At 65.4% G+C, this 114,068-nt stretch carries 105 protein-coding genes and 1 pseudogene (1 of these 106 only partly in view); 45 read left to right on the forward strand and 61 right to left on the reverse strand.

The annotated features are described in order from the left end of the window. Positions 1-17: 17 nt before the first annotated feature. Both acnA and BM171_RS18870 read left to right on the forward strand, forming a co-directional pair. Positions 18-2,807: an aconitate hydratase AcnA gene (gene acnA, locus BM171_RS05550; RefSeq protein ID WP_093009841.1), complete on the forward strand. Its 2,790-nt coding sequence runs from the start codon at positions 18-20 to the stop codon at positions 2,805-2,807. Between the two features lie 192 nt (positions 2,808-2,999). Then, positions 3,000-3,170 carry a hypothetical protein gene (locus tag BM171_RS18870; protein WP_175497496.1) on the forward strand — a complete coding sequence of 57 codons (171 nt, stop codon included), beginning with the start codon at positions 3,000-3,002 and terminating at the stop codon, positions 3,168-3,170. A 30-nt stretch (positions 3,171-3,200) separates the two neighbouring features. Here the strand turns inward: BM171_RS18870 and BM171_RS05555 are convergent, their stop codons facing one another. From BM171_RS05555 to yajC, 9 genes are all read right to left on the reverse strand, one after another. Next, positions 3,201-3,743, reverse strand: coding sequence for a DsbE family thiol:disulfide interchange protein (locus tag BM171_RS05555; RefSeq protein ID WP_245760193.1), 543 nt, complete (start codon positions 3,741-3,743; stop codon positions 3,201-3,203). Then, a complete protein-coding gene (gene ccmD / locus BM171_RS05560) occupies positions 3,736-3,882 on the reverse strand; it encodes a heme exporter protein CcmD (protein ID WP_093009843.1) in 147 nt (48 codons plus the stop codon). The genes BM171_RS05555 and ccmD overlap by 8 nt, the downstream gene beginning before the upstream one ends. Next, the gene (locus BM171_RS05565; protein ID WP_093009844.1) at positions 3,882-4,610 is read right to left on the reverse strand and encodes a heme ABC transporter permease; all 729 of its coding nucleotides are present in this window, start codon (positions 4,608-4,610) and stop codon (positions 3,882-3,884) included. Before BM171_RS05565 ends, ccmD begins: the two co-directional genes overlap by 1 nt. A 65-nt stretch (positions 4,611-4,675) precedes the next feature. Next, positions 4,676-5,332, reverse strand: a complete 657-nt coding sequence (gene ccmB / locus BM171_RS05570) for a heme exporter protein CcmB (RefSeq protein ID WP_093009845.1) — start codon at positions 5,330-5,332, stop codon at positions 4,676-4,678. Beyond that, positions 5,329-5,937 carry a heme ABC exporter ATP-binding protein CcmA gene (gene ccmA, locus BM171_RS05575; RefSeq protein WP_093009846.1) on the reverse strand — a complete coding sequence of 203 codons (609 nt, stop codon included), beginning with the start codon at positions 5,935-5,937 and terminating at the stop codon, positions 5,329-5,331. Before ccmA ends, ccmB begins: the two co-directional genes overlap by 4 nt. A 136-nt stretch (positions 5,938-6,073) precedes the next feature. Beyond that, positions 6,074-6,427 carry an Mth938-like domain-containing protein gene (locus BM171_RS05580; protein WP_093009847.1) on the reverse strand — a complete coding sequence of 118 codons (354 nt, stop codon included), beginning with the start codon at positions 6,425-6,427 and terminating at the stop codon, positions 6,074-6,076. 86 nt (positions 6,428-6,513) lie between these two features. Beyond that, a complete protein-coding gene (gene secF, locus BM171_RS05585) occupies positions 6,514-7,485 on the reverse strand; it encodes a protein translocase subunit SecF (RefSeq protein WP_093009848.1) in 972 nt (323 codons plus the stop codon). 13 nt (positions 7,486-7,498) lie between these two features. Then, entirely contained in the window at positions 7,499-9,160 is a 1,662-nt protein-coding gene (secD, locus tag BM171_RS05590; protein WP_093009849.1) for a protein translocase subunit SecD, read from the reverse strand. A 43-nt stretch (positions 9,161-9,203) separates the two neighbouring features. Then, complete coding sequence (yajC, locus tag BM171_RS05595) at positions 9,204-9,491, reverse strand: preprotein translocase subunit YajC (protein ID WP_093009850.1); 288 nt, start codon at positions 9,489-9,491, stop codon at positions 9,204-9,206. Positions 9,492-9,716: 225 nt separating this feature from the next. Here yajC and BM171_RS05600 point away from each other — a divergent pair, with 225 nt between their 5' ends. The 4 genes from BM171_RS05600 (at position 9,717) to BM171_RS05615 (ending at position 13,302) form a co-directional block, all read left to right on the forward strand. Beyond that, positions 9,717-10,361 carry a trypsin-like serine peptidase gene (locus BM171_RS05600; protein ID WP_175497497.1) on the forward strand — a complete coding sequence of 215 codons (645 nt, stop codon included), beginning with the start codon at positions 9,717-9,719 and terminating at the stop codon, positions 10,359-10,361. Between the two features lie 72 nt (positions 10,362-10,433). Beyond that, the gene (serS, locus tag BM171_RS05605) at positions 10,434-11,726 is read left to right on the forward strand and encodes a serine--tRNA ligase (RefSeq protein WP_093009852.1); all 1,293 of its coding nucleotides are present in this window, start codon (positions 10,434-10,436) and stop codon (positions 11,724-11,726) included. After that, a complete protein-coding gene (locus BM171_RS05610) occupies positions 11,723-12,439 on the forward strand; it encodes a hypothetical protein (protein ID WP_093009853.1) in 717 nt (238 codons plus the stop codon). Before serS ends, BM171_RS05610 begins: the two co-directional genes overlap by 4 nt. Before the next feature lie 2 nt (positions 12,440-12,441). Next, the gene (locus tag BM171_RS05615; RefSeq protein ID WP_093009854.1) at positions 12,442-13,302 is read left to right on the forward strand and encodes a hypothetical protein; all 861 of its coding nucleotides are present in this window, start codon (positions 12,442-12,444) and stop codon (positions 13,300-13,302) included. Here BM171_RS05615 and BM171_RS05620 read toward each other — a convergent pair. The 4 genes from BM171_RS05620 to BM171_RS05635 all read right to left on the reverse strand — a co-directional run bounded on the left by BM171_RS05620 (position 13,289) and on the right by BM171_RS05635 (position 16,944). After that, positions 13,289-14,311: a glycosyltransferase family 2 protein gene (locus BM171_RS05620; RefSeq protein WP_093009855.1), complete on the reverse strand. Its 1,023-nt coding sequence runs from the start codon at positions 14,309-14,311 to the stop codon at positions 13,289-13,291. The two genes, BM171_RS05615 and BM171_RS05620, sit on opposite strands and share 14 nt — an antisense overlap. A gap of 82 nt (positions 14,312-14,393) precedes the next feature. Next, positions 14,394-14,891 carry a 30S ribosomal protein S9 gene (rpsI, locus tag BM171_RS05625; protein ID WP_093009856.1) on the reverse strand — a complete coding sequence of 166 codons (498 nt, stop codon included), beginning with the start codon at positions 14,889-14,891 and terminating at the stop codon, positions 14,394-14,396. Further along, positions 14,891-15,355, reverse strand: coding sequence for a 50S ribosomal protein L13 (gene rplM / locus BM171_RS05630; RefSeq protein WP_093009857.1), 465 nt, complete (start codon positions 15,353-15,355; stop codon positions 14,891-14,893). The genes rpsI and rplM overlap by 1 nt, the downstream gene beginning before the upstream one ends. 176 nt (positions 15,356-15,531) lie before the next feature. Further along, positions 15,532-16,944: an aminotransferase-like domain-containing protein gene (locus BM171_RS05635; RefSeq protein WP_093009858.1), complete on the reverse strand. Its 1,413-nt coding sequence runs from the start codon at positions 16,942-16,944 to the stop codon at positions 15,532-15,534. Between the two features lie 111 nt (positions 16,945-17,055). On the opposite strand from BM171_RS05635, the gene BM171_RS05640 reads away from it, so the two are divergent. The 3 genes from BM171_RS05640 to purL all read left to right on the forward strand — a co-directional run bounded on the left by BM171_RS05640 (position 17,056) and on the right by purL (position 20,237). Then, a complete protein-coding gene (locus tag BM171_RS05640) occupies positions 17,056-17,286 on the forward strand; it encodes a DUF1127 domain-containing protein (protein WP_093009859.1) in 231 nt (76 codons plus the stop codon). A gap of 147 nt (positions 17,287-17,433) precedes the next feature. Further along, positions 17,434-17,997 (forward strand): DUF6151 family protein, encoded by a 564-nt coding sequence (locus BM171_RS05645; RefSeq protein ID WP_093009860.1) that lies wholly within the window; start codon positions 17,434-17,436, stop codon positions 17,995-17,997. 80 nt (positions 17,998-18,077) lie between these two features. Continuing rightward, a complete protein-coding gene (gene purL, locus BM171_RS05650) occupies positions 18,078-20,237 on the forward strand; it encodes a phosphoribosylformylglycinamidine synthase subunit PurL (RefSeq protein WP_093009861.1) in 2,160 nt (719 codons plus the stop codon). Here purL and BM171_RS05655 read toward each other — a convergent pair. Beyond that, positions 20,234-20,659 (reverse strand): DUF4174 domain-containing protein, encoded by a 426-nt coding sequence (locus tag BM171_RS05655; RefSeq protein ID WP_175497498.1) that lies wholly within the window; start codon positions 20,657-20,659, stop codon positions 20,234-20,236. The two genes, purL and BM171_RS05655, sit on opposite strands and share 4 nt — an antisense overlap. A gap of 119 nt (positions 20,660-20,778) precedes the next feature. Between BM171_RS05655 and speB the strand changes: the two genes are divergently transcribed. The 3 genes from speB to BM171_RS05670 all read left to right on the forward strand — a co-directional run bounded on the left by speB (position 20,779) and on the right by BM171_RS05670 (position 25,105). Further along, on the forward strand, positions 20,779-21,738 hold the full coding sequence (gene speB / locus BM171_RS05660) for an agmatinase (protein WP_093010107.1): 960 nt from the start codon (positions 20,779-20,781) through the stop codon (positions 21,736-21,738). 99 nt (positions 21,739-21,837) lie between these two features. After that, positions 21,838-22,986, forward strand: a complete 1,149-nt coding sequence (locus BM171_RS05665) for a CaiB/BaiF CoA transferase family protein (RefSeq protein WP_093009863.1) — start codon at positions 21,838-21,840, stop codon at positions 22,984-22,986. A gap of 82 nt (positions 22,987-23,068) precedes the next feature. After that, positions 23,069-25,105, forward strand: a complete 2,037-nt coding sequence (locus BM171_RS05670) for an ASKHA domain-containing protein (protein ID WP_093009864.1) — start codon at positions 23,069-23,071, stop codon at positions 25,103-25,105. A gap of 86 nt (positions 25,106-25,191) precedes the next feature. Here BM171_RS05670 and BM171_RS05675 read toward each other — a convergent pair whose 3' ends face one another. After that, positions 25,192-26,160 (reverse strand): serine hydrolase domain-containing protein, encoded by a 969-nt coding sequence (locus BM171_RS05675; RefSeq protein WP_245760194.1) that lies wholly within the window; start codon positions 26,158-26,160, stop codon positions 25,192-25,194. Between the two features lie 387 nt (positions 26,161-26,547). Here BM171_RS05675 and BM171_RS05680 point away from each other — a divergent pair, with 387 nt between their 5' ends. Together BM171_RS05680 and ilvN are read left to right on the forward strand one after the other, a co-directional pair. Next, complete coding sequence (locus BM171_RS05680; RefSeq protein WP_093009865.1) at positions 26,548-28,302, forward strand: acetolactate synthase 3 large subunit; 1,755 nt, start codon at positions 26,548-26,550, stop codon at positions 28,300-28,302. Positions 28,303-28,372: 70 nt separating this feature from the next. Then, positions 28,373-28,933 (forward strand): acetolactate synthase small subunit, encoded by a 561-nt coding sequence (ilvN, locus tag BM171_RS05685; protein WP_093009866.1) that lies wholly within the window; start codon positions 28,373-28,375, stop codon positions 28,931-28,933. Positions 28,934-28,945: 12 nt separating this feature from the next. Here ilvN and BM171_RS05690 read toward each other — a convergent pair whose 3' ends face one another. After that, positions 28,946-29,260, reverse strand: coding sequence for a hypothetical protein (locus BM171_RS05690; protein ID WP_093009867.1), 315 nt, complete (start codon positions 29,258-29,260; stop codon positions 28,946-28,948). Positions 29,261-29,446: 186 nt separating this feature from the next. On the opposite strand from BM171_RS05690, the gene BM171_RS05695 reads away from it, so the two are divergent. Further along, positions 29,447-30,277: a helix-turn-helix domain-containing protein gene (locus BM171_RS05695; RefSeq protein WP_093009868.1), complete on the forward strand. Its 831-nt coding sequence runs from the start codon at positions 29,447-29,449 to the stop codon at positions 30,275-30,277. 9 nt (positions 30,278-30,286) lie between these two features. Here BM171_RS05695 and prfB read toward each other — a convergent pair whose 3' ends face one another. The 4 genes from prfB to BM171_RS05715 form a co-directional block, all read right to left on the reverse strand. Continuing rightward, on the reverse strand, positions 30,287-31,405 hold the full coding sequence (gene prfB / locus BM171_RS05700) for a peptide chain release factor 2 (RefSeq protein WP_093009869.1): 1,119 nt from the start codon (positions 31,403-31,405) through the stop codon (positions 30,287-30,289). Between the two features lie 145 nt (positions 31,406-31,550). Continuing rightward, positions 31,551-34,058 carry a penicillin-binding protein 1A gene (locus BM171_RS05705; protein ID WP_093009870.1) on the reverse strand — a complete coding sequence of 836 codons (2,508 nt, stop codon included), beginning with the start codon at positions 34,056-34,058 and terminating at the stop codon, positions 31,551-31,553. Between the two features lie 100 nt (positions 34,059-34,158). Continuing rightward, positions 34,159-35,397, reverse strand: coding sequence for an N-acetylmuramoyl-L-alanine amidase (locus BM171_RS05710; RefSeq protein ID WP_093009871.1), 1,239 nt, complete (start codon positions 35,395-35,397; stop codon positions 34,159-34,161). A gap of 85 nt (positions 35,398-35,482) precedes the next feature. Further along, complete coding sequence (locus BM171_RS05715) at positions 35,483-36,631, reverse strand: pyridoxal phosphate-dependent aminotransferase (protein WP_093009872.1); 1,149 nt, start codon at positions 36,629-36,631, stop codon at positions 35,483-35,485. Between the two features lie 62 nt (positions 36,632-36,693). Here BM171_RS05715 and BM171_RS05720 point away from each other — a divergent pair, with 62 nt between their 5' ends. The 4 genes from BM171_RS05720 to BM171_RS05735 are packed head-to-tail and all read left to right on the forward strand — an operon-like array spanning position 36,694 to position 40,121. Further along, complete coding sequence (locus BM171_RS05720) at positions 36,694-38,001, forward strand: M48 family metalloprotease (protein WP_342741988.1); 1,308 nt, start codon at positions 36,694-36,696, stop codon at positions 37,999-38,001. A 25-nt stretch (positions 38,002-38,026) separates the two neighbouring features. Next, entirely contained in the window at positions 38,027-38,779 is a 753-nt protein-coding gene (locus BM171_RS05725; RefSeq protein ID WP_093009874.1) for a DsbA family protein, read from the forward strand. Next, positions 38,779-39,300 carry a hypothetical protein gene (locus tag BM171_RS05730; protein ID WP_093009875.1) on the forward strand — a complete coding sequence of 174 codons (522 nt, stop codon included), beginning with the start codon at positions 38,779-38,781 and terminating at the stop codon, positions 39,298-39,300. The genes BM171_RS05725 and BM171_RS05730 overlap by 1 nt, the downstream gene beginning before the upstream one ends. Positions 39,301-39,347: 47 nt before the next feature. Then, positions 39,348-40,121 (forward strand): transglutaminase-like domain-containing protein, encoded by a 774-nt coding sequence (locus tag BM171_RS05735; RefSeq protein WP_093009876.1) that lies wholly within the window; start codon positions 39,348-39,350, stop codon positions 40,119-40,121. Positions 40,122-40,124: 3 nt separating this feature from the next. Here BM171_RS05735 and ispG read toward each other — a convergent pair whose 3' ends face one another. The 3 genes from ispG to hemA form a co-directional block, all read right to left on the reverse strand. Continuing rightward, positions 40,125-41,267: a flavodoxin-dependent (E)-4-hydroxy-3-methylbut-2-enyl-diphosphate synthase gene (ispG, locus tag BM171_RS05740; protein ID WP_093009877.1), complete on the reverse strand. Its 1,143-nt coding sequence runs from the start codon at positions 41,265-41,267 to the stop codon at positions 40,125-40,127. Between the two features lie 98 nt (positions 41,268-41,365). After that, positions 41,366-42,670 carry a helix-turn-helix domain-containing protein gene (locus tag BM171_RS05745; protein WP_093009878.1) on the reverse strand — a complete coding sequence of 435 codons (1,305 nt, stop codon included), beginning with the start codon at positions 42,668-42,670 and terminating at the stop codon, positions 41,366-41,368. 126 nt (positions 42,671-42,796) lie between these two features. Beyond that, positions 42,797-44,020 (reverse strand): 5-aminolevulinate synthase, encoded by a 1,224-nt coding sequence (gene hemA, locus BM171_RS05750; RefSeq protein ID WP_093009879.1) that lies wholly within the window; start codon positions 44,018-44,020, stop codon positions 42,797-42,799. Positions 44,021-44,371: 351 nt separating this feature from the next. Here hemA and BM171_RS05755 point away from each other — a divergent pair, with 351 nt between their 5' ends. The 3 genes from BM171_RS05755 (at position 44,372) to BM171_RS05765 (ending at position 47,347) form a co-directional block, all read left to right on the forward strand. Continuing rightward, positions 44,372-45,757 carry a dipeptidase gene (locus tag BM171_RS05755; protein WP_093010109.1) on the forward strand — a complete coding sequence of 462 codons (1,386 nt, stop codon included), beginning with the start codon at positions 44,372-44,374 and terminating at the stop codon, positions 45,755-45,757. 135 nt (positions 45,758-45,892) lie between these two features. Next, on the forward strand, positions 45,893-46,429 hold the full coding sequence (locus BM171_RS05760; protein ID WP_093009880.1) for a hypothetical protein: 537 nt from the start codon (positions 45,893-45,895) through the stop codon (positions 46,427-46,429). Positions 46,430-46,483: 54 nt separating this feature from the next. After that, positions 46,484-47,347 (forward strand): alpha/beta fold hydrolase, encoded by an 864-nt coding sequence (locus tag BM171_RS05765; RefSeq protein WP_093009881.1) that lies wholly within the window; start codon positions 46,484-46,486, stop codon positions 47,345-47,347. 6 nt (positions 47,348-47,353) lie between these two features. On the opposite strand, the gene BM171_RS05770 is transcribed toward BM171_RS05765, so the two are convergent. The 3 genes from BM171_RS05770 to choW form a co-directional block, all read right to left on the reverse strand. Next, a complete protein-coding gene (locus tag BM171_RS05770) occupies positions 47,354-48,229 on the reverse strand; it encodes a glycosyltransferase family 2 protein (RefSeq protein WP_093009882.1) in 876 nt (291 codons plus the stop codon). Positions 48,230-48,290: 61 nt separating this feature from the next. Continuing rightward, positions 48,291-49,322 carry a choline ABC transporter ATP-binding protein gene (choV, locus tag BM171_RS05775; protein WP_093009883.1) on the reverse strand — a complete coding sequence of 344 codons (1,032 nt, stop codon included), beginning with the start codon at positions 49,320-49,322 and terminating at the stop codon, positions 48,291-48,293. Continuing rightward, positions 49,319-50,158 (reverse strand): choline ABC transporter permease subunit, encoded by an 840-nt coding sequence (gene choW / locus BM171_RS05780; RefSeq protein ID WP_093009884.1) that lies wholly within the window; start codon positions 50,156-50,158, stop codon positions 49,319-49,321. Before choW ends, choV begins: the two co-directional genes overlap by 4 nt. Positions 50,159-50,266: 108 nt before the next feature. On the opposite strand from choW, the gene betI reads away from it, so the two are divergent. Both betI and BM171_RS05790 read left to right on the forward strand, forming a co-directional pair. After that, the gene (gene betI / locus BM171_RS05785; RefSeq protein ID WP_093009885.1) at positions 50,267-50,836 is read left to right on the forward strand and encodes a transcriptional regulator BetI; all 570 of its coding nucleotides are present in this window, start codon (positions 50,267-50,269) and stop codon (positions 50,834-50,836) included. Between the two features lie 81 nt (positions 50,837-50,917). Then, positions 50,918-51,109 carry a hypothetical protein gene (locus tag BM171_RS05790; RefSeq protein ID WP_093009886.1) on the forward strand — a complete coding sequence of 64 codons (192 nt, stop codon included), beginning with the start codon at positions 50,918-50,920 and terminating at the stop codon, positions 51,107-51,109. On the opposite strand, the gene BM171_RS05795 is transcribed toward BM171_RS05790, so the two are convergent. Together BM171_RS05795 and BM171_RS05800 are read right to left on the reverse strand one after the other, a co-directional pair. Next, positions 51,087-51,824, reverse strand: a complete 738-nt coding sequence (locus BM171_RS05795; RefSeq protein WP_093009887.1) for an RlmE family RNA methyltransferase — start codon at positions 51,822-51,824, stop codon at positions 51,087-51,089. The two genes, BM171_RS05790 and BM171_RS05795, sit on opposite strands and share 23 nt — an antisense overlap. Positions 51,825-51,869: 45 nt before the next feature. After that, on the reverse strand, positions 51,870-52,982 hold the full coding sequence (locus BM171_RS05800) for a Ppx/GppA phosphatase family protein (RefSeq protein WP_093010110.1): 1,113 nt from the start codon (positions 52,980-52,982) through the stop codon (positions 51,870-51,872). Between the two features lie 161 nt (positions 52,983-53,143). On the opposite strand from BM171_RS05800, the gene BM171_RS05805 reads away from it, so the two are divergent. From BM171_RS05805 to BM171_RS05825, 5 genes are all read left to right on the forward strand, one after another. Then, entirely contained in the window at positions 53,144-54,046 is a 903-nt protein-coding gene (locus BM171_RS05805; RefSeq protein ID WP_093009888.1) for a hypothetical protein, read from the forward strand. Between the two features lie 172 nt (positions 54,047-54,218). After that, positions 54,219-54,515 (forward strand): virulence factor, encoded by a 297-nt coding sequence (locus BM171_RS05810; RefSeq protein ID WP_093009889.1) that lies wholly within the window; start codon positions 54,219-54,221, stop codon positions 54,513-54,515. A gap of 31 nt (positions 54,516-54,546) precedes the next feature. Then, positions 54,547-55,473, forward strand: coding sequence for a methylenetetrahydrofolate reductase (locus BM171_RS05815; protein ID WP_093009890.1), 927 nt, complete (start codon positions 54,547-54,549; stop codon positions 55,471-55,473). Positions 55,474-55,485: 12 nt separating this feature from the next. Beyond that, a complete protein-coding gene (locus BM171_RS05820; protein WP_093009891.1) occupies positions 55,486-56,157 on the forward strand; it encodes an HAD family hydrolase in 672 nt (223 codons plus the stop codon). Then, positions 56,154-57,203: a dihydropteroate synthase gene (locus BM171_RS05825; RefSeq protein WP_093009892.1), complete on the forward strand. Its 1,050-nt coding sequence runs from the start codon at positions 56,154-56,156 to the stop codon at positions 57,201-57,203. Before BM171_RS05820 ends, BM171_RS05825 begins: the two co-directional genes overlap by 4 nt. A 57-nt stretch (positions 57,204-57,260) precedes the next feature. Here BM171_RS05825 and BM171_RS05830 read toward each other — a convergent pair whose 3' ends face one another. Both BM171_RS05830 and hemB read right to left on the reverse strand, forming a co-directional pair. Further along, positions 57,261-57,818: a lipid-binding SYLF domain-containing protein gene (locus BM171_RS05830; RefSeq protein ID WP_093009893.1), complete on the reverse strand. Its 558-nt coding sequence runs from the start codon at positions 57,816-57,818 to the stop codon at positions 57,261-57,263. A gap of 132 nt (positions 57,819-57,950) precedes the next feature. Beyond that, positions 57,951-58,949 carry a porphobilinogen synthase gene (gene hemB, locus BM171_RS05835; protein WP_093009894.1) on the reverse strand — a complete coding sequence of 333 codons (999 nt, stop codon included), beginning with the start codon at positions 58,947-58,949 and terminating at the stop codon, positions 57,951-57,953. Between the two features lie 197 nt (positions 58,950-59,146). Here hemB and BM171_RS05840 point away from each other — a divergent pair, with 197 nt between their 5' ends. Both BM171_RS05840 and mfd read left to right on the forward strand, forming a co-directional pair. Beyond that, positions 59,147-59,674 carry a component of SufBCD complex gene (locus tag BM171_RS05840; protein WP_093009895.1) on the forward strand — a complete coding sequence of 176 codons (528 nt, stop codon included), beginning with the start codon at positions 59,147-59,149 and terminating at the stop codon, positions 59,672-59,674. Between the two features lie 32 nt (positions 59,675-59,706). Next, the gene (mfd, locus tag BM171_RS05845; protein WP_093009896.1) at positions 59,707-63,192 is read left to right on the forward strand and encodes a transcription-repair coupling factor; all 3,486 of its coding nucleotides are present in this window, start codon (positions 59,707-59,709) and stop codon (positions 63,190-63,192) included. Positions 63,193-63,393: 201 nt separating this feature from the next. On the opposite strand, the gene scpA is transcribed toward mfd, so the two are convergent. Next, a complete protein-coding gene (scpA, locus tag BM171_RS05850) occupies positions 63,394-65,526 on the reverse strand; it encodes a methylmalonyl-CoA mutase (protein ID WP_093009897.1) in 2,133 nt (710 codons plus the stop codon). Continuing rightward, the gene (locus BM171_RS05855; RefSeq protein ID WP_093009898.1) at positions 65,489-66,406 is read right to left on the reverse strand and encodes a hypothetical protein; all 918 of its coding nucleotides are present in this window, start codon (positions 66,404-66,406) and stop codon (positions 65,489-65,491) included. Before BM171_RS05855 ends, scpA begins: the two co-directional genes overlap by 38 nt. Before the next feature lie 140 nt (positions 66,407-66,546). On the opposite strand from BM171_RS05855, the gene BM171_RS05860 reads away from it, so the two are divergent. After that, positions 66,547-67,002 (forward strand): DUF4174 domain-containing protein, encoded by a 456-nt coding sequence (locus tag BM171_RS05860; RefSeq protein ID WP_093009899.1) that lies wholly within the window; start codon positions 66,547-66,549, stop codon positions 67,000-67,002. A gap of 48 nt (positions 67,003-67,050) precedes the next feature. Here BM171_RS05860 and BM171_RS05865 read toward each other — a convergent pair whose 3' ends face one another. From BM171_RS05865 to BM171_RS05885, 6 genes are all read right to left on the reverse strand, one after another. Continuing rightward, on the reverse strand, positions 67,051-69,051 hold the full coding sequence (locus BM171_RS05865) for an acetyl-CoA carboxylase biotin carboxylase subunit (protein ID WP_093009900.1): 2,001 nt from the start codon (positions 69,049-69,051) through the stop codon (positions 67,051-67,053). A 138-nt stretch (positions 69,052-69,189) separates the two neighbouring features. Beyond that, entirely contained in the window at positions 69,190-69,393 is a 204-nt protein-coding gene (locus tag BM171_RS05870; RefSeq protein ID WP_093009901.1) for a hypothetical protein, read from the reverse strand. A 346-nt stretch (positions 69,394-69,739) separates the two neighbouring features. Continuing rightward, positions 69,740-70,099, reverse strand: a complete 360-nt coding sequence (locus BM171_RS05875) for a hypothetical protein (protein ID WP_093009902.1) — start codon at positions 70,097-70,099, stop codon at positions 69,740-69,742. Positions 70,100-70,171: 72 nt separating this feature from the next. Further along, a complete protein-coding gene (locus tag BM171_RS18875; RefSeq protein WP_172974993.1) occupies positions 70,172-70,318 on the reverse strand; it encodes a hypothetical protein in 147 nt (48 codons plus the stop codon). 217 nt (positions 70,319-70,535) lie between these two features. Next, positions 70,536-70,904: a DUF6497 family protein gene (locus BM171_RS05880; RefSeq protein WP_093009903.1), complete on the reverse strand. Its 369-nt coding sequence runs from the start codon at positions 70,902-70,904 to the stop codon at positions 70,536-70,538. A gap of 273 nt (positions 70,905-71,177) precedes the next feature. Continuing rightward, positions 71,178-72,710, reverse strand: a complete 1,533-nt coding sequence (locus BM171_RS05885) for an acyl-CoA carboxylase subunit beta (RefSeq protein ID WP_093009904.1) — start codon at positions 72,708-72,710, stop codon at positions 71,178-71,180. Between the two features lie 176 nt (positions 72,711-72,886). Here BM171_RS05885 and BM171_RS05890 point away from each other — a divergent pair, with 176 nt between their 5' ends. From BM171_RS05890 to BM171_RS05915, 6 genes are all read left to right on the forward strand, one after another. Further along, positions 72,887-74,110, forward strand: coding sequence for a multidrug effflux MFS transporter (locus tag BM171_RS05890; RefSeq protein WP_093009905.1), 1,224 nt, complete (start codon positions 72,887-72,889; stop codon positions 74,108-74,110). Positions 74,111-74,156: 46 nt separating this feature from the next. Then, entirely contained in the window at positions 74,157-75,554 is a 1,398-nt protein-coding gene (locus tag BM171_RS05895; RefSeq protein WP_093009906.1) for a helix-turn-helix domain-containing protein, read from the forward strand. 67 nt (positions 75,555-75,621) lie between these two features. Beyond that, positions 75,622-76,626: a hypothetical protein gene (locus BM171_RS05900; RefSeq protein ID WP_093009907.1), complete on the forward strand. Its 1,005-nt coding sequence runs from the start codon at positions 75,622-75,624 to the stop codon at positions 76,624-76,626. 38 nt (positions 76,627-76,664) lie between these two features. After that, a complete protein-coding gene (locus tag BM171_RS05905; RefSeq protein ID WP_093009908.1) occupies positions 76,665-77,102 on the forward strand; it encodes a phosphate-starvation-inducible PsiE family protein in 438 nt (145 codons plus the stop codon). Positions 77,103-77,165: 63 nt separating this feature from the next. After that, on the forward strand, positions 77,166-78,449 hold the full coding sequence (locus tag BM171_RS05910) for an O-acetylhomoserine aminocarboxypropyltransferase/cysteine synthase family protein (RefSeq protein WP_093009909.1): 1,284 nt from the start codon (positions 77,166-77,168) through the stop codon (positions 78,447-78,449). 276 nt (positions 78,450-78,725) lie between these two features. Then, positions 78,726-80,306 (forward strand): PRC-barrel domain-containing protein, encoded by a 1,581-nt coding sequence (locus BM171_RS05915; protein WP_093009910.1) that lies wholly within the window; start codon positions 78,726-78,728, stop codon positions 80,304-80,306. A 187-nt stretch (positions 80,307-80,493) separates the two neighbouring features. On the opposite strand, the gene BM171_RS05920 is transcribed toward BM171_RS05915, so the two are convergent. The 4 genes from BM171_RS05920 to BM171_RS05935 form a co-directional block, all read right to left on the reverse strand. Continuing rightward, positions 80,494-81,396 (reverse strand): fructose bisphosphate aldolase, encoded by a 903-nt coding sequence (locus BM171_RS05920; protein WP_093009911.1) that lies wholly within the window; start codon positions 81,394-81,396, stop codon positions 80,494-80,496. A gap of 86 nt (positions 81,397-81,482) precedes the next feature. Then, positions 81,483-82,850, reverse strand: a complete 1,368-nt coding sequence (locus BM171_RS05925) for a cytochrome P450 (protein WP_093009912.1) — start codon at positions 82,848-82,850, stop codon at positions 81,483-81,485. Beyond that, entirely contained in the window at positions 82,847-84,076 is a 1,230-nt protein-coding gene (locus BM171_RS05930; protein ID WP_093009913.1) for a hypothetical protein, read from the reverse strand. Before BM171_RS05930 ends, BM171_RS05925 begins: the two co-directional genes overlap by 4 nt. Before the next feature lie 104 nt (positions 84,077-84,180). Beyond that, complete coding sequence (locus tag BM171_RS05935; protein ID WP_093009914.1) at positions 84,181-84,933, reverse strand: cytochrome c biogenesis CcdA family protein; 753 nt, start codon at positions 84,931-84,933, stop codon at positions 84,181-84,183. Between the two features lie 118 nt (positions 84,934-85,051). Between BM171_RS05935 and BM171_RS05940 the strand changes: the two genes are divergently transcribed. Then, the gene (locus BM171_RS05940; RefSeq protein ID WP_093009915.1) at positions 85,052-85,273 is read left to right on the forward strand and encodes a sulfurtransferase TusA family protein; all 222 of its coding nucleotides are present in this window, start codon (positions 85,052-85,054) and stop codon (positions 85,271-85,273) included. 78 nt (positions 85,274-85,351) lie between these two features. On the opposite strand, the gene BM171_RS05945 is transcribed toward BM171_RS05940, so the two are convergent. Further along, positions 85,352-88,159, reverse strand: coding sequence for an Rne/Rng family ribonuclease (locus tag BM171_RS05945; RefSeq protein WP_093009916.1), 2,808 nt, complete (start codon positions 88,157-88,159; stop codon positions 85,352-85,354). A gap of 448 nt (positions 88,160-88,607) precedes the next feature. Beyond that, on the reverse strand, positions 88,608-89,480 hold the full coding sequence (locus BM171_RS05950) for an NAD(P)-dependent oxidoreductase (protein WP_093009917.1): 873 nt from the start codon (positions 89,478-89,480) through the stop codon (positions 88,608-88,610). Positions 89,481-89,612: 132 nt separating this feature from the next. Between BM171_RS05950 and BM171_RS05955 the strand changes: the two genes are divergently transcribed. Then, positions 89,613-92,078: a penicillin acylase family protein gene (locus tag BM171_RS05955; RefSeq protein ID WP_093009918.1), complete on the forward strand. Its 2,466-nt coding sequence runs from the start codon at positions 89,613-89,615 to the stop codon at positions 92,076-92,078. 20 nt (positions 92,079-92,098) lie between these two features. Here BM171_RS05955 and hflX read toward each other — a convergent pair whose 3' ends face one another. From hflX to dusB, 9 genes are all read right to left on the reverse strand, one after another. Then, complete coding sequence (gene hflX, locus BM171_RS05960) at positions 92,099-93,373, reverse strand: GTPase HflX (protein ID WP_245760195.1); 1,275 nt, start codon at positions 93,371-93,373, stop codon at positions 92,099-92,101. After that, positions 93,370-93,612: an RNA chaperone Hfq gene (gene hfq, locus BM171_RS05965; RefSeq protein WP_093009920.1), complete on the reverse strand. Its 243-nt coding sequence runs from the start codon at positions 93,610-93,612 to the stop codon at positions 93,370-93,372. Before hfq ends, hflX begins: the two co-directional genes overlap by 4 nt. Positions 93,613-93,729: 117 nt before the next feature. Continuing rightward, entirely contained in the window at positions 93,730-95,244 is a 1,515-nt protein-coding gene (locus BM171_RS05970) for a potassium transporter TrkG (protein ID WP_093009921.1), read from the reverse strand. A gap of 8 nt (positions 95,245-95,252) precedes the next feature. Beyond that, positions 95,253-96,629: a Trk system potassium transporter TrkA gene (trkA, locus tag BM171_RS05975; protein ID WP_093009922.1), complete on the reverse strand. Its 1,377-nt coding sequence runs from the start codon at positions 96,627-96,629 to the stop codon at positions 95,253-95,255. 197 nt (positions 96,630-96,826) lie between these two features. Continuing rightward, positions 96,827-98,260 carry a nitrogen assimilation response regulator NtrX gene (gene ntrX / locus BM171_RS05980; protein WP_093009923.1) on the reverse strand — a complete coding sequence of 478 codons (1,434 nt, stop codon included), beginning with the start codon at positions 98,258-98,260 and terminating at the stop codon, positions 96,827-96,829. Positions 98,261-98,278: 18 nt separating this feature from the next. Next, positions 98,279-100,507 (reverse strand): sensor histidine kinase NtrY-like, encoded by a 2,229-nt coding sequence (locus BM171_RS05985; RefSeq protein WP_093009924.1) that lies wholly within the window; start codon positions 100,505-100,507, stop codon positions 98,279-98,281. A 145-nt stretch (positions 100,508-100,652) separates the two neighbouring features. After that, positions 100,653-102,023, reverse strand: a complete 1,371-nt coding sequence (locus BM171_RS05990; protein ID WP_093009925.1) for a response regulator — start codon at positions 102,021-102,023, stop codon at positions 100,653-100,655. Then, positions 102,023-103,108 carry a two-component system sensor histidine kinase NtrB gene (locus BM171_RS05995; protein ID WP_093009926.1) on the reverse strand — a complete coding sequence of 362 codons (1,086 nt, stop codon included), beginning with the start codon at positions 103,106-103,108 and terminating at the stop codon, positions 102,023-102,025. The genes BM171_RS05990 and BM171_RS05995 overlap by 1 nt, the downstream gene beginning before the upstream one ends. Next, on the reverse strand, positions 103,105-104,085 hold the full coding sequence (gene dusB, locus BM171_RS06000; RefSeq protein ID WP_093009927.1) for a tRNA dihydrouridine synthase DusB: 981 nt from the start codon (positions 104,083-104,085) through the stop codon (positions 103,105-103,107). Before dusB ends, BM171_RS05995 begins: the two co-directional genes overlap by 4 nt. A 177-nt stretch (positions 104,086-104,262) precedes the next feature. Between dusB and BM171_RS19160 the strand changes: the two are divergent. From BM171_RS19160 to BM171_RS06015, 3 genes and pseudogenes are all read left to right on the forward strand, one after another. Beyond that, positions 104,263-105,394: pseudogene (locus BM171_RS19160) on the forward strand (bifunctional 2-C-methyl-D-erythritol 4-phosphate cytidylyltransferase/2-C-methyl-D-erythritol 2,4-cyclodiphosphate synthase). Beyond that, entirely contained in the window at positions 105,391-105,879 is a 489-nt protein-coding gene (locus BM171_RS06010; RefSeq protein WP_093009928.1) for a phosphatidylglycerophosphatase A family protein, read from the forward strand. The pseudogene BM171_RS19160 and the gene BM171_RS06010 overlap by 4 nt, the downstream one beginning before the upstream one ends. Further along, a complete protein-coding gene (locus BM171_RS06015; RefSeq protein WP_093009929.1) occupies positions 105,876-106,349 on the forward strand; it encodes a CinA family protein in 474 nt (157 codons plus the stop codon). Before BM171_RS06010 ends, BM171_RS06015 begins: the two co-directional genes overlap by 4 nt. Here the strand turns inward: BM171_RS06015 and BM171_RS06020 are convergent. After that, positions 106,346-106,789, reverse strand: a complete 444-nt coding sequence (locus BM171_RS06020) for a type II toxin-antitoxin system RatA family toxin (protein WP_093009930.1) — start codon at positions 106,787-106,789, stop codon at positions 106,346-106,348. The genes BM171_RS06015 and BM171_RS06020 overlap by 4 nt on opposite strands. Positions 106,790-106,858: 69 nt before the next feature. On the opposite strand from BM171_RS06020, the gene hpt reads away from it, so the two are divergent. Beyond that, on the forward strand, positions 106,859-107,401 hold the full coding sequence (gene hpt / locus BM171_RS06025) for a hypoxanthine phosphoribosyltransferase (RefSeq protein WP_093009931.1): 543 nt from the start codon (positions 106,859-106,861) through the stop codon (positions 107,399-107,401). Between the two features lie 4 nt (positions 107,402-107,405). Further along, positions 107,406-107,585 carry a hypothetical protein gene (locus BM171_RS06030; protein ID WP_093009932.1) on the forward strand — a complete coding sequence of 60 codons (180 nt, stop codon included), beginning with the start codon at positions 107,406-107,408 and terminating at the stop codon, positions 107,583-107,585. Positions 107,586-107,589: 4 nt separating this feature from the next. Here BM171_RS06030 and BM171_RS06035 read toward each other — a convergent pair whose 3' ends face one another. The 7 genes from BM171_RS06035 to BM171_RS06065 form a co-directional block, all read right to left on the reverse strand. After that, positions 107,590-108,735: an NAD(P)/FAD-dependent oxidoreductase gene (locus BM171_RS06035; RefSeq protein ID WP_093009933.1), complete on the reverse strand. Its 1,146-nt coding sequence runs from the start codon at positions 108,733-108,735 to the stop codon at positions 107,590-107,592. A gap of 31 nt (positions 108,736-108,766) precedes the next feature. Next, positions 108,767-109,543: an SDR family NAD(P)-dependent oxidoreductase gene (locus BM171_RS06040; RefSeq protein WP_093009934.1), complete on the reverse strand. Its 777-nt coding sequence runs from the start codon at positions 109,541-109,543 to the stop codon at positions 108,767-108,769. An 83-nt stretch (positions 109,544-109,626) separates the two neighbouring features. Beyond that, positions 109,627-111,525, reverse strand: a complete 1,899-nt coding sequence (locus BM171_RS06045; RefSeq protein ID WP_093009935.1) for a beta-galactosidase — start codon at positions 111,523-111,525, stop codon at positions 109,627-109,629. A 25-nt stretch (positions 111,526-111,550) separates the two neighbouring features. Next, positions 111,551-112,156, reverse strand: a complete 606-nt coding sequence (locus BM171_RS06050) for a 2-dehydro-3-deoxy-6-phosphogalactonate aldolase (RefSeq protein ID WP_093009936.1) — start codon at positions 112,154-112,156, stop codon at positions 111,551-111,553. Continuing rightward, entirely contained in the window at positions 112,153-113,058 is a 906-nt protein-coding gene (locus BM171_RS06055) for a 2-dehydro-3-deoxygalactonokinase (protein ID WP_425438940.1), read from the reverse strand. The genes BM171_RS06050 and BM171_RS06055 overlap by 4 nt, the downstream gene beginning before the upstream one ends. Further along, positions 113,058-113,828: an SDR family NAD(P)-dependent oxidoreductase gene (locus tag BM171_RS06060; protein ID WP_093009938.1), complete on the reverse strand. Its 771-nt coding sequence runs from the start codon at positions 113,826-113,828 to the stop codon at positions 113,058-113,060. Before BM171_RS06060 ends, BM171_RS06055 begins: the two co-directional genes overlap by 1 nt. Continuing rightward, positions 113,828-114,068, reverse strand: the end of a protein-coding gene (locus BM171_RS06065) for an IlvD/Edd family dehydratase (protein ID WP_093010111.1). Its footprint extends 1,475 nt past the window's final position; only the last 241 of its 1,716 coding nucleotides appear in the window; its start codon lies beyond the right edge, outside the window; its stop codon occupies positions 113,828-113,830. The genes BM171_RS06060 and BM171_RS06065 overlap by 1 nt, the downstream gene beginning before the upstream one ends.

Genomic DNA, 114,068 nt, shown 5'->3' on the forward strand with positions numbered 1-114,068 from the left:
CGTCATGGAGGCTTTTCATGCCCATTACCGTCGGCCAAGACAGCAACAAGACCCGCCAGACCCTCAAGGTTGGCGACCGCACCATCGCCTATTATTCGATCGCTGCCGCCGAGAAGGCGGGCCTCGGCGACTTTTCCAAGCTGCCGAAGTCTCTCCGGGTCGTCCTGGAAAACATGCTGCGCTACGAGGATGGCGTCACCGTCGATACCGACGATATCAAGGCATTCTCGGCCTGGGCCGAAGCCGGCGGCAAGTCCAAGCGCGAGCTCGCCTACCGCCCGGCGCGCGTTCTGATGCAGGACTTTACCGGCGTTCCGGCGGTCGTGGACCTTGCGGCGATGCGCGACGGGATCAAGGCGCTCGGCGGCGATCCGCAGAAGATCAACCCGCTGAACCCGGTCGATCTCGTAATCGACCACTCGGTTATGATCGACGAGTTCGGCAATCCCCGCGCCTTCCAGATGAACGTCGACCGCGAATACGAGCGCAACATCGAGCGCTACGAGTTTCTCAAGTGGGGCCAAGGCGCCTTCGCGAACTTCCGCGTCGTGCCGCCGGGCACCGGCATCTGTCACCAGGTGAACCTCGAATACCTCGCGCAGACAATCTGGACCGATGCGGACCAGAACGGCGAGGACGTGGCATATCCCGACACGCTTGTCGGCACCGACAGCCACACAACGATGGTGAACGGCGCGGCCGTCCTTGGCTGGGGCGTCGGCGGCATCGAGGCCGAGGCCGCGATGCTCGGGCAGCCGATCTCCATGCTGATCCCCGAAGTCGTGGGCTTCAAGCTCACCGGCGCGATGGTCGAAGGCACGACCGCGACCGACCTCGTGCTCAAGGTCTGCCAGATGCTCCGCGAGAAGGGCGTCGTCGGCAAGTTCGTCGAATTCTACGGCGACGGGCTCGACAACGTGACGCTTGCCGACCGGGCGACCATCGGCAACATGTCCCCCGAATTCGGGGCGACCTGCGCCTTCTTCCCGATCGACGACGAGACCCTGCGCTACCTGCGCCAGACCGGCCGGGATGAGGACCGCATCGCGCTCGTCGAAGCCTATGCCAAGGAACAGGGCATGTGGCGCGAGGCCGGCTCCGAGCCGATCTTCACCGATACGCTCGAACTCGACATGACCACCGTCAAGCCGGCGATCTCGGGCCCGAAGCGTCCGCAGGATCACGTCAATCTCGACGAGGCGGCAAAGACCTTCCACGACTACATCGCCGGTCAGCGGAACGGCAAGGATGCGAGCCCGCAGGAAGAAGTCCGCTGGGAAGGCGAAGGCGGCATGCCCGAACCGTCCGAGATTCCGGGCGATACAGGCAGCCACAAGCGCGGCTTCGTGAAGATGAAGGATATCGACGGCGAGGAGGTGGAATTCCAGCTTCATGACGGCTCTGTCGTCATTGCCTCGATCACGTCCTGCACCAACACGTCGAACCCCTACGTCATGATCGGCGCAGGTCTTGTCGCCAAGAAGGCGCGCGAACTCGGCCTCGACCGCAAGCCCTGGGTGAAGACCTCGCTGGCGCCGGGCAGCCAGGTCGTGTCCGCCTATCTCGAGGCATCGGGCCTGCAGGAGCATCTCGACGCCATCGGCTTCAACCTCGTCGGCTACGGCTGCACGACCTGCATCGGGAACTCCGGGCCGCTTGCACCGGAAATCTCCAAGTGCATCGCCGATAACGACCTGATCGCGACCAGCGTTCTGTCTGGCAACCGGAACTTCGAGGGCCGGATCAGCCCGGACGTGCGCGCCAACTACCTGGCCTCGCCGCCGCTCGTCGTCGCCTACGCGATCGCAGGCGACATGAATATCGACGTGGCGAACAGCCCGATCGGCCAGGACAAGGACGGCAACGACGTCTACCTCAAGGACATCTGGCCGAGCCAGGCGGAGATCGCCAAGCTCGTGGAAGAGACCGTCACGCGTGAGAGCTTCCAGGAGAAGTACGCGGACGTGTTCAAAGGCGACGAGAAGTGGCGCTCGGTCGAGACCACCGACGCGGAGACCTACGACTGGCCGTCCACGTCGACTTACGTGCAGAACCCGCCCTATTTCCAGGGCATGTCGAAAGAGCCGGGCGAGATCCACAATGTCGAAGGCGCGCGCGTTCTCGCGATCCTCGGCGACATGATCACCACCGACCACATCTCGCCTGCGGGCTCGTTCAAGGAAACGACCCCGGCCGGTCAATACCTCGTGGATCGCCAGGTCCCGCCGCGGGAGTTCAACTCCTACGGCTCGCGCCGCGGCAACCACGAAGTCATGATGCGCGGCACCTTCGCCAATATCCGCATCAAGAACGAGATGCTGGACGGCGTCGAGGGCGGCTACACGCTCGATCCCGACGGCAACCAGACCTCGATCTTCGACGCCGCGATGGCCTATCAGGATCAGGGCACGCCGCTCGTGATCTTCGGCGGTGAGCAATACGGTGCGGGCTCGTCCCGCGACTGGGCGGCCAAGGGCACGGCGCTTCTCGGTGTGAAAGCCGTGATCGCGGAAAGCTTCGAGCGGATTCACCGCTCCAACCTCGTCGGCTTCGGCGTGGTGCCTTTCGAGTTCACCGGCGGCGACACCCGCAGCTCGCTGGGCCTGACCGGCAAGGAAACGGTCTCGATCCACGGGCTCGAGGACGTGACGCCTGGCGCGGAGCTGCCCTGCAAGATCACGATGGAAGACGGCTCCGAGAAGGAGATCACCCTGAAGTGCCGGATCGATACGGCCATCGAGGTCGAATATGTCCGTCACGGCGGCGTCCTGCACTACGTGCTGCGGAACCTCGCCAAGGCGGCCTGACGTCGTCCATCTGCCTGTAACCTGGAGAAAGCCCTGCATTTGCAGGGCTTTTTTCGTCGCTCAACCGCGGCGCCGCCCGTGAAGTCGGGTCGCTGGCGGCTTTCCGCCCGTCGCGGTCTCGTGAGGCGCCAAATCCCCCCGCATGGGCTTACACCTTCCGCATCGTAACCCCGCATCAGAAGGGATCAGACGATGAAGGCAGGACGGACAGGCAGAACGGTCGTCACGATGATACAGGCCGCAGTGCTGGTGGCACTGACGGTCCTCGGGGCCTACGGGGCGAGCGACGGACACGCAGCGGCTTCGGACACGACATGCCTGCAGGACACGGAGGGGCGCTGCGCGCGCCCCTCCGACACCTGAAACCACGACAGACCGGGACAAAGGACCGGACTAGTCCTCGGCCAGCGCCGCCTCGAGTTCCGGCACGAACCGCTGCTCGTAATCCGATCCGACAAGAGGGCCAGTGAAGCGGAAGAGCACCTCGCCCTCTCCGCTGAGGATGAAGGTCTCGGGCGGCGCGGTGACGCCCCAGTCGATCGCGGTCCGCCCTTGAGGATCGTAGGCGACCGCCGCGAACGGATTCTCCTCGTCGGCGAGGTAGGTCAGTGCCGAATTGGCCTGATCCTTCATGTTGACGCCGATGATCGGCATCCCCTCGTCCTGCATCTCGAGGAGCATTGGATGCTCCACCCGGCAGGGCGGGCACCAGCTGGCCCAGAAGTTCACAAGCGTCACATCGCCCGACCGCAGAATCTCCGGCGTGACGCCCGGCAGATCGCCCAGCGTGGTCTCGGTGATGGCCGGCGCCTCTTGGCCGAGGCGCGTCGAGGGAAGAGAATCGGGATCGACCCGTTGCATGCCGACATAGGCGAGACCTGCGAACGCCGCGAAAATGACGGGCGGCAGGATCATCAAAGGCGAGATCTTAGCCACGGCGTCCCTCCACATCCGAAAGCTCGCGCCGCACCTTGCGGGCACGCATGACGCTGAACGCGACCAATGCCACGATCAAAACGAGGGAGACGGCGTAGGCCGACAGGACCGCATCTGCGTATTTTCCAAGATCCGGCATCACGCCATCCGCTCCCGCGCCAGAAGCGCCCGCATCCGCCGCGCCCGGATCTCGGTCTGGGTCCGCAGGAAGACAAGGGCGATAAAAAGAAGGACAAACCCCGCGATCGAAACAAGCAGCGGGAAGTAGAACACATCCGCCACGTTCTTTTCCTTGTCGAGGGACAGCGACGCGCCCTGGTGCAGTCCCTGGTTCCAGAAGTTGACCGCGTAGCGCGACAGAAGCGCGAAGACCGATCCGACGAGACAGAGAATCGAGGTGAGATCCGCCGCCGTGTCGTCATTCTCGATCGCCGCCCAGAGCGCCATGTAGCCGAGGTAGAACAAAAACAGGATCAGGAAGGAGGTCAGGCGCGGATCCCACGCCCAGTAGGTGCCCCACATGGGCTGCCCCCAGATCGCGCCCGTGGCCAGGGCAATTACCGTCATCGTCGCGCCGACCGGGGCCGCGGCACGAGCAGCGAGCGCGGAGACGTGGTGCCGCCGCACGATCCAGATCAGCGACGCCACCAGCATCATCAGCCAGCCATTGATCGCCATCAGCGCCGAGGGCACGTGCAGATAGATGATCTTCACGGTGGAGCCCTGCCGGAAATCGTCAGGCGTGAAAAAGAATCCCCAGATCAGACCGACCGCAAGACAGACCGCCGAAAGCCATGCCAGCCACGGCAGGACGCGGTCCGTCGTGCGGATGAACTTGACCGGATTAGCATATTCCCAAAGCGACATGAGCGTTCCTTAAGGCCTCGGACAGGCAGGGACAATTCACATGTGCTCGCGGGCGCGCGCAAGCGCTATCGCAGATTCACCCGAAGGACGGCCGCCGAGGCGAAGGGCAATAGCGCCAGCGTGCCGAAGGACAGCCCCGCCAGCATCAGGAGCGGCGTTTCCACCGCGAGTCCGTCGGCTCCGCGCCGCGCGACCTCGGCCCCGAAAATGAGCGTCGGCACGTAGAGCGGCAGCACCAGGAGCGACAAGAGAAGCCCGCCGCGCTTCAGGCCGACGGTCAAGGCTGCGCCGAACGTGCCGATCACCGACAAGGCGGGCGTGCCGATCAGAAGCGACAGGAACAGCCACAGATATCCCGGCGCGGGCAGGCTCAGGAGGAGACCCAGCGCCGGCGCGGCCAGCACCAGCGGCAAGCCGGTCGTCAGCCAATGGGCCAGCGCCTTGATCGTGACGATGCCTTCCATCGGAAGCGGCGCGGTCGCCAGAAGGTCGAGCGATCCGTCCTCCCAATCGAGTGCGAAGACCCGGTCCAGCGACAGAAGGCAGGCCAGAAGCGCACCGATCCAGAGGATGCCCGGCGCGATCTCGGTCAGAAGCGTCGTCTCCGGCCCAACGCCGAACGGTATCAGCGTCACGACGATGAGGAAGAAGGCAAGGCCGAGACCGAACCCGCCTCCGGCCCTGACGGCCAGTGCCAGATCGCGTGCGATCAGCGCCCTCACAGGAACGCCTCGTCTGCGCCAAGCTCCTCGGGCCGCGCCTTGAACGGCGTCACGTCGAGGCTGCGCGCCTCCGGCAAACCCAGATCGATATGCGTCGCCATGAGAGCCGCGCCGCCGCCAGCAAGATGCGTCTTCACCGCCCCCGCGAACAACGCGACCGAGGCTGCATCGAGCGACACGGTCGGCTCGTCCAGCACCCAGACCGGCCGTCCAGTGACGAGAAGCCGGGCCAGGCCGAGCCGCCGCTTCTGCCCCGCCGACAGGTTCCCGGCCAGCCGCGATTTGAGACCCAAGAGATCGAAGCCCTCGAGCGCGGCCTCGATCTTGCCCGTCCCGAAGACCGACGCCCAGAAGCCGAGATTTTCCTCCACGCTGAGCGCGGTCTTGATCCCGTCCTGATGCCCGGCATAGGCGATGCGGTCGGTGCCCTCGATTGTCCCCGACAGCGGCGGCTGAAGCCCCGCGATCGAGCGCAGGAGCGTTGTCTTCCCCGAGCCGTTCGGCCCGCGCAGAATGAGTGCCTCACCCGCCTGCAGAGCAAAGCTCACGCCGCTCAGAACCGGCAGGCCGCCACGCGCAACGGAAAGATCGGACACTGTCAACATGGCCCAAGACCTAGCCTGCCCCGCGCGGGAACGGAACCGCTCTCGCGCGCGGCCCTCTCTTTGGGTTGGCATAAATACCGGCGGGGGAGCGCGAGGGGGCAAAGGGCCCCCTCGCCCGCGCCACATCGCGCAAGGCTCAGACCGGAAGCACCGCCAGCGCCACCCGCCGGCCTTCGGAGAGAAGGACGTTGTAGGTCCGGCAGGCAGAGGGTGACGCCATCACCTCGACGCCCATACCCGCTTCTTCGAGAGCGTGCCGCAGGTCTTTCGGAATATGCGCCGTCTCGGGGCCGGTGCCGACAAAGAGAACGTCGATGTCGTCCGCCAGCGCCAGAAGCCGCGCACGATCCTCGAAGCCGCCCCAGGCCTCGGTGCCCTTGGGGCTGAGACAAAGCGGACCCTCTATCGCCTCCCCGCCGATCCGGAAGAAGCCCGGCCCGTAGCCGTCCACCGGCTGGGCGTCCGTGAAGGTTACCTCGTTCAGGCGCATGGCACGTATCCCCCTCGTGTCACCGTTCAAAAATATGACCCGGCGGGGCGTTCCGGCAAGCCGGGGCCCCTGCGGCATCTCGCGTCTCAGGCATCCACATTGGCAAATTGCGTGCCCGCACCGCCGTCGGTGGGTTTCTCCCAGTCGCGTTTCACGCCGAGTCGGTGCAGGAGCGCGGTCGCGACGAAGATCGACGAATAGGTGCCGACCAGCACGCCCCAGATCATCGCGAAGACGAAGCCCCGGATCACGTCACCGCCCAGGATGAAGAGCGCGATCAGCGCAAGAAGCGTCGTGACCGAGGTCATCAAGGTCCGGCTCAGCGTCTCGTTGATCGAGATGTTGAGCACCTCCTTCAGCGGCCGCTTCTTGTACTTGACGAGATTCTCTCGCACGCGGTCAAAGACCACGACCGTGTCGTTCAGCGAATAGCCGACGATGGTGAGAAGCGCGGCGATGATCGCGAGGTCGAACTGGATCCGCAACTCCGAGAAGATGCCGATGGTCAGCAGCACGTCATGGACGAGCGCGGCCACCGCGCCAAGGGCGAACTGCCATTCGAACCTCAGCCAGATATAGATCAGCACCGCCCCGATCGCGAGCAGCACCGCGATGATCGCGGTCTGGATAAGTTCTCCCGAGACCTTCGGCCCGACGCTCTCGACGGAGGTAAAGTTGATGTCGGGTGCCACGCTCTGGAGCGCGCTCTCGACCGCCTGGATCGTCTCGGGCGTCACCGATTCTGCATCGCCCTGCGGCGCGATCCGCACCATCGCGACATTCTCGTCCGGCCCGAAGCTCGGATCGAACACTTCCGAGATAACGATATCGCCGAGTTCAAGCTCCTGCATCGCCGCGCGATAAGCCGCAACGTCGACCGGCTCCGCACTCTCGGTGCGGATCGTCGTGCCGCCGCGGAAGTCGATGCCGAAATTGAGGCCCTGCAGGGCGAAGGACACGAAGGCGATGACCATCATCAGCCCCGAGATCCCGAGCCACAGCTTGGAGCGGGAGAAGAAGTCGACGGAGGTCTCTTCGGGAACGAGTTTCAGTCGCATGGGGCGGAACCTCTCAGACTGTGATGGTCTTCGGGCGCGTGCGCTCGAACCACATGGTGACGAAGAGCCGGGTCACGAAGATCGCCGTGAAAACCGAGGTGATGATGCCGAAACCGAGCGTCAGCGCGAAGCCCCGCACGGGCCCGGAGCCCATCGCGAAGAGGATGATCGCGGTGATGATCGTCGTGATATTGGCGTCGACGATGGCCGAAAGTGCCTTCTCATAGCCCCGTTCGATGGCGCGGGCCGGCCCGCGCGCGGTCTTCAGCTCCTCGCGGATCCGCTCGAAGATCAGAACGTTCGCATCGACCGCCATACCGACGGTCAGCACGATCCCGGCAATACCCGGCAGGGTCAGCGTTGCCCCGATCACCGACAGGATCCCGAAAAGGAGCGCCACGTTGATGATAAGCGCGATATTCGCGAAGAGGCCGAAGAGCCCGTAGCAGGCGAACATGAAGACGAGGACCAGCGCGAAGGCCACCATCGTGGCGATCTGCCCGGCCTCGATCGAGTCCTGGCCGAGCTCGGGCCCGATGGTGCGCTCCTCGAGGAAGGTCAGCCCCGCCGGTAGCGCGCCCGCGCGCAACAGGACCGCAAGCTGCGTCGATTCCTCAACGGTGAACTGCCCTGTGATGATGCCCGAGCCCCCGGGGATGTGGCTCTGGATCACCGGCGCCGAGATCACCTCGTTGTCGAGAACGATGGCGAAGGGATTGCCGATATTCTCTGCGGTGTATTCGCCGAAGGCCCGCGCGCCTTGCGCGTTGAAGCGGAAATTGACCGCCGGGTTGCCGTTCTGGTCGAAGGCGGGCTGAGCATCCACAAGCTCTTCGCCGGTCACGACAGGCGCGCGCTCGAGCTCGTAGAAGACGCCCTCATCGTCGAGCGCGGGCACGACCTCGTTGCCGATGCCGGGATCTGTGCTTTCGGCCACGCCGCGGCCGACGACCGGCTGGAAGGTCAGTTGCGCGGTTGTGCCGATGATGTCCTTAAGCTCCGCGGCGGAGCCGATGCCCGGCACCTGGATCAGGATGCGGTCTTCGCCCTGCCGCTGGATCGTGGGCTCGCGCGTGCCCACCTCGTCGATCCGTCGACGAATGATCTCGAGCGCCTGGCGCAAGGTGCGATCATCCGTGGCGCGCTGCTCGGCCTCCGAGAGACGCACGACAAGCGTGTCGCCCTCGCCCGAGACCTCGATGTCCGATGCACCTGCCGATGCGACCGAGGCCACCGGCTGTGCAAGCTCCCGCACCGCCGAGAGCGCTTGGCCCATGCCGTCCGGGTTGCCGAGCGTCACGCGCAATTCGCCCGGCGTGCCGTCCTGCAGGCGGATCGTGCCGACGCTATCCCGCAGAGGTCGCAGCGTGTCGCGGACCTCGGGCCAGAGCGCCTCGAGCCGCGCGTCATACACGTCCTCGACCTGGACCTCGGCAAGAAGATGCGCGCCGCCTCTCAGGTCGAGCCCGAGATTGATGATCGTCGAAGGCAGCCAGCTCGGCCACGCCCCGAGCGCGGCGGTGCGCTCTTCGGTCTCGCCCTCCCGCTCGATGGCGGTGGCCGCGTCGTTGTGCCGCTCCACCCGATCATAGAAAAGGTTGGGCGCGGCGAAGACGATCCCGAAGGCCACGACGAGCCAGATGAGGACGCGCTTCCAGGTGTCGATCTGCAGCATGTAGAGGGCCTTTTCGGGGCTACGGACGCGATGCGCCCGGAGGTCAGCTGTTGGCGGGCTCGGTCTTGGAGAGAACCTGCGTGATCGTGTTCTGCACGACGCGAACCTTCACCCCGTCGGCGACCTCGACCTCGAGCTCGTTGCCTTCCTTGACCTTCACCACCTTACCGATGATGCCGCCCTGGGTGACGACCTGGTCGCCGCGGCGCAGGTTTTCGACCATCTTCTGATGCTCTTTCATCTTCTTCTGCTGGGGGCGGATCAGCAGGAAATACATGATCGCGAAGATGAGGATGAGAGGCACGAACTGCGCCAGCGCGTTTCCGTCCATGAGGGGCTCCTTTTCTCGGGGTCCGGCGCATGTGTCGCCGTCGGGTCTGCAAAGTTGCGCGGAACCTATGGAAGGCCCGCAGGCGATGCAAGCGGACTTGGCGGGGGTTTGAACCTGCAAGTGGGATGCCGCGACTGGAGGCGCGCGCTCTGCCGACAAGGTTCCTGCACCCGTCAGACGGATCGGGCTCTAGACCGCGACGGCGTCTCCGCTAGCTTGCGCGTCATGCGCGCTGCCCTCCTCCTGACCCTGACATGTCTCGCGACCCCGGCCTTGGCCATAGACCCCGCGGTGGGGCGGCTTTTCGGCGGCGGATTCTCGGCGCTCAGGATCTGCTCGGGCACGCTCGTCGGCCCAGCGACCGTCCTGACTGCGGCGCATTGCGTAACCTTCTCGGACGGGCGGGTGCGCGGAACGCGGGGCCTCGGCTTCGTCGCGGGTTGGGAAGACGGGCGCCATGCGGGCGCGGCAAGCGTGGTAGAGATCGCCCTCCACCCCGATGCGGTCGATGCAGACGGCATCGTCGTGCATCGCGACATCGCCGTGCTGCGCCTCGACCGAGCCTTGCCGATGGAGCCTATCCCGGCGAGCCCTGCGGGGGTGTCCGGCAGCTTCACCCTCATCGGCTATGGGCGCGCCGACCCTGACCTTCAGCGCGCGCAGAACGGCTGCGACGGCGAGCGGCGCGGGCGGCGCTGGTATCTCTCCTGCCCGGTCGAGCGCGGCATGTCCGGCGGGCCGGTCATCGCCGGTAAAAACACGTCGCGCCGGATCGCCGGCGTGATCTCCGCGATCTCTGGCGAGGACGCGGTTGCCGCCGAGGTCGATACCTGGGTTCTTCAGGAACTCGCGCGCCCCTACACACCCTGAGCGCTTTGAGGCATAAGCATCGCGACTCGGGCGGCCGCCGCCCGCCCGCATAACCGCAAGGAGATCAGGGCGATGCACGACATTCGCTTCATTCGCGAGACCCCGGAGGCCTTCGATGCGGCCATGGCACGGCGCGGGATCTCCGAGGCCTCGGCCCCGATCCTGAAGCTCGACGAGGAACGCCGAGCCGCGATCCACGCCGCGGAGACCGCGCAGGCCGAGCAGAAACGTGCCTCGAAGGAGGTCGGTCAGGCCAAGGCGCAAGGCAACGAAGCGGAGTTCGAGCGGCTTCGAGCCCTCGTTGGCGAGAAGAAGGACGAGGTCGCCGCCATGCAGGCCCGCGCCCGCGATCTTGATGCCGAGCTCACGAACCTCCTGATGGGATTGCCGAACCTCGTCCATGACGACGTGCCCGACGGCGAGGACGAAGAGGACAATGTCGAGATCAAGCGCTGGGGCGAGCCCCGCGCCTTCGATTTCGCCCCGCGCGAGCATTACGACCTTGCTGCCGTTCAGGACGGCATGGATTTCGAGACGGCAGCCAAGCTCTCGGGCTCGCGCTTCGTCGTTCTGTCCGGCGCGGTTGCGCGGCTGCACCGGGCGCTCGCGCAATTCATGATCGACACGCATGTGGATGAGAACGCCCTGGCCGAGACCTGGACGCCCGTTCTCGTGCGCGACGAGATGATGTTCGGCACCGGGCAATTGCCGAAATTCGGCGAGGACAGCTACCAGACGACCAATGGCTGGTGGCTCGTGCCCACCGCCGAGGTGACGCTTACCAATATCGTGAACGGTTTGACCGTGGATGAGGACTACCTGCCTCGCCGCTACGTCGCGCATACCCAGTGCTTCCGCTCCGAGGCCGGCAGCGCAGGGCGCGATACGTCGGGCATGCTTCGCCAGCACCAGTTCGAGAAGGTGGAGATGGTCACGGTGTGCCATCCCGAGACGAGCGACGCGGAGCATCGCCGAATGACCGCCTGCGCGGAAGGCATCCTCGAAAAGCTGGGCCTGCCCTACCGCACCGTGTCGCTCTGCACCGGGGATATCGGCTTCGGCGCGCGGCGCACCTTCGATATCGAGGTTTGGCTGCCGGGGCAGAACACCTATCGCGAGATCTCTTCGGTCTCGACCTGCGGCGCCTTCCAGGCCCGGCGCATGAACGCGCGGTTCAAGCCCGCCGGTGGCGGCAAGCCCGAGTTCCTTCACACGCTGAACGGATCGGGCCTTGCCGTCGGGCGCGCGCTGATCGCCGTTCTCGAGAACGGCCAGGAGGAAGACGGTTCGGTCACGCTGCCCGAGGTGCTTCATCGCCATCTCGGCGGCAAGACGCGGCTGACAGCCGAAGGCACTTTGGCATGAGCGCCGAGACGCGCCAGACCCTCTGGGCGGTGGCGGCCTTGATCGCCGCTCTCGCATTCGCGGCCTCGCCGATTCTCTCGAACGGATTCAACGGCTTCGAGCCGGGCCAGTTTCCCGTCGCGCAGGACGATCCGGCGGTACAGCCGGCGGGCTATGCCTTCTCGATCTGGGGTTTGATCTATCTCTGGCTCATCGCGGGCACTGCCTTCGGCCTTTGGCGCCGGCGCGATGAAGAAGATTGGGCACCCGCCCGCCCCTGGCTGACATTGAGCCTCTTGATCGGCGCGGCCTGGATTCCCGCTGCGAATGTCTCCGTTCCTTTGGCGACCGTGATGATCTGGGCGATGCTCGGCACCGCGCTGATGGCGCTCTTTCGTGTCGGCGACGAGGACCGCATCTGGCAGCTCTCGCCCGTGGCGATCTATGCGGGCTGGCTGACAGCGGCATCTTCGGTGTCCATCGGTCTGGTCCTTGGTGGCTATGGCCTGCTGCCCGAGACGCCCGCGGCCCTCGTCGCGCTCGTCATCGCGTTGGCCGTGGCGCTCACGGTTCAATACCGCCTCCACCGTGCGCCAGAATACGGGCTGACGGTGATCTGGGCGCTGGTCGCGGTGATCCTCTCCAACGCGCAGCCATTCAACATCGCCGTCGCGGGCCTCGCGGCCATCGGCATCGCCGCGATCCTCGCGCTGCGCGGCACGGATACGGAATAGGCTTGGCAGATCCGGTCTTCTTTCTCGGGCTCGGCGGGCAGAAATGCGGCTCGAGCTGGGTGCAGGCCTATCTCGACCGCGCGCCCGGCAGCGATTTCGGACGGCTCGGCGAATACCAGGTTTGGGAACATACGCTCGGCGGCGTCTTCGCGCGCTACGCGGTGCCGCGTCCCCCCTTGGCGGAGCGTCTGCGCGCCCGCGCGAAAATGACGATCGGCGCGGACGAGCCTGCACAGCACCTCCGCTGGCGCCTGCAATCGGACCCGGACGCGTATTTCGACTACTTTCAAGGACTTCTGAACCAGCCCGGCATCGCGCGCACCGGTGATGTCACGCCGTCCTACGCTGCGCTGCCCGCCGACAGACTGGCGCGAATCCGCGACGAATTCGCCAAGCGCGGGATCGAGACGCGCGCCATCTTCGTCATGCGCGATCCGGTCGCGCGGCTTCATTCGCTGATGCGGATGGAAGTCGATAAGGGCCGGCTCGCGCCAGGCAAGGACGCTGAAGATGCGTTGCGCGCGTTCTACGTCAGCGACGAGGCGGAAGCGCGCAGCCGCTACGACCTGACCCTCGCCGCGATGGAGACCGCGTTCCCTTCCGAGGCGCGGTATGGCTGCCTCTTCGAAGAGCTCTTCACCGACGCGGGAATCGAATCCCTCTCGCGCTTTGCAGGCGTGCCCGTCGAGCCGGCAGCGGGAGCCCGGAAGGTCAATGCGCGCGCTGGCGGCGCGCCGGTCTCGGACGCTCTCTCGGCCGAGATTGCGGCGCATTACGAAGCCGTCTACCGCGCCGCTGCCGAAAGGCTACCGCAGATCCGCACGCTCTGGCCAAGCGCGAAATTCGTTCTCACCACACCATGAGCCCTGCGTCGCGAAGCTGCCACGGCCCTTCATAGCGCACCGAGCGCTCACTCAGAAAACTTCCGTCGCGCTCACGCATCACGTCAAGAAGTTCCGCGTAATGGTCGTATTTGCTGGCACTTTCCGTGTGAGCCCGCCATTCGCGCGCGCGGTCTATCTTGGCCGCGAACTCCGCGGTGAAGACGAAATGCGCGATCGTCAGCAGCTTGTCCGGCGCAGGCGCAACGCTCGCGTAGTGTGATCCCACCTGCCATATCTCCGCGTCGCGCCGAATGAAGGGTAGCTTGTGGCGCGGCGAGCGATTGAACCGTTTCTTGGGCCCGCGTCCCCGCAGGCGGCGCCAAAGGGATGCTTTCTCTCGTCCGATCTCGTGAATCTCGAAAAGCCGGTTCGTTTTCGAGATACCGAACGGGTCAGGCTGTTCCCCCTGCTTAAGCCGCACGAGCGCTTCGGGCTCGAAATAAGGATACGCGTCGAACAGACCGGCAGGCGTTCCCGGCATCGGCTTTTCGAGATCAGAGACAGTCTCGGGAAAGAACTCGACAACCGAAGCACAAATCACGGATTGGCTGCTTTCAGACATGTCTTCAATGATTTGACCGACATTCTTCATGTTGTCGGGCAGGATCAGAAACTCGTCAGCATCGAAATACGCCACGACCTCGCCGGGTGCTTCCACATGTGGCAGAGCGGCCTTCAGCCAGATACCGAACCGGTCCTTTCGTAACTCTCCATCCGGGTACGCGATGGTGAGAGGCGTCGAATATCGGCTCTCGCTGCGATACAGAACCACATCCGGCTGCGCTTCCAGCAGTTCCGATGATCCGTCGATAGATCCATCATCGAAGATCAGAAACTGCTCGAACCCAAGCGTGCGGTAATGTTGCAGGAACGTTGGCAGCAAGGCCATCTCGTCGCGCATGATCGCGAAGAGCTTCGGCACGCCCGGTATAGGCGCGCCTTTCACGCGCCGCACTTCGGACCAGAGATCGTCGAGTCTGAGCTGCATGTCGCTTCCTAACCCATTGCACCGCCATAAAAAAGGCCGCCCCGAGGGACGGCCTTTTCCGACATTCGTACCAGCAAACGCCTCAGCGCTTGGAGAACTGGAAGCTGCGGCGGGCCTTGCGGCGGCCGTACTTCTTGCGCTCGACGACGCGGCTGTCGCGGGTCAGGAAGCCTGCCGCTTTCAGCGCGGGACGCAGGCTGGGATCGTAGAGCTGCAGCGCGCGGGAGACGCCGTGCTTGACCGCACCGGCCTGCCCCGAGAGGCCGCCGCCCTTGACCGTGGCCATGACGTCGAACTGATCCTCGACACCGGCGACGGTGAAGGGCTGACGCAGGATCATCTGCAGAACCGGACGCGCGAAGTAGGCGTTCAGCTCCTTGCCGTTGACGGTGACCTTGCCGGAGCCCGGCTTGATCCAGACGCGCGCCGTGGCGTCCTTCCGGCGTCCCGTGGCATAGGCCCGACCGAATTCATCACGGACAGGCTCGCGGTTGATTTCGGTCTCGGTGCCCTGAACGGCGCCGATATCGTCGGTGACCGCGTTGCCCAGTTCTTCGAGGGAATTGATTTGCTCAGCCATTACTTCGCCACCCGGGTGTTCTTGGAGTTGCGCGACTTGACGTCGATCACTTCAGGCGATTGCGCCTCGTGGGGATGCTCCGCGCCCGCATAGACGCGCAGGTTGGCGAGTTGCTTGCGGCCCAGGCGGTTCGCCGGGACCATGCGCTTGACGGCCTGGAAAACCACGCGCTCGGGATGCGCGCCCTCAAGGATCTGCTCTTTCGTGCGGGACTTGATGCCGCCCGGATAGCCGGTGTGCCAGTAGAAGTTTTCCTGGCGCTTCTTGCCGGTGAGCTGGACCTTGTCCGCGTTCACGATGATCACGTTGTCGCCCATATCCATGTGCGGCGTGAAGGACGGCTTGTGCTTGCCGCGCAGGCGCTGCGCGATGATCGAGGCGAGGCGGCCGAGAACGACGCCTTCAGCGTCGATCACGATCCACTTCTTCTCGATGTCGGCCGGTTTTGCCGAGAAGGTTTTCATGCGGGTCACCCCAATGTTTGCTGTCTTCGATGCCGGAGGCAGGCAAAGCCCGGTCCGGCGCGATCCGATGGGCGGGTTATAAGGATCGGGAAGATACAGTCAACACGCGCCTTATCGAATTAACTGAGTAATATCAGAGGCTTGAAAAATAGGTATCAATATACCCCACGCACAGCTCAGACGGCTATGCCCTCGGGCGGGTTTTCCAGAAGCCGGCGCACCCGCTCCATCGCCGCCTCGAAGGCGACCAGCGACACCTGAGCGTTGATCGCGATTCGGATCGCGTGAGGGGCAAAGCCGTCCCGAAGCGCGAACTCGTCCGCCGCGCGCAATTGCACACCCTCTTTCTCGGCCGCTTGCGCGAAGGCCGCCGCGCGCCAGCCAGACGGTAGATGCAGCCACAAAAACGGCACGTCGTCGCGCCAGGTCAGATCGAACCGGCCGAGAATATTGGCCGCTGCCCGGATGTAGCGGTTGTATTCGGCCCGCACCGCATCGAGCACGCCCGTCATCTCCGGCTGCGCGAGAAGATCCGTCAGAAGATCTGCCAGCGACAGGGACAGGCTGAAAAAGCCGTGATCGGCCACGCGCCGCATCTCCGCGCGCCAGGTTTGCGGCGCGACGCAAAAACCTATCCGCAATGCCGGCGTCACCGATTTCGAGATCGACCCGACATACCAGCCAAGATCCGGCAAAAGACCCCGATAGCTTGGCCCGGAGCGCGGCGCGAGCCGGTAGCAATCGTCCTCGAGCACGTGCAGACCGCGCCGCCTTGCGACCTCCGCGATGGCTTCGCGGCGATGGTCGGGCGTGCGTATCCCCGTCGGGTTATGGATCTCGGGCGAGGTGCAAAGAAGCTGCGCCGAATGTCGCCGCGCCAGGTCGTCGAGCGCCTCGGGACTGATCCCCTCGCCGTCCATCGGCACCGCGATGACCTCGGCACGCAGAAGTTCGGCGGCACGCCGGAAGCCGGGATAGGAGAGTTCCTCGACCAGCACGACCGGCTTCGCGCCGCGCAGGACGGTCTGCATGACAATGCCGATCCCGTTCTGCCCGCCATGGGAAAAGACCAGGTCATCCTCCGAGACGGGTCCGAGCGGCGTGTCCGAGATATGCTCGAGGATCGCTTCGCGCGCAGGCCGGAAAGCCGCGCGGGACGGATAATTCAAGAGCCGCAGCGCGGGCTGATCGCCAAGCCGCGCGAAGGACGCGCGGATCATGTCGACCTGACCGCAATCGGGCAGCTTCGGCGACACGAAGCTGACGAAGGCGCTTTCCGGCTCGGTTTCTTCGGTCGCAGGCCAGGGCGGATCGGGCATGAGCTTGGGCCGAACGGGCCGCGCCCCGTTCACGAACGTGCCTCGCCCCACCTCGGCCCGCGCAGCGCCGCTATCGGTCAGGATCGTGTAGGCCCGCGCGACCGTGCCGGGCGTGATGCCGAGATCGTAGGCGAGATCGCGTACCGGCGGCAGCTTGTCGCCCGGCGCGAGACGGCCTGCCTCGATCGCAGAGCGAACGGCATCTGCGAGGCGGCGGTATTTCGGCCCTCCATCTCCGATCCCGGCATAGGCGGACAATATTGTATCCATGACAATGTTTCCCTCGACCATACCCAGACCCTATTGTACCACTTAATGCATGGCAATAGCGCCATATTGTATCAATACAATCGGACGACGCATTTTCGAAGGAGATATCCCATGTCCGCCGCAGCACCTCACTCCGCCTCTCTCGCCATCCTAGCCGAAGCGCCGCGTCTTGCGCTGCCGGCGGTTGTCGCGCTCAAGGTGGCGGTGGTGCTGACCGTGTGGACCGAGCGCGCGCGCACGCGAAAGCACCTCTCGCGGCTCGACCCTCATCTTCTTCGCGACATCGGGATTGACACGCGCGCGGCGCGCCGCGAGGCCGCCCGCCCCTTCTGGCAAGGCTGAGCCCTGCCTCGGCCCGGCCTTTTGCAAATCCCTGAGGGGCCGGACCTCTTCCCCTGGGCCGCCTTCGGGCGGCCCTTTTTTTTCGCAGTATCGCTGGGCAAGCCATGCCGATCATGGCATCGTCGGAACCGCAGACCGGAGACACCGATGTCCGATCCTATTTCCCTGTCCTGCAGCTGCGGCAAGACCCGCTGGCAGATCGCTGCGGACGCGTCCGGCACCCAGCTTGCCTGCTACTGCATGGGTTGCCAAAGCTACATCCGGCACCTGAATCGATCCGAGACCTATCTCGGCCCGGAGGCCGGAACCCGATTGTACCAGACGCTGCCGCGGAATGTATCCTTCCTAGCCGGCGCGGAGAGCCTCGCCTGCCTGCGAATGACCTCGCGCGGCGCTCTGAGGTGGTATGCGTCCTGTTGCGGCACGCCGGTCGCGAACACAATCGCCACGCCCGCCCTGCCCTTCGCGGGCCTCGTTCTGCCGTGGGACGAGACGCGCCTCGGCTCGTGTCGAAACCATGTGAACACGAAGTCGGCCACAGGGCGTGTGCGCGAACGCGGTATGGCCAAGGTCGGCTGGGGTGTGATCGGACGCGGGCTCGCGGCCAGGCTGTCCGGCGACACGAAGACCCCGTTCTTCGCCAATGGCGCGCCGATCCGGACGCCCGAGATCCTCGATCGCGCGAAGCGTCAGGCCGCAGGCTGGTCATAACCGTCAAAGCGCCCCTTCACTCCGCTCAAGTCATGGCCTAAAGACCCGGCAAGCCAGACCCGAGGGGAGCGAGAGAGCCCATGCAAGAGCCGGCCATTACGTCCGATCTGATCGCCGCGCACGGTATCAAGCCCGACGAATACGAGCGCATCCTCGAGATCATCGGGCGCGAGCCAACCTTCACCGAGCTCGGCATCTTCTCGGCGATGTGGAACGAGCATTGCTCTTACAAGTCGTCGAAGAAATGGCTGCGAACCCTGCCGACCGCCGGTCCACAGGTGATCTGCGGGCCGGGCGAGAATGCGGGCGTCGTCGATATCGGCGACGGGCAGGCCGTCGTCTTCAAGATGGAGAGCCACAACCACCCCTCCTATATCGAGCCCTATCAGGGCGCGGCGACGGGCGTCGGCGGCATCCTGAGGGACGTCTTCACGATGGGGGCCCGGCCCGTCGCGGCGATGAACGCGCTCTCCTTCGGCGAGCCCTCCCATCCCAAGACAAGGCAGCTCGTGCACGGTGTCGTCGAAGGTATCGGCGGCTATGGCAATGCCTTCGGCGTGCCGACCGTCGGCGGCGAGACCCGGTTCGATCCGGCCTATAACGGCAATTGCCTCGTCAACGCCTTCGCGGCGGGCCTAGCGGATGCCGACAAGATCTTCTACTCCGCCGCATCGGGCGTCGGCCGCCCCGTCGTCTATCTCGGCGCGAAGACTGGGCGCGACGGCGTCGGTGGCGCGACGATGGCTTCGGCGGAATTCGATGAGACCATCGAGGAAAAGCGCCCCACCGTTCAGGTCGGTGATCCCTTTACCGAGAAGCGCCTCATGGAAGCCTGTCTCGAGCTGATGCAAACGGGCGCGGTCGTCTCGATCCAGGACATGGGCGCCGCGGGTCTCACCTGCTCGGCCGTCGAGATGGGCGACAAGGGCGAGCTCGGCGTCAAGCTCGACCTCGACCGCGTGCCCTGCCGCGAGCCGGGCATGAGCGCCTACGAGATGATGCTCTCCGAGAGCCAGGAGCGGATGCTCATGGTGCTCGACCCCGCGAAAGAAGCCGAAGCCCGCGCGGTCTTCGAGAAATGGGATCTCGATTTCGCCATCGTCGGCGAGACCATCCCGGAGGACCGTTTCCTGATCCTGCACGGGGGCGAGGTGAAGGCCGATCTTCCCTTGCGTGCGCTGTCCGGCAACGCGCCCGAATACGACCGTCCGTGGGAGACCACACCGGCGGCAGAGCCGCTGTCGGACGTGCCGGGGATAGATCCCATCGACGGGCTGAAAGCGCTGATTGCCTGCCCGAACTACGCGGCAAAGAACTGGCTCTTCGAGCAATATGACAGCCAGGTCATGGCCGACACGGTCGAAGGGCCGGGCTATGGCGCGGGCGTGATCCGCGTTCACGGCACGGACAAGCACCTCACCTTCACCTCCGATGTCACGCCCCGCTACGTCAAGGCGAACCCCGAAGAGGGCGGCAAGCAGGCCGTGGCCGAAGCCTTCCGCAATCTCGTCGCGGTCGGAGCGAAACCGCTCGCCACCACCGACAACATGAATTTCGGCAATCCCGAGAAACCGGCCATCATGGGCCAGTTCGTTGGCGCGATCAAAGGCATCGGGCAGGCCTGCTCGGCGCTCGACATGCCGATCGTCTCGGGCAACGTCTCCCTTTACAACGAAACCGACGGCACCGGCATCCTGCCGACGCCGACCATCGGCGCGGTCGGGTTGATCGCCGCCGGTGAGGAGCCGATCCTCGGTCGTCCGCGCGACGGGCATGTCCTGCTCATGGTCGGCGCTGCCGGCTCGCATCTCGGTCAGTCGGCGCTGCTTGCCGAAGTCTTCAACCGGACCGATGGCGACGCGCCCAATGTTGATCTAGACGAAGAAGCGAAGAACGGCGCGTTCATCCTCGGCAACCGCGACCTTGTCCGGGCCTGCACCGATATCTCGGATGGCGGGCTGGCGCTCGCGGCGTTCACGATGGCCGAGGCGGGCGATGTCGGGCTCGTCCTCGACGATGACAGCACGCCCTTTCTCTTCGGTGAGGACCAGGCGCGCTATCTCGTTGCCTGCAACTTCGACCAGGCCGAGGAACTGATGACCCGGGCCGGTGCCGCGCGCGTCGAGATCAAAAGCGTCGGCAAGTTCCAGGGCGATACCGTGAAGATCGGCGGCCAGTCCGCTCCGCTGGAGGAGCTACGCGCGATCTATCGCGGCGCGTTCGCCAAGACCTTCGCCTAACCGTCCTCGCGCATCTCGCGCCGACGCATCGGCATCGCGTCGATGGTGGAATAGAGTGAATCAAGCGCAAGCGGCGCAGTCTCGCGCCGTTTCACGCCGCCATCCTTGCCGACAAGGACCACGGCGAACCCCTCCGCGTCGAACTCCCGCGAGAGAGCCGAGCGCCCCTCGGGATCAGTGAAGACAATCAGATCGCGATTCCTCAACCCGGACGGATCGGCCCTGAGCCTCTCTATCTGGTCATCGAAGGCGGCATCGTCCTGCCCGCCGCCGATGACGAAGAGGAGCCTGTTTTCCCATCGCCAGCTCGAGAGCTCCGCAGGATCGGGCATGGTGCGGAACTGGTCGGACTGGGCCATGGCGGCACCTCCAAGGAGCGCGGCGATGAGGCTCGGAGCGAGCCATTTGGGCAGGCGACGCATAGGGGCCCTCCTCCGGCTGATGAACTCTTGCCTGACAGATGGACCAAAAGACGGGCATGGCCACCCTGCCCCGGTCATTTCACTTGCCGAAATCGCCTTGCCGCCTGAAACTCATCGACATGACACATGGCTACGAGACCGGCAGGCTCGACCTGCCCTTCACCGGCATCTGCACCTTCGCAAGAAAGCCCTACGAGCCCGATTGGTCGCGGCTCGACGCCGATGCGGCGATCCTTGGGGCACCCTTCGATGCGGGCACCCAGTGGCGCGCGGGCGCGCGCTTCGGCCCGCGCGGGGTGCGCGAGGCCTCGACGCTGTTTTCCTTTGGGCATTCAGGCGCTTATGACCACGAGGACGACGTCACCTATCTTGGTCCCGACGTACAGATCGTGGATATGGGCGATGCCGACATCATCCACACGGACACGACGCAAAGCCACGCCAATATCGAGGCGGGCGTGCGCGCGGCCCTCGGCGCGGCGGCCCTGCCGGTGGTGATCGGCGGCGATCACTCGGTCAATATCCCCATCATCCGCGCTTTCGACGATCAGGGCGACATCCATATCCTCCAGATCGACGCGCATCTCGATTTCGTGGACGAGCGACACGGCGTCCGGCACGGCCACGGCAACCCGATGCGCCGCGCGGCCGAGCGGCCGTTCATCTCGGGTCTGACACAGGTCGGGATCCGCAATGTCTCCTCCACCGCGAGGGAAGGCTACGGCGATGCCCGCGCGATGGGTGCCGATATCCTGTCGGTGCGGCAATGCCGCGCCATCGGTCCGCGCGCGACCGCCGCGCGAATCCCGCCGGGCGCGCGGGTCTACATCACGCTCGACATCGACGCGTTCTGCCCCTCGATCGCGCCCGGCACGGGCACGCCGTCGCATGGCGGATTTCTCTATTACGAGGTGCTGGAGCTCTTGCAGGAGGTCGCACGCCACCACGAGGTCGTCGGCTTCGATCTCGTCGAGGTCGCGCCCGCCTACGATCCAGCCGGCGTCACCTCGATCCTGGCCGCGCAGATCCTCATGAACGCCCTCGGATTCATCTTCCACGCACGCGCCGCCGGCGGCTGACCGCGACTTCTCGCCGATCCGCATTTGAGGACTTGTCACACTTCGGCGATAGGCGTTTCAACTGACGCCAACGAAGCTCTCAGCACAAAGTCGCTTACCATGCCGCAGCCCCTCGCAGGACTTGTCGTCCTCGATCTCACCCATGTCCTCGCCGGTCCCTTCGCCTCGATGACGCTTGCCGATCTCGGCGCACGGGTCATCAAGGTCGAGCGTCCGGGCACCGGCGACGACACCCGCACCTTTCCGCCCTTCAAGAGCGGCAAGAGCGCTTATTTCGCCGCGATCAACCACGGCAAGGCCTCCATCGCGCTCGATCTCAAGGCCGAGGACGACCGCGCGACATTCGAACGGCTCGTCGCGCGCGCCGATATCATCCTCGAGAATTACCGCCCTGGCGTGATGGAAAAGCTGGGCTATGGCTGGGACGATCTTTCGTCCCGGTTTCCCCGGCTCATCTACGGCGCGGTCTCGGGTTTCGGTCATACGGGGCCGGATGCGAAACGCCCGGCTTACGATATGGTCGTGCAGGCGCGAGGCGGCGTCATGTCCATCACTGGCGAGGCCGGTCGCGAGCCGGTGCGCGTCGGTGCCTCCATCGGCGACATCGTGGCGGGGATGTATCTCGCCCAAGGCGTGCTCGCGGCGCTCTATGACCGCGAAAGAACAGGGCGCGGCCGCAAGATCGACATCTCCATGCTCGACAGTCAGCTCGCCATCCTCGAACACGCCGTGGCGATCACCTCCGTCACGGGCAAGCCGCCCGGACCCACCGGCGCACGGCATCCGTCCATCGCTCCGTTCGAGACCTTCCATGCCTCGGACGGACTCTTCGTCATCGCGGCGGGCAACGACAAGCTGTTCGAGAAGCTCTGTCTCGCGCTGATGCTGCCCATCGCCGACGATCCGCGCTTTGCAACCAATGCTGCCCGCTGCGAGAACGCCCGACTTCTGAAACGGCTCATCGAGGCGGTCACGCTGGAAAACACGCGCAGCTACTGGATCCAGAAGCTGACCGCTGCGGGCATCCCGAACGCGCCTATCCAGAATATCGACCAGGTGATGCATGACCCGCAGATCCTCGCGCGCAACATGGTGGTGGATGTCCTTGACCGGAACGGGCGCAAAGCCTTCGTCGCCGCGGGCAATCCGATCAAGATAAGCGGCGTCGAGGATCGCTCCTCGCGCGGGCCGGCCCCCGATCTCGACGGCAATAGGGGCGAGATTCTGCGTTGGCTCGACGGAGAGTAACGAAAGCATGTCGCTCCGCGGCTTTCCCCTGCTCTAAATATGCATATGTTGCGCCGGCGAGGACATGCGCGCAGGAGCATCCATGAGCACCGATCACCTTGTCGTCTTCACCCCGTCGGGCAAACGCGGACGTTTTCCGACCGGAACGCCGGTTCTGAGCGCCGCGCGCAAACTGGGCGTGGATCTCGATTCGGTCTGCGGCGGGCGCGGCATCTGTTCCAAGTGCCAGGTGGCCCCGGCCTTCGGCGAATTCTCCAAGCACGGGGTCAGCTCGCGCGAGGACGCGCTGTCGGACTGGAACAAGGTCGAGGCGCGCTATGACGAGAAACGCGGGCTGAAACCCGGCCGCCGTCTCGGTTGCCAGGCCGAGATCCGCGGTGACGTGGTGATCGACGTACCCGCCGAAAGCCAGGTGCACCGCCAGATCGTCCGCAAGGCCGCGAGCGCCCGCGTGATCGAGATGGACCCCGCGACCCGGCTCTACTTCGTCGAGGTCCAGGAGCCTGACATGCATGAGCCGTCAGGCGATTTCGAACGGCTCGCCGCCGCACTGAAGCGCGAATGGGGGATCGAACGGCTCGAGGCCGACCTCTCGGTGATGGCCGGGCTGCAACCCATCCTGCGAAAGGGCAAATGGCAGGTCACGGCCGCGCTGCACCGCGATCACGGCGCCGGCGCGCACAGGCTGACCGCGCTTTTCCCCGGGCTGCACGAGACCGGCATCTACGGGCTCGCCATCGATCTCGGCTCCACCACCATCGCGGCGCATCTGACCAATCTCGATACCGGCGAGGTCGTCGCCTCCTCGGGCATCATGAACCCGCAGATCCGCTTCGGCGAAGACCTGATGAGCCGGGTCTCCTATTCGATGATGAACGAAGGCGGCGCGGACGAAATGACCCGCGCCGTGCGTGAAGCCATCGACACGCTCGCGCTCGAGATCGCGAAGGAGGCCGGGATCGCAGCGGAGCTGATCGTCGAGACGGTCTTCGTCTGCAATCCGGTCATGCACCACCTGCTGCTCGGGATCGACCCCGTCGAGCTCGGGCAGGCCCCCTTCGCGCTCGCCACCTCCGATGCCATGCACCTGACCGCGCGGGAGCTCGGTCTCGACGCGCTGCGGCCCACCGCGCAGATCTACGTCCTGCCTTGCATCGCCGGCCATGTCGGGGCGGATGCGGCGGCAGTCGCGTTGTCCGAAGAGCCCGGCAAGTCCGACGACCTCGTTCTCGTCGTAGACGTGGGCACCAATGCCGAGATCATTCTGGGCGACCGCAGCCGCGTTCTGGCCTGCTCCTCTCCGACGGGCCCCGCTTTCGAGGGCGCGCAGATCTCCTCGGGTCAGCGCGCGGCGGCCGGCGCGATCGAGGCGATCCGCATCGACCCCGAGACCAAGGAGCCCCGCTTCCGTGTGATCGGCTGCGATCTCTGGTCGGACGAGCCGGGCTTTCACGACGCGGTCGGCGAGAACGGCATCACCGGCATCTGCGGCTCCGGCATCATCGAGGCGGTGGCCGAGCTTCGTATCGCGGGGCTGATGGATCCGTCAGGTCTCATCGGCTCGCCCGAGCAGACCGGAACGTCCCGCTCCGTCGCGGACGGTCGAACCTGGCAATACATGATCTGGGACGCTTCCGAGACCGGCGGGCCCCGCATTTCCGTGACGCAGGGCGACGTGCGCGCGATCCAGCTCGCGAAATCGGCGCTCTATGCCGGCGCGCGGCTTCTGATGGACGAGCGCGGCGTCGACAAGGTAGATCGGGTTGTGCTCGCGGGCGCGTTCGGCGCGCATATCTCGCCGAAACACGCGATGGTTCTCGGGATGATCCCGGATGTTCCGCTCGACAAGGTGACGAGCGCGGGCAACGCTGCGGGGACCGGTGCGCGCATCGCGCTGTGCAATATCAGCGCACGCGCCGAGATCGAGCGCGTCGTGCGGGAGATCACCAAGGTCGAAACCGCCATCGAGCCGCGGTTCCAAGAGCATTTCGTGGCTGCGAACGCGATACCGCACAAGACCGACCCGTTCCCCGAGCTGCGCGCGGTCGTTGACCTGCCGGAGACGGGCTTTGGTGCAAGCTCGGATCGACCCGCGGGCCGCCGGCGCCGCCGGGGCTGATTTTCCACGGCATATCAGGGCGCGGATTGGGGCAGGCTTGGAAAGCGCGTACGCTTTCCAAGCGATCTTCTTGTGAAGATCGCGCCTCAGACCTCGCGCAAGACCTCACCCATCAACGATTTCAGCGCGCCGAAATAGCCCCCCGATCGCGCCGGAAGCGTCGGGTCCGACGTGATCGCGATGACGATCTCCCGCTCGGGCGCAACGGCGAGGATTTGCCCGCCATACCCGCGCCCGTAACGCACCGGCGTGCTCTCGATACGTGTCAGGAACCAGCCATATCCATATCCGTCGCCGGAGAACGGTGAGCGGGCGCGCCGTTCCCACGAGGTTTCGATCCAGCGCTCGGGCACAACCTCCACGTCGTCCCAACGGCCGCCATCGAGAACCATCTGGCCAATCCGCGACAGACCGCGCGGCGTCACCGCCATCTCGTTGCCGCCTAGGAACCGCCCTTGCGGATCGCGCGCCCAGGGCGGGAAGGAGATATCGAGTGGTCCGCCGAGCCTGTCCTGCGCCAGATCGCGAAGGCTGCGCCCCGTGACCTCGGACAGGACCGCACCCAAGACATGCCAGCCGCCGGTCGAGTAGATGAAGCGCCCGCCGGGCTCCGCCACCACATCTTGCGCGAGCGCGGCGCGGACCCAGTTGTCGCTCGCGATCCACGAGCCGTAATTGCCCCCCGACGTGCTTTCGAGCCCGGTGCGCATCGACAGAAGATCGCCGACGGTGAGCGCGTTGATCGCATCGTCCCGATCCGGCAAACCCAGAAGCGGCAGCACGCGCGCCTCCGGTCCCTCGATCGCGCCCTCGTCGATCGCGATCCCGGTCAGGAGCGCGACCAACGTCTTCGAGACGGATTTTATGTTGGCGATGCTGTCTAGGCCCGGTCCGCGAAACGCCTCGGCAAAGACCTCCTCGCCGCCTTGCCGCACGATGAGCGCGTGAAGCTGGTCCAGCCCGCCGGCCGTCTCGGCGTAGCCGGCGCTCTGCGCGCGCAGCATCGGCGCGGTCAGCGCCGCCGCCCCCGTCATCATGAATCCACGTCTGTGCATGTCGTCTCCGCAATGGCCCTTGCGAGTGCGATCTAGCCGCGCAGGGCCTGTCACCAAGCCGCACGCCCCTCACTGTCGCGTGTTGCGCGGCCAAAATCGCGAAAACGTCGCGGGCTCAGCGATCGGCGCAATATTGTGAAAGAACTGAACCCGTTCAGGGTAATATTTTCGTCGCTTTTGCGGTTGACCCCGGTGGAGCGCCCGCCTAAACGTGATCCGCACGCGCGAAAGGAGCCACGGGATGACCCTCATCCTCGTAGACATCGTAGGGACATGGCGCATGGGCCGGTAACGGACACCCTGAACGGTACCCCATGCGCCCTCGGATCCCCCCGAGGGCTTTTTTATGCGCAGCACCAATGACGACGCCTGAGATGGAGTAGATCGATGACCAAGGCGATGACCGGAGCGAAAATGGTGGTTCAAGCCCTGCGGGATCAGGGTGTGGACACGGTATTCGGCTATCCTGGCGGTGCGGTGCTACCGATCTACGACGAGGTCTTCCAGCAGAACGACATTCGCCACATTCTCGTGCGTCACGAACAGGGCGCGGTCCACGCCGCCGAAGGCTATGCGCGCGCGACCGGCAAGCCCGGCGTGGCGCTCGTCACCTCGGGACCCGGCGCGACCAATGCGGTGACCGGGCTCACCGATGCGCTGATGGACTCGATCCCGATCATCGTCCTCTCGGGCCAGGTGCCGACCTTCATGATCGGCTCGGACGCCTTCCAGGAGGCGGACACGGTCGGCATCACCCGTCCCTGCACGAAGCACAACTGGCTCGTGAAGGACACAACCAAGCTGTCGGCGACGATCCATGAGGCCTTCCACGTCGCGACCTCGGGCCGCCCCGGCCCCGTCCTGATCGACATCCCCAAGGACGTGCAGTTCGCGAGCGCCGAATATCAGCCCAAGGCCCAAGCCAACACGCAGCGCTACCAACCGCGCGTGAAGGGCGACATGGACATCATCACGCAGCTCGTCGAGGCCATCGAGACCGCCGAGCGCCCGGTCTTCTATACCGGCGGCGGCGTCATCAATTCGGGGCCGGCAGCGAGCCAGCTTCTGCGCGAGCTCGTCGAGGCGACGGGCTTTCCGATCACTTCCACCTTGATGGGCCTCGGCGCCTATCCCGCCTCGGGCCGTCACTGGCTCGGCATGCTGGGAATGCACGGGCTCTACGAGGCGAACCTCGCCATGCATGGCTGCGATCTGATGATCAATGTCGGCGCGCGTTTCGACGACCGGATCACCGGCCGGATCGACGCCTTCTCGCCCAATTCGCGCAAAGCCCATATCGATATCGACCCATCATCGATCAACAAGGTCGTGCAGACGGACATGCCGATCATCGGCGACGTGGCGCACGTCCTCGAGGATGTGTTGAAGGTCTGGAAATCGCGTGGCCGGAAGGTCAACCGCGAAGGCCTGCAGCGCTGGTGGGCCGAGATCGAGGAGTGGAAGAAGGTCAAATGCCTGACCTACAAACCCTCCCAGAAGACGATCAAGCCGCAATACGCGTTGGAACGGCTCGAGGCGCTGACCAAGGACAAGGACCGCTATGTCTGCACCGAGGTCGGTCAGCACCAGATGTGGGCGGCGCAATATATGGGCTTCGAGGATCCCAACCGCTGGATGACGAGCGGCGGCCTCGGCACGATGGGCTACGGCTTCCCGGCCTCCATCGGCGTGCAGATGGCCCATCCCGACGCGCTGGTCATCAACGTCGCCGGCGAGGCATCCTGGCTGATGAATATGCAGGAGATGGGCACGGCGGTGCAGTTCCGCCTGCCGGTGAAGCAGTTCATCCTCAACAACGAACGCCTCGGTATGGTGCGCCAGTGGCAGGAACTTCTGCACGGCGAGCGCTACTCGCATAGCTGGTCCGAAGCCCTGCCCGATTTCGTCAAGCTCGCCGAGGCCTTCGGGGCCAAGGGCATTTATTGCGACGACCCCGCCGATCTCGACGAGGCGATCCGCGAGATGCTCGCCTATGACGGGCCGGTCATCTTCGACTGCGTGGTGGAGAAGCACGAAAATTGCTTCCCGATGATCCCGTCGGGCGAGCCGCACAACAAGATGCTGCTGGGCGAAGCCTCCACCAAGGACGCGATCAGCACTTCGGGCGCGGTGCTCGTCTGAGCCTGCCTTTCGTCGTCACATCGGTAAGCAAGGGGCGCGCCGCGCGCGCCCCGTTTGAAAGGGAAGATCCATGTCCGCGCTGAAGATCAAGAAAGGCTCGACCAAGCACTCGGCCTATAACCTGCGCCCCTCCTTCTCGGAGACGATCGAAACCCACACGCTCGCGGTGATCGTGGATAACGAGCCGGGCGTGTTGGCACGGGTGATCGGGCTGTTCTCAGGTCGAGGCTACAACATCGACAGCCTGACCGTGGCGGAGGTCGATCACGAAGGCCACCAGTCGCGCATCACCATCGTCACCACCGGCACACCGCAGGTGATCGAACAGATCAAGGCGCAGCTCGGCCGGATCGTGCCCGTGCACGAGGTGCACGACCTCACCGTCGAGGGCATGTCCGTCGAACGCGAACTCGCGCTTCTGAAGGTCGCAGGGTCCGGCGACAAGCGGGTCGAGGCGCTCAGGCTTGCGGATATCTTCCGGGCCCAGGTCGTCGACTCGACGCTGGAAAGCTTCGTCTTCCAGATCACGGGAACGCCCGAAAAGGTCGACGCCTTCGCCGATCTCATGCGTCCCTTGGGTCTTGCGGAAATCGCCCGAACGGGCGTCGCGGCCCTCTCGCGCGGCTCCTGACCGCGCGAGCTTTCAGGCGACGCAAGTGAGCGTGTCGGTCGCGGGATCGCGCGCCTTGGCGTCTCCCGCGAGACGATGCGCGAGGATGGACGCAAGTGCGGACCGGCTGCCGCCTTCGCTGCCACGCAAGTTGCGCGCCCTGCGCACATCCGACGCGGAATCAAGGTCGAACGAGACCGCAGCGCCCACGACAAGGAGCGACCTGGTCTCTTCATCTTGACAGGGTTCGACATAAGCGAGCTCGCCCTGGTCGTCGCACCAGATCACTGCGGTGCCTTTGCTGCTATCAGCCCACATAACGACACCCTGCATATTCAAAGCCTTCACGCATCGTCTCCTTATTGTCCTTGGAAATCAGGGTAAGTGTCTGCAGGAGCGAGAAAAGACTCTAGTTCGTAACCGGCGACTCGAATTAGTGTCAGTTCATGCTATAAGTGACGCGAGTTAGCGTCAGATCAGCCTCCCGCAAATTTCAGATACGATAGAACCGGAAGAATGATAGCCTTGGATGCAATGACGGACCCTTCTCCTTCCGCCGGGAAAAACCGATCGAAAACAAAGCCTTCCGAACTGCGCCTGCAGTTCGGGCAGAACCTGCGCAAGCTGAGCGCCAAGGCTGAGTCCATCTCCGGCCTGTGCCGCGAGCTTGGGATCAACCGCACCCAGTACAACCGGTATCTGAACGGCGAGAGCTTTCCGCGACCCGATGTGCTGCACCGCATCTGCAGCTACTTCGATCTCGATGCCCGGATCGTGCTCGAGCCCCTCGAAGAGGTCGAGGACGCGCGCAAGCGCCGCGTCGCGGGAGCGGAACTGTCGCAATTCATTGGCGGGATCGCCGCGATCAGTCCCTCGGAGACCGAGTTCCCGAACGGGTTCTTCCGGTATTCACGCCGGAGTTTCGTCTCCGACACGCGTTTCGTGACCGGCCTCGTCATGGTTTACCGAGAATACGGCCAAGCCTTCATCCGCGGCTACGAGGATCGGCGCATGATGAAGAGCCAAGGCCTGTCGCTCAGCCGCTTCACGCGAGAATTCCGTGGCACGATCTTTCCGCAGGCGAACGGGATCGTCGCATTGGTCAGCCGACGCAACGCGCAGAACCTCAGCTTCAACTTCCTCACCCGCGTGCCGAGCTTTGCCAACAATTACTGGGTCGGGTTTTCCAACCGCTCCGTATCGGAGGCCGAGGCGGGACGGATCATGGAACGTGTCGTCTTCGAGCATCTGGGCACCCGGATCTCGGATGCCTTGAGGGTAGCGCGAAAGACGGGCCTGCACGACGCGGAAGGCCTACCGGAATACCACCGGGAACTTCTCAGGATCGGCGCGCCGATGGGCTGACCCGCAGCCTCAATCCTGAGCGTCGGAGCGGCTTTTCCCGGAGACCTTGAGCGCAAGCGTCGCGGCCATGAACGGATCTAGATGACCGTCGAGCACGCCTTGCGTGTCCGACGTCTCCACGTTCGTCCTGAGATCCTTCACCATCTGGTAAGGCTGCAGAACGTAGGAGCGGATCTGGTTGCCCCATCCCGCTTCGCCCTTCGCCTCGTGCTGGGCGTTGATCTCCGCGTGACGGCGCTCGAGCTCCATCTGGTAGAGGCGCGACTTCAGCGCTTTCATCGCGATATCGCGGTTCTGGTGCTGCGATTTCTCGGACGACGTCACGACGATGCCGGTCGGGTGGTGCGTGATCCGGACGGCGGAGTCGGTGGTGTTAACGTGCTGACCGCCGGCACCCGAGGAGCGATAGGTATCGACGCGGATATCGGCCGGATTGACCTCGACATCGATATTGTCGTCGACCACCGGATAGACCCAGACGCTTGCGAAGGACGTCTCGCGCGTGCCCTTGCCGAAGGGCGAGATGCGGACGAGCCGGTGCACGCCCGATTCCGTCTTGAGCCAGCCATAGGCATTGTGCCCGGAGATCTTGTAGGCCACCGATTTGATCCCGGCCTCTGAACCCGGCTCTTCGGATTGCAACTCGACGTCGTAGCCCTTGCTCTCCGCCCAGCGGACATACATGCGCTGCAGCATCTGCGCCCAGTCGCAGGCTTCCGTGCCACCGGCGCCCGCATTGATCTCCAGGAACGTGTCGTTGCCGTCCGCTTCCCCGTCAAGGAGCGCCTCGAGTTCCTTGGCCGCCGCGGTCTTGGCGATGGTTCGGAGCGCAGTCTCGGCCTCGGAGATGATCTCCTCGTCGCCCTCGGCCTCGCCCATCTCGATAAGCTCGACCTGGTCCTCCTTGTCCTGCTTCAGGCTGCGATAGGTGTCCATCGCATCCACGAGAAGCTGGCGGTCGCGCATGAGTTTCTGCGCCGCTTCGGGATCGTTCCAGAGATCGGGATCCTCGACCCGTGCGTTGAATTCCTCGAGCCGGTGCTCGGCAGTCTCCCAGTCGAGCCGCTGGGCGAGAAGCGCCAGGGATTTCTCGATCCGCTCGACATTCTGTTCGGCCTCGGCGCGCATGGAAACTCCGTCTTTCGGGCTGGTCTGGATTGGAGGGCGTGATACCGCAAGCCGCGCGGCCCCACAAGACAGGGGCGAGGCCCCCAAAATCTTATATAAGATTTTGGGGGCCAAGGATTTTAGATAAAATCCTTGGCCGTAACTCTCAGTAGAGACCGCCCGACGACAACGTGCCGAAGCTTGCCTTGGGGCCGACCACAGCTTTCTTGCCGGTCGAGGTCGTGACCTCCCGGGCCTGACCGCCAGGCTGGATGATGTCGAAGCCGGAGCCCATAGCCCAGCCGCCATCGAACTGGATGCCGAACATCGGCTCCATGCCTTCGCGGAAGCATTCCGAGACAACGTTCTCGCCACTCGCGCCATCGCCAAGACGCGCGCCTGTGAAGCGGTCGATATTGATGAACATGCATTCTTCGGGAACGGTGAAGTTCCCGCCGCCGAATTTCGAGACCGCCTCGGTCATGAATTGCTGGAAGACAGGGCCGCAGATGCCGCCGCCCGAGGCACCGCTGCCGAGGCTGCGGGGCTGGTCGTGGCCGATGTAGCAGCCCGCGACGATGTTCGAGGTGAAGCCCACGAACCACACGTCCTTGGCGTCGTTGGTCGTGCCGGTCTTGCCAGCTGTCGGCACCGGCAAGCTCACCGCGCCCGAGGCCGTGCCGCGCTCGACGACGCCGCGCATCATCGACGTCAACTGGTAGGCGGTGACCGGATCCATCACCCGCTCGCGGTTGTTGGCGATCCGCGGCGCGGTGCCGGGCGCAAGGTTCGGATCGGTGCAGTTGACGCAGACGCGCTCGTTCCCGCGCTCCTTTTCGTGATTATAGACGGTCTCGCCGTAGCGGTTCTGCACCCGGTCGACGAGAGTCGGCTCCACCCGCTCGCCGCCGTTGGCGAACATGGCGTAGGCCGCGACCATCTGGAACAGCGTCGTCTCCTCGGAGCCGAGCGCGTTCGCCAGAACCCGCTGCATGTCGTCGTAGACGCCGAACCGCTCGGCGTAGCGCGCGACCGTGTCCATGCCGATCTCCTGGGCGAGACGCACGGTCATGAGGTTCCGCGACCGCTCGATCCCGGTGCGCAGGGGCGTCGGGCCGTAGAACTGGTTCGAGGCGTTCTTCGGCCGCCATACACCTTGCGGCGTGTTGATCTCGATCGGGGCGTCCACGACGATCGTCGCCGGGCTGTAGCCGGAATCGAGCGCTGCCGCGTAGACGAAGGGCTTGAAGGACGAGCCCGGCTGGCGCTTGGCCTGCGTTGCGCGGTTGAAGACCGAATGCTGGTAGGAAAAGCCGCCCTGCATGGCGATGACCCGGCCGGTATTGACGTCCATCGCCATGAACGCGCCTTCGACCTCGGGCACCTGGCGCAGCGTCCACCGGATGAAGCTGCCATCGCTGTCGGCGGTCATGCGGCGCACATGCACGACGTCGCCGCGCTCGAACGTGTCGAGGAACGTGCCGCGCATCCACTGTATATCCTCGCGCGGCACTTCGCCTTCGCCCTGCCCTTCGATGCCGAGCGTCAGCGTGTTCTCCGCAACGTTCAGGACGACCGCCGGATACCATTCGTTCTCAAGGTCGATGTCCCTGGCGACCGACACGTTCGCGAGCGCGCCCTCCCAATCGGCGAGTTCCTCCTCGGCGATGGTCTCGCCCGTGCCGCGCCAGACACCGCGATTGCGGTCATATTGCTCGAGCGCGCCGCGCAGCGCGCTGGCGGCCTCGGTCTGCATCTCGGGGTCGATCGTCGCGCGCACCGAGAAGCCGCCCGAGAAGAACTCGCCCTCGCCGAAATCGCGGCTGAGCTGGCGGCGGATCTCGTCGGTGAAATAGTCGCGCGGCGGCAGCTGTTTCTGGAACGGCTCGAAATCGCCCGCCTGAACGGAGCGCAGAGGCTCCGCGAGCTCGGCCTCGTAGGTCGCCTTGTCGATATAGCCGTTCTCTTGCATCTCGCGCAGCACGTAATCGCGCCGGGCGAGGAGCCGGTCGGCATTGCGGACCGGATGGAAATCCGATGGCGCTTTCGGCATCGAGGCCAGGAAGGCCGCCTCATGGGGGGCAAGCTGCGAGAGCGTCTTGTTGAAATAGGTCTGCGCCGCGGCGGTCACGCCGTAGCTGTTCTGACCGAGGAAGATCTCGTTCAGATACAGCTCGAGGATCTTCTCCTTGGACAGCGTGCTTTCGAGCCGCGTTGCGAGAATGATCTCCTTGATCTTGCGCTCGGCCCGGCGATCCCCACCCAGAAGGAAGTTCTTCATCACCTGCTGGGTGATCGTCGAGGCGCCGCGTACGTCCTGACCGCGCGAGCGCACGGCATCGACAACAGCCGCCGCGATACCGCGCGGATCGTAGCCCTCATGAACGTAGAAATTCTTGTCCTCGGCCGAGATGAAGGCCTGCTTCACGAGGTCCGGGATCTCCTGCGCCGGGGTAAAAAGCCGCCGCTCCTGCGCGAACTCGTCGATGATGCGCCCCTCGGTCGAGTAGATCCGGCTGATCGTCGGCGGCGAATACTGCGCGAGGCTCTCATGGCTTGGCAGGTCGCGCCCGTAGATCCAGAAGATCGCACCGATCGAAATCGCCACGGCAAAGATGCCGAGCGTCAGGAGCGAGAAGATCGTTCCGAAGAAGGACAGAATGAAGCGCGTCATGGCAGTAATCCCCGATGAGGAAGTGCCACGCCTTATACGGAAAGGCGCGGATGGGTCAAAACACGATTATATGGGGCGGCGGCGTTGCGCCGCCCGCATATCACTGGCGGCGCAGGCCATCCAGTGCGGCATCTTCGACAAGCCAGGTCTGAAGCCCGTCGCGGATGCCGGCCGCCATACCCGCGCGCCAGGCCGGATCACGCAGGTTCCTCAGCTCTTGCGGCGTCGACAGGTATCCGACCTCGATCAGCACGGACGGAATATCGGCGCTTTTCAGCACAGAGAAGCCCGCCGACCGCAAGGGCCGCTTGTGCACGTTGCCCGTCGCGTTCTCGATCCCGCCCACGAGCGCCCGGGCCAGCCCGGTGCTGCGCGGCGCCGTGTCGAGCCGCGCAAGATCCATCAGCACGCCCGCGACCCGATCGTCGGTACGCGCAAGATCGAGCCCGGCAAGGATGTCGTCGCGGTCATGCCGTTCGGCCAGTGCCGCCGATGCCGCGTCCGACGCCTCTTCGGCCAGGGTATAGACCGTCGCGCCGCGCGCGATGCCCTCGGCCAATGCGTCGGCGTGCAGCGACAGGAACACGTCGGCGTTCGCATCATGGGCTGCCTCGATCCGCCCTTCGAGCGAGACGAAAATGTCGTCTTCGCGTGTCATCGACACTTCGAATCCGCCCGCGCGCAGAAGCACCTCCTTAAGCTCGCGCGCGAAGATCAGCATGAGGTTGGCCTCGGTTTCGCCGCCATAGACCGCACCCGGATCGATCCCGCCGTGACCGGGGTCAAGCATCACACGCAAGGGCCGTCCCTCGACACCGCCCCGCGCGGCGGCGCGCACGGGCGCGGGGTCGGGCAAGTCCCAGCGGGGATCGCGCGGCGCCCCGGCACGGGCGGCGAAGGTCTCGGCATCGGTCTCGGCAAGGCGCAGGCGCAGCTTGGCCGCCCCGGTCTCGGGGTCGAGAGACAGGCCCGCCTGTTCCACGGCCATCGGCGTCTCGAGAAGCGCGACCAGGCGCGACCAGCCCTTTCGATACGCGCCGGTATGCACCTCGGAGATCGCCTCGGATCGATCGAGCGTTGCGGGATCGACACCGCCCCAATCCACTTCGCGGAAGTCGAGCACGAGCCGCGCCGGATCGCTCAGCGTGAAGACGCGCCACGGCACGCCCTGGCTTAGCGCAAGCGTCACCTCTGTTCCGCGCCCCCAGGCCCGGTCGGTGATCGCACTGTTCTCTGCGTCGAGCCGCGCAAGACCGCCCAAGGCGCGCTCCTGCGCTGTCAGGGGGCTGGCTGCCAATGCCGCCAGACATGCGATGATCGATAGAAACCGCCGGGTCATTCTCTGCTCGTCTTATTTGCAGCGAACATACCGCAGATACGAGGGTATTGTCTGCCCCTCGATGCGCGACATTTCCGTGACCCGGCTACGTCCCGCGCGGCTCCATGTAGGCTTTGAGCCGCGCGAGGCCTTCCTCGATATCGGCGGTGCTGCGCGCATAGGAAAACCGGAGCGTCCTGGCCCCGCGCTCGGGGTCGAAATCGAGCCCCGGCGTCACCGCGACGCCTGCGTGCTCAAGGATGTCCGCCGCCAGCGCGCGACTGTCCTCGGTCAGGTGCGAGACATCGGCATAGACGTAGAAGGCCCCGTCGGGCGGCGCGATCCGATCAAAGCCCGCTTTCGGCAGCCCGTCGAGCATCAGCTGGCGATTGCGGCGATAGACCGCCATGTTCGCTTCCAGCTCGTCGTTCGCATCCATCGCGGCGAGGGCCGCGACCTGCGCGGCATGGGGCGCGCAGATGAAGAGGTTCTGGGCCAGCCGCTCCACTTGCCTCAGCTGCGCCTCGGGCACGACCATCCAGCCAACACGCCAGCCGGTCATCGAGAAGTATTTCGAGAAGGAATTGATGACGCAGACATCGTCCGAGATTTCGAGCGCGGAAACCGCGCGATCCTCGTATTCGATGCCGTGGTAAATTTCGTCCGAGATGAACGCCGCGCCGCGATCTTGCGCGCAGGAAATCAGCGCACCGAGCGCCTCCCGCCCCAGCATCGTGCCTGTCGGGTTCGCGGGCGAGGCCACCATCAGCCCTTGCCAGTCCAGCGCCTCGAGATCCGCGGGAACGGGCTGCAGGCGGTTCGCGTCCGAGGCTTCGACCTCCAAGGGTTCGAGATCGAGCGCGCGCAGGATCTGTCGGTAGGACGGGTATCCCGGCCGCCCGAGCGCCACCTTGTCGCCCGCATCGAAGAGCGCCGTGAAGGCGAGGATGAACGCGCCCGAGGAACCGGGCGTGACGACAACCCGCGCGGGGTCCAGGTCGACGCCGTACCAATCCTTGTAGAGCCGCGCGATCCGCGCCCGGAGCGCGGGCATCCCGAGCGCCACCGTATAGCCGAGCGCATCGGCCTCCATCGTCTCGGCCAGGGCCCGCCGCGCGGCTTCGGGCGCGGCCGTGCCGGGCTGGCCCACTTCCATATGGATGATGTGGCTGCCCGCATCCTCGGCGGCGCGCGCGGCCTCCATCACATCCATCACAATGAAGGGATCGACATCACCCCGTCTTGAGTTCCGCATCGCGCGCCTCCTAAAGTCCGCCCCATGTCTGAAAGGGACGGGGCGGACAGTCAATGCGGGCCATGCGGGTCATCATCCTGAGCCTTTGCCTGGCGCTCGTCGCCGGCACCCCTGCCCGCGCGCTGACGCTGCTGCGCGATGCCGATATCGAATATGCGCTGTCCGAGCTCGCCCGTCCGATCTTCGCGGCCGCTGGGCTGAGCCCCACGAACACCAAGGTGCTTCTGGTCGACGATACCAGCCTCAACGCCTTCGTCGCGGACAACGCGCATATTCTCATCCATTCGGGCCTTCTGATGAAGCTCGAGACCGCGCGCTCGGTCCAGGCGGTTCTGGCGCACGAAGCCGCGCATATCGCCAATGGCCATATCTCGCGCCGCGCCGCGAACATGCGCTCCGCGCGCACGGCAGCGGGGCTCGGCCTCATCCTGTCGGGTCTTGCGGCGACGCAAAGCGCCGAGGCGGGGCTTGGCTTGGCAGTCGGCACGCAATCCTCGGTCCTGCGGAACTTCCTCGCCCATACCCGCGCCGAGGAGGCCGCCGCCGACCAGAGCGCCGTGCGCTACATGATCCGCGCCGGGATAGACCCGATGGGCGCCGTCGAGGTGATGCAGATCTTTCGCGGCCAGGAGGCGCTGACGATCTCGCGGCAGGACCCCTACATGCTCACGCATCCCTTGTCGCGCGACCGGCTTCGCACGCTCGAAGGGCTCGCCAACGCGTATGGCCGCGACATTCCCAAGGATCCCACGGCGGAATACTGGTTCCAGCGCGCCAAGGGCAAACTGACCGCGTTCGAGCGCAACCCCGGATGGACGCTGAAGCGCGCGGGCGAGAGCGCAACACCCGATATCCGCCATATGCGCGAGGCGGTCGCCCATCACCGCCGCGCCGATCTGGGCCGGGCCATCCAGTCGATCGACGCCGCGCTGGCGCAGCGCCCGAACGATCCGTTCCTGCTCGATCTCAAGGGCCAGATCCTGCTCGAGAGCCGACGCGCGCCCCAGGCCATCGCGGCCTATGCCCAGGCGGCGCGCTTTGCCCCGAAATCGGCGCTGATCCTCGGCGGTCTCGGCCGGGCGCAGCTGGCCTCTGGCGACACGGGGTCGGCGCTTGCCACGCTCGAACGCGCCTATGCGCGCGATTCCCAGGATCCACGTCTTTTACGCGACCTCTCGGTGGCCTATGCACAGACCGGACAGAACGGCCTCGCCTCCGCGGCGACCGCCGAACGCTACGCGATACAGGGCCGCCTGAAGGATGCGGCCATTCATGCCGAGCGCGCGCTGCAGCTTCTGCCGCGCGGCTCACCGGCCTGGCGGCGCGCCGAGGACGTGGCCGTCGCCGCCCGCACCGCCGCCCGGCGCTGACAGACGAGACACCAAAGGAGCCCCCATGCTGAAACCGACCCTGACCGCCCTCGCCCTTCTGACCGGCACGACCGCGCTGGCGCAGAATATCGACGTCACCGACATGAGCGATGCAGAGCGCGACGCGTTCCGCGCCGAGGTGCGCTCCTACCTGATGGAGAACCCCGAGGTCATCATCGAGGCGGTCAACGCGCTCGAGGCGCGGCAGGCCCAGGCCGAGGCGCAGGCCGCCGAAGCCGCGGTCGGCGACAATACCGACGCGATCTTCAATGACGGCGTCTCCTGGGTCGGCGGCAACCCCGATGGCGACATCACCGTCGTCGAGTTCATGGATTACCGCTGCGGTTATTGCCGCCGGGCCAAGGCCGAGGTCGAGGAGCTGGTCGCGTCCGACGGCAATATCCGCTTCGTCCTCAAGGAATTCCCGATTCTCGGTGAAGCCTCGCTGACCATGTCGCGCTTCGCCATCGCCGCCAAGAACGTCGCGGGCGACGAGGCCTACAAGCAGGTCCACGACGCGATGATGGAGCTGACCGCCGATCCCACGGAAGACGCGCTGCGCGGCGTCGCGGAGGAGCTGTCGCTCGACGCCGACGCGATCATTGCCGAGATGGGCTCTGATGCCGTGAATTCCCAGATTGCCGAGACCCGTGCGCTCGCCGAAGAGCTGGCGATCCGGGGCACCCCGACCTTCGTGATGGGCGACGAGCTGGTGCGCGGCTATGTCAGCCTCGAGGAAATGCAGGAGATCGTCGCCGCCGAACGCCAGGAGGGCTGATGCCGGCACGCTATCTTGTGGCGGCCGGTCTCACACTGGCCGCCACGCCCTTAGGCGCAGGCCCTTTCGAGACAGAGACCGCGCGCGCTGCCTTCGGCGCGGAGATCCGGGAGCTGATCCTCGACGAACCCGAACTCGTGGGCCGCGCGCTGAACCCGCCCGTCCCGGCCCCCTCCGACATCTACGCCGATGCGCGCGATGAGGATCTTGGCCGTCTCGAAGCCGAACGGGCCGCGCTTTTTGCCGAGACGCGTCCGCGCATCGGACCTGACGGCGCGCCCGTTGCGCTGGCCTTCCTGACTGGCCCCGATTGTGCGGACTGCGCCGCGGCGGAGGCCGAGCTTGCGACGCTCATGGAGCGGCTTGGCCTCGCGGCGACGCGCCTCGATGCCTCCGACCCGGACGTCGCCCAGGCGATGGACCGCTTGACGCTCGACACGCTGCCGTCCTACGTGCTGCCGGACATGATGGTGCGGGGACAGATTCCCCCGTTCGTGCTCGAGCGCTACATCTCTCCGTGACCGCGCCGTATCATCCGCCCACACATCCCTAGCGCCCCGGAGGCCTGATGCCCCTGAAGATCGACGTGCTGCTCGATTACGCCCTTGATGCGCCCACGGACTGCCTCGTGCAGATCAACGCGGCCGCCCTGCCCGACCAGGCCATCCGCAACGAGACGCTGAACGCGCATGGCGCGGAGGCGCGGATCAACCCGGCCGAGGACGAGATCGGCCTGAGGCTGTGGTTTCACGAGGCCGAGGCGCTGACGCTGCAATACACGACCGAGGTCCGGATCGACCGCGAGGTGCGCGATATCGGCGCATTATCGATGGACAGCCCCGCCGATCTGCCGCGCGACGTCGTAAAATACCTTCTTCCTTCGCGCTTTTGCCCGTCCGACAAGTTCATGACCTACCTCTCGACCGCCTTTCCGGGGCTTACCGGCGGCGCGCTCGCCATCGAGCTGGAGGAGTTCGTGCGACGCAACTTCACCTATGTTCCGGGTGCCTCCGGCCCCGAGACCTCGGCGCTCGAAACCTTCGTCACGCGTCAGGGCGTCTGCCGGGATTTCGCGCATATGCTGGTGACGCTCGCCCGCGCCGGCACGATCCCCGCCAGGGTGGCGAGCGTTTACGGGCTGGGCGTCGTGCCTCAGGATTTCCACCTCGTCGCGGAACTCTGGCTCGACGGCGCGTGGCACATCATGGACCCGTCGGGGATGTGCGGCCCGCGCGACGTTGCCCGCATCTGCGTTGGCCGCGATGCCACCGACGTCGCGTTCCTGACAAGCTACGGCCGTGCGACGCTCATGCGTCAGAACGTGATGGTGACGGAAGTCTGAGCCCTATTCGGCGGGCTCAGCCTCTTCGGGGCGCTCGGCCTCGCCGGCCTCGATGGCTTCGGCGCGCTTCTCGACCTCCTCGACGATGTGGTCGATCATCTGGTCGTTGGACATCTTGTGGCTGGCTTTGCCCGCGAGATAGACCATGCCCGATCCCGCACCGCCGCCTGTGAAACCGACATCGGTCATCAGCGCTTCGCCCGGCCCGTTCACCACGCAGCCGATGATCGAAAGCGACATCGGCGTCTTGATATGGGCGAGCCGGTCTTCAAGCGTCTCGACCGTCTTGATGACGTCGAAACCTTGCCGCGCACAGGACGGACAGGAAATGATATTCACGCCGCGGTGGCGCAGCCCCAGCGACTTCAGGATCTCGTAGCCGACCTTCACTTCCTCGACCGGATCGGCCGAAAGGGAGACGCGGATCGTGTCGCCGATGCCCATCCACAGAAGGTTGCCGAGGCCGATCGCGCTCTTGATCGTGCCGGACATGAGCCCGCCCGCCTCGGTGATCCCGAGATGGATGGGCTTGTCGGTCGCTTCTGCGAGCTGCTGATAAGCGGCGGCGGCCATGAACACGTCGGACGCCTTGCAGGAGATCTTGAACTCGTGAAAGTCGTTGTCTTCCAGCACCTTGATATGTTCGAGCCCGGATTCCACCATCGCGTCCGGGCACGGCTCGCCGTATTTTTCGAGCAAGTGCTTCTCGAGCGATCCGGCATTGACGCCGATCCGCATCGAACAGCCGTGATCGCGAGCCGCCTGGATCACCTCTCGCACGCGTTCCTTGGAGCCGATATTGCCCGGATTGATCCTGAGGCAGGCCGCGCCGTTCTCGGCGGCCTCGATCCCGCGGCGGTAGTGGAAGTGGATATCGGCGACGATCGGCACCGGGCTTTCGCGCGTGATCTCCTTCAGCGCTTTCGCGGAGGCCTCGTCCGGCACGGAGACGCGGACGATGTCGGCCCCCGCTTCGGCAGCGGCCATGACCTGTGCCAGCGTGCCTTTGACGTCAGTCGTCGCGGTGTTCGTCATCGTCTGCACGGAAATCGGCGCATCGCCCCCGACTGCCACATCGCCGACCATGATCTTGCGCGAGGTGCGGCGATAGATGTTGCGCCAGGGACGGACGTGGTTGAGGCTCATCGCCTGCTCCTTTCAGCCCTGCGCCGCACAGGAAAAGGGGCGGCGCGTCTCACCCTCCTAGCTAGTCGGAGGGCGCGCGCCTTGCAAGCCGCGCAGGATCACTCAGAGGTGGGGAGATCCGGTGTCCCGGAGACGTTGAGCTCTGCCACGACGCGCGCGAGATCCGCATCCGCGTCGATCTGCGCGACCTCGTAGGTCTGCGACAGGTTGTCCACCGACAGGGCTAGGTTCGACGTGACCGAGCCGCGCGGGCCGACCGGTCCGTAGGTCTGACCGTTCATGGCGAAATAGACCGCGCCCGACTCGCCGATCCGCAAGGTCGGAGCCTCTTCGGTGCGCGGCACGTCGAACGTGTCGCCCGCATTCATGATCGCCTCGTAGATCACGGTGCCGTCGGCGGCGCGCACGCGCACCCAGGCCGGACGCACGGCGATCATGGTCACGCCTGGCCCGGTGGTCTCGAGAACCTGCGGGCCGCTGGCCACTTCGTTGGCCTGGCCAAGCGCCTCGGCAAGTGCGCCCTCGACGCCCGAGACCGCCGCGGTGGAGCTTTGCCCGTTCACGGCTGCGAACTGGGCCTCGGCATCCTGCGGCCCCTCACGATGCGGCAAGGACCGCCGGTCGGCATCCGCGAATGCGCCGACGCTGGCCGGATCGAGCGTGGAGATAGGCGCATCACGCGCGACGAGCACGGGCACATCCAGCGCCTGCGGCCGGTAAAGCCGGTCGAGCGCCTCGGAAGACGGCGGGTTGAACACGCCCGAGCCGTCGGCAGTCGTGTCGTCCTCGGTGGTTGCGCTGGCGACGTCGACCGGGTCGAGGTCCGACAGCACGACTGGCGTCTGATCGACTGGCGCGAGGCGCACGCGCTGCACCTCCTGCAGGACCGTCCAGCCGCCATAGCCGATACCGGCAACGAGCAGGAACAGAACCAAAGTCGATCCAATCGCGCTCGGCTCGACCCGGCTGAGGAAGGATTCGCCGGCGGGTGCGAAAGAGATGCGCGGCTCTGCGAGAGGATCGCGATCCGGTCGCGGAGCGACGATCGGCTCCTTGCGCTTTACCGAGGATGCCTCGTCCGACATGCCATGCGCGGTAGAGAAGCCGCTTTCAGCGCAGAACTGCGAGAAGGCCTCATCGGGATCGAGCCCGAGATAGCGCGAATAGGACCGGACATAGCCCGCGATGAAGCCGGGCGTGTCGAAAGCGGTGGGGTCGGTGTTTTCAATCGCGGCGATGTAATTCGCCTTGATCCGAAGCTCGCGCTCAACATCGAGGAGGGACTTGCCCATCGTGGCGCGCTCGCCGCGCATCACGTCGCCGAGCCGCACTTCGAAGTCGTCGTAACCTTGCGGTGCGACGATGTGGTCTTCGACTGATTTTCGGGATTTTCGCCCGATCATGACGTCTGCCCCACTCTTAGAAAAAACGCGCCAACCGTCCATGAAGCCGCGTGTCCCACGATTCGTGCGTGAGCTTATTTCCGCTAACGATAGCACATGGCAACGAAATTCTAAGCGTTTTAAGGCCTAGGCAGACAATTCGGCACGATTCAGCGCACAATGCGACCACAGCTCATCCATCGCGCGCACGAGCGTGTCGATTTCTTTCGGCCCGTGTACCGGCGACGGCGTGAAGCGCAAACGCTCCGTGCCCCGCGGGATCGTGGGGAAGTTGATCGGCTGCACGTAGATACCGTAGCCCTCGAGCAGCATGTCGGACAATTGCTTGGTGTGAACCGGATCGCCGACAATGACCGGCACGATATGGCTGCCGTGATCGATGATCGGCAGGCCCATCGCCTTGAGGCGGGTCTTGAGGATCTTCGCCTGCGTCTGGTGCAGGTCGCGCCGCGCCTGGTCACGCTTGAGATGCGCCACGGATGCGGCCGCCCCGGCCGCCACGGCGGGCGGCAGCGAGGTCGTGAAGATGAAGCCCGGCGCGTAGGATCGGATCGCATCGCACATCTTGGCGGAGGCCGCGATATAGCCACCCATCACGCCGAAGGCCTTGGCGAGCGTGCCGTTGATGATGTCGAGCCGGTGCATCAGGCGGTCGCGCTCCGCGACGCCTGCGCCGCGCGGGCCATACATGCCGACCGCATGCACTTCGTCGATATAGGTCAGCGCGCCGAACTCGTCGGCGAGATCGCAGATCGCTTCGATCGGACCGAAATCGCCATCCATCGAATAGACCGATTCAAACGCGATCAGCTTGGGCGCATCGGGATCGTCCGCTTCCATCAGCTCGCGCAGATGGTCGACGTCGTTGTGCCGGAAGATGCGCTTGGCCCCGCCATTGCGGCGCACGCCTTCGATCATGGAGGCGTGGTTCAGCGCGTCGGAATAGATGATGAGCCCCGGAAAGAGCTTCGGCAGCGTCGAGAGCGTGGCATCGTTGGCGATATAGGCGGAGGTAAAGAGAAGCGCCGCTTCCTTACCGTGCAGATCCGCCAGCTCCGCCTCGAGCCGCTTGTGATAAACGGTCGTGCCCGAGATGTTGCGCGTGCCGCCGGAGCCTGCCCCGGTCGCGTCGATCGCCTCGTGCATCGCCTCGAGGACGACCGGATGCTGACCCATGCCGAGGTAATCGTTGCCGCACCAGACGGTGATCGGGGTCTCGCTGCCATCGGCGCGCGTCCAGGTGGCGTGGGGGAACTGTCCCTGACGGCGCTCGATATCGATGAAGGTCCGGTAGCGGCCTTCCTCGTGCAGACGCTCGATCGCCTGGTCCAGTTGTGCGTCGTAATCCACGCTTCGTCCTCCGTCGTCGTGAGTGCCGCGAGGGAAGCGGCGCCCGTCGCAAGGTGAGTATCGCTGCCGCCTTCGCAAGACAACCGCATAGGCCGGGACCGAGGGTCGCAGCTTTGATCTCGATCAACTGGGCCGCAACCTTTCCCGACGTTAAGCGCCCGGCCTTAATCCGCAGCAATCCTCGCCATTGTGGGCGATATAGGACTAGCGCCCAAATTCTGAATATCCGATGTCGCATTCCCTTCGAAACCGCGACGAATTGGCTGGTTTTCCTGCCCCCTCGCCGGGTACTGGACACGGCGAGACGCCCTGATACCTATGGTTCAGCTTCTCTCGAAAGGTCTCGTTCCCATGTCCCTCGACGCCGTTCTCTCCCGTATCGATGCAGATCTCGACCCCGCGCTGGAGCGTCTGTTCGACCTCCTTCGGATCCCGTCGATCTCCACTGATCCCGAATACAAGGCCGATTGCGACCGCGCGGCGGAATGGCTGGTCAAGGATCTGAACGCGATGGGCATCGCGGCCGAGCGGCGCGAAACACCGGGCCATCCGATGGTCGTGGCGCATGTGGACGGCGATGGCCCGCATCTTTTGTTCTATGGCCATTATGATGTGCAGCCCGTCGACCCGCTGGAGCTTTGGCACCGCGACCCCTTCGATCCGGCTATCGAAGAGGTGGACGGACAGAAGGTGATCCGGGCGCGCGGCGCGTCCGACGACAAGGGCCAGCTCATGACCTTCGTGGAGGCGTGCCGCGCCTACATGGCCGAACATGGCAAACTGCCCTGCAAAGTGACCTTCTTCTTCGAGGGAGAGGAGGAATCGGGCTCGCCCTCGCTCGTGCCCTTCATGAAGGAAAACGCGGCGGAGCTGACGGCGGACGTCGCACTGATCTGCGACACGACGATGGCCGCGCCGGGCCTTCCGTCCATCGCCACGCAGCTGCGCGGGATGCTCAAGGAGGAATTCACCCTCAAGGGTCCGAGAATGGACCTGCATTCGGGCCTCTATGGCGGCCCCGCGCTCAACCCGCTCCGCGAGATTTCGAAGCTCATCGCGAGTTTCCATGACGAGACGGGGCGCGTCGCGGTCGACGGCTTCTACGACGGCGTGCCGGAGCTGTCCGACGAGCTGCGCCGCCAATGGGCCGATGCCGGCTTCGACGAGACGACGTTCCTCGGCCGCATCGGCATGAGCCGCGCGCATGGCGAGGAGGCTTTTTCAGCGATGGAGCAGGTCTGGGCACGCCCGACGCTCGAGGTCAACGGCATGTGGGGCGGCTATACCGGCGCGGGGACCAAGACGGTCATTCCCGCCGAGGCGCATTGCAAGCTCACCTGCCGCCTAGTCGGCGATCAGGACCCCGCGCAGGTTCGCGACGCCCTTCGCGCCCATATCGAAGCGCGCCTGCCGGTCGATACGGAGGTCGTCTGGCATGGCAGCCTCGACGGCGCGCCCGCCTCGGTGATGGATACATCGCGCCCGGAATTCGAGCTTGCCCGCGGCGCACTCAGCGACGAATGGAGCCGCGAGGCGGTCTTCGCGGGCATGGGCGGATCGATCCCGATCGCGGGGTATTTCAAAACGATTCTCGGCATGGAGCCGATGCTGATCGGATTTGCAAAGGATGACGACGCAATCCACTCCCCGAACGAGAAATACGACGTGGAGAGCTTCCATAAGGGCATCCGGTCATGGGCCCGTATTCTCGATGCGCTTGGACAGGCGGCGCCGTGATCTGAACGAAGGCCCGAGCCGGAAGCGTTGCATTTATGCAAATACAACCTCTCCAGATGGTCGATTAAGCGTCTATCCCGAATTGTGCCCGCGCCTCACCTTTTTTGGGTCACAATCCTTAAGCTCTTTGGGCACATGGGAAAGACGTTCAAGAAACAGGGGCTACAGGAGTTCAAGGCGCGCATCGGTCGCGTCGACAGCTTCTATGCGCGTCACGGATTTTCAAAGCCGATCGTGAGCAATCGCTGCGAGCGGCCGGTCCTCTGGTCGATCATCGGGTTCGCCTGGATCGGCTTCGTGATCTCGATTGCCGAGAACCGCGCCTATCTCGAGGAAAGCCTCGCCCAAGGCGCGCTCTCCGCGCAGCATCGGGATTGGATCCTCTATGCGCTGGCGGCGCTGGTCGTTGTCTCGGCGATCAAGCTCGGTTTTCACGCCATGCGCTGCCTGCTCCGTGGCCGCGAACAGCGCGGCGTCTCGGGCAGCCTGCTTGTCGGCGCCCTCGGCGCGATCGTCGTGACCCAGATACCGGCGGACGCCCTGCATGGCGGGGTGGAGGTTCTCGGCGCCGGAACGCAGGCCATCCTGCTCGCGGCCACGGATACAGCCGAGAAGACGATCGGCGTCGACACCTCCACCATTGCCTTCGTCTCACGGTCGATCACCGACTGATCTTGGCGCGTCCCGTCAGCCAGCCTAACCTGCTCGTTCAGGGCAGGAGGCGACATGACGGAATTCGCGGATATCGACGGCACGCGCATCGCGTATGAGCGGCAGGGCAGCGGCCCGCCGCTCCTATTGTTGCATGGTTTTCCGCAGACCCGTGCCATGTGGCGCGCCATCGCGAAGACACTGGCGCAGAGCTTCGACGTGATCGCTGCGGACCTGCGCGGCTATGGCGCGAGCGACAAGCCAGAGGGCGTTAAAGCCATGTCCTTCCGCGCGATGGGCCGCGACATGAATGGCCTGATGTCCGCCCTCGGGCATGAGCGCTACCATCTTGCTGGTCACGACCGCGGCGCGCGGGTCGCGCACCGGATGGCGCTCGACGCGCAGGACCGGATCTCCTCGCTGACATTGATGGATATCGTGCCGACGCATCACCTCTTGCGCGATCTGACGATGGAGGTGGCCTCGGCCTATTACCACTGGTTCTTCCTCGCCCAGCCCGCGCCCTTCCCCGAAACCCTCATCGGTCACGATCCCGACGCCTATTTCGAGCGCTGCCTTCTGGGTTTCGGCAAGGCTGCGCTCTCCGATTTCTCGCCCCAGCTTCTGGCAGAGTACCGCGCGGCCTGGCGCGATCCGGCTGCGATCCGCGCGATGTGCGACGACTACCGCGCCGCGATCGAGGTGGATGTCTCGGACGACGCACGCGATCTCGACCGCTCTGTCACTTGCCCCGCCCTCGTCCTTTACGGCGCGGACGGCGCGATGGCGCGACTCATGGATGTGCCCGAGACCTGGGCGCCACGACTTGCTGACATGCGCGCCAAGGCGATGCCCGGCGGACATTTCTTCCCCGATCAGGCCCCGGACGCTACGACCGCCGCGCTGATGGACTTCCTGACAGGGCTCTCCCCGATCTAAGCCGCGTCACACGATCCCGTCGAACCGCTCCGGCAGGCGATATTGCACGCCGTAATCGGGGCGGTCGAACTGCCAGAACCCCGTTTCTCCGCGCGGTTTCCAGCTTTTCACCATGTCGCGTCGGAGCCATGCGAGGTCGAAGCCCTCCCGCTCCTCGAGCTGCGCGAATGCCTCGAACACCGCCCGATCCTCGCCGCGCGCCTCGGCGAACCAGTGCCGCCCGATCGAGGTCTCCTTCACGCCGACACCGATCTCTTCAATGACGCGGTTGCGGCGATCCATCGCCGCCACGTATTGCGCGAAATCGCAGAACTTGAGGTGCAGCAGGTACATGCCCTCTGGGGCATTGAGGTTTTCGGCCTTGGCGTAATGCCCCCCGCGAGACAGCTGCGCGGGCCGGCCCAGCACACAGGGCTTCGAGTGATACGGCAGGAGCTTCACGTGCCGGCGCGGACCGATAACGTGATCCCCGACCGGAGCATCCTCGCGGTCGATCCGATGGAACACGTCGAGCCCAACAGGCGTATAGACGCGCCGCCGCGCCTTGCCCTTCAGCCAGCTCAGTAGCGTGTGCCCGGTCTCGGGGTCCATCACGACGATCTCGTCGACATCCCCCACGACCACATGCGCGTAATACCCCAGAAGCCCTTCGACCATGCCATTGAGAAGCCGCCAGCGCTTGCGCTCGAAATTGGGATCGGGATCGCCCGGCAGACCGATGACGTTGCACCCTTCCGCCATCCGCGCAACCGTCTCGCCGCGACCGTGATTGATGACGTAGCAGTTCTCGCGGCCGAACATCTCGCCGTAATAGGCGAGCCATTTCTCCAGGAAGAAGGCGTCGTCCCTGACCATTGTCAGCGCGGCGGCGGTCGTCTGCATGTCTGCTCGGGGCCTCTTGCGGGTCGCGTCGGCGGCACTCTAGCGTCCGCGGCGCGCCCCGTCAGCCCTGCCCGCGCGGATCGAGCAGGCGGCGCAGCAATCCGGTCTCGCTGACCTGCCCGATCAGCGCGCCATTCTCCTCGACGCCGACCGGCGCATCGGCATCGGCGCAGCGCCGCATGACCTCCTCGACGCGCATGCCCGCGGGCACCCGGATCTCGGGCGCTCCGTTCGCGGGCTCCATCACGTCGCGCGCGGTCAGAACCCCTAACGGGTTCATGTGGGCCACGAACTCCGCCACGTAGTCGTTTGCGGGCTTTGAATAGATGTCCTGCGGGCGACCACATTGCACGATCCGGCCGCCTTCCATGATCGCGATCCGGTTGCCGATCTTGAACGCCTCGTCGAGATCGTGGCTCACGAAGATGATCGTTTTCTTCATCTCGCGTTGCAGATCCAGAAGCTCGTCCTGCAATTTGTTGCGGATGAGCGGATCGAGCGCCGAGAACGGCTCGTCCATCAGAAGGATTGGCGCATCCGTTGCGAAAGCCCGCGCGAGGCCCACGCGCTGCTGCATGCCCCCCGACAGATCACCGACCTTGCGGTCGCCCCAACCGTCGAGCCCGACGAGCCCGAGCTGCTTGTCCGCACGCTCGGCCCGCTCCGCCTTGGACAATCCGCCAAGCTCGAGCCCCAGCGCCACGTTGTCGCGCACCGTGCGCCACGGCAGGAGACCGAATTGCTGGAACACCATCGCCACGCGCTTGAGCCGCATCCGGCGCAGCTCCGCCTCGCTGGCATCGGTGACGTTGACCATCGCGCCGCCGTCGCTGACTTCGACCTTGCCGCGCACCACCGGATTGAGCCCGTTGACGGCCCGAAGGAGCGTCGATTTGCCGGAGCCCGAAAGCCCCATCAAAACGAGGATCTCGCCCTCTTCCACGTCGATGGAGCAATTGTGCACGCCGAGCACCTGCCCCGTCTCGCGTTGGATGTCGGGGCGGGATCTGCCCTGGTCCATCATCGGCAGCGCGCGTTCCGGCTCGTCGCCGAAGACGATGGAGACATTGTCGATCTTCACGGCATGGCTCATTTGCGGTCTCCCACGTTGAGGATGCGGTCCAGCATGATGGCGACGACGACGATCACGAAGCCGCTCTCGAAGCCGAGCGAGGTGTTCACCTGGTTGAGCGCGCGCACCACCGGCACGCCGAGGCCGTCCGCGCCCACCAGCGCCGCGATCACCACCATCGAAAGCGACAGCATGATCGTCTGGTTGAGCCCGGCCATGATCTGCGGGAAGGCCGAGGGCATTTCCACCTTCCACAAAAGCTGGCGCGGCGTCGCGCCGAAGGCGGTCGCGGCTTCCTTCAGCGCGGTCGGCGTCGAGACGATCCCGAGATAGGTCAGGCGGATGGGCGCGGGCACCACGAAAATCACCGTCGCGATCAGACCCGGCACCATGCCGATCCCGAAAAAGACGATGGCCGGGATCAGGTAGACGAAGGTGGGCAGCGTCTGCATCAGGTCCAGCACAGGCCGGAGCGCGGTATAGAGCTTGGGGCGATGCGCCGCCGCGATACCGATGGGCACGCCCACCCCCATGCAGACGACGCAGGCCGACAGGATCAGCGTCAGGCTCTCCAGCGTCTCGTCCCAGTAATCCTGGTTGAGCACGAAGAGAAAGCCGATCGCAACGAAAACACAGATCTTCCAGTTGCGCTGCAGCGCCCAGGTAATCGCCACGAAGGCTGCGATGACGATGAAGGGATGCGGTGTCTCGAGCACCCAGAGGATGCCGTCGATCATGTGCTCCATCGTCCAGGAAAGCCCGTCGAGCAGGAAACCCAGATTGCTGCGTATCCAGTCGAACACCGCCTCGGCGGTGTCGCCCACGGGAATCTTGTAATCGGTCAGCCAGTCGAGCATCTCGGGTCCGGTCCTCGTTGCCGTCGAATTGTTGATTGACGAGTCAATTAACCACGGCCTATCCTCGAATTGCAACCGAAGTTTCGGAAAAGCGGGGCAAGGGGCCGTATGGGCAAGGAAATCCAGCGTAAAAGCGACCTGATCGCCGCCACTCTGCGCGAAATCGGCGCGAAAGGCACGCTCAATGTGACGGTCGGCCAGATTGCCAAGCGCGCCGGCGTCTCTCCGGGGCTCGCATTTCACTATTTCGGCGACAAGGAGAAGCTCTTCCTCGCCGCGATGCGCTCGATCCTGACAGGGTTCCGGCGCGAGGTGGTGGAGGCGCTCAAGGGCGCGTCAGGCTCGCGCGCACGGATCGAGGCGGTCCTTCAGGTATCCTTCGCGAAGAGTCATTTCGAGGAAGGCGCGGTTGCGGCCTGGCTCAATTTCTACGTGCTCGCGCAGACTTCGGCCGAGGCGCAGCGGCTCCTGACGATCTATCACCGCCGGTTCAATTCGACGCTGCTGCACGATCTACGCCCTCTTGCCGGCGCACGGGCGGAGGCGGCGGCGGAACGGATCGCGGGCCTCGTCGACGGGCTCTACCTGCGCTTCGCGCTGGATCGCACCAGCGTCGATTCCGCCCCCGCCATCGCGCAGGTGATGGCCGCGCTCGATATCGAGCTCTCCGCGAAATGACCCAGCAATGACCGCGCCTCGGCCAAATCCTGGCCCGAATGTCGCGCAAAGGTGCCATCGCAGCGATGGAAGGCACCGCCCATGCGACACGTCCAGTTCGACCCCGCAACGCTCAAGACGCTGAAACTGCGCCGGCTCTTCGCGATCCAGTGCCAGGCATGGCGGCAATCGGGCCTGTCCGACAACGCCTTCGAGACACCGCTGACCCCTGCCGACCTCGCGCGGCTTCAGTCCCGCGCGACAGGCAGTCTCAGTCGTCCTCGGCTGGCGTGAGCGGGCGATAGCCTGTCGCCACGACGAACTTCTCCGAGGAATCGCTGCGCGAGGCGGGCGGCTTCACGTTGGCGACCTTGTCGAACCGCCGTTTCAGCAATCCCTGAAGCTCGGCCTCCGCGCCTCCCGCAAGCACCTTCGCAACGAAGGTTCCGCCCTCTTCCAGAACGTCGAACGCGAACTCTGCAGCCGCTTCGCAAAGTGCGACGATCCGCAGGTGATCCGTTTGCTTGTGACCCGACGACGACGCGGCCATGTCCGACATCACCACGTCGGCAGAGCCGCCGAGCCAGGCTTTGACCTTGTCGTCCGCGCCATCCTCGAGAAAGTCGAGCTGGTGCAGCTCCGCCCCGGCGATGGGTTCGACCTCCTGCAAGTCGACGCCAAGGACCGTGCCTTGCGCCTTGCCCGATTTCTCGCCGAGCGCGTTCACCCGCGCCACCGCGACCTGGCACCAGCCGCCCGGCGCGCATCCAAGGTCAACGACCCGCGCACCCGGCACGAGGAAGCGGTACTTGTCGTCAAGCTCGAGGATCTTGAAGGCCGCGCGGCCGCGATAGCCCTCGGCCTTGGCGCGCTTCACATAAGGATCATTGAGCTGCCGCTGCAGCCAACGCGTCGAGGACGCGCGCCGCCCCCGCGCCGTCTTGACCTTGGTCTTGAGGTCACGTTGTCCGCGGCCCGAGCTTTTCCGTTCGCCTGGTTTGCGTGCCATGACTTCTGCTTCTTCTCTCAAATCTTGTCGGAACGTGTCCCGCGGTCAGTACGGTGCATCCTCGAGCACCCCGTCCGCCGACATCTGCGCGTAGAGCAGCCCCTCCCGCAAGCCCCTGTCCGCGACGGAAAGGCGGTCGGTCGGCCAGCAGCGCAGAAGCGCCTGCAGGATCGCCGCACCCGACATTATGAGAACGTGCCGGTCCTGCCCGATCCTCGGATCGCGCCGCCGGCCTTCGGGCCCCATCGACAGATAGCCCCGGATCACCGCTTCGATCTGGTCCGAACTCATCCTGAGACCATCAACCTTGGTGCGATCGTAGCGCTTGAGCCCGAGATGCGAGGCCGCGACCGTCGTGACGGTGCCGCTCGTGCCGACGATCTGGAAGCCCTCGCGGGTCTGCTCGTCCTTGTAGGGGGCAAACTCGGCGAGGTTCTCCTCGAAATACCAGGACATCAGGGCATACCGCGCCGCGTCATCCTCCACGTCCGAGAATTGGTCCCGCAACGTCGCGACCCCCAGCGGCACCGAGATCCAGTCCACGACCTTCGCGGCCGGGAACGGGCTGTCAGGCGTGTGAAAGCCCGCATGCAGCCGCATGATCGCGCGCGGCCGGTCTCGTTTGGGCACCGAAGAGAGGTCGATCCAGACAAGCTCGGTCGAGCCGCCCCCGATATCGACCACCAGAAGCTGTTCGGTCCGGGTGGAGACGAGCGGCGCGCAGGAGATCACGGCAAGCCGTGCCTCCTCCTCGGGCTGGATTATCTCGAGCTCGAGGCCGGCCTCGCGCTTCACCCTGCGGATGAACTCTCGCGAATTTGCCGCGCGCCGACAGGCCTCGGTCGCGACAAGCCGCATCCGCTTGACCTTGTGGCGAGCGATCTTCTGCTGGCACACCTTCAAAGCCGCGATGGTCCGGCCCATCGAGCTGCGCGACAACCTGCCCGTGCGCTCGAGCCCGTAGCCGAGCTGCACGGAGCGGGAGAAGCTATCGACCACATGGAACTGACTGCCCTTGGGCTGGGCGATCAGCATGCGGCAACTATTCGTGCCCAGATCGAGGGCGGCATAAAGCTCGCCCGGATCCGGACCTTCTGGCGCGGGGCTCTCAACCGGTGTCAGGAAAGCGCCCGCACCTTTGGGACGCTCTGGCGCCATGTTCATGCGCCTTTCCGTATGTCAACTTGGGGATAACGATACGCCTTCGGCGTCGTTTCGGCAACATGCGAATGGCCGGGTGCGCGCAGGCGGCGCGGGCCCTTGCCGCCCCGCTCCGGTCCCGCGATCATGGCCGCGACACGAGCCGACGGAAGCGAGCCATGCCGATCACCCTGCCCGACGAGGGCCTTTTCCTGCATCTCGGCGCGCATCGCACCGGGACCGGCTCTTTCCAGGAGTTCCTTTCGTCCAATGCCGATGCCTTCGCCGATCTCGGCGTGAACCTCGCCGTGGCAAACCGCGACGGGCAGGCACCGTCGACTCTGCGCCTGCGCCTTCCCGATGCACGGCACTTTCGCAAGGGTCTGCTGGAAGAGCGCGCGGCTCTCCGGGACGAGGCGCTCACCGAGGCGCGCGTGAACTTGCGGGCCCGCAGCATCATCTCCGAAGAGAACATCCCAGGCAGTTTCAACGCGATCTTCGCCGATGCGCCCTACCGCGCCGCGCGCGAGCGCATGGCCTTCCTTGCGTCTGCCCTGTCGCGCCCCGTGCGCCGCATCCTGTTCGTCACGCGCTCTTACGAGACCTTCTTTCCATCCGCGTATCGCAAACGGTGCGAATTCCGGAAAATCGCACCGTTCTCCGAGTACGCGCCCCGCTTCATGGAGGCGACGCGCGGCTGGGCGGATCTCGTCGAAGACATCGCCGCCGCGTTCTCACCCGGCGAGATCCTGGTCGCGCGCTACGAGGACCGACCGACCCACGAGGCGCTGCTGCATGCACTCCTGCCCGAAACCACGCAAATGCGCTTCGCTCCGCTCGAACGACGCTTCAACGTCTCGGCCACGGATGCCGCCTGCCGCGCGATGCAGGCAGCGTTCGAGACGAATCCCAAGCTTTCCCCCCGCGAGATCCGGGCGATCATTCACGCTCATGCCGACGACCGCAGCGGCCCGCCCGTCGCCGAATTCTCCGAACGCGACCGGGCCGCACTCCGCGACCGCTATACTCGCGATCTCGACCGGATCGCGAAGATACCCGGCGTCACGTTTCTGGGAACATGAGCCGCGCTCATCGAAAGGCTGAGCCGTTTTCCGATCCCCGGCTGTGGCCCCCGCGGTTCAACCACGTATGATAGCCGACGTCGCCTGCGGGGTCTTGAGTGTCGAAATCCGACCCTTGGCCACGGAGCGCGCGCGATAGAGAAGCCGCATCACGTCAAAGGAACTCCGCTCCATGCCCGACGTCACCATCGTTTATTGGCGCGACATCCCTGCCCAGGTCATCGTGGGCAAGGGGCGCCGCGCCGAGAAGGTCCAGCTGCCCGAGCGTTTCGAGCAGGCGATCGACCGTGCGGCGATGAAATCGGGCGCAGCGGAGACCGATGCCTACCTCGCCGAATGGCGCAAGGGCACACCTTATGCCGTGGATGGCAGCCCCGCCGATGCCGCCGCCGCCGAGGCTGCGCGGATCGAAGCGGATTACGATCAGACCCGCCTCAAGGCCCTGATCGACAACCATGGCCGGAACTAGAAACCCGGTCCGGCGCGCGACGGAGGTCTTCATGGCGCTTCTCCCCTTCCGCACGAAATCCAGGTCCGCCGCACGGCGCGGTGGCGATCATCTGGCCTCTTTCCTCACCGGTCACTCGGTGGAGGTGATGCCGCGCACCGCCGAGAAGGTCGAGGATTTCCGCGCCCTCTTCGCCCCCGAGACCCGCATCTACATCGCCCATATCGACGGCACGCCGATCGAGGACATGGTCGCGACTGCCAGACGGCTCGCCAATGACGGATTTACCGTGATGCCGCACTTCCCCGCGCGCATCATCAAGGACGAGGCAACCCTCGCAGACTGGATCGCCCGGTACCAGGGCGAGGCGGGCGTGCATCAGGGCCTCATTCTCGCAGGCGGCGTGTCCGAGCCGCATGGCGACTTCCATTCCTCGATGCAGCTTCTCGAGACCGGGCTATTCGACAAGGCCGGCTTCGACCGCCTGCACGTCGCCGGTCACCCCGAGGGCAACCGCGATATCGACGCCGATGGCAGCGAGCGCTCGGTCATGGAGGCCGCGCGCTGGAAACAGGCCTTCACCGAGCGCACCGATGCGAAGATGGCGATGGCCACGCAATTTGCCTTCGAGGCCCAGCCGATCATCGACTGGACCGATCGCCTGCGTGAGAACGGCGTGACCCTGCCCGTCCATGTCGGCCTCGCCGGCCCCGCGAAGCTGCAGACGCTCATCAAGTTCGCCATCGCCTGCGGTGTCGGCCCCTCGCTGCGCGTATTGCAGAAGCGCGCGATGGACGTCACCAAGCTCGTCCTGCCCTACACGCCCGACGAGGTGGCGCTGGAGCTTGCGCAACACAAGGCGGCGAACCCGGGCAGCCTGATCGAAGCGGCGCATATCTTCCCGCTCGGCGGCATCAAGCAGAGCGCGGAATGGGTGCAGGGCGTCATGGCCGACGCCCCCGCGCAAGCCAGCCTCTGAACGAAGGACCTCATGCCCGCGCTTCTCTTCGATCTCGACGGAACCCTCATCCACTCGGACCCGCTTCACGTGGAGGTCTTCGCAGAGATTCACCGTGAGCGCGGGCAGGACTTCACGCACGAGGATTACCTCGCGCGGGTGCATGGCCGCTCGAATGTGGCGATCTTCTCGGACGCATTCCCGGATGAGGATCCGCATGCGCTCGGCGAGGAAAAGGAAGCGCGGTTTCGCGCCCGCCTAGCGGAGGGCGACGTGCCGGCGATGCCGGGCGGCGAGGCGCTGATGCGCCGGGCGCGGGGTGCGGGCTGGGCGGTGGGCGTCGTCACGAACGCCCCGCGGGCCAACGCGGACGCGATGCTGGGCGCACTCGGCCTCGCAGAGCTTGTCGATACGCTCGTGATCGGCGATGAATGCCCGAAATCGAAACCGGACCCCTACCCCTACCAGGAGGCCCTGCGCCGCCTCGACGTGAGTCCGACCCTGGCGCTCGCCTTCGAAGACAGTCCTTCGGGGGCGCGCGCCGCCCGCGGATCGGGGGCCTACACGATCGGCATCCGGTCTAGCCTTGATGACAGGGCGCTCCGCCAGGCCGGCGCGCATCTGACCATAGAAGATTTCAACGATCCCGCGCTCGAGCCCGCGCTCGACCGCCTCATGAGACCAACAGGAGCCCTGACGCCATGACCCGCACCATTCTCGAGTCGAAGACGAAGACCGCGATCATCGGATTCGACCAGCCGTTCTGCGTGATCGGCGAGCGGATCAACCCGACCGGCCGCAAGAAGCTCGCCGCCGAGCTCGAAGCGGGCGATTTCTCGACCGTGGAGAAGGACGCGCTGGCACAAGCCGCCGCCGGGGCGACGGTGCTCGATGTGAACGCGGGCGTTGTCTACAATTCCAACCCGAACCCCAACGAGACCGAGCCGCCGCTCATGCGGAAGATGATCGAGCTCGTGCAGGGCCTCGTGGACATTCCACTCTGCATCGACAGCTCCGTGCCGGGCGCTCTGGAGGCTGGGCTCGAGACCGCCAATGGCCGCCCGCTCGTCAACTCCGTGACCGGCGAGGAAGAACGGCTCGAAGAGATCCTGCCCCTGGTGAAGAAGTATAACGTGCCGGTCGTGGCGATCTCCAACGACGATACCGGCATCTCCGAAGATCCCGACGTGCGCTTCGCGGTTGCCAAGAAGATCGTCGAGCGCGCCGCCGATTTCGGCATTCCCGCGCATGATATCGTCGTCGATCCGCTGGTCATGCCCGTGGGCGCGATGGCGACAGCCGGCCTTCAGGTCTTCACGCTGGTCCGCCGCCTTCGCGACGAGCTTGGCGTGAACACGACCTGCGGGGCCTCCAACATCTCTTTCGGGCTGCCCAACCGCCACGGCATCAACAACGCCTTCCTGCCGATGGCGATCGCCTCGGGCATGACCTCCGCGATCATGAACCCGATCGCCCTGCCCGTTCCCGCCTCCAAGATCGCCGAGAAGCGCGCCGAAGTCGAAGCGGCCGGGATCGCCCTGCCCGCAGACATGGACGACGAGGCGTTCTGCCAAATGTTCGGCCTCGGCTCGACGCTGCCGAAAGCGGGCAAGGAAATGGAAGCGATCCGCGCCGCCAACTTCCTCACCGACAACGACGCCTCCGGCGCGGCCTGGATCCAGTTCAACCGCGCGCCGGGCGCCGCCGCCGAAGGCGGCCGGGCCGGTGGACGCCGCCGCCGCCGCGCGTAAGCAGCAAAAAGGCCGGGTCAGCGACCCGGCCTTTCCGTTTCGGCTTGATTGTCCGCCTTACGGAATGATCCGCGTGTATTTCGATCCCTCGAGGGTCGCGCCGAGCCGAAGGCCAGCCTGACCGAAGATCACCGCGATAACGGGTGAGGTGGAGGTCAATGTCTCGGCCGAAAGCGTCTCGCCGCCTTCGGGGATCGCGTATTCCACGTTGGCGCCTGCCGACCAACCCGGCGAGCGGCGGAAATTCGACAGCGCTTCCTGCGTCATGAAGAACAGCACATGCGCGTATTGCTGCGCGCCGATCTGCAAGCCGCCCGAGGCTTTCGCGACCGAGTAGTAATCTACCGTCACACCGCCGACGCGCAGCGCGCCGGTGCCATAAGCCCCGCCGATGCCGAGCCCCGCTTCGGTCACAAGTGGCATCACGAGGATACCCGAGGATTTCTCGCGAAGCTGGGTCGTGCCGGGATATTGGGAGTAAAGCGTGTTCAGCGTCGCATCGACCCGCGCGTCGATCCGCGCCGGGCCGGTCGATCCGACCCCGTTGTCGCAAGCGGCCACAAGGCCCGTAGCACCGAGACCGAGGGTAAAGCCGCGCCGGGAAAAATTGGTCATGTCATCTGCTCTTTTTATCTGAAGCCTCGTCGTGCGGGCGAAAGCCCCCCGATCTGATGCCGGGTCACGGCGAAACTACGCCGAATACGGCGCGCTGTCACCCGATATTGGGCTTTTTTCGGCATGAAACCGCTAGCCGTTGAGGAGTTTTGCGGCGGCAGGAGCGAAATAGGTCAGGATCCCGTCGCACCCGGCCCGCTTGAACGCCATCAGGCTTTCGAGCGTCACCCGGTCGCGATCGAGCCAGCCGTGATCCGCCGCGCCGGCCAGCATCGCGTATTCGCCCGACACCTGGTAGGCGAAGGTCGGCGCGCCGAAGGCCTGCTTCACCGCCGCGCATATGTCGAGATAGGCCATGCCGGGCTTGACCATGACCATGTCCGCGCCTTCCTCGAGATCGCGGGCGACGAGCCGCAGCGCCTCGTCGCGGTTGGCGGGGTTCATCTGGTAGGTCTTCTTGTCCCCCTTGAGCGCGCCCGATGCACCGACCGCATCGCGGAACGGGCCGTAGAAGGCCGAGGCGTATTTCGCGGCATAGCTCAGAAGGCAGACATCGCGGTGTCCTTCAGCCTCCAGCGCGGCGCGGATCGCGCCGATCCGCCCGTCCATCATGTCCGACGGGCCGATGATGTCGGCCCCGGCCTCCGCCTGCGAGAGCGCCTGTTTCACCAGCGCCTCGACCGTGCGGTCATTGACGATCACCCCGTCTTCCACGAACCCGTCATGCCCGTCGATATTGTAGGGATCGAGTGCGACATCGGTCATCACGGCGATCTCGGGCACCGCTTCCTTGATGGCGCGGGTCGCCCGGTTCGAGAGGTTCTCGGGGTTCCAGGCTTCGGCGCAATCCTTCGTCTTCAGGCTCGGATCGGTGTAGGGAAAGAGGCATATCGCGGGAATGCCCAGCGCATGCGCCTCGCGGGCGGCCTCCACCACCTTGTCCACCGACAGACGGCTCACGCCGGGCATCGAGGCGATGGGCTCCGCCACGCCCTCGCCATCGCGCACGAAGACCGGCCAGATGAAATCGGACGGCGCGAGCTGCGTCTCCTGGACAAGTGCGCGCAGCGCGGCACTCTTTCGAGGGCGGCGGAACCGCGTGGCGGGGAACGGAGCGTGAAGCGGCTGCATCGGAGGGCACCTTCGGAAACATTGTCTTGGGACATAGGGGATGCACAGCCCTGCCCCGGAAGTCCAGCCCGCGCCCACCCTGTGGCCCGGAACCACGCCGCGTCGGTCAATCGCGCCAATGGCGTCGCGGCCCATTGCAGTGGTCTTCCACACAAGGAATAACGGTTCGGGCACAAAGACGAGCGCGTGGGGCAGGTTTGGACTGGCATCTCACAGTCATGGAAGTGATCGACTTGCGGTCGTTCTCGAACCTCTGGTTCTGGATCGCGCTTGCCGTCATGTGGTCGACCGCCAGCCATTGGGTGCTGGGCGTGCCCTACGACATGGTGGGCCGCGCGGCGCGCATGGGCGGCGAGTCAGAGGCCGACCTTGAGGACATGGTCCGCATCAACGTCAATCGCCTCCTCTACATCGCGGCAGAGGCGGGCCTGTGGATCACGGCGATCGGCACGTTCATGCTCGCGGCGCTTTGTGTCGCGGGCTTCTGGTTCGGCGTCGAGTTCGCGCAGGCCCTGTTCCTTCTCGGCTTTCCGATGTCGCTTGTCGGTCTTCTGTCCTTGCGCTCGGCGCATGTGATACGGGCGCGGAGCCTGTCCGGCCCTGACCTCAGGCGCCGGCTGACACGGCACCGGATCGGCGTGCAGGCGATCGGCATGGTGGCGATCTTCATCACCGCGCTCTGGGGCATGTATCAGAACATGGTGGTCGGCCCCTTCGGCGGTTGACGCGCGCCCGCGCGCGGGCCATTTGGCGCGCTATGGCAGGTGATACGCAAATCCTCATGGGCGGCGCGCCGGAAGGCTTCGACGCGACCCTTCTCTTGCGCGAGGTGGCGACGCGCGACGGCCCGGTGATGTTCGTTGCGCGCGACGACAAGCGTCTGGCGCGCATGGCGGAGGCGCTGGCCTTCTTCGATCCCTCGATGCCGGTCCTGTCCTTCCCCGCCTGGGATTGCCTGCCCTATGACCGGGTCTCGCCGAATGCCGACATCTCGGCCGCGCGGATGGCGACGCTCGCCGCGCTTGTGCACGGCGCGCCGACCCGCTTCGTGCTGCTGACAACGCTCAACGCCGCGACCCAGCGCATCCCGGCCCGTGAGATCTTGCGCGAGGCGGCCTTCACCGCCGAGGTCGGCGGGCGGATCGACGAAGAGGCCCTGCGCGCCTTCCTCGTCCGCATGGGCTTCAGCCAGGCCCCGACCGTTACCGAACCCGGAGATTACGCGATCCGTGGCGGCATCATCGACGTCTTCCCGCCCGGCGAAGGCGGGCCTGTGCGGCTCGATCTCTTCGGCGATGTCCTCGACGGGGCGCGCCGGTTCGATCCGGTCTCGCAGCGCACGACCGAGAAATTGTCGGTCGTGGAGTTCGCGCCCGTCTCCGAGGTGATCCTCGACGAGGCCGCCATCACCCGGTTCCGCCAGAACTACCGCATCGAGTTCGGCGCGGCAGGCACGGACGATCCGCTCTACGAGGCGGTGAGCGCGGGGCGCAAGCACCAGGGGATCGAGCACTGGCTGCCGTTCTTCCACGAGCGGCTAGAGACCCTCTTCGACTACCTGCCGGACGCGCCGCTTCTTCTCGACGAGCAGGCGACGCCCGCGCGCATCGCACGGTGGGAGCAGATCGCCGACCAGTACGAGACGCGCAAGATCGCGATGCAGGAAAAAAGCCGGATCGACAGCGTTTACAAACCGGCCCCGCCCGAGCTTCTCTACCTTGATGACGAGGCTTGGGAGACGGCCGTTGCGGGCCGCCGCCGCGTGCAGCTCTCTCCCTTGCCGCAGGCCTCGGGGCCGAACACCGCCGATGCAGGCGGGCGTCTCGGCCGCAACTTCGCACCGGAACGCCAGCAGGAAAGCATCAGCCTTTTCGGCAGCCTCGCCGATCATGTGAAGAAGAAACTCGAGGACGGCCCCGTCGTCATCGCCTCCTATTCCGAGGGCGCACGCGAGCGCCTCTCCGGGCTCATCGAGGACGAGGGTCTCGGCGAAGCGATCGAGATCGCCAACGGCACGCGGATCGGCAAGCGCGGCCTTCACCTTGCGGTCTGGGCGCTCGAGCATGGCTTCGAAGGGCCGTGGGGCGACAAGAAGGGCCATATCACCTTCATCTCCGAGCAGGACGTGCTTGGCGACCGGCTCATCCGTGCCCCCCGAAAGAAGCGCCGGGCAGAGAACTTCCTGACCGAGGCGCAATCGCTGTCTCCGGGCGATCTTGTTGTGCATGTCGATCACGGCATCGGTCGCTTCCAGGGGATGGAGGTCATCACCGCCGCTGGCGCCGCGCATGAATGCCTGCTTCTCGAATATGCCGAAGGGGCGCGGCTCTACATGCCGGTCGAGAATATCGAGCTCCTGTCCCGCTACGGGCACGAGGAGGGCCTCCTCGACAAGCTCGGCGGCGGCGCGTGGCAGGCCAAGAAAGCGCGCCTCAAGGAACGCATCAAGGAGATGGCGGATCGTCTCATCCGCATCGCCGCCGAACGCGCGCTTCGGAAAGCGCCGGTGCTCGAGCCGCCGACAGGCGCGTGGGATGCGTTTCTCGCGCGCTTCCCATACCCCGAGACCGACGACCAGCTGCGCGCGATCGAAGATGTCGTTACCGACATGACCTCGGGCCACCCAATGGACCGGCTCATCTGCGGCGATGTGGGCTTCGGCAAGACCGAGGTGGCTTTGCGCGCGGCGTTCATCGCGGCGATGTCGGGCACCCAGGTCGCGGTCATCGCGCCGACGACGCTGCTCGCCCGCCAGCATTTCCAGAGTTTCGCAGAACGCTTCCGGGGCTTCCCGCTCGAAGTGCGGGCGCTGTCGCGCTTCGTCTCCTCGACCGAGGCCTCGAAGACCCGCGAAGGGCTCACGAAAGGCACAGTCGATATCGTCGTCGGCACCCATGCACTTCTGTCGAAGAACGTGAAGTTCCAGAATCTGGGGCTTCTGGTCGTCGACGAGGAGCAGCATTTCGGCGTCTCCCACAAGGAGCGGCTGAAAGCACTGCGGACGGACGTCCATGTCCTGACACTGACCGCGACGCCCATCCCGCGCACGCTGCAGCTCTCGCTCTCGGGCGTGCGCGATCTGTCGATCATCGGCACGCCCCCCGTCGATCGTCTTGCGATCCGGACCTATGTCAGCGAGTTCGACGCGGTCACGATCCGCGAGGCGCTTCTGCGCGAGCATTACCGCGGCGGCCAGAGCTTCTATGTCTGCCCCCGGATCAGCGACCTCGCCGAGATCGAGGAGTTTCTGAAGGAGCAGCTGCCCGAATTGTCCTACGTGGTCGCGCATGGCCAGATGGCGGCCGGAGAGCTCGACGACAAGATGAATGCCTTCTACGACGGCAAGTACGACGTGCTTTTGGCGACGACGATCGTGGAATCGGGCCTCGACATTCCCACCGCCAACACGATGGTCGTGCACCGCGCGGACATGTTCGGTCTCGCGCAGCTTTACCAGATCCGGGGCCGTGTGGGCCGGTCGAAAGCGCGTGCTTACGCGTATCTGACGACCGAGCCGCGCAAGCGCCTGACCGCCACCGCCGAGAAACGCCTGCGCGTCCTGTCCTCGCTCGACACGCTCGGCGCGGGCTTCACGCTGGCCTCCCAGGATCTCGACATTCGCGGCGCAGGCAATCTTCTGGGCGAAGAGCAGTCCGGCCAGATGCGCGACGTGGGATACGAGCTTTACCAGTCGATGCTGGAAGAGGCGATTTCCAAGATCCGTTCGGGCGAGGTCGAGGGCCTGTCCGAGATCGACGAGCAATGGTCGCCGCAGATCAATCTCGGCGTGACGGTCATGATCCCCGAGGATTACGTGCCCGATCTCGACGTGCGACTCGGCCTCTACCGGCGGCTTTCGTCGCTCACAACGAAGGTCGAGCTCGAAGGCTTCGCGGCCGAGCTCATCGACCGGTTCGGCAAGCTGCCGCGCGAGGTGAACACGCTCCTCCTCGTGGTGCGGATCAAAGCGATGTGCAAACGCGCCGGGATCTCCAAGCTCGATGGCGGGCCGAAAGGCGCGACGATCCAGTTCCACAACGACAAGTTCGCCTCCCCCGAAGGCCTCGTGGAGTATATCAAGGCGCAGAACGGGCTTGCGAAGGTCAAGGACAACAAGATCGTCGTGCGCCGCGACTGGGCGAAGGAGAAGGACAAGATCCAAGGGACCTTCGCCATCGCCCGCGACCTTGCAGAGAAGGTGCGCGACGCGAAAAAGGCCGAGAAGGCGAAGGCGGCGGAGTAACGCGCCGCCGCGCCACGGGCGGGCCGCGGTCCGGCGATCCTGACCGTCGAGCCTCTCGCTTTATCCCAGCAAAGTCAGGTCAAGATCGCAACGAAGCGCTGGCCCATCCAAATCGCCGGGCCTCCGGGGCGGCCCGGCGATGGCGCGGCGGCCTGCGGCCTTGTTCCGCGCCCGGACACGCCGTTCAAAGGGCTGAAAGGCTCAGATCCCCCGCGCCTCCCGGATCAGCTTCAGGATGTCCTGCGCCGCCTCGGGAATATTCGTGCCCGGCCCGAAGATCGCCTTCACCCCGGCCTTTTTCAGGAAGTCGTAATCCTGCTGCGGGATCACCCCGCCGCAGATCACGAGAATGTCCTCGGCCCCTTCCGCTTTCAACGCCTCTATGAGCTGCGGCGCCAGCGTCTTGTGCCCGGCCGCCTGGCTCGAGATGCCGATCACGTGCACGTCGTTGTCGATGGCGTCCTGCGCGGCCTCGGCGGGCGTCTGGAACAAGGGGCCGACATCCACGTCGAACCCGATATCGGCGAAGGCCGTGGCGATCACCTTGGCACCCCGGTCATGCCCGTCCTGGCCCATCTTGACGACCAGCATGCGCGGCCGGCGCCCTTCGGCCTCTGCAAAATCCTCCACCGATTTCTGGATCGCCGCGAAGCCTTCGTCGCCCTCATAGGCCGCGCCGTAGACACCGGCGAGCGTCTTCACTTCGGCCCGGTGGCGGCCGAACACCTTTTCCATCGCCATCGAAATCTCTCCTACGCTGGCCCGTGCGCGCGCGGCCTCGACCGCCGCCTCGAGAAGGTTGCCACCCTCTTTCGCGACCCGTTCGACCTCCGCCAGGGCCGCGTCACATGCGTCCTGATCGCGGCTGGCGCGGATCCGCTCAAGCGCCTCGACCTGGGACTGGCGCACCTTGGCGTTGTCGATGTCGAGGATGTCGAGATCCTCTTCCTTCTTGAGCCGGTACTTGTTCACGCCGACGATCACGTCCTCGCCGCGGTCGATCTTGGCCTGACGCTGGGCGGCGGTCTCCTCGATGCGGAGCTTGGGCATCCCGCTTTCGACCGCCTTGGTCATGCCGCCCATCTCGTCGACCTCTTCGATCATCGCCCAGGCCTTTTCGGCCAGGTCATGGGTCAGCCGTTCGACGTAATAGGAGCCCGCAAGCGGATCGACGACATTCGTGACCCCCGTCTCCTCTTGCAGGATGAGCTGGGTGTTGCGCGCGATCCGGGCGGAGAAGTCCGTCGGCAGCGCCATCGCCTCGTCGAGCGCGTTGGTATGCAGCGACTGCGTGCCGCCAAGCACCGCGCTCATCGCCTCGTAGGCGGTGCGGATGACGTTGTTGTAGGGATCCTGCTCGGCCAGGCTGACGCCGCTGGTCTGGCAATGGGTCCGCAGCATCTTGGAGCGCGCCTCCTTCGCCCCGAGATCGGTCATGATCCGGTGCCAGAGCATCCGCGCCGCGCGCAGCTTCGCGGCCTCCATGAAGAAGTTCTTGCCGATGGCGAAAAAGAACGAGAGCCGCCCGGCGAAGCGGTCCACATCCATGCCGCGCGCGATGGCCGCCTCGACATATTCCTTGCCGTCCGCCAGCGTATAGGCCAGCTCCTGCACGAGGTTCGCGCCGGCCTCCTGCATGTGGTAGCCGGAGATCGAGATCGAGTTGAAGCGCGGCATCTCGTTGGCGGTGTATTCGATGATGTCCGCGATGATCCGCATAGAGGGCTCCGGCGGATAGATGTAGGTGTTGCGGACCATGAACTCCTTGAGAATGTCGTTCTGGATCGTGCCCGACAGCACCTTGGTGTCGTGGCCCTGCTCCTGCCCTGCCACGATGAAGCTTGCCAGCACCGGGATCACCGCGCCGTTCATCGTCATGGAAACCGACACCTGATCGAGCGGAATACCGTCGAACAGCACCTTCATATCCTCGACGGAATCGATCGCGACGCCTGCCTTGCCGACATCGCCCACGACACGCGGATGATCGCTGTCATAGCCTCTATGCGTCGCAAGGTCGAAAGCCACGGAGACGCCCTGCTGACCCGCATCGAGCGCGCGGCGGTAGAACCGGTTCGATTCCTCGGCGGTGGAGAAGCCCGCATATTGCCGGATCGTCCAGGGACGGCCCGCGTACATCGTCGCCTTCACGCCGCGCGTGAACGGCTCCAAGCCCGGAAGCGAGCCCAGGTGCTCCAGCCCCTCGACATCCGCCTCGGTATAGAGCGGCTTGATATCGAGGCCCTCCAGCGTCTTCCAGACGAGGCTGTCGGGGGATTTGCCCTTGAGCTCTTTTTCAGCCAGAGCCCGCCAATCTTCGATCTTGGCCGTCATCGTATCGTCCTCTCTTCTCTGACGAGGGCGGACGGCCGATTGCCGGTTCTCGCCCGTTCGGATCTTCCTCGTATCGTGCAAGCCCGCCTGCTCCGGCCCTGAGCCAGAAAAGGTCGTCCTGGTAGGTCTCGCGGAGCGCCATCGCTTGCCCTTGGGTGAAGGGCGTCCACCGCCCCTGCCCCGGCCCGAGCGCGCAGGCCGGCACGCCGCGCGCCGCGAGCGTCTCGGCAAGCTCGGACCGCGACGGGGAGCGGTTGATCCAGAGCCTCGCCCGGTCGCGCGGCGCGTCCGACCAGTCCGTTGCCAGCGCCATCAGCCGATCCGGCCGGGCCGCGAAATTCTCGAAGGTGGTCACCACCAGCTCCGTCTCCGGCAGCGCCGCAGCGGCATCCTCGATCACGCCGCGCCAGCCACGTGCCCTGACCGACAGGTCGATCAGCGTCTCGGGATAAGGCAGCCCCATGCCGCGCGAGACGGAGACCGCCATCGCCGAAGCCCAGTACATCTCGAGCGACCGCACTTGCAGCACCGCGCGCGTCACCGGGCCAAAAGCCGCCCCGAACCGCGCGAGACGCTGACCGATATCGGGATAAAGCTCCGCCGTGCGGATATTCCGCCGCATCGTGCCGATCATGTTCTCGTCCGAGACCAGCAAGGTCTCTATGCCGCACGAGGCCACCCGCTCCGCCGCGAGCCGCACCCGGCCGCGATCCCTGTCTCGCCCGCCCTCGGCAATCCCGTGAAAGAGCCCCTTGCGCGTTCGGCACGGCCCCCAGAAACCGATGTTCCGGCCTTGCAACGCCGAAGCCTCTGCCCGCGCATAGCGCTGGAAGGTCGTAGAGGCGCTGCGATGCGCGCCCAGATGCAGAACGATCTTCATGAACGCAGCCTCCGCCCGGTCCCGTGGACACGGCCGAGACTGCCCGCTTCGCTATGAGCGTCGCCTTAACGTTAAAGTTTTCGTGGTCTGGGGGCATGTTGGGCTTAGAAAGGCGAGGATCCGCGCATATATTCCCAAACATGACGCGCATCGCTACAGCAACCGCCCTCGCCCTGTCGCTCCTCGCCTCGCCCCTCCTGGCGGCAGAAGCCGGTTCCGATACAGATGAATTGATCCAAAGCGCCGAAGGCCGCTCGCTATCCGAGTTCGAGTGGCTCAAGCGCCCGCTCATCGTCTTCGCGGACAATCCCGCCGACCCGCGATATGTCGAGCAGATGCAGTACATCACCGATCGCACGGACGCGCTGATCGATCGTGACGTCGTCGTCTTGACCGACACCGACCCGGCGCTTTCCACGGAGATCCGGCGCGAGCTCAGGCCGCGCGGCTTCATGCTGGTGCTCATCGCCAAGGATGGCACGCGCGTACTGCGAAAGCCTTTCCCCTGGAGCGTGCGCGAGCTTTCGCGCTCCATCGACAAGCTGCCCGTGCGCCAGCAGGAAATCCGCGACCGGCAAGGCACCTTGCGGGACTGAGCCGAAGGCCTCGCAGGTCGCGGGTGTGGCGCCGGGCGCGTCATCGCCTCACTCGAATTCCATGATCACGTCGTCCACGGCAAGGCTGTCGCCCGGCCCGGCATTGATCTTGGAGACCACGGCTTTCTTCTCGGCGCGCAGGATGTTCTCCATCTTCATAGCCTCGACGGTACAGAGCGCCTGGCCTTCCTGAACCTCGTCGCCGGGCTCGACGTTGATCTTCACGATGAGGCCCGGCATCGGGCAGAGCAGCATCTTGGAGGTGTCGGGCGGCTCCTTTTCGGGCATGAGCCGGGCAAGCTCGGCCTGACGGGGTGTGCGGACGTGCACGCGCAGATCCGCCCCGCGGGAGCGCACGCGGAACCCGCCCGAGATCTTGCCGATCTTCATCACGAGCGCCTGTCCGTCGATCTGCATCCGGGCAAGCTGATCTCCCGGCGTCCAGTCGCCGGTGACGCGGTGCTCCTTTCCATCCGCGAAACGGATCGTCGCGCCCTCGCGATCCGCTTCGATGGTCAGGTCGTAATCATTGCCCTGAAGCGCGACGTTCCACTCCGAGCCGACATGCCGCTCGTGATTGTCGAGCCGCCCCGAGACCCGCGCGCGCCGAATTTCCGCCACTCGGTTCATGGCCGCCGTCGCTGCCGCGATGCGCCGCAACGCGTCGTCTGAAAGCGTCACGCCCTCGAACCCCTCGGGATATTCCTCCGCGATGAAGGCCGTCGTCATGTCGCCGCTGGCGAATTTGGGATGGTCCATCACCGCCGACAGGAACGGCAGGTTGTGCCCGATACCTTCGACCTCGAACGCGTCGAGCGCGGTACGCATGGTCTCGATCGCTTCGCCGCGCGTGCGCCCCCAGGTGCAGAGCTTGGCGATCATCGGATCGTAATACATCGAGATCTCGCCGCCTTCGAAGACGCCGGTATCGTTCCGCACCATCCCCTCGCCGAGCGGGCCCTCCTCGGGAGGGCGGTAGCGGGTCAGCCGGCCAATGGAGGGCAGGAAGTTACGATAGGGATCCTCGGCGTAGAGACGGCTTTCGATGGCCCAGCCGTTGATGGTCACGTCCTTTTGCGCGAGCGCCAGCTTCTCGCCATTGGCGACGCGGATCATCTGCTCGACAAGGTCGATCCCGGTGATGAGCTCGGTCACCGGATGCTCGACCTGCAAGCGCGTGTTCATCTCGAGGAAGTAGAAGTTCTTGTTGCCGTCGACGATGAATTCGACCGTCCCGGCACTGGTGTAGCCGACGGCTTCGGCCAGCGCGCAGGCCTGCTCTCCCATCTTGCGGCGCGTCTCTTCGTCGAGGAACGGCGAAGGCGCCTCCTCGATAACCTTCTGGTTTCGCCGCTGGATCGAGCATTCGCGCTCGTTGAGATAGATGCAATTGCCGTGGCTGTCGGCCAGAACCTGGATCTCGATATGCCGCGGCTGGGTGACGAATTTCTCGATGAAGATGCGGTCATCGCCAAAGCTGCTGGCCGCCTCGTTCTTGGAGGACTGGAACCCTTCGCGGGCTTCCTCGTCGTTCCACGCAATCCGCATCCCCTTGCCGCCGCCGCCAGCGGAGGCCTTGATCATCACCGGATAGCCGATCTCGGAGGAGATCTTCACCGCCTCCTCGGCATCTTCGATCAGCCCCATATAGCCCGGCACGGTCGAGACCCCGGCCTCCTGCGCGAGCTTCTTGGAGGTGATCTTGTCTCCCATCGCCTCGATCGCGCCCTTGGGCGGGCCGATGAAGGCAACGCCCTCGGCCTCGAGCGCTTCGGCGAATTTGGGGTTCTCCGACAGGAAGCCGTATCCGGGATGCACGGCCTCCGCGCCGGTCTGGCGGATCGCGTCCATGATCTTGTCGATCACGATATAGGACTGGTTCGCCGCCGGCGGGCCGATATGAACGGCCTCGTCGGCCATCTCCACGTGCAGCGCGTTCTTGTCCGCGTCGGAATAGACCGCGACGGTCTTGATGCCCATCTCGCGGGCGGTCTTGATGACCCGGCAGGCGATCTCGCCCCGGTTGGCGATCAGGATCTTCTTGAACATGAGCGTCCCTCTTGATGGACCGCCGGGGCTTGTGCCTCCCCGGATGCGGCCTGAGCACGAAAAAGGCCACCCGCGGCGCGTGCCGGGGTGGCCTTGGAAAGTCTGTCTGTCAGGCCGCGCGACGCGGCCCGGCCGCGATCAGCAGCGGCTCGGGTAGGTCCGGCAGTAGGCGACGTTACCGGCTGCGCCGACGACCGCACCGGTCGTTGCGTCACCGCCCGTTGCGGCAGCGGTGCCTGCACCTGCTGCGCCGCCGATGAGGGCTTGCTCACCGAGCGTGTCGCCACAAGCGGCGAGACCGAGAAGGGCGAAAACTGCGGAAATTTTTGCGATGTGACGCATGATAAATGCTCCCTGGAAGCGCTTTTACATTCAGATAATGCCATAACTGGCGAAAAAGACGTAGAGTTCCAGCGAATTCGACGATTTTCGCGAGAATTGGCGAAAACCGGCTTAAAGGATGCTGCTAACCCGGGAAAAAATCCGGGCGGCCAGTTCGGGGATGGACCAGTCCGCCCGGAAGGGGAAGGGTAACGGTGAGTGAGCGGCGCTGGGGAGCGCCTCACCAAGTGCGACCCCATCGGGGACATATCAACGCTGACACCGATTTCGCGACGCGCAAACCTTACTTTGAGGCGAGCGCTCGTATCGGCTTCAACCCGCGCATCGGAAGGGACGCTCGGCAGGATCATGCCCATAAATCCCCGTCAAAGGCGTCGGGAAAGGAAGCGCGGGCGGCGCGCTCGTCGATGATGAGACGGGCGTCGTAATCGGTGGGATCGAACGGATCGTCATAGGGCAGAACTTCGCGGCCGAAGAGCCAGGACAAACGGCCCGCATCGAGGTTTCCGCGCTCGAAAGGCTCTGCGCCGAACTGCTCCCAGAGCGCGGCCATGAACCACAGATCCGCGCGCCGGTCGGGGGCGCGGCGATCTGCAAAGCGCTCACGCTTCGTGATCGGGGTAGCACCCTTAGGATTGGCCCGGCGAATTGTAAATTGGAAATCCGTTCCGGGCAGTCGTCCCGGAAACCCGCGGTGCTTGATCATCGGCCCACCCCTTCAAAGAGGTGCCGCGCGGGGCCGTGGAGCGGGGCGGCGCGAAGCCGCCCCGTTGCCGAATTACTTGTACTTGCCGGTGTAGACCGGCTCTTGCGTGATCGGCGCGGGTTCGACGACCACAAATTCTTCTTCAGCTGCCTGCTGGCCGCATGCTGCGACGGTGCCGACAACGGCGAAGAGGGAAAGAAGCTTGATGCTCTTGGACATTTCTGTCTCCTGTTGTTCCGTGATGGATAGCCGGACGCTGCCTCAGTCGTCGCGCCTTGTCCAGTCGAGGTTGCGATTGCTCTGTGACAATCGCTCTCCACCATAACTGAAAGCCCGGCGCGAATACATCTGTGCCCTTCAAACGGTGCGTCCTGTGGTGCGAAAGCCGCAGAACCGCGATAGGTTCCATCAGAATGCACAAAATCTGGTGGAAGCATCAGAAGGCCTCCCAGATGCAGCGGTCATCTTCGATGCTGTAGGCCTCGAAGACCTGCACGATATCGGGCCGGGACACTCCGAATTCGGTTGCCTCCGAGCCGATGGAGATGATGATCCGGTTCGGATCGGGGTATTCGCCCGGCACCGATGGCAGTGCGATTTCCGAGCAAAGATGGTCCATGTCGGCGGAAAGGCGCTCAAGATCCAGCTCGGTCTCCGCCAGCTCGTCCGAGACGAACCGGAAGCGGAGCAGCGCGTCGTCGCTCTCGCTGACCTCGAAGCGCAATTCCTGAAACTCGACGACGCGGCCGGACGGCAACTCGATGGGATCTTCCAGCGCGACGGCCGGTCCGGCGAGCGCGATCAAAGCGGATGTCAGGAAGGTGGTGCAGCCCCGACCCCTTTTCAGGGCTCCTCCCGCCGGGGCTGCTGATGGGCGGGACAGTCCCGCATCCTGTGCCAAGAGTGCAGCTTGAGACCGCTGCATGAAGAGACGACGAACACTTGGGAAACGTTGAAAAAACATCGCCTCTTCTTGGCGTTGCCAGGAACCTTGGCGTGTGAAGGGGTTTTTAGCAAGCATAATTTTTTCGCATTCTGCCAATGGATTGGGCGCCTCCCCCGGATCGACTTGATTCGCTCAGAGGGGAATGTTGTCGTGCTTCTTCCACGGATTTTGCAGTTTCTTGCCCCGCAGCGACGCGAAGGCCCGGCTCACCCGCCTCCGGGTGGAGCGCGGCTGGATCACCTCGTCGATGAACCCCTTCTCGGCAGCGACGAACGGGTTGGCGAACCGATCCTCGTATTCGGCCGTTCGCGCCGCGATCTTCTCGGCATCGCCCAGCTCGGAGCGATAGAGGATCTCGGTCGCACCCTTCGCGCCCATCACCGCGATCTCTGCCGTCGGCCAGGCGTAGTTGAAATCGCCGCGCAGGTGCTTGGAGGCCATCACGTCGTAAGCCCCGCCATAGGCCTTGCGGGTGATGACCGTAACTTTCGGCACCGTCGCCTCGCCATAAGCGAAGAGAAGTTTCGCACCATGCTTGATGACGCCGCCATATTCCTGGCCCGTCCCCGGCAGGAATCCGGGCACGTCGACGAAGGTCAGGATCGGGATTTCGAAGGCATCGCAGAACCGCACGAAACGCGCGGCCTTGCGGCTGCTGTCGATGTCGAGGCAGCCCGCAAGCACCATCGGCTGGTTCGCGACAACGCCCACCGTGCGCCCTTCGAGACGGATGAAGCCGGTGATGATGTTCTTGGCGAAGTCTTCCTGAATCTCGTAGAAATCCGCCTCGTCCGCGACCTTCAGGATCAGCTCCTTCATGTCGTAGGGCGTGTTGGCGTTCTCGGGCACGAGCGTGTCGAGAGAGCTTTCCTGCCGCCCCGGCTCGTCGAAGAACGGACGTTCGGGCACCGCGGCGCGGTTGTTGAGCGGCAGAAAATCCACGAGCCGCCGCACTTCGGCCAAGGCTTCCACGTCATTCTCGAACGCGCCATCGGCGACAGAGGATTTCTTGGTGTGGGTCGAGGCCCCGCCCAGCTCCTCGGCGGTGACGACCTCGTTGGTGACAGTCTTCACCACGTCAGGGCCGGTCACGAACATGTAGGAGCTGTCCTTCACCATGAAGATGAAGTCGGTCATCGCCGGGCTGTAGACCGCCCCGCCCGCGCAGGGGCCCATGATGACGGAGATCTGCGGGATCACACCCGAAGCCATGATATTGCGCTGGAAGACCTCGGCATACCCCGCAAGGCTCGCCACGCCTTCCTGGATACGCGCGCCGCCCGAGTCGTTCAGACCGATCACCGGTGCGCCGTTCTGCATCGCCATGTCCATGATCTTGCAGATCTTCTGGGCATGGGTTTCCGAGAGAGAGCCGCCGAAGACCGTAAAATCCTGGCTGAAGACATAGACCATGCGGCCGTTGATCGTGCCCCAACCGGTCACGACGCCGTCGCCATAGGGACGCTGCTCTTCCATTCCGAAATCGGTGCAGCGATGGGCGACGAACATGTCGAACTCCTCGAAGGAGCCCTCGTCGAGCAAGAGATCGATCCGCTCGCGCGCAGTGAGCTTGCCCTTGCCGTGCTGCGCGTCGATGCGCTTTTGCCCGCCGCCGAGCCGCGCCTCTTCGCGCCGCTCCTCGAGTTCGCGCAGAATGTCCTTCATCGCCCGCTCCCTGGTTGCTTATGCTGCAAGTGCCAAATCCGTGACCGCCGGACAAGAAAAATTCGGCAAATTTGCAAAGTTTGGAAAAATCTTGCTTTGCTAATTGCAAACATGCGAACCGAGCTGGCCGCAGCGGACCGATTGCCCTTCCCCGCCGCGCGCCCTAAACCGGAGGCATGAGCGCTCCCGATACGCGGTTTCTCGACCGCAGCACCCCGCCGCACATCGCCACGCTGATCCTGTTGTCGGGCGTCTCGGCGCTGACCATGAACATCTTCCTGCCGAGCCTGCCCCGGATGGTCGAGTATTTCGACACCGAATATCGGCTCGTGCAGCTTTCGGTCGCGATCTACCTCGGTGTGAACGCGGTTCTGCAAATCTTCGTCGGCCCGGTCTCTGACAAGTTCGGTCGGCGTCCGGTGATCCTGGGCGGAATCGGGATCTTCTGCGTGGCGACGGTGGGCTGCATCTTCGCCACGGATATCTACGTCTTCCTCATCTTCCGCATGATCCAGGCCGCGATCGTGACCGCGATGGTCCTGAGCCGCGCCGTGGTCCGCGACATGGTCCCGCAGGACAAGGCCGCCTCGATGATCGGCTACGTGACGATGGGCATGGCGGTCGTGCCGATGATCGGCCCGGCCATCGGCGGCGTCCTCGACCAGGTCTTCGGCTGGCAGTCGAATTTCTGGCTTCTTCTTCTCTGCGGGCTTGCGCTCTTCTGGCTTACATGGCGCGATCTCGGCGAGACGGCGCGCCCCTCGGGCCTCACCCTCTCGCAGCAATTCCGCGAATATCCCGAGCTTCTGCGCTCCCCGCGGTTCTGGGGCTATGCAATGGCGGCGGGCATGTCCTCGGGCGCCTTTTTCGCCTATCTCGGCGGCGCGCCTTTCGTCGGCTCGGAGGTTTTCGGCCTCTCGCCCGCGCTTCTCGGCATTTTCTTCGGAGCGCCGGCAGTGGGCTACTTCCTGGGGAATTACGCTTCGGGCCGGTTCTCGACGGATTTCGGCGTGAACCGCATGGTGCTTGTCGGCACGATCATCAACGGTGCGGGCATCGCGGCCTCGATGGTCGTCTTCCTGATCGGCGCAGGCTCGGCGCTGTCCTTCTTCGGGTTCATGTGTTTCGTCGGCCTCGGCAACGGCATGACCATCCCGAATGCGACCGCCGGGGCTCTATCGGTGCGCCCGCACCTCGCAGGCACCGCCTCGGGGCTCGCGGGCGCGATCATGATCGGCTTCGGCGCTGCGCTTTCGGCTGCGGCGGGCGCGCTTCTGCAACCCGGCACCGGGGCATGGCCGCTTCTTTGGCTGCAACTCGGCACCGCGATCCTCGGCGTCTTCTCGATCCTCGTCGTGATCCGGCGCGAGCGGCAGATTTCCCGGCTGGACCCCGCCTGAACATTTTGCAAACTGGTGCAAAGCGGTTTGCAAAAAGGTGCCGGGCATGGCGCTCCAGAAACTCTACGCGGGCGCGAAGCTGCGCGACCTGCGACAGCGGCTGAGCCTCACGCAGCGCGATTTCGCGGCCAAGCTCGGCGTGTCGCTGCCCTATCTGAACCAGATGGAGAACAATAACCGCCCGGTCTCCACCACGGTCGTACTGGCGCTGGCGCAGGAGTTCGGGTTCGACGTGACCGAGCTCAGCCAGGGCGACGCGGAGCGGCTCATCACCGATATGCGCGAGGCGCTTGCCGATCCGGTCTTTGCCGACGCACCGCCCCTGGCCGACCTGCGGCTCACCGCCTCGAACGCCCCGGCCCTCGCCCGCGCCTTCCTCGAACTCCACCGCGCCTACCGGCAAAGCCACGACCGCCTCGCCTCTCTCGACGAGGCGCTCGGGCGCGAGGATGCGCGCCTTGCCCCCTCGCCCTGGGAGGAAGTCCGCGACTTCTTCCATTATTGCGACAATTACATCGATGCGGTGGACCGCGCGGCGGAGCGCTTCGCCCGCGAGACAGAGACCGGAGACGATCCGCGCCGCGCGCTCGTCGCCCATCTTGCCGCGCGGGGGATCGAGACTCGATTCATTCGCGATGCGCGGCTGCGCTTCTACGACCCCGAATTGAAGCTCTTGATGATCTCGTCGCTGGTGCCGTTCGAGACCCAGCTCTTCCAGCTCCTGCTGCAAATCGCGCTTCTCGAGCAGGAAAAGCTCTTGGAGGCGACGCTCGACCTTGCGCGATTCCAATCGGACGAGGCGCGCGCCATCGCCAAGATCGGGCTTGCCAATTACTTCGCGGGCGCGGCGCTCATGCCCTACACCACCTTCCTCGAGGCCGCCCACGAAGTGCGCCACGATCTCGAGCTGCTGGCCGCGCGCTTTCACGCCTCGATCGAGCAGGTGGCGCACCGGCTCTCCACGCTTCAGCGTCCGGGCGCAAAGGGCATCCCCTTCTTCTTCGTCCGCGTCGACCAGGCCGGCACGATCACCAAGCGCCATTCGGCGACCCGTCTGCAATTCGCGCGGTTCGGCGGGGCCTGCCCCTTGTGGAACGTGCACCGCGCCTTCGAGACGCCGGGCCGTTTCCTGCGCCAGCTCGCCGAGACGCCGGACGGGATGCGCTATATCAGCCTTGCGCGCGACGTCTCCAAGCCAGGCGGAAGGTTCGGCGCGCCGACGCGGCGCTATGCCATCGCGCTTGGCTGCGAGGTCGCCCATGCGGGCGCGCTCACCTATGCAGACGATCTCGATCTCAGCCGCTCGGACGCCTTCGAGCCGATCGGCATTTCCTGCCGGATCTGCGAGCGGCGGAACTGCCATCAACGCTCCGTGCCGCCCCTGGAGCGTCGGCTCTCGATCGATCCCGACCAGCGGGGCGTTCTGCCTTACAGCGTGGAGTGAACGCGCCATTCCAAAGCGCGCAGCGATGGGCTAGGCTCCGCGCCACAGGGCAAGAGCAGTCGGCAGAATGGCCAAGAAGAAAGCGCCGCCGCGCAGGGTGAACATTGTCATCGTCGGGCAAGACGGGCGTCTCGGTTACGAGGCGGCGCTCTTTGCGCTGTCGCTGAACGCGCGCACGACGGGCACCAGGTTCCGCCTCTTTATCGCGGAACCCGAGCCCGGCCCGCTCTGGCCCGGTGATCCGCGCATTCAGGATGCCGATCTGCGCGCGCTTCTGGAAGATCAGGGCGCGACCTTCCTACCTTTCCAGAGCCGGCATTTCGGCGCGGCCTATCCCTATGGCAACAAGATCGAGGCCCTCTTCGCGCTGCCGCCCGATGAGCCCTTCATCTTCTTCGACACCGATACGCTCATCACCGGGGATCTCGACAAGGTGCCGTTCGATTTCGCACGGCCCTCCGCCTCGCTGCGGCGTGAAGGCACATGGCCCGAGATAGAGCTCTACGGGCCGGGCTACGCGGCGATCTGGAAAAGCCTCTACGACAAGTTCGGGCTCGACTTCGACAGCTCGCTGGACCTGACGCAGCCCGACGAGTACTGGCAGCGCTACCTCTATTTCAACGCGGGCTTCTTCTACTACAAAGAAGCCCGCGCCTTTGCCGAACGGTTCCTGGACTACGCGCTGGCGATCCGTGACGATCCGCCGTCCGAGCTCGTCTGCCAGAGCCTCGCCCCCTGGCTCGACCAGGTTGCCCTGCCCCTCGTGATCCATTCCCTCGGCGGCGGGCGCGACGCGCTGGAGCCCGGATGGCTCGACGGGTCGACAAGCTGTCACTACCGGCTCCTGCCGCTTCTCTATGCGCGCGAAGACGATGCCGTGGTGCAGCTTCTCGAAGAGATCACCGCGCCCAACAAGGTCAAGAAGGTGCTCAAGGGCTCCGAGCCGATCAAGCGGATGGTCTACCAGGGGCGCGGTGCGAAAGTGCGCGCGCTCTTCGACCAAGACGACCTGCCGCGCAAGGAGCAGGCGATCCGCAACCGCATCAAGAAGAACGGGTTCTGGATGCGCTGAGACGGGACTTCGGCGCCTCGCGCCCTAATTCGGCGTCCATGACGGAGAAAATCGGCAAGCTTTTCGAACACTTCGCGACGCTGGTCGCCCTCGCGCTTCTCGTCGGTGTTGCGGCTGTCATCGTCATCGCGACGGCGAGCTTCCTGCGGCTGACCGCGGAAGTCGCGCTCCAGGACAGCTGGCAAGTGTCTTATACGACGCTCCAGCAGCTCTTCGACCTCCTCCTCGGCGCGGTGATCGCGCTGGAGCTCGCCCATTCCGTGAAGCTCATGGTCGAGGGCCACCGCGGCTACGCGCAGGTGCGGATCGTCCTCGTCATCGGCATCCTCGCCGTCGTCCGAAAGCTCATCGTGATCGAACTCGAGACCGTCTCAGGGTTCCTGCTTCTCGGTCTGGCCGCGGCGGTGATCGCGCTCGGCGCGATCTTCGGCATGCTGCTCTGGCTCGACCGGACCGGGGACCTGCCGAAGGACTGATCCCTCTTTCAGGCCGCGCCGAGATCGCCTAGCGTCTGGCGCAACGAAAGGGAGGGATATTCCATGAGCGAATACGGTTTCGACACGCTACTCATCCATGCCGGGGCGCGGCCCGATCCGGCAACCGGCGCGCGGCAGACGCCCATCTACCAGACGACCGCCTACGTGTTCCGCGATGCCGACCATGCCGCGGCGCTCTTCAACCTGCAGGAAGTGGGCTTCATCTATTCCCGCCTGACGAACCCGACAGTGGCCGTCCTGCAGGAAAAGATGGCGATGCTGGAAGGCGGCCAAGGCGCGGTCTGCTGCTCATCGGGTCACGCGGCGCAGATCATGGCGCTGTTCCCGCTGATGGGTCCGGGCAAGAACATCGTCGTCTCGACGCGTCTTTACGGCGGCTCGATCACCCAGTTCAGCCAGACGATCCATCGCTTCGGCTGGTCCGCGAAATTCGTCGATTTCGACGACATGGACGCGGTTGCCGCGGCGATCGACGACGACACGCGCGCGGTCTTCTGCGAGAGCATCGCCAATCCCGGCGGCTACATCACCGATCTCGACGCGGCCGCCAAGGTCGCGAGCGACGCGGGCCTGCCGCTCATCGTCGACAACACCTCCGCCACCCCCTATCTCTGCCGTCCGATCGAGCATGGCGCGACCCTGGTCGTGCATTCCATGACGAAGTTCCTGACCGGCAACGGCACGGTCACGGGCGGCGTCGTCGTCGACAGCGGCACCTTCGACTGGTCCGCCTCGGGCAAGTTCCCGTCGCTCTCCGAGCCAGAGCCGGCCTATCACGGTCTCAAGTTCCACGAGACGTTCGGCCCGCTCGCCTTCACCTTCCACGGCATCGCGGTTGGCCTGCGCGATCTCGGCATGACGCTGAACCCGCAAGCCGCGCACTACACGCTGATGGGGATCGAGACGCTGTCGCTTCGCATGAAGAAACACGTGGGGAACGCGGAAAAAGTGGCCGGCTGGCTTGAAGGGCACGCGGCCGTCGAAGGCGTGACCTATGCCGGTCTGCCCTCCTCGCCGTATCACTCGCGCGTCGCGCAGATCTGCCCCAAGGGCGCGGGCGGGCTCTTCACCGTCGCGCTCAAGGGCGGCTATGAGGCCTGCGTGAAATTCGTGGATTCGCTCGAGCTCTTCAGCCACGTCGCCAATCTTGGCGACACCCGAAGCCTCGTGATCCATTCGGCCTCCACGACGCACCGGCAGCTCAGCGAAGAACAGCAGATCGCCGCCGGCGCCGCACCGAACGTGGTGCGGATCTCCATCGGGATCGAGGATGCCGACGACCTCATCCGCGACCTCGACCAGGCACTGGCCAAAGCCTCGACCTGAGCGGACCCGAAGGCCGTTTGGCGGCCGGTTTCCGCCGGAGGGACAAAAAAATCCATGGAACTTTCGGGGCGGTCGTCACAGGCCGCCCTTCTTGTTGATATAAATTATTTTTTTGAGATGCGTATTTTTGTCAAACTCCGGAAATCACGGGGCACAACTACGAGAAACGCCCGAAAGTCATTGTTTTTTGGCGTATTTTTGCTCTCCTAAAAGGAACATCTGCGACTCCGATTTGTTCTCGAAACCGTGAACAGTCCAAACGGAGGAACGGATCACATGACCCTTAGACGCCTACTTCTGACTTCGGCCCTGACGCTTCCCGCGATGGCCGGCACAGCCTTCGCGCAAGACAGCGACGCGCCCTGCGACGAACTCTCCGCGATGATCGAGGACGGTGCACCCGAGTCCGTCTCGATGAGTGAAGACGAGCTGCAGCGTATCGTGGAGGAAGGCAATGCCGATGCCTGCGAGACGCAGCTCACCATGATCGAGCAAGCCGAAAGCGACAGCTCCGGCGGCGATCAGGCGCAGGACAGCGCGAGTGACAGCGATAGCGCGAGTGCTGAAGCAGAGGCAGACGCCAGCGTCGCCGAGCGTGAAACCACGACCGTCCAGATCGACGAGGAACGCGTGGTCGAGGGCGTCGTACGTCTCAGCCGCGAGACCCCGCAGGTCGACGTGAACCAAGGCGAGACAGAGGTCACGGTAGAGAATGACCGTCCTGACGTCACCGTCTCCCAGCAGCAGCCCGAGATCACGGTCCGCCAGCCGCAGGCCAATGTGACATTCGAGATGGCGCAGCCCACCGTCACCATCGACCAGCCGGCCCCCGAAATCATCATCACGATGCCCGACCCGGATGTGAACGTGGCGAACGCCGAACCTCAGGTCGAGGTGCGGCAGTCCGAGCCGAGCGTCTCGGTGCAGCAGGCACCGCCGCAGGTGAATCTTGATCTCCGCGTGGTCGACAATGCCGATGCCACGGGTGACGGCGTTCAGGTCGAGGACGAGCAGTCCGGCTCCACCTATTCGCAGGGTGAGGCCCAAGACCTGCAGCCGATCGAGAACGCACAGGTCAACCTGACGCAAGCGGACCCCGTCGTGACCTATCAGGATGGCGCGGGATCTTCGGAGAACGGCGACGACGACAGCGCGTCGGCTGAGCAATCGGGCGGCGACGCGGAAGCCAGCTCCGCGAACGTCACCTATGAGAGCGCCGGTCAGCCGAATGTGACCTACGAATCCTCCGAGCCGAATGTCGAAGTGACGATGCAGGGTGAGCCCAATATCGAGCTTACGCAATCGGGCGAGCCGCAGATCACCATGCAATCTGCCGACGCCGACGAGGCGAACAGCTCCGGCGAGACCTCCGACGAGCAAAGCTCGAACACGCAATCGGGCGAAAGCGACACGCAGACGGACACCGCCAGCGACAGCCAGTCCGACGACAGCGCGGAAGGCGACAGCCAATCCGCCGAGGCCACGTCCAGCGAGAGCCAATCCGAGGAAACGACGGACACCGCTGAAAACGATGCGGCAACCGGCTCGGACATGCAGGTCGATGGCTATGAAGCGGTGGCGATGACCGATCTCGGCCGCGATGCCGTCTCGAACGGCGTGCTCTACAACACCAATGGCGAGCGCATCGGCGCGATCAAGAACGTCGTCGCCGAAAGCGGCGAGACGATCGACCAGGTCATCGTCGGCGTCGGCGGCTTCCTCGGGATCGGCGAGCGCGATGTCGCCATCGACACCGGTGAGCTGACCGCGATGCAAGCCGAAGACGGCGATGATCTGCGTCTCTACACCGACATGACGCGCGACGAGCTGCAAAATATGGAGCGCTACGAGGGCTGAGCCTCTCTCCGCTCACAAGGAAGGGCCGGCATATCCCGCCGGCCCTTTTTCATGTCTTCGGGCAAGAGCGCCACCCCGCTCTTTTGGGTTGGCGAAAATACCGCCGCCGGAGGCAAACCGGAGCGGGCGGCTACGCCGCCCGTGACATATCAAGCGCGCGAGGCGCCTCGCCTCGCGCTCCTTCGGATCAGGCCGATGCGGCGTAGATCTTGTCGATATTCTCGCCGAGCGCCGCGTTGAATTCCGAATCCGTCTGGCCCTTCGACAGACCTTCGGTCAGCGCGCGGGAGAAGCTCGCGATCATCTTGGGGTTCGCGGACAGGCGCTCGCAGGCCTCGTCGGTGGAATAGCCGCCAGACAGGGCGACGACGCGCACCACCCGCGGGTGGTCCGCAAGCGCATCGTAAAGGCCCGGCGCGGTCGGGATGGTCAGCTTGAGCATGACGTCCTGACCCTCCTCAAGCGTGTCCAGATGCGACAGGATCGCATCGCGCAGCATCGCCTCTGCCTCGGCCTTGGTCTCCGAATGGATGTCCACTTCCGGCTCAAGGATCGGCACGAGGCCCGCATCCACGACCTGCAGGCCGAGCTCGAATTGCTGCGTCACGATCGCTTCGATGCCGTCGCGATCTGCATGTTTGATGACCGAGCGCTCCTTGGTGCCGAAGATACCATGCGCGACGGCCTCTTTCAGCAGATCGTTGAGCCCCGGGATCGGCTTCATCAGCTGCACGCCCTGCGCTTCGTCCTCGAGGCCCTTGTCGATTTTCAGAAAGGGCACCACGCCCTTCGCGCCCCAGAGCGCTTCGGCGGTCGGGCGGCCTTCGACCTCGCCGCGCATGGTCTTCTCGAACAGGATCGCGCCCAGCACCTTCTCGGAGGAGAAATGCGGGGAGGTGATGATCCGTGTCCGCATCTTGTGGATCTCGGCGAACATCTCGTCATCGCCCGAATATTCGCTTTCCTCGACCCCGTAGAGCCGAAGCGCCTTGGGCGTGGAGCCGCCCGACTGATCGAGCGCGGCAATGAAGCCCGCCTCCTTGGCCATGCGGCTCTTCTGCTGCTCGAAAGTGTTGTTGTCCCGTGCCATGATGCGGCCCTCGTTCCTGAATTCGTCGGTCAGAGATTTACCGCAAGGATTGAACGAAGGATAGCCGCGCAGGAGCGCGGTTAGCGCTAAACCTCTGATTTTCCTTGATCGCGCGACTTGAGGACGAGGTGGATCCCGTCGCGGGAGCGCACCGTCAGATGCGCCACGGGCACGGGCGGCGGCCCGCCCGACGGCGTGATTTCGAAGGCGCGTGCGATCAGCGAGAGAAGAAGCGGCCCTTCAACCATCGCAAAGCCTGCCCCCGTACAGACACGCCTGCCGGCCGAGAAGGGGATGAACGCCTCCCGCGCGCAGGTCTTGCCATTCTCCGTGCCCCATCGTGCGGGGTCGAACCCGTCCGGGTTCTCCCAAAGCCGCTCGTGCCGATGGAGGTGCCAGGGGCTCAGGACAAGCTGCGCGCCCTTCGGCACGTCGCGGTCTCGGAAGCGCTCGGGGCAGCTTGCCTCGCGCACCATCATCGGCACCGGCGGATAGAGCCGCAGCGCCTCGCGGAAGACGTCCCGGCTGACCTTCAGCCGCCCCATATCCGAGGCCGCGCCGGTCAGCGCCCGCGCCTCCTCCGCGACGCGCATCTGCCAGTCGGGATGCGTGGCGAGGAGATAGAGCGCCCAGGCCAGCGCCGAGGCGGAGGTCTCGTGGCCTGCAAGAAAGAAGATCGCCACCTGGTCGACCATCTCCGACGCCGAGAAGGTCTCGCCGGTCTCCGGGTCGGGCGTCGTCATGATCTTCGTCGCAAGATCGTCAGGCGCGGTGCCGGCCGCGATCTCCGCCTGACGCCGTGCGGTCATCTCGGTGATGAGAGCGCGGATTCGCGCCGCCGACGCCTTCGTGTCGCGCCGGAAGAACCTCGGCAGAAGCGACAGTTTCGGCAGGAAGGCGGCGAGGTTCAGGATCGGCTGGCTGCGCTGGTAGGCGCGGAACTCGTGGAAAACCGCCTGCGCCATCTCGTCCTCGATCGGGATGGAGAAGAGCGTGCGGAAGATGACATCGGCGGCGGCGTGGCTGGTCTCGGCCTCGATCTCGACGGGCGTGCCGGTCCGCAATCTGAGCCGCGCCACGGCCTCCTGCCCCGCCGCCCACATCGGCGCCCAGGTATCGCCCAAACGTCCGCCCTCGAAGGCCGGATCGATGATGCGGCGCTGCCGCTCCCAAGTGGCGCCGTTGGTCAGAAAGACGCTCTCGCCGAGAAGCGGACGCAAGCCCGCGCCGATCCGGTCCGATTTCGGGAAATCGCGGGGGCGGTCCTTCAGCACGGTCCTCACGAGGTCGGGCTGGTTCAAGAGGTAGGAGCGGAAGAAGGGCGTGCGGAACTCCGCCATCCAGGCGCGGTAGAGCCGCGCGGGCTGGGCCGACAGGATGTCCTGACGGAAGAGTTTCGCATAACGCCAGAGCGAGACGCGATCCGGCCGGGAGGGCGGTTTCGGTGGGATCATGCGGCCATTGAGGTGAACTTGGAGACCGCCGCGTCGATGCGGCTCGCCGAGGCCGGGCGGTCTTCGTAGCGCGTGGCCAGGCTCACGGGGCCCGCGGTGATCTGGAAGTAATCGTAGTCGAGCGGCGCATCGAAGGCGCAGAGATACTGGAAATGCAGCCGGAAGAAGCGCCAGCGCAGCTCTTTCCAGCGTTCGGGGCTGAGCGAGCGGGTGAATTGCGCCGAGAAGACCAGCGGCCAGCGCTTGTTCGCAGGCGCGACACCCGAGACCGAGACCGGATCGCAGAGCGCGAAAGCGCAGCCATCCCCGGGCGCGGTCACGTCGATCCAGGTCAGCTCGTCGCGGGCGGACAGGAAGTGCAGATCCGCCCGGAGGCGATGGGCATCGGGAAGGAAGGAGACCATCGGCACCACCTGCCCCAGCGACAGAAACGCAAGACGCGGGCCGTTTGCGGGAACGCGCTTTGCGCGGATGAGGTCGGCCAGGATCGAAACACCCAGATGCGCGCCCGAGGAATGGCCGACAACGAGCACCTCGTCGACATCCGATCGGAGCGCCTCGGCGATCGTGTCGCCGAACGCGGCCATCCGCGCTTCGAGCTCGGGCGGGTTCGCGCCGCGATGGCGCGCGGAATAGGAGTAATCGTGCATGAGGTAATAGGCGAAGAACTTGCCGTCCTTGGCCTTGAACCAGCGCAGGAGCCAGATACCGACCGCCCCGCCCGCGATCCAGCCCAGCACCAAGGCGAGGAGCTCCGGCCCCGGAGCGAGGAGCTGCACTCCGCGCGCCAGCCCCCAGGCGGCCAAAAGAGCGATCAGCGCCTGAAAGAGCAGCATCCCGATCGGGTAGAGCGCCGCGATCACCGGCCCTTTTCTCAGGCGCATCAGCCGCCAGAGCGCGCCGCTGCCGATATAGGCCCAGGCGGTCCGCACGAGGCTGAGATAGGTGGCAGGGATGGAATCGGACATGCTGTCCCGCACGATGTCGGACCAGACCAGCACTTCGATATCGGCATCCGCGACCTGCCCGTCGATCACGCTTTCAACGTGCCAACCATAGGGGCCTTTCGTGGTCTTCGGCTTGAGCGCGATCTCGTATCCCGAAATCGCGGCCTGCGCCGCGGCTTCCTTGCGGTAGAGCTCGCGATATCGGCGCGGATGGATGGGATCGTAGCCGGGAATGTAGATCACCCGCCTCCGGCGCACCTCCTGACCCGATTGTGGCATATGCCCGTCCCTCGCTCTGACAGGAAAAGGCTACTCTGCCTTCGGGGCAGGTTTAAGGCGATTTTCTGAACGGCTCGGGCCGGGCCGTCAGGAATGTTGCGCGATCACCCGAGGGTCGCGAGCGCGGGGAAGGTCTCGAGGAGCCAGAATGAGAAGGCGGTGAACGCACCCGTCACGAGCGCGAGGCCGACCGCGACCAGAAGCCCGCCCATGACCTTTTCGATCAGCGCCATGTGGCGCTTGATCCGGTTCATGAGGCCCATCGCACGGGTCAGGAACAGCGCCGCGAGCAGGAATGGTATGCCAAGGCCCGCCGCGTAGACGCCCAGAAGCAGCGCGCCGCGCCCGGCATTGGCCTCGGAGGCCGCGAGCGACAGGATCGCGCCCAGTTGCGGGCCGATACAAGGGGTCCAGCCGAAGGCGAAGGCCAGGCCGAGAATATACGCGCCGAACGCCGAGCCGCCGCTGTCGCCCACCTCGATCCGCGCCTCGCGATCGAGGAAGGGAATGCGAAAGAGCCCCAGGAAGTGCAGGCCGAAGACGATCACGACGACGCCCGAGATCCGCGCCAGAAGCACCTGGTTCTGCAGGAACAGCGTGCCAAGCCAGGACGCTGTGAAGCCCAGCAAGATAAAGACGGTCGAGAGGCCCAGAACGAAGAACAAAGCGGCAAGGCCCGCGCGCGCCCGCGCCGAGCCACCGCCCTGCATCTCGTTCACGGAAACGCCGGACATGAAGGCGAGATAAGGCGGCACGATGGGCAGAACGCAGGGGCTCAGGAACGACAGCCCGCCCGCGAGGAGCGCGACCGTCATGGCCGGCAGGAGGCTAGCGTCGATGATCTCGATTCCGAACATGCGCCCAGCCTTAGGGTATCGGCCGGGCGGCGTCACGGGGCCAAGCGTCACATGCGCGTGGCGGATGTGAAACAATGTCGGCTGGACAGCGGCAGCACCGCCCAATATTTCGAGGCGTATGGATCACGAGCTAGATGCCCGGGGGCTCCTATGCCCCCTGCCCGTTCTGAAAACCCGCAAACGCCTGTCGGCCCTCGAGCCCGGCATGCGCATCCACGTGATGACGGACGATCCCGCCGCGGTCGTGGACATGCCGCATTTCTGCGCCGAGAGCGGTCACGGGCTGATCGACAGCCGCGAGGAAAGCGGGATCATGTATTGGGTGATCGAGAAGCGCTAGCGCGCGCCTGTTCCCGAGATCACGGGCAAGACGTGACGCCGCAGATCCCGTTGCGGAACCTGCGGCGCACGAGTGCGGTCAGCGGCCCAGGTTCCACCAACCACGTTTCTTGGGCTTCGCCTCGTCGGGAGCGCCCTCGCTCTCTGCCGTCTCGGCCGGTTCGAGCGGGCGGGGCTCCTCGGTAGGCTCCGCCGGGGTCGGCTCGACCGTGGCCGCCTCTTCGGGGGCCGGTTCGGGCGTCGCCGCTCCGGTCTCGACCGCCGCCGGTTCGGGGGCGGCGGGTGCCTCCTCGATCTTCTCGTCGACCGGCGCGGCCTCGGGCTCCGCCGCGACTTCCTCGGTGGCGGCCTCGTCGGCGCGTTCCTCGGTCAGTTCGGGCTCGACCTTCTTCTTGCGCGGCGCGCGCTTGCGCTTGGGCTTCTCCTCGGCCTCGGGGGCGGGATCTGCCGTCTGCGCGGGCTCGTCCGCGACCGGGGTCTCGGCCGCGGCCTCGGCGGTCTCGGCCTCGGGCGCGGGCGCGGGCGCGGGCTTCTTGGTCGACGGCTTGCGAGAACGCGAAGACGAGGACGCGCGGCTGCGCGTGGTTTTCTTGGGCTTCGGCGCGTCTTCGGCACTGTCGGCTGCGGCCTCGGGCGTCTCGCTGGCCTCGGCGCTCACGGGCTCCGCCTCGGGAGCGGTCTCGGCCTCGTTGCCGTTGTCCTTCGATTGCGCGTCGTCCTGGTCATCCCCATTGTGGTCTGAGCTGTCCTGGCCGTTCTCGCCCTTGCTGGACTTCTTCGAGCGGCGGCGACGGCGGCGGCGCTTCTTGGGCTTCTGCTCACCCTCGTCTTCGGCCGAGGCCCCCGGTGCGGGCGGAGCCTCGGACGGATCGATCTCGTCGGGAATATCCTCGTCGTCCTCGGCCTCGCTGTCGGCATCGATGGCCGCCATGATCGAGGTATCCGCCGAGATCACCGGCGACGTCGGCTCGGGCACGGTGCGGGACGCGGTCTTGAATTTCTCCATCGAGAAATCCGGCGAGACAAGCGACGGATCGCCCTCGATCATCACGGCCATGCCGTAACGCAGCTCGATCCCGGCGACATGCTCGCGCTTCTGGTTGATGAGGTAATTGGCGATTCCCACGGGGCATTTGACGCGCACCTCGCGGGAGCGACGGCGCGTGCCCTCTTCCTCGATCTGGCGCAGGATCTGCAGCGCCATGTTGTCGTCCGAGCGGATCAGGCCGGTGCCGTGGCAGGACGGACAAGGCGCGGTCGTCGCCTCGATCATGCCGGGGCGCAGACGCTGGCGGCTCATCTCCAGAAGGCCGAAGCCCGAGATGCGGCCCACTTGGATGCGCGCACGGTCGGTTTTCAGCTTGTCCTTCAGCTTCTTCTCGACGGCGGAATTGTTCTTGCGCTCGTCCATGTCGATGAAGTCGATGACGATGAGACCCGCGAGATCGCGCAGACGCAGCTGGCGGGCCACCTCTTCGGCGGCCTCGAGGTTGGTCTTGAGCGCGGTCTCCTCGATCGAGCCTTCCTTGGTGGCCCGGCCGGAGTTCACATCGATGGCGACGAGCGCCTCGGTGACGCCGATGACGATGTAGCCGCCCGACTTGAGCTGGACCGTCGGGTTGAACATCGACGACAGGTAGCTCTCGACCTGGTAGCGCGCGAACAGCGGCATCGGGTCGACATAATGTTTCACGTTCTTGGCGTGGGACGGCATGATCATCTTCATGAAGTCCTTGGCGATGCGGTAGCCGCGCTCGCCTTCCACATGCACCTCGTCGATGTCGCGATTGTATAGATCGCGGATCGAGCGTTTGATGAGGTCGCCTTCCTCGTAGATCTTCGCGGGCGCGATGCTCTGCAGCGTCAGCTCGCGGATCTGCTCCCAGAGACGCTGGAGATATTCGTAATCGCGCTTGATCTCGGTGCGGGTGCGCTTGGCGCCCGCGGTGCGGATGATGAGGCCCGCGCCTTTCGGCACGTCGATCTCGCCCGCGATCTCCTTGAGCTTGGAGCGGTCCTGCGCGTTGGTGATCTTGCGGGAGATGCCGCCGCCGCGCGCGGTGTTCGGCATCAGAACGCAATAGCGACCCGCGAGCGACAGGTAGGTGGTCAGAGCCGCGCCCTTGTTGCCGCGCTCTTCCTTGACGACCTGCACCAGCAGGATCTGGCGGACCTTGATGACTTCCTGGATCTTGTAGCGGCGCTGGCGCGGTTTCCGCACGGGCCGGATGTCTTCCTCGGTGTCGTCATCGGCGACGGATTCGATGGAATCGTCGTGCCGCTTGTCGGTCTCGTCGGACCCGTTGTCCTCGTCGGACCCGTTGTCATCGTCGGACGAATTCGCGTCTTCGGAAGGTTCCTCGACCGGCGTTTCGGCCACGGTCTCCATCGGGGAGAGGCCTTCGCCGTCCTCGGGCGTGTCGCCGTCGTTCTCGCCTTCGCCGAGATCGATGGTCTCCATCCCCGCGACATCGCCGGACTCCTTCTTCGCGACCTGATCGCCGGTCTCGGCGTTCTCGGGAGCGGCCTTCTTGCGGCTGCGCGAGCGCGAGGAGCGGCGCGACTTGGGCTTGTTTTCTTCCTCGGCCTCGGCGCGTGCCTGGGCCTCTTCTTCTTCCATCAGCGCCTGACGGTCGGCGATGGGGATCTGGTAATAATCCGGGTGGATTTCCGAGAAGGCCAGGAAGCCGTGACGGTTGCCGCCGTAATCGACGAAGGCCGCCTGCAGCGACGGCTCGACCCGCGTTACTTTTGCGAGATAGATATTGCCGGCGAGTTGCCGCTTGTTCTCGGATTCGAAGTCGAATTCCTCGACCTTGTTTCCGTCCACCACCACGACACGGGTCTCTTCCGCGTGGGTGGCGTCGATGAGCATCTTCTTTGCCATATTGTCCGTTTGCACGGGTCGAGCCGCCGCGCCCTCTCGGGGCTGGCGGTGTGGTCCCGTGTTTCTATGCTGTGCGAGACACGAGGATGTCGGCCAGCGGCGGAGACCTTGCGGTCCTCTTCCGTCTGCCTGTGCAATCCTGCGCGCGTCATCGCATTTGGTCTCCAACGCGGCTGCGGCGGGGCGGGCCTCGGCCCTGATCCGCGCGTTCCGCGTCAACGAATGTCCGGTGCCTTGAAGGTCGGACGGGGTGGGATGGCCCTTGGGCCGCATCGGTCTGTCGGGGCGGTGATCCGCGGGTCTTCCCCCGGAGAGCACCTGCCCGTTCAGCGAATTCGGGGCCGGAGCGATACTGCTCCGGCGGTCTGGTCACCTTACGCCGGGAGTTCGGGAAAACACAATGGGCAATGTCGCGCTCGGCGGCGTGCCGGGCGGCGATGCCCGGTCTTTAGCCGGACGCCTTCAAGCGTTTGAAAAGGCTGGACGTATCCCAGCGACCGCCCCCCATCTTCTGCACGTCCTTGTAGAATTGGTCCACAAGCGCCGTGACCGGCAAGGATGCGCCGTTCTCGTTCGCGGTCTTGAGGCAGATGCCGAGATCCTTTCGCATCCAGTCCACGGCGAAGCCATGATCGAAGTGATCGTCGAGCATCGTCTCGTAGCGGTTCGCCATCTGCCACGAGCCCGCAGCGCCCTGGCTGATGACCTCGACCACGGCACGTCCGTCCAGCCCGGCCTTGTCGGCGAAGTGCAGCGCCTCGGACAGGCCCTGCACGAGGCCCGCGATGGCGATCTGGTTGCACATCTTGGTCATTTGCCCCGCGCCGCTCTCGCCGATGCGGCGGCAGAGCTTGGCGTAGATCTCCATCACCGGCTCGGCCTTGGCATAGGCGTCCTCGTCGCCGCCGCACATGATCGACAGCTGGCCATTCTCGGCCCCCGCCTGCCCGCCCGAGATCGGCGCGTCGACGAAGGAAATGCCGGCATCCTTCGCGGCGGCGTAAAGCTCGGCGGTCACCTCGGCCGACACCGTGGTGTGATCGACGAAGATCGCGCCCTTCGCCATGCCCGCGAATGCGCCATCCTCGCCAAGGCACACGCTTCGCAGATCGTCGTCATTTCCGACGCAGGCCATCACGAACTCCGCCCCCTCGGCGGCCTCGCGCGGCGTCTTGCGGGCCGCGCCGCCATGTTCGGACGCCCAGGCCTCGGCCTTCGAGAAGGTGCGGTTGTAGACCGTGACGTCATGCCCTTTCGCCTGAAGGTGCCCCGCCATCGGGTAGCCCATCACGCCAAGCCCCAGAAACGCGCATTTCGCCATGATCCGTCCCTTTCTTCACATTATCCGGGGTTCAGTAGTGACGCCCCGGGGTCGCACTTGGCAACCGGTGACATTGGGTTTAGTCCCGAAAGCCACGCGCGCCAGCCCCTGCGCGCTGTCTCTGGAGGTGTGATGCGACTGCTGTTCCGTTGGCTTGTCCGGCTGGTGAGCTTCGCCATTCTGGCGGGCGTCCTGGCCGTGGTCGTGGTCTATTACCTCGGCTCCCGGTCCCTGCCCGATTACGACAAGCGCGTCGAGGTCGCGGGGCTGAGCCAGCCGTTCGAGATCGTGCGCGACAATTCCAGCATTCCGCACATCATGGCCGAGACCGACGAGGACGCGTTCTTCGGCCTCGGCTATGCCCATGCGCAGGACCGGCTCTGGCAGATGACGCTGCTCCGCCGAACCGCGCAGGGCCGCCTGTCCGAGATGTTCGGCACGCGCACGGTGGAGACGGACAAGCTCTTGCGCCGGCTCGATCTTTATAACCTCGCACGGCAGAGTGTCGCCGCGCAGGACACACGCACGCAAGCGGCGCTCAGGGCCTATTCGGCGGGGGTGAACGCGCGCATCGACGAGATCAACCAGGGCAGCCTTGGGCGCGGCGCGCCGGAATTCTTCGTCTTCGGCGCCGAACTCGCGCCGTGGCAGCCGGCGGATTCCGTGGCGCTGGTCAAGGTGTTGGCACTGCAACTGGCCGGGCACCTGCAAGAAGAGGTTCTGCGCGCGCGGACCTCGCTCGCGCTCGACGACGAGGAACGGCTTGCCGATATTCTGCCCGATATTCCCGGCAGCGGCGTTGCGGCTTTGCCGGAATATGCCAGCCTCGCCCCCGGTCTGCCGCGCTTTGCCGAGGCGCAGCCGCAAGCGGAGGGCGCGCTCTGGCCGGCACCCAAGCGCGGCCTTGCGGGCGCCTCGAACGCCTGGGCGGCGGATGCGACGCGCGCGACCTCCGAAGGCACGCTTCTCGCGAACGATCCGCATCTTGGGCTGACCGCTCCGTCGATCTGGTATCTCGCGCGGATGGAGCTCTCCTCGGGCGGTGTGATCGGCGGGACGATCCCGGGTATTCCCGCGATCATGGTCGGCCGGTCCGAGACGCTGGGCTGGGGGCTGACCTCCTCCTATCTCGACGATCAGGACCTGCATCTCGAAGAGCTGAACCCCGACAATTCCGAGCAATATCGCGGCGTCGACGGATGGCGGCGCTTCGAGACGCGCCGCTCGATCATCGAGATCAAGGACGCGCCTCCCGTCACCGTCACCCTGCGCTGGACGGAGAACGGCCCCGTCCTGCCCGGCACGCAGTTCGATCTCGGCACGATCACGCCGCCGGGCCACGTGATGTCGCTGTCCTGGACCGCGCTCTCGCCCGAGGACACGACGATGAGCGCGGCGATGGGCATCATGCATGCGGGCGACGTCGACGAGGCGCTCGAGGCGGGAGAGAGTTACGTCGCCCCGTCGCAGATGCTGACGCTCGCCGATGAAGACGGCGTCGCGATGAAGCTACTGGGCCGGATGCCCGCGCGTGATGCGAACCATCAGAGCCAGGGCCGCCTGCCCGCACCGGGCTGGATCGAGGCCAATCGCTGGCAGGGCACCCTGCCCTACAGGGACAACCCTGAATTCACGGAGCCTGCGGGGGGCATCGTCGGGAACACCAACAACAAGGTTATCGACCGCCCCTTCCCCGATCATGTCAGCTTCGAATGGGGCGACAGCCAGAGGGTCCGGCGCTGGCGCGCGCTCATGCAAGGCCGCGAGGTCCATACCCGCGACAGCTTCATCGAGTTTCAGCTCGACACCGTGTCCGAGGCGGCGCGCACGCTTCTGCCGCTCATCGGCGCGGATCTGTGGTTCACCGGCGAGGCCGCGCCCGAGGGCACGCCCGAGCGCCGACGCCGCGTCGCGCTCGACCTTCTGTCCGAGTGGAACGGGGAGATGAACGAGCACCTGCCGGAGCCGGTGATCTATGCCGCCTGGCTGCGCGCGTTGCAGGACCGGTTGATCCGGGACGACCTCGGCCCGCTTGCCGACACTTACGACCGGGTCGAGCCCCTCTTCATCGAGCGGGTCTTCCGCGACGTCGACGGCGCGTCGGCCTGGTGCGACATCGTCCGCTCCGCCGCCGAGGAGAGCTGCACCGACATTGCGCGGCTCGCCCTCGACGATGCGCTCGTTTGGATCGAGGAGACCTACGGGACCACCCTCGCCTCCCTGCGCTGGGGCACGGCCCATGAGGCGGTGCACGAGCATTCCGTGCTCGGCGAGGTGCCGGTGCTGCGCTATTTCGTGAACATCCGCCAATCGACCAGCGGCGGGGACTTCACCCTGCAGCGCGGCGCGACAAGCGGCGACGAGACCAACCCGTTCCAGAATGTCCACGCGGCAGGCTATCGCGGCGTCTACGATTTCGCCGATCCCGACTCGTCGGTCTTCATCATCGCCACGGGTCAGTCAGGGCATTTCCTGTCGCGCCATTACGACGATCTCGGCCAGCTCTGGCGGCGGGGCGAATACATCCCGATGTCGCTCGACCCCGAACTTGCGCGGGCAGCGGCGGTCGGGATCACGGAGCTTGTTCCGACGGAGTGACGGGGTGCGGCGGCGCGCCCCTACACCTTTTCGAAGCGTGCCGCGTCGCGAGCGGACCAGCGAACGGTCAGGAGATAGCCGTCCGCGTCCTGCACCTCGGCCTCGACCAGCCCTTTTTCGAAAAGCCAGGCGCGCTTGCGGCCTTCGGCAAAGGGCAGGCGCAGCTCCTCGATCCGCATCTCGCCTTCGAGCCGGTCCGCGATCGCGTCGAGTATCGGCTCCATCCCCTCGCCGGTCCAGGCGGACAGGGTGAAGATGTCAGGCTCGCGTGCGGCACGTTCGGCGAAACCGGCGCGGGCCTCGTCATCGAGCTGGTCGACCTTATTCCAAAGCTCGAGTTGCGGAACGGTCTCGTCCACGCCGAGCGAGGCCATGATCGCGCGCACGTCGGCGGCCTGCTCCTCGGAATTGGGATGCGCGATGTCGCGGACATGCAGGATGAGATCGGCTTCCAACACCTCTTCGAGCGTGGCACGGAAGGCGGCGACCAGTTCCGTCGGCAGATCCGAGATGAAGCCCACCGTATCCGACAGGATCACGTCGAGCCCGTTGGCAAGCTTCACGCCGCGCATTGTCGGGTCGAGCGTGGCGAAGAGCATGTCCTTGGCCATCACCTCGGCCCCGGTGAGCCGGTTGAACAGCGTCGACTTTCCCGCGTTCGTGTAGCCCACGAGCGCGACGATGGGATATGGCACCTTTGCGCGCGCGGCGCGGTGCAGCGTGCGGGTCTTCACGACCTTTTCGAGCTGCCGGCGCAGGCGCACGAGCTGCTCGTCGATGGCGCGGCGGTCGGCCTCGATCTGGGTCTCGCCGGGGCCGCCGACGAAGCCGAGCCCGCCCCGCTGACGTTCGAGGTGGGTCCAGGCCCGGACAAGGCGCGTGCGCTGGTAGGACAGATGCGCCATCTCGACCTGCAAGACGCCCTCGCGGGTCGCGGCGCGGTCAGAGAAGATCTCGAGGATGATGCCGGTCCGATCGAGGATCTTGACCTTCCACGCCTTCTCGAGATTGCGCTGCTGCACCGGGGTCAGCGGGCCATCGATCAGCACGAGCTCGATATCGCTGCCTTCGAGGCTCTCGGCGATCTCGGCGATCTTGCCCTTGCCGAACAGCTCTCCGGGCTGCGGCTCGCGCAGTGGCACCACGGTCGCGCCAGCCACGACGAGGCCCGGCAGCGCCTCGGCGAGCGCGACCGCCTCATCGAGCGCGATTTCCGCATTGCGGCGGTCGCGGTCGGACTTGATGTCGGGGTGCAGCACCCAGGCGCGGGTGGTGCGGGTCTGGTCGGGCGTCAAGATTCCGAGCCGTCCCCGTCATAGAGGTTGATCGGCTGGGCCGGCATGATCGTGGAGATCGCATGCTTGTAGACAAGCTGCGACTGTCCGTCGCGGCGCAAAAGCACGCAAAAATTGTCGAACCAGGTAATCACGCCCTGCAATTTGACGCCATTGATGAGAAAAACGGTCACCGGGACCTTGGTCTTGCGGACGTGATTGAGAAATGCGTCCTGAAGATTCTGCTTATCGGAAGCCATTCAAAAGCCTTTGTTCTTGTCAGTGCCGGGGCCCGGCACGCCCTCGTTTCAAAAGAGTATGGTATGCTGGCCTGCGACTTTCCAGAGGGAATCTGAGAACACAGCGGTCGGGCGCGGTCAATCGCGCCAGAGATCGGGGGTCACCAGAACAATGATCGCGAGAACTTCAAGCCGGCCGAGGATCATCGCAGCGGCAAGCGCCGCCTTGATCCCTGCCCCGTATTGCGCGAGCTGGATCGGCATCTCGGTCGCCAGAGACACGATCGGCCCGGTATTGGTGAGCGCGGCGAGCGTCAGCACGTAGGCCCCCTCGAAACGCAGCCCGAGCGCGGAGAAGACCATCACCATCGCGGCAATGGTCAGCGCGAAGATCATGAAGAACACCCATGCGATGAGCGCCCCTTCCCGGCGGACCCGGCGCGACAGCAGCCCAGAGCGGCCCACCGAATGCGGGTGGATGAGGCGCTCGAGCTCACGCCGGCCGTTGAGGTAGAGGATGAAGACGCGCAAGAGCTTCACCCCGCCCGCGGTCGTCGCCACGCCGCCGCCGATCAAGGCCAGCCCCATGAGGATGAGCCCGGGCGTCTCCAGCCCCGACCAGCCCTGCGAGCGGGCCCAGTCCATGCTTTCGAACCCGGTCGTCGTCAGGAAGGACAAGGTCGTGAAGGTCGCGCCCCAGAGTGCGGCGAGCGCCATCGGGATATTCTCTTCCGCGCTCATGTCGAAGGACGCGGCCCAGTGACGGAAGAACAGGATCGTCGGCACCGCGGCGACGATCAGGATCCCCATGCGGAACTCGGGATCGTACCAGAGGCCCTGCCGCCGGGCTGCCGAGGTGTCGTTGGAGAAGGTCAGGCGCGAGAGTGCGAACAAAAGAAACAGGAAGATCAGGGCCTCGCCCGCATGGCCCGACGATGCGCCGGACAGCCCGCCCACCGGAGAGATCGCGGAGGTCGCGAGCGTCGACATGGCGTGGCAGATCGCGACGAGCGGCGGATCACCTGCCGCCAGCAATCCCAGCCACAGGGCCAGCGTAAGACCCACATAGGTTGGCACCAGCGCGTGGATCGCGCGCGCGAGGCGCTGCCGCGGATCGGCGCGATCCCGGTGCGCGGCGCCCGGCGCGGTCGACTGGCCCGGTTCCGACACGGCGGTCACCTCGAAGCCGCCCAGGGTGAGGGGCGCGAGGATCGCGGCGGCGGCGATCCACATCAGCAGCCCGCCCAGCCAGCCGACCTCGGCCCGCCAGAGATGCTCGGCCGAGGACAGACGCTCCGGCGTGAAAAGCGAGAGCCCGGTCGTGGTCAGCGCCGAGACCATCTCCACGTAGGCGTTGATGAAACTCGTCGTCCGCACCGCCTCGTGGAATGGCACCGCAAGAAGCGCGGGCAGGACCGTGAAAACGAGAAGCAGCGACAGAAGCTGGCGCAAGGCGCTGCGATTATGCTCGCGGGCGGATTGCGCGACCGCGATCAGCGTGATCACGATAAGCGACATGAGCCCGGCATAGAAAAACGCGCGTGCGTCGTGAAAATCGCCTTCCAGCAAGGCCAGAGCCGCAGGCGCGAACATCGCGACCGCACCGACAGCCGCGATCAAGAGGAACAGCGGAAGAGAGAGAAGCCGCGCCATGCCGCCCGTCAGAAAAAGTCGATGGAGACCTGCAGCAGTGTCTCCACCGCGGGCACGTCCTTCGACAGCGCGAAGATCACGATCTGGTCGCCTTCCTCGACGCGGGTGCTGCCGCGCAGCTTGACCACGTCATCGCCCTTCCGCAGCGCGGCGACGAGCACGCCTTCGGGGAAATCGATGTCCCGGATGCGGCTGCCCGCGATCGGCGAGGTCGAAAGCACTTCGGCCTCGATCACCTCGGCCTCCGCATCGCCGATGGAATAGACCGCGCGCACCCGTCCATGCCGGATATGCCGCAGGATCGAGGAGACGGTCGTCGCGCGCGGATTGATATAGGCGTCGATGCCGAGCGGCTCCATCATCGCGGTCAGCGTCGGGTCGTTGATGAGCGCGATGGCCATCGGACAGCCCTCGGCCTTGGCGCGCACGGCCGCGAGCATGTTCGTCTTGTCATCGTCGGTGACGCACAGGACCGCATCGGCCCGGTCGATATTGGCCTCCGAGAGAAGCGAGGTGTCGAGCCCGTCGCCATAAAGGACGATGGTCTTCTCGAGCTCTTCGGCGGCGCGTTCGGCAGCGCGGCGGTCCTTTTCGATGACCTTGGCGCGGATGCGGTCGGTGCGCTCCTCGAGGGCGCGGGCGACCATGAGGCCGACATTGCCGCCGCCGATCAGGACGACGCGCTCCTGCTTGCGCTGGGATTTGCCGAAGACCTCGAGCGTGCGCGTGACGTCATCGCGGTGGACCATCACATAGACGCTGTCCCCGATGAAGATCTGGTCCTCGGGTTCGGGCGCGAAGAGCGTGCCGTCCCGGCGGACACCGACGACAACCGCGCGAAGCGTCGAGAAGAGATCCGTCAGCTGGCGCAGCGGCGTGTTCACCACGGCGCAATCCTCTTCGATCGTCAGACCGAAAAGCCGCGCCCGCTCGTCGAGGAAGGTCTCGGTGTCGAAGGCCGAGGGCGCACCGAGACGCTGAAGCGCGGCATCCGCAACCTCGCGCTCGGGCGAGATCACAACGTCGATGGGCAGGTGGTCGCGGCGGTAGAGGTCGGAATAGATCGCGTCGAGATAGCTCTGCGCCCGGAGACGCGCGATCTTGCGCGGGATCGAGAAGATCGAATGGGCCACCTGGCAGGTGACCATGTTGACCTCGTCCGAATGGGTCGCGGCGATGATCATCTCCGCATCCCGCGCCCCGGCCCGGTCGAGCACGTCCGGATAGGAAGCGAAGCCCGCAATGCCCTGCACATCGAGCGTATCGGTGGCGCGGCGCACCAGGTCGGGGTTGTTGTCGACGACGGTGACGTCGTTGCGCTCACCCGAGAGGTGGCGGGCGATCTGCCAGCCGACCTGGCCGGCGCCGCATATGATGACCTTCATGGGGCATCCTGAAAGAAACTGTGCTTGGCCCCCGGTCTGACACGGGGGCGCGGGTCGGTCAATCGAGCCCGGCGGCCTGAAGACGGGAGGCGGCGGAGGGGGCGTGCCGCCCCCTCTTCGGGGCATGCCGCCCCGAATTCACCCCCGCCGGTATTTTTGCCAACCCAAAGACCGGGACGCCGCGTGACATTCATGCGTCACGCGGTCTGCCGGGCGGGTTCCGGCTCTGCCTCGTCCTCGTCCATATGGGCGATGCGCGCGCCGCCCTTGGCGGAGGTCACGACACCGAGCGACTTGAGCTTGCGGTGCAGCGCAGAGCGCTCCATCCCGACGAAATTCGCGGTGCGGGAGATGTTGCCGCCGAAGCGGTTGATCTGGGTCAGCAGGTATTCGCGCTCGAAAGCTTCGCGCGCCTCGCGGAGCGGCATCGTCGCCAGCGTGCCGGCGAGGACGACGCGGCCCTCGGCATCGCCGCCCGGCGCGCTTTCCTGCGGCAGCTCATGCGCTTCGATCGGTCCGCTGCCATCCCCGAGGATCAGGACGCGTTCGATCAGGTTCTTGAGCTGGCGCACATTGCCCGGCCAGACCATCGTCTGCAGAAGCGCGACCGCATCGCCGGCAAGATCGCGGCGCGGCAGGCCCTGCGTCGCGTTGCATTGCGCGATGAAGTGGTGGGCAAGGTCCGGGATGTCCTCCCGGCGGTCCTCGAGCGAGGGCACTGCGATCGGCACCACGTTCAGGCGGTGATACAGCTCCTGACGGAACCGGCCCGCGGCGATCTCCGCCTCGAGGTCGCGGTTGGTCGAGGAGATCACGCGCAGATCGACGCGCACCTTGTCCTGGCCGCCGACGCGGGTGAATTGTTCATCGACCAGGACGCGCAGGATCTTGGACTGGGTGCCGAGGGGCATGTCCGCCACCTCGTCGAAATAGACGATGCCGCCATGGCCCTGTTCGAGAAGCCCCGGCTCGACGCCCCGGTCCGGCGTCTCGCGGCCGAACAGCACCTCTTCCATCGTCTCGGGCGTCACGCCGGCGCAGTTCACGGTCACGAACGGGCCCTGGGCGCGGCCCGAATGGGCGTGAATGTAGCGCGCGGCCACTTCCTTGCCGCAGCCTGCGGGCCCGGTGAGCATCACGCGCCCGTTCGATTTCGTCACCTTGTCGAGCTGACCGACGAGCCCCTTGAAGGCGGCGCTTTCGCCGATCATCTCGGCGATCTCGGTCTCGCGGCGCTTGAGCTTGTGGTTCTCGCGGCGCAGGCGCGCGGTTTCCATGCCGCGGCGGATGACCACGAGAAGCTGGTCGATATTGAAGGGCTTCTCGATAAAATCGTAGGCGCCCTGCTTGATCGCCGCGACGGCGATCTCGATATTGCCGTGGCCCGAGATGATGACGACGGGGATGTCGGGATTGTCGCGTTTGACGGTCTTGAGGATGTCGATCCCATCCATCTTGCTGTCTTTCAGCCAGATGTCGAGGATGATGAGCGAGGGAGGCTCGCCGTTGATCTCGGCCATGGCTTCGCTCGAATTGCCCGCAAGACGGATCGAGAAGCCCTCGTCCTCCAGGATGTCTCCGATCAGCTCGCGAATATCGCGCTCGTCGTCCACGATCAGAATATCGCCCATCTCAGTCATACCCTTTTATCATACCGTTTCTTCTGCTCGCTCGCCCGGCCCTTCGGCCTGTGGCACCTCGGAGGCGGGAAGGCGGATCACCGCCATCGCCCCCCTGTGCGCTTCGGCTCCAAAGGCCGGCGCGTCGTCGAGAGACAGCGTTCCGCCGTGCTCCTCGATGATCTTCTTCACGATGGGCAGGCCGAGGCCGGTGCCCTTCTCGCGGGTCGTAACGTATGGCTCGAAAAGCCGCGCGCGGTCTTCGGGCAGACCGATCCCGTTATCGGCGATCGTGATCTCGGCACGCTCCTCCTCGGCCATGCGGAGCGCCACGCGGATCTCGGCGGCCTCGCCGTCCGGCATGAGGCCCGTCTCGCGGCGGCTTTCGATCGCCTCTCCTGCATTCTTTATCAGGTTCGTCAGCGCCTGGCTGATCATCGTCGCGTCAAGTTCGGCGGCGAGTGGGCGCGCGGGCAGATCGAGCGTGAAGCGCACGTCGGGCTGGCCGGCTTCCTGCAACAGCACCGCGCCGCGCAAAAGATCGGTCAGATCCTCGGGCTTGCGCTCGGGCTCGGGCATCCGGGCGAACTTGGAGAACTCGTCGACGATGCGCCGCAGGTCCGAGGTCTGGCGTGTTATGACATCGGTCATCTGGTTCAGCCGCTCGGCCTCCTCGGGCGGCAGGCCGCGGGAGAACTTGCGCTTGATGCGCTCAGCGGAAAGCTGGATCGGTGTCAGCGGGTTCTTGATCTCGTGCGCGATCCGCCGGGCCACGTCGCCCCACGCGGCCATCCGCTGCGCCGAGACGAGGTCGGTGACGTCGTCGAAGGCCACCACGTAGCCCTCGAGGCTGCCATCCTCGCGGCGGCGCGTGGACATCCGCACGAGCAGATGCTCGAGCCGCCCGTCGCGGCTGACCTTGACCTCTTCCTGCACCACCTCGTTGCCCGTCTCGATCAGCCGGTCGAAGAGCGGGCCGAATTCGGGCACGGCGACGTGGATGGGATGGCGCGATCGGTCATGCTCGAAGCCCAGAAGACGCTCGGCCGAGCGGTTCACGAAGGTCATCCGCCCCTCGGCATCGAGGCCCGCAACGCCCGAGGTCACATTCGAGAGAACGGAATCGAAGAGCCGCTGCCGGCGCTCGATCTGGCGGGTATTCTCCAGAAGCCGCTCGCGCTGACCTTTGAGCTGCCGGGTCATCTGGTTGAAGTAGCGGCCGAGCATGGCGATCTCGTCATCGGCCTCCTCTTCGCGAACCTGCACGTCGAGATCGCCCGCCCCGACGCGTTGCGCCGCCCCGGCGAGCTGGCCCACGGGCCGCGACAGACGTTCGGCGAACCACAGCCCCGCCCATGTCGCGGCGAGGATCAGAAGGAGCGCGAAGCCGAGATAGAGCAGCGCGAAGTCGAAGACCCGCCTGCCCCGCTCGCTTTCCTGCTGCTGATAGAAGCGCGCGGTTTCCTGCGTGTCATCGAGAAGATTCAGGATGCCGCCATCCACCTCGCGGCTGACATAGAGAAAGCGATCGACGAAGGCGGCAAGCGGCACAAGAGCGCGAAACTCGTTATTGTCCCAATCGGCGATCACCGCGACGCCGCTGTTGCGTGCCTGGCTGAGATCGGCGGCGTCCGGCTCCTCGTAGTCGAAAAGGTAAGAGCGTTCGCCGCGGGCCCGGATTTCGCCCTGCCCGTCGATCACGTAGGCCTCGCGAAGCCCGCGCTGGATCTGCGCCTGGCCCGAGCCAAGGAGCTGGCGCAACTCGCCCTCGTCCATGAAGGGCTGCGCGCGGCGGTTGGCATCGAGAAAGCGCCCGAGTGCCTGCGCGTCCTCGATGAGATCGCCGCGATGCTCTTCCTCGTAGGCCTCGGCGGCGGAGAGCGAGGCACCGACGACGTTCTGCACACGCGTCGAGAACCACGTTTCGAGGCCGATATTGATGGTGAGCACCGCGAAGACGGCGACGGTGATCGTCGGCAGGAGCGCCATAAGCGCGAAAACGCCGGTCAGGCGCAGGTGCAGCCGGCTGCCTGCGGATTTCGCGCGCCGCGCGGCAACGAGGCCCGCAACCCGGCTCAGGACCAGCGCGGCGATCAGGAGGACGTAGACAAGATCGGCCAGCAGCACGAGGCGCAGCGACAGGTCGGAGCCGTCGCCCTGCATCGGGCCGAGAACGAGATAGGTGCAAAGCGCCAGGACCGGGCCAAGCGCCACGAGCCCCAGCGTCGCCGCATTCTGTACGCGCCTGAGACGCCGCATCTGTGCGATGCGCGCCCAGCTCCAGTTACGTGCCCGAGTGGCCACAGCCGCCCCTCGTGATATGAGGCCGCTTTGCGCGGCCGACCGCCATATATTGTGGTCTATGCGGTGCCTAAGGCATCGCCGCCACGGTTCTGTTGCGGTTTTACATCAATTTGCGGCGTCGTGTCACGCGAATATCGAGATCCGTAATCTTTTTCCGAAGCGTATTTCTGTTGATTCCCAGAAGGTCGGCACATTTCGCCTGATTGCCGCCCGTCGCTTCGAGCGCGATTTCGAGAAGCGGGGCTTCGACCTCGCGGATGATGCGGGTATAAAGCCCCGGCGGGGGCAGCATGTTGCCATGCAGGTCGAAATAGCGCCGCAGGTGCCTATGAACGGAGGTGCCGAGCTTCTCGCCCTCCCCGCCCCGCATGATCGGACCGGTCTCGGGCTGGTTGCCGAGCACCGCCTCGACCTCGGCGCGGGTGATTTCCTCTGTCCTCGACGTCAGGCTCAGACGCCGCGCGGTATTTTCAAGCTGGCGCACATTGCCCGGCCAGGAATAGCTGCGGAAGAGCTCCGCCGCCTCGGTCGACAGCCAGCGATGCGGGCCGCCCTCGCGCTCGATCCGGGCAAGGAAATGCTCCGCGAGAAGGCCGATATCGTCGACGCGTTCACGCAAGGAAGGCACGTGGATCGTCGCGCCCGACAGCCGGTAGAAGAGATCGCGGCGCATCGTGCCCTCCTCCACGTCCTGCCCGAGATCGTTCTGGCTGGTGGCCATGAAGCGCGGCGCGTGATCGCCCGGCGCATCCATCATCCGCACGAGGCGCGCCTGCACCTCGGCATCGAGATCGCCGACCTCGTCGATCAGGAGCGTGCCGCCCCGGACCCGCGCCAGCACCCGCGCCGGACCTTCGAGATCGGACAAATCCGCGCCGGTGACCGAGACAAAGGGCAGCGTGCGGCGGTCGGAGAAGTCGTGAATCGCCCGCGCGATCAGGCTCTTGCCGGTGCCGCTCTCGCCCGAGATCAGGACCGGCAGATCGGTGTTCATCACCTTCGCCACGAGCCGATAGAGTGCCTGCATCGCGGCGGTCTTGCCGACGAGCGGCAGCTCATCGGGCCCGTCCGCATGCTCTATGGCCTCATCGCGGCGCGGTGCGCGGTTGCGGTTCTCGAGCGCCTTGGCCGTGCGCTTCATGAGATCCGGCAGATCGAAGGGTTTGGGCAGGTAGTCGTAGGCTTCGGCCTCCGCCGCCTGGATCGCCGTCATGATCGTGTTCTGCGCCGAGATCACGATGACCGGCAGGTCTGGCCGGTCCTGGCTGATCTTGGGCAGCATCTCGAGGCCGTTGCCGTCCGGCATGACCACGTCCGAGATCACCACGTCGCCCTTGCCCTCGCCGACCCAGCGCATGAGGGTCGTCAGCGACGAGGTCGCATGAACCTTGCAGCCCGCGCGCGTCAGCGCCTGGGTCAGAACCGTGCGGATCGTGCGGTCGTCATCGGCGACCAGGACCGTTCCATCCATCACTCACCCTCCTTCGCGTCTTTTGGTGCCAGCGGCAACGAGATGCGGAAGAGCGTGCGCCCCGGCACGCTTTCCACGGAAATCCAGCCGTCATGGTCGGAAATGATCTTCGAGACGAGCGCGAGACCGAGCCCCGTGCCGTTTTCCTTGCCCGAGACGAAGGGATCGAAAATGTCGCCCTTGATGTCGTCCGGCAGGCCCGGCCCGTCATCCACGACCTCGATCTGGAGCGGCAGCAGCTGCCCCGAGCCGTCCGCGCGGCGCAACCGGAAGCTGTGCTCGTAGAAGGTGCGAAGGCGGATGCGCCCGCCGTCCTTGGGATCGGCCGCTTCGGAGGCGTTCTTGAGAAGGTTGAGGACCACTTGCAGAAGCTGGTCGGGATCGCCCCAGGCCAGCGGCAGCGACGGATCGTAATCCTCGATCATGTTCATGTGGCCGCCGAAACCGAGCAGCGCCGACCGCCGCGCCCGGTCGAGCACGTCATGGACATTGACCGCGCGCTTTTCAGGCCGCGAGAGGTTGCCGAATTGCTCCACCTGCTCGAGCAGCTTCACGATGCGGCGCGTCTCGCTGACGATGAGGTCCGTGAGCTCGAGATCGTCCTTCTCGAGGCCCATCGACAAGAGCTGCGCCGCCCCCGCGATGCCCGCGAGCGGGTTCTTGATCTCGTGCGCCAGCATCTCGGCCATGCCGATGGCGGATTTCGCGGCGGATTTCACCGAATGGCTTTGCGTGATCCGTCCGGCCAGTTCGCGCGGCGAGATCAGAACGATCATCCATCCGGGCGTTCCCGCAAGCGGCGCGATATGCAGCGAGCAGACAAGCGGCGGACGCGAGCCCGTCCCGACATCGACGTCGTTGACGAAGAGCGGCGTGCCGTTTTCCCGGGCCCGCAGGAAGCTCTCCTCTATCGGGGCATCCACGGCGAGCCTGTCCCAGATCGGCTGACCGACGATCCATTTCGCCGAATTGTTCATGAAGCCTTCGGCGGCGGGATTCATGTCGGCGATATTGTCCGACGCATCGATCAGGAGCGCCGGAACCGGCAGCGAAGACCAGATCGAAAGGGCGAGCGCGGTGTTCATGCGGCGCGGCTCTCCTCGGTCTCGGACAAAGCCGCAGGCAGCTGCGAAAGAACGGCGGCGGGCGATTGCGCGGTCAGGATCTCGCGGCGGAGCGGGCCCGGCGTGCCCGCGACATCCATATACCATCCCAGATGCTTGCGCGCGACGCGCAGCCCCAGATCGCTGCCATAGAAGTCGAGCATCGCCTCGTAATGCCCTGACACCATGTCGGAAAACGCGCACCCACTCGGCACGTCCGGGAGCGAGCGACCGGCAAGACCCGCCGCCACCTCGGCCAGAAGCCAGGGACGCCCCTGCGCGCCGCGTCCGATCATCACGCCGTCGCCGCCCGAAGCCGCAAGCGCCCGACGCGCGGGCGCCGTCCCGGTGATGTCGCCATTGGCGATGACGGGAATGGAGACGGCCTCCTTCACGGCGCGGATCGCGGACCAATCGGCTGCGCCTTTGTAGAACTGGCAGCGCGTGCGGCCGTGGATGACGATCATGCGAATGCCCGCACCTTCGGCACGGCGCGCCAGATCGGCGGCGTTCAAGCTGCGCGCGTCCCAGCCGAGCCGCGTCTTCAGCGTGACCGGGATCGAGACCGCCCCTGCCACCGCCTCGATCAGACGCATCGCGTGATCGAGATCGCGCAGAAGCGCGGACCCCGAATAGCCGCCGACGACCTTCTTGGCCGGGCAGCCCATGTTGATGTCGACGATCTGCGCGCCTGACGCCTCGACGAAACGCGCAGCCTCCGCCATCCAGTACGGATCCCGGCCCGCAAGCTGAACCGATATATTCGCGAGCCCGAAGCCAAGCTCCGCTTTCTCGCGCGTGGCCCATTTGCCCTGCACGAGTTCCTGGCTCGCGATCATTTCACTCACGACGAGGCCCGCGCCGAACCCCGAGACGAGATTTCGGAACGGCAGGTCCGTGATCCCGGCCAAGGGGGCCAGCAAAACCGGAGTGTCGAGGTCTCTGTCGCCGAGTCGCAAAATATTCGCCCGCTGGTCATCTACAGGTTTGGGCTACTCTCGCATCGCGTGTCATTCAACGGCCCTTGCTGCGTCCGCGCCAAAAAACCGGGCGACCGCCTGTTTTTTAGGCACCGTCTGGCGAGTTGCGGAAGACTGGACGCTCTCATAAGGATATCGCGCAGGGAGAAACGCCGGATGTCCTACGCCGCAATCATCGTCGCCGCCGGTCGCGGCACCCGCGCCGGGGGCGGTGTGCCGAAGCAATGGCGCGAGATCGCTGGCAAGCCGGTCGCGCGATGGACGCTGGAGCGGTTCGCCGATGCCCATTTGGTGATCCTCGTGATTAACGACACGGACCGACAGGTTGCGTCTGACGCCACCCAAGGCATCGACGTGCAGCTCGTGACCGGTGGAGAGAACCGAGCGGCATCGGTCCGGGCCGGGCTGGAAGCGGCGGCGGAGAGCGGCGTCAGAGACGTGCTTATCCACGATGTCGCACGGCCCTGCGTGTCTTTAGATGTGATCGGCAACGTGTTGGCTGCGCTTGAAAACTCCGAAGCTGCCGCTCCGGCGCTCGCCGTCACCGACGCGCTCTGGACCGGGGCGGACGGAATCGTCACGGGAACCACGGCGCGCGACGGGCTGTTCCGGGCACAGACGCCGCAGGGCTTTCGCCTCAAGGCGATCCTCGCCGCGCACCGCGCCCACGATACCGAGGCCGCGGACGATGTGGAGGTCGCGCGCCGCGCCGGCATGAATGTCGCCATCGTCGCGGGTTCGGAAGACAATCTGAAAATCACCGGGCCGGAGGATTTCGATCGCGCCCGCGCCATATTGGAGAGACAGAATGGACATCCGCCTCGGTAATGGCTTCGACGTCCACCGCTTTCGGGACGGCGACCATGTCATCCTCTGCGGCGTGAAAATACCGCATTCTCAAGCGCTTGACGGCCACTCCGATGCCGATGTCGGGATGCATGCGGTGACGGATGCGCTGTATGGTGCCTTGGCCGAGGGGGATATCGGGCAACATTTCCAGCCCTCCGATCCGCAATGGAAAGGCGCGGCCAGCGAGATATTTCTGGACCACGCGGTGAAACTGGTTCGATCACGCGGGTTCGAGATCTCGAACATCGATTTGACGCTGATCTGCGAGCGCCCCAAGATCGGGCCACATGCTTCTGAAATGAAAGAAAGAATGTCCGAACTCATGACCCTTGACGCATCCCGCATCTCGATCAAGGCCACGACCTCCGAACGGCTGGGCTTCACCGGTCGTGAAGAAGGCATCGCGGCCATCGCTACCGCAGCGCTGGTGTCGGCATGACCGGGATGATCGTCACCCTGTTCGGCGTCGGGTATCTGCGCCCGGCGCCCGGCACCTGGGGCTCGCTCGCGGCGCTGCCGCTTTACTGGCTCCTCTACCAGATGGGCGGCTTTGTCCTGACGCTCGTTGCGATCGCGATGGTCGCGGTCCTGGGGGTCTGGGCGATCGGGCGCGAGACGGTGAAACGCGGCCAGCACGACCCGTCCGAGATCGTCATCGACGAAGTGGCGGGGCAGTGGATCGCCCTTCTTCCAGTGGGTTACGGGGCGTACTTCACAGGCTCGGACGTGTTGGCACTCTGGCCCGGCTGGATCGCGGCCTTCCTCTTCTTCCGGCTCTTCGACATCTGGAAGCCGTGGTTCGTCGGCCGCGCCGACCGGATGGAAACGCCGACGGGCGTCATGCTCGACGATTGCGTCGCGGGAGCCTTTGCGGCGATCTCGACCTTCGCGCTCGGCGCGCTCTGGCACGCGGTGTTCCTATGAGGCCTGCAGCACAGGAAGTGTTGCGCCTGGCGAAGGCGAAAGGCGCGACCATCGCCACGGCGGAAAGCTGCACGGGCGGCATGATCGCGGCAGCGCTCACGGACATCGCCGGATCCTCCGCGGTGTTCGACCGAGGCTTCGTTACCTACTCCAACGCTGCAAAAACACAGATGCTGGGCGTGTCGGACGCCACGCTTGTCGCGCATGGAGCCGTCTCCGAAGAGGTGGCGCGGGAGATGGCCCAAGGCGCTTTGGATCGTGCCGGTGTGACACTCGCCGTGTCGGTCACAGGGATCGCAGGGCCCGGCGGATCGGAAACGAAACCGGAAGGGCGGGTCTGTTTCGGTCTGGCAAGCGACCGCGGAGTTGCCACGGAAACCGTCGAGTTCGGCGCGCTTGGCCGCGAACAGGTGCGCCGGGCGAGCGCGGAGCACGCGCTGGCCCTCCTGATCGCGGCGCTTGAAGGCTAGCCGTAGAGGGCCGCGGCCCGTCGCTCGAAGGCGCGCACGATCCGCTGCATCGCCTCGTAGAAGAACATACCGGCAGCCCCTTGCAGGATTCGGTTCTTGAACTCGAAATCCACGAAGAAGCTGACTTCACATCCGCCGTCCACATCCTTGAATTCCCAGCGACTTTCCATGTAGCGGAACGGGCCGTCGAGATATTCGGTGTCGATCTTCTTCTCATCCGGCCAAAGCGTGACGCGGCTGCCGAAGCGCTCGCGAAACACTTTGAAGCTGATGACGAGGTCGGCCAGCATCACCGTCTTGTCGCCCTGCTCCTCGGTAGAGCGGATGCGCGCGGCAGCACACCACGGCAGGAATTCAGGATAGGACTCGACATCGGCCACGAGCGCATACATCTCGTCCGCGCCGTATGGCAACGTCTTGGTTTCGGAATGCTTTGGCATGCGCCTCGCTCCGGTAGTGACAATGGCCTCTCATGTCGTATAGAGGCCCGGCAAAATCAAGGGAATGAGATGTCCCAGACCTCATACGTCATCGACGAAATGATCTCCGCGAAAGCGATTGCTGCGCGGATCGAAGCGCTGGCGCACGAGATCGAGCGCGATTTCGCGGGCACCGACAAGCTCGTGGTGGTGGGCCTCTTACGCGGCTCCTTCGTGTTCATCGCGGATCTCGCGCGCGAGCTATCCCTTCCCGTCGAGGTCGACTTCCTTGAGGTCTCGTCTTACGGAAACTCGATGGAGAGCAGTCGAGAAGTACGCATTCTCAAGGACTTGCGGACCGGAATTGAAGGTCGCGACGTGCTTGTCGTGGAGGACATCGTCGACACCGGCTACACGCTCAGCCACGTCATCAAGCTTCTCGAAAGCCGCAATCCGCGCAAGCTCCGCACGATCGCGCTTCTCGACAAACCCTCGCGGCGCGAAGTCGAGGTCAAGGCCGATTGGATCGGTTTCGAGATCCCGGACGAATTCGTGGTCGGCTACGGCATCGACTACGCGCAACGCGACCGCAACCTCGGCCATATTGGCAAGGTGCGGTTCGTCGAAGGCTAGGCCCGTGCGATTCCTGATGCGGATGCGCCTTTGGGCGCAGAGGCCGAAGAGCGCGGCGCAGGTCAAGATCATGCTGGGCATTCTCGCCGCCTGCTTCGCACTCTATTCGGTGGAGCGGTGGATCGGCTGGCCCGACGCGCTGACCGCGGGCCGCTACGCGCCGCCCGCCAGGGTCGCCGATTGACCCTCTAGTAGACCATGCCTTCATGCAGCGGCCGGTTCTCGCGTATCCGCTCCCATCCAAGAGGCGCAAGGTCGAGACTGCGATAGCCGCCGCACTGGATCCATTCGGCGATCCCGCGCCCGGCGGCCGGTGCGTGTTGAACGCCGTGACCCGAAAACCCCGTGCAGAACAGGAGGTTCGGGAACACGTCATGCGGGCCGATGATCGCGTTCTGATCGAGCGTGTTCATCTCGTAATGCCCCGCCCAGGCCCGGTCGAGCCGCAGCTTTTCCATCGCCGGAATGCGGTGGGCGATATGCGGCCAAAGCGCTTCGAGAAAAAGATCGTGGTCCGGCTCGAAATCGTCCGGCGCATGAGTGTCCCGTTCGGGCGGCGGCTGGATACCCGCGATGAACCCCTGGCCTTCGGGACGGAGCCAGAAACCCGAGATATCGAAGACGAGCGGCATCCCCTCGTTCCTCAGAGGGGCGCGGAACGCAAAGCCCGTGCGCTTCTTGTGAGCGACGGGCAGCGCGACCCCGAGATCGGCAACCAGGGGCGCGGATAGGGCACCCGCAGCCAGAACGCACCAATCGCAGGGCAGCCGCGTGCCGTCAGCCAAGGCAACACCCGTGACCGCTCCGTCCCGCCCCTCGATGCTCCGCGCCTCGCCGCGCAGGTAGGACACGCCGCCCTCTCGCGCACGGGCCCGCGCCTCGCTCAACATGGCCCAGGGGTCGAACCATCCTTCACCGCTGAGCCCGATCGTACCGCCGGCGAGATCGTCGGCGTTCAGCAATTCAAAGCGCTTTGAGAGGTCCGAGCGGTCCAGCACCGCGACATTCGCGCCAGACGCGTTTTGCATGTCCGCCAGCCGCGTGCGCGTCTCCATCCCTGCCGCATCCGACAGAACGAGATATCCCTGCTCGCGCAAGGCCATCTCTGATCCTATACCGCGCAGGTAGTCCGCGCCGTAAAGCGACATCTCCACGAGGAGCGGCGTGTCGAACTGCGTGCGGATCCCGGCGGCGGACAGCGCCGTGGAGGCCCGCTCATAGCTCGGATCTCGTTCGACCACCGTGATCTCGCCGGGAAAGCCCTGCTCCACGAGAAACCGGGCGACCATGCTGCCCATGGCCGCCCCGCCCAGGATGACCACACGCTCTGGCATCAAAGCGCTTTGGATATGGGGCCGGCCAAGGTCATTCCGGGACAGGCACCGTATAATTCAGCACCATGCGCCCACCGTCCGGGTAGATCGTCTGCCCGACGACGTAGGACGCATCCGGCCCGCAAAGGAACGCGGCGACCGAGGCGACCTCGGAGGGCTCCCCGCAGCGGCCCGCGGGCGTGCGCGACAGGATGGTCTGCCGCGCCGCGTCCGATTGCATGACCGACTGGCGCACCATGTCTGTCAGGATCGTGCCGGGACCGATCGCATTGACGCGGATGCCGTGTGGAATGAGGCCCACGGCCATGACCGCGGTCAGCTGCTTCATCCCGCCCTTGGAGCAGGCATAGGCGACGGTGTTCGGGATCGCGAGCTCGGCATTGACCGAGGACATGTTGACGATGGCCCCGCCGTCGCCCTGGTCGATCATCTGCCGCGCGACGGCCTGACCCAGCAGGAAGGGCGCCTTGAGGTTCACCGCAAGCGTTTTGTCGAAACCGTCTTCCGGGAAGTCGACGAAATCGGCTTGAACGATCATGCCCGCGTTGTTGATGAGCACATCGCAGCGCCCGAACGCCTCGACGCAGCTGGCAACGATAGCCGCCGCGCTGTCGGCGTTCAGGCTGGCAAGATCGACCACATGCGCGACGGCCCGATCGCCGAGCCGGTCCGCCGCTGCAAGCAAGGCCTCTTCCTTGATATCGACCAGCATGACCCGGTCGCCATCGGCGATGAAGCGCTCGGCGCAGGCAAGGCCGAGGCCTTGCGCGGCCCCTGTGACGATAACGGCGCGATCTGTCTGACGCATGTCCTGCTCCTTCTCGAGTTCGGGACGGAGTGTGACAGCACGGGCGCCGGACGCAAGGCGTCTCAAAGCGATTTGGGCATGCCTCAAAGCGCTTCGATGTGGACGCCCGCAGGAGGCAGCGTGCCGATCTCGGTCGCGACATCGGTGGCATTGTGGTTGAACCAGAATCTCTCCGCCCCCGTCTCACGGATACGGACGCCTTCGGGCAAAACGCGCGTGTCGATCCCGGCGCGCGGGGCGAGATCCGCAATGAGCCGGTCAAGCGCGGCATCATCGCCCAAGCCGCCCATATACGTGATGGAACCTGCGCGCTGCGCGACGATCTGGCCATTCTCGGTCTGAAGAACCGGTTCGGCACTGCCTTCGAGCTCTTCGAGATACCCGACGATCCGACCGCCACCGTTCAGCAAGACCGGCATGTCGGGCCGCAGGCTCTCTACCCGGCTGACCGTTACATCGAGACCGGGAAAAGCGGGCGGCAGGGGAATGGGGATGGAGAATTCGCCATCGCGCGCGGCGCTGCGGGGACCGATCAGGAGTTCGGCGCCGCTTGCCGCAAGCCGTGCTTTGAGATCCTCGGGCATGTGCATGAGGCCCGGCGCGAGGATCAGGCGGTAGCCGTCCAAAGCGCTTTGGGAAGCGACGATATCGACCGATAGCCCCGCCCGGCGCAGCGCCCGGTAATGATCGAGGACCAGCCCGAAATACGAAAGCCCTGCCCCGTGCGGTTGCACGTCCCAGGCCCAGGCCGCGTCGTAGTCGAAAAGAAGGGCAACCTCTGCCTGGCGCGGCGCGACGTCAGGTCGCTCAGCCAGCTCTTTCGCCACCTCGCACGCCTCGCCCATCGCTGGCGCATCGGCGCTGTCGGGCCGCAAAAGACCGCTATGCATCTGTTCTTGCGCGAAGGGCGCCTGCCGCCAGCGGAAATAACACACCGCCTCCGCCCCGTGCGCGAAAGCCTCCCAGGTCCAGAGGCGCACCATGCCCGGTAAGGGCGCGGGGTTGTAAGGCGCCCAGTTCACCGGGCCCGGTTGCTGCTCCATCACCCACCAGCGTCCGCGCCCGACCGCACGGTATAGGTCGTGGTGGAAGGCCTGGAAGTCCGGATCGCCCTGGCGCATGTAACGGCGCTGGATCTCTGGCGAAGCGCCTGCACGGTCTTCCAGAAACCCCAACGGATAGGAATCCCAGCTTGAGATATCGAGGTCCGCGCCGACGGCGAAATGGTCGAAGGCGATCTCGCGGCCCATGTAATTATGCGCGATGGGCGCGTCCGAATGAGCTCGGATGATTTCGGTTTGCGCGCGGTTGAAGGCCACCACCTGATCGGACGAGAACCGCCGGAACGCGAGCGCATGGGCCGGGTTCGGTTCGGTCACGGTCAGGTTCGGCAGATCGATCTCGTCGAATGCGTCATACTCCATCGACCAGAAGACGTTGCCCCAGGCACGGTTCAGCGCGCTCGGCGATTGATAGCGCTGCGCGAGCCAGTCTCGAAATGCCTGCCGCGCCGCGTCCGAGTAGGAGATCACCGTATCGTGGCAGCCATATTCGTTGTCGGTCTGCCAAGCGGCAACATGCGGGTTTCGGCCATAGCGCTCTGCCATACGCGTCACGATGCGGCGGCATTCCTCGAGGGAGCCTTGATGCGAAAAGCAGTAATGGCGGCGAGATCCAAAGCGCCTTGGACGTCCCTCTGCATCGACGGCGAGCATGTCGGGATGTTTCGAGAGCATCCAGCGCGGCGGTGTCGCGGTGGGTGTGCCGAGAACGACCTTGAGACCGGCCGCGCCCAAGATGTCGATCGCCTCGTCGAGCCACTGCCAGTCGAACTGGCCCGGCTGCGGCTCGATCCGTTTCCAGGCGAACTCGCCGATCCGCACCCAGGTCAGGCCCGCCTCCGCCATGCGGCGGGCGTCCTCCTCCCAGATCTCCCGCGGCCAATGTTCGGGGTAGTAGCAAGTGCCGAGCGTGCGACGCATGGAGCCTCTCAAAGCGGTTTGGATATCAGGCGGGAAGCGCGTCCCACGCAGAGACGATGCCGGCCGCACGGGTGGCGACATCCTCGGCCGAAGCGCCGGGAGTATAGATGCCGGTGCCGATGCCGAAGCCGGTGACGCCCGCGCTGCGCCAGGCGGAAAAGTTGTCCGGACCGACGCCGCCGACCGCGAAGGTCGGCACCTCGCGTGGCAGGACGGCCGACAGCGCCTTCAGGCCGTCCGTGCCGAGCTTGAAGGCGGGAAAGATCTTGAGCCCGTCCGCCCCGGCACGGATCGCGGCGAAGCATTCGCTCGCGGTGAATACGCCGGGATAGGACAGCATGCCGGCGTCCTTCGTGGCCGCGATGACCTCGGGATTGCAATCGGGCGAGACGACCATGCGCGCGCCGATCGCCGCCAGACGATCCACGTCGGCAGGATCGAGGACCGTGCCCGCGCCGATCGTCGCCTCGCTGCCCAGCGCGTCCACCATGCGCGCGATGCTGTCGAAGGGCTCGGGCGAATTGAGCGGCACTTCGATCCGGTCGATCCCTGCCTCCAGAAGCGCGCGAGCGACCGGAACGGCATCTTCGGGGCTGATACCGCGCAGGATGGCGATGATATCGCGGCTCATGTGGCCGTCTCCTTCATGTCTGCGCGGGCGGCGACAAGGCCAGCAAGCGTGACCGCTTCGGAGTCAAGACGCTCGACCGCCGCGCCCTGCGCGCTCAAAGCGCTTTCATAGGCGCGCGACAGATCGCTCGCCCCGGCCAGAATGATGGGCTGGCCGAGCCAGTACGGCCGCGCGCCCGCGAGCTCGAGCCCGATCAAGAGGCCGGAAAGCCGCGAGGCGGCGCGCGCGCCATCGAGACCGCGCAGCAATCCCTCGGCCCGGAGCCCGAAGAGATGGCCCGCGACACTGCCCGGCCGCGACATGGCGTCCGAGACGGCTTCGGAGAAGGCCTCCCCGTCCCAGCCCTCGCCAATGGAATGACGCAGAACCGAATTTGCCGAGAGAAGTGCGTAAAGCTCGCCCGTCATGAAGGTGCGAAAGCTCACCACCTCGCGCGCCGAGACCTGCACCCACTTGGTATGCGTGCCCGGCAGGCAGATTGTGCCGTCGAAGCCCGGGTTGGCAAGGAAGATGCCGCGCAGCTGGGTCTCCTCGCCCCGCATCACGTCGGCGGGCTGCTCCTGCTTCAGACCCGGCAGAATCCGCACGTCGAGGCGCGGATCGTGCACCAGCGCGCGCGTGGCCGCGGAAAGCTGGGGCGGCGCGGAGGGAACGCTGCGATACGGCGCTTCGGCCCAGCCCTGCCGCGAGCCGGCCATCCCGCAGACGATCACGGTGACGGGCCCGTTTCCGATCGCATCGCCGACGAGATCCAGAAGCGCGGGCTCGAACCCGTCGCGGGACAGCGCGTTCATGCCCCGGTCCGAGCTGCGCTTGTCCAGAATCGTGCCATCGGCCGCCATCAGCCAGGCGCGCAGGTTCGACGTGCCCCAATCGACCGCGATCCAGTCAAGTCCGTCCATCATCCGGTCACCACGACGCCGCCATCGACCACAAGCGCCTGCCCGGTCATCATTCGGCTCGCATCCGAGGCGAGAAACAGCATCGGGTTGACGATATCCGACGGGCCGAGATGCTCTTTCAGGCACTGCTTGGCGAGATGCGCCTCGAGCGCTTCGGGCTTGGCCCATTTGTCGAGCTGCTTCTGCGTCAGCACCCAGCCCGGCGCCAGCGCGTTGACCGCGATATTGTCGGGGCCAAATTCCCGCGCAAGGCTGCGGGTCATCCCGTTGATGCCGGAATTCGCGGTCGTGTAGGCGGGGTAGTCGGAATTGCCCATCATGTAGCTGATCGAGGTGAAATTCACGATACGCCCGCCACCGGCGGCCCGCATGCCGGGGATCACCGCCTGGCAGGCGAAAAAATAGGCCTTGAGATTGATCGCCTGCGCCCAGTCCCAGAAGTCTTCCGTGACCTCTTCGGTCTGGTGGCGCTGGTCGTTTGCGGCGTTGTTCACGAGAACGCGGATGGGGCCATGCGCGTCCGCGGCCCGGTCAATCGCGGCACGCAGGGCGGGAATGTCGGTGATGTCGCATTGAATGAAGAGCGGGCGATTGCCGGTTTCCTCTTCCATTTGGTCGACGAAGGCGCTGGCATCGGAACGGCCGACGAAGGCGACCTTCGCCCCTTGACGGAGCAGCCCTTCGGTGAGCGCCGCCCCGATGCCGGAGCCGCCGCCGGTGAGAAAGACGGACGCGCCGGCGAGATCGGGATAGGTGGGAATTTCGGTCATCAGTGGCTCTCCCGTGTGACTGGCCGTGTGTCCTTGCCGACGAGAAAGTCGAGATCGGCCCCTTGGTCGGCCTGAAGAACGTGGTCGATATAAAGCTTGGCGTATCCACGCGTGTAGCGGGGCGGTTCAGGGGTCCAATCCGCGCGGCGCGTGGCCAGTTCCGCCGCGTCCACCAAGAGCTCGAGGATGCCGTCCTTGGCGCTGACCCGGATGCGATCGCCGGTTTTAACGAGGCCAAGC

The sequence above is a fragment of the Roseivivax halotolerans genome, assembly GCF_900115815.1.
Lineage (GTDB): Bacteria > Pseudomonadota > Alphaproteobacteria > Rhodobacterales > Rhodobacteraceae > Roseivivax > Roseivivax halotolerans.

Bases quoted from the DNA above. Each gene is read 5' to 3' on its own strand.
- acnA (WP_093009841.1), top strand. From the start codon at position 18: ATGCCCATTACCGTCGGCCAAGACAGCAACAAGACCCGCCAGACCCTC.
- BM171_RS18870 (WP_175497496.1), top strand. From the start codon at position 3,000: ATGAAGGCAGGACGGACAGGCAGAACGGTCGTCACGATGATACAGGCC.
- ccmD (WP_093009843.1), bottom strand. From the start codon at position 3,882: ATGCCGGATCTTGGAAAATACGCAGATGCGGTCCTGTCGGCCTACGCC.
- BM171_RS05565 (WP_093009844.1), bottom strand. From the start codon at position 4,610: ATGTCGCTTTGGGAATATGCTAATCCGGTCAAGTTCATCCGCACGACG.
- ccmA (WP_093009846.1), bottom strand. From the start codon at position 5,937: ATGTTGACAGTGTCCGATCTTTCCGTTGCGCGTGGCGGCCTGCCGGTT.
- BM171_RS05580 (WP_093009847.1), bottom strand. From the start codon at position 6,427: ATGCGCCTGAACGAGGTAACCTTCACGGACGCCCAGCCGGTGGACGGC.
- secF (WP_093009848.1), bottom strand. From the start codon at position 7,485: ATGCGACTGAAACTCGTTCCCGAAGAGACCTCCGTCGACTTCTTCTCC.
- secD (WP_093009849.1), bottom strand. From the start codon at position 9,160: ATGCTGCAGATCGACACCTGGAAGCGCGTCCTCATCTGGCTCGTCGTG.
- yajC (WP_093009850.1), bottom strand. From the start codon at position 9,491: ATGGACGGAAACGCGCTGGCGCAGTTCGTGCCTCTCATCCTCATCTTC.
- BM171_RS05600 (WP_175497497.1), top strand. From the start codon at position 9,717: ATGCGCGCTGCCCTCCTCCTGACCCTGACATGTCTCGCGACCCCGGCC.
- serS (WP_093009852.1), top strand. From the start codon at position 10,434: ATGCACGACATTCGCTTCATTCGCGAGACCCCGGAGGCCTTCGATGCG.
- BM171_RS05610 (WP_093009853.1), top strand. From the start codon at position 11,723: ATGAGCGCCGAGACGCGCCAGACCCTCTGGGCGGTGGCGGCCTTGATC.
- BM171_RS05620 (WP_093009855.1), bottom strand. From the start codon at position 14,311: ATGCAGCTCAGACTCGACGATCTCTGGTCCGAAGTGCGGCGCGTGAAA.
- rpsI (WP_093009856.1), bottom strand. From the start codon at position 14,891: ATGGCTGAGCAAATCAATTCCCTCGAAGAACTGGGCAACGCGGTCACC.
- rplM (WP_093009857.1), bottom strand. From the start codon at position 15,355: ATGAAAACCTTCTCGGCAAAACCGGCCGACATCGAGAAGAAGTGGATC.
- BM171_RS05635 (WP_093009858.1), bottom strand. From the start codon at position 16,944: ATGGATACAATATTGTCCGCCTATGCCGGGATCGGAGATGGAGGGCCG.
- BM171_RS05640 (WP_093009859.1), top strand. From the start codon at position 17,056: ATGTCCGCCGCAGCACCTCACTCCGCCTCTCTCGCCATCCTAGCCGAA.
- BM171_RS05645 (WP_093009860.1), top strand. From the start codon at position 17,434: ATGTCCGATCCTATTTCCCTGTCCTGCAGCTGCGGCAAGACCCGCTGG.
- purL (WP_093009861.1), top strand. From the start codon at position 18,078: ATGCAAGAGCCGGCCATTACGTCCGATCTGATCGCCGCGCACGGTATC.
- BM171_RS05655 (WP_175497498.1), bottom strand. From the start codon at position 20,659: ATGCGTCGCCTGCCCAAATGGCTCGCTCCGAGCCTCATCGCCGCGCTC.
- speB (WP_093010107.1), top strand. From the start codon at position 20,779: ATGACACATGGCTACGAGACCGGCAGGCTCGACCTGCCCTTCACCGGC.
- BM171_RS05665 (WP_093009863.1), top strand. From the start codon at position 21,838: ATGCCGCAGCCCCTCGCAGGACTTGTCGTCCTCGATCTCACCCATGTC.
- BM171_RS05670 (WP_093009864.1), top strand. From the start codon at position 23,069: ATGAGCACCGATCACCTTGTCGTCTTCACCCCGTCGGGCAAACGCGGA.
- BM171_RS05675 (WP_245760194.1), bottom strand. From the start codon at position 26,160: ATGCACAGACGTGGATTCATGATGACGGGGGCGGCGGCGCTGACCGCG.
- BM171_RS05680 (WP_093009865.1), top strand. From the start codon at position 26,548: ATGACCAAGGCGATGACCGGAGCGAAAATGGTGGTTCAAGCCCTGCGG.
- ilvN (WP_093009866.1), top strand. From the start codon at position 28,373: ATGTCCGCGCTGAAGATCAAGAAAGGCTCGACCAAGCACTCGGCCTAT.
- BM171_RS05695 (WP_093009868.1), top strand. From the start codon at position 29,447: ATGACGGACCCTTCTCCTTCCGCCGGGAAAAACCGATCGAAAACAAAG.
- prfB (WP_093009869.1), bottom strand. From the start codon at position 31,405: ATGCGCGCCGAGGCCGAACAGAATGTCGAGCGGATCGAGAAATCCCTG.
- BM171_RS05705 (WP_093009870.1), bottom strand. From the start codon at position 34,058: ATGACGCGCTTCATTCTGTCCTTCTTCGGAACGATCTTCTCGCTCCTG.
- BM171_RS05710 (WP_093009871.1), bottom strand. From the start codon at position 35,397: ATGACCCGGCGGTTTCTATCGATCATCGCATGTCTGGCGGCATTGGCA.
- BM171_RS05715 (WP_093009872.1), bottom strand. From the start codon at position 36,631: ATGCGGAACTCAAGACGGGGTGATGTCGATCCCTTCATTGTGATGGAT.
- BM171_RS05720 (WP_342741988.1), top strand. From the start codon at position 36,694: ATGCGGGTCATCATCCTGAGCCTTTGCCTGGCGCTCGTCGCCGGCACC.
- BM171_RS05725 (WP_093009874.1), top strand. From the start codon at position 38,027: ATGCTGAAACCGACCCTGACCGCCCTCGCCCTTCTGACCGGCACGACC.
- BM171_RS05730 (WP_093009875.1), top strand. From the start codon at position 38,779: ATGCCGGCACGCTATCTTGTGGCGGCCGGTCTCACACTGGCCGCCACG.
- BM171_RS05735 (WP_093009876.1), top strand. From the start codon at position 39,348: ATGCCCCTGAAGATCGACGTGCTGCTCGATTACGCCCTTGATGCGCCC.
- ispG (WP_093009877.1), bottom strand. From the start codon at position 41,267: ATGAGCCTCAACCACGTCCGTCCCTGGCGCAACATCTATCGCCGCACC.
- BM171_RS05745 (WP_093009878.1), bottom strand. From the start codon at position 42,670: ATGATCGGGCGAAAATCCCGAAAATCAGTCGAAGACCACATCGTCGCA.
- BM171_RS05755 (WP_093010109.1), top strand. From the start codon at position 44,372: ATGTCCCTCGACGCCGTTCTCTCCCGTATCGATGCAGATCTCGACCCC.
- BM171_RS05760 (WP_093009880.1), top strand. From the start codon at position 45,893: ATGGGAAAGACGTTCAAGAAACAGGGGCTACAGGAGTTCAAGGCGCGC.
- BM171_RS05765 (WP_093009881.1), top strand. From the start codon at position 46,484: ATGACGGAATTCGCGGATATCGACGGCACGCGCATCGCGTATGAGCGG.
- BM171_RS05770 (WP_093009882.1), bottom strand. From the start codon at position 48,229: ATGCAGACGACCGCCGCCGCGCTGACAATGGTCAGGGACGACGCCTTC.
- choV (WP_093009883.1), bottom strand. From the start codon at position 49,322: ATGAGCCATGCCGTGAAGATCGACAATGTCTCCATCGTCTTCGGCGAC.
- choW (WP_093009884.1), bottom strand. From the start codon at position 50,158: ATGCTCGACTGGCTGACCGATTACAAGATTCCCGTGGGCGACACCGCC.
- betI (WP_093009885.1), top strand. From the start codon at position 50,267: ATGGGCAAGGAAATCCAGCGTAAAAGCGACCTGATCGCCGCCACTCTG.
- BM171_RS05790 (WP_093009886.1), top strand. From the start codon at position 50,918: ATGCGACACGTCCAGTTCGACCCCGCAACGCTCAAGACGCTGAAACTG.
- BM171_RS05795 (WP_093009887.1), bottom strand. From the start codon at position 51,824: ATGGCACGCAAACCAGGCGAACGGAAAAGCTCGGGCCGCGGACAACGT.
- BM171_RS05800 (WP_093010110.1), bottom strand. From the start codon at position 52,982: ATGGCGCCAGAGCGTCCCAAAGGTGCGGGCGCTTTCCTGACACCGGTT.
- BM171_RS05805 (WP_093009888.1), top strand. From the start codon at position 53,144: ATGCCGATCACCCTGCCCGACGAGGGCCTTTTCCTGCATCTCGGCGCG.
- BM171_RS05810 (WP_093009889.1), top strand. From the start codon at position 54,219: ATGCCCGACGTCACCATCGTTTATTGGCGCGACATCCCTGCCCAGGTC.
- BM171_RS05815 (WP_093009890.1), top strand. From the start codon at position 54,547: ATGGCGCTTCTCCCCTTCCGCACGAAATCCAGGTCCGCCGCACGGCGC.
- BM171_RS05820 (WP_093009891.1), top strand. From the start codon at position 55,486: ATGCCCGCGCTTCTCTTCGATCTCGACGGAACCCTCATCCACTCGGAC.
- BM171_RS05825 (WP_093009892.1), top strand. From the start codon at position 56,154: ATGACCCGCACCATTCTCGAGTCGAAGACGAAGACCGCGATCATCGGA.
- BM171_RS05830 (WP_093009893.1), bottom strand. From the start codon at position 57,818: ATGACCAATTTTTCCCGGCGCGGCTTTACCCTCGGTCTCGGTGCTACG.
- hemB (WP_093009894.1), bottom strand. From the start codon at position 58,949: ATGCAGCCGCTTCACGCTCCGTTCCCCGCCACGCGGTTCCGCCGCCCT.
- mfd (WP_093009896.1), top strand. From the start codon at position 59,707: ATGGCAGGTGATACGCAAATCCTCATGGGCGGCGCGCCGGAAGGCTTC.
- scpA (WP_093009897.1), bottom strand. From the start codon at position 65,526: ATGACGGCCAAGATCGAAGATTGGCGGGCTCTGGCTGAAAAAGAGCTC.
- BM171_RS05855 (WP_093009898.1), bottom strand. From the start codon at position 66,406: ATGAAGATCGTTCTGCATCTGGGCGCGCATCGCAGCGCCTCTACGACC.
- BM171_RS05860 (WP_093009899.1), top strand. From the start codon at position 66,547: ATGACGCGCATCGCTACAGCAACCGCCCTCGCCCTGTCGCTCCTCGCC.
- BM171_RS05865 (WP_093009900.1), bottom strand. From the start codon at position 69,051: ATGTTCAAGAAGATCCTGATCGCCAACCGGGGCGAGATCGCCTGCCGG.
- BM171_RS05870 (WP_093009901.1), bottom strand. From the start codon at position 69,393: ATGCGTCACATCGCAAAAATTTCCGCAGTTTTCGCCCTTCTCGGTCTC.
- BM171_RS05875 (WP_093009902.1), bottom strand. From the start codon at position 70,099: ATGATCAAGCACCGCGGGTTTCCGGGACGACTGCCCGGAACGGATTTC.
- BM171_RS18875 (WP_172974993.1), bottom strand. From the start codon at position 70,318: ATGTCCAAGAGCATCAAGCTTCTTTCCCTCTTCGCCGTTGTCGGCACC.
- BM171_RS05885 (WP_093009904.1), bottom strand. From the start codon at position 72,710: ATGAAGGACATTCTGCGCGAACTCGAGGAGCGGCGCGAAGAGGCGCGG.
- BM171_RS05890 (WP_093009905.1), top strand. From the start codon at position 72,887: ATGAGCGCTCCCGATACGCGGTTTCTCGACCGCAGCACCCCGCCGCAC.
- BM171_RS05895 (WP_093009906.1), top strand. From the start codon at position 74,157: ATGGCGCTCCAGAAACTCTACGCGGGCGCGAAGCTGCGCGACCTGCGA.
- BM171_RS05900 (WP_093009907.1), top strand. From the start codon at position 75,622: ATGGCCAAGAAGAAAGCGCCGCCGCGCAGGGTGAACATTGTCATCGTC.
- BM171_RS05905 (WP_093009908.1), top strand. From the start codon at position 76,665: ATGACGGAGAAAATCGGCAAGCTTTTCGAACACTTCGCGACGCTGGTC.
- BM171_RS05910 (WP_093009909.1), top strand. From the start codon at position 77,166: ATGAGCGAATACGGTTTCGACACGCTACTCATCCATGCCGGGGCGCGG.
- BM171_RS05915 (WP_093009910.1), top strand. From the start codon at position 78,726: ATGACCCTTAGACGCCTACTTCTGACTTCGGCCCTGACGCTTCCCGCG.
- BM171_RS05920 (WP_093009911.1), bottom strand. From the start codon at position 81,396: ATGGCACGGGACAACAACACTTTCGAGCAGCAGAAGAGCCGCATGGCC.
- BM171_RS05925 (WP_093009912.1), bottom strand. From the start codon at position 82,850: ATGATCCCACCGAAACCGCCCTCCCGGCCGGATCGCGTCTCGCTCTGG.
- BM171_RS05930 (WP_093009913.1), bottom strand. From the start codon at position 84,076: ATGCCACAATCGGGTCAGGAGGTGCGCCGGAGGCGGGTGATCTACATT.
- BM171_RS05935 (WP_093009914.1), bottom strand. From the start codon at position 84,933: ATGTTCGGAATCGAGATCATCGACGCTAGCCTCCTGCCGGCCATGACG.
- BM171_RS05940 (WP_093009915.1), top strand. From the start codon at position 85,052: ATGGATCACGAGCTAGATGCCCGGGGGCTCCTATGCCCCCTGCCCGTT.
- BM171_RS05945 (WP_093009916.1), bottom strand. From the start codon at position 88,159: ATGGCAAAGAAGATGCTCATCGACGCCACCCACGCGGAAGAGACCCGT.
- BM171_RS05950 (WP_093009917.1), bottom strand. From the start codon at position 89,480: ATGGCGAAATGCGCGTTTCTGGGGCTTGGCGTGATGGGCTACCCGATG.
- BM171_RS05955 (WP_093009918.1), top strand. From the start codon at position 89,613: ATGCGACTGCTGTTCCGTTGGCTTGTCCGGCTGGTGAGCTTCGCCATT.
- hfq (WP_093009920.1), bottom strand. From the start codon at position 93,612: ATGGCTTCCGATAAGCAGAATCTTCAGGACGCATTTCTCAATCACGTC.
- BM171_RS05970 (WP_093009921.1), bottom strand. From the start codon at position 95,244: ATGGCGCGGCTTCTCTCTCTTCCGCTGTTCCTCTTGATCGCGGCTGTC.
- trkA (WP_093009922.1), bottom strand. From the start codon at position 96,629: ATGAAGGTCATCATATGCGGCGCCGGCCAGGTCGGCTGGCAGATCGCC.
- ntrX (WP_093009923.1), bottom strand. From the start codon at position 98,260: ATGGGCGATATTCTGATCGTGGACGACGAGCGCGATATTCGCGAGCTG.
- BM171_RS05985 (WP_093009924.1), bottom strand. From the start codon at position 100,507: ATGCGGCGTCTCAGGCGCGTACAGAATGCGGCGACGCTGGGGCTCGTG.
- BM171_RS05990 (WP_093009925.1), bottom strand. From the start codon at position 102,023: ATGGATGGAACGGTCCTGGTCGCCGATGACGACCGCACGATCCGCACG.
- BM171_RS05995 (WP_093009926.1), bottom strand. From the start codon at position 103,108: ATGAACACCGCGCTCGCCCTTTCGATCTGGTCTTCGCTGCCGGTTCCG.
- BM171_RS06010 (WP_093009928.1), top strand. From the start codon at position 105,391: ATGACCGGGATGATCGTCACCCTGTTCGGCGTCGGGTATCTGCGCCCG.
- BM171_RS06015 (WP_093009929.1), top strand. From the start codon at position 105,876: ATGAGGCCTGCAGCACAGGAAGTGTTGCGCCTGGCGAAGGCGAAAGGC.
- BM171_RS06020 (WP_093009930.1), bottom strand. From the start codon at position 106,789: ATGCCAAAGCATTCCGAAACCAAGACGTTGCCATACGGCGCGGACGAG.
- hpt (WP_093009931.1), top strand. From the start codon at position 106,859: ATGTCCCAGACCTCATACGTCATCGACGAAATGATCTCCGCGAAAGCG.
- BM171_RS06035 (WP_093009933.1), bottom strand. From the start codon at position 108,735: ATGCCAGAGCGTGTGGTCATCCTGGGCGGGGCGGCCATGGGCAGCATG.
- BM171_RS06040 (WP_093009934.1), bottom strand. From the start codon at position 109,543: ATGCGTCAGACAGATCGCGCCGTTATCGTCACAGGGGCCGCGCAAGGC.
- BM171_RS06045 (WP_093009935.1), bottom strand. From the start codon at position 111,525: ATGCGTCGCACGCTCGGCACTTGCTACTACCCCGAACATTGGCCGCGG.
- BM171_RS06050 (WP_093009936.1), bottom strand. From the start codon at position 112,156: ATGAGCCGCGATATCATCGCCATCCTGCGCGGTATCAGCCCCGAAGAT.
- BM171_RS06055 (WP_425438940.1), bottom strand. From the start codon at position 113,058: ATGGACGGACTTGACTGGATCGCGGTCGATTGGGGCACGTCGAACCTG.
- BM171_RS06060 (WP_093009938.1), bottom strand. From the start codon at position 113,828: ATGACCGAAATTCCCACCTATCCCGATCTCGCCGGCGCGTCCGTCTTT.